The following is a 115,343-nucleotide window of genomic DNA, read 5'->3' as shown; positions in this document are numbered from 1 at the left end:
TAATCATTGCCCGGCTGGGCGGTGTTGACAAGGTCGGCTAGGCTGATGCTGTCAAAGTAATCGTTGATCATTGTGTTCAGCTTGCGCCACATCGGCAGGGTGCGGCACTCCGCCATGCGACGGCATTCCACAGGGTTCTGCTCTAAGCAGGCCACCGGGGCAAGGCTGCCTTCGGTCAGGCGCAGGATGTTGCCCACGGTGTACTCCTCGGGCGTTCTGGTCAGGCGGTAGCCGCCGCTTTTGCCCCGCAGGCCGGTCAGGTAGCGCTCCTTGACAAGACTTTTCACAATAGCCTCAAGATATTTTTCCGAAATTTCCTGCCGGGCGGCAATCTCCTTCAGGGGGATATAACCGTCATGCTGGTGCTCGGCAATGTCAATCATAACACGCAGTGCATAACGGCCCTTCGTTGAAATCATCATAATGGTGTGCTCCTTTGTTTACTTATTCCTATTATACGGGTTGGTAAATGGGATAGCAACACCTTTTTGCAAAATAATTTTAGAAAATTCCCTATTACCCTATTGACAAACGGGAAATTGTGTTGTACAATCCTATTAACCTATAAGAGAGGTATGAAATATTATGCGAAAGGGATTTGCGCCGTATCCGCGATGTCGCTGTCTGGCACGGTAAGAACACAACATTTTTTGAATAAACAGAAATGACGATGGAGGAACCACCTATGAGCAAGATTTATACTTCCGCTGACCAGCTGATTGGCCGCACGCCCCTGCTGGAGCTCACCCATATTGAAGCCGCTGAAAACCTGGAAGCCAAGATTCTGGGCAAGCTGGAATATTTCAACCCCGCCGGCTCCGTCAAGGACCGCATTGCCAAGGCGATGATTGACGATGCCGAGGCCTCCGGCAAGCTGAAGCCCGGCTCTGTCATCATCGAGCCTACCTCCGGCAACACCGGCATTGGTCTGGCCTCCGTGGCCGCCGCCCGCGGCTACCGCATCATCATCGTTATGCCCGAGACGATGAGCGTGGAGCGCCGCCAGCTGATGAAGGCCTACGGCGCCGAGCTGGTGCTGACCGACGGTGCCAAGGGCATGAAGGGTGCCATTGCCAAGGCGGACGAGCTGGCCAAGGAAATTCCCAACAGCTTTGTGCCCGGCCAGTTTGTGAACCCGGCCAACCCGGACGCTCACAAGCGCACCACCGGCCCCGAAATTTGGGAGGATACCGACGGCAAGGTTGACATCTTTGTGGCCGGTGTCGGCACGGGCGGCACGGTGACCGGCGTCGGCGAGTATCTCAAGAGCCAGAACCCCAACGTGAAGGTTGTGGCTGTCGAGCCCGCCACCTCCCCTGTGCTGAGCAAGGGCGTGGCCGGTGCGCATAAGATTCAGGGCATCGGCGCAGGCTTTGTGCCGGACGTGCTGAACACCAAGGTCTATGACGAGGTCATCCCCGTCTCCAACGAGGACGCCTTTGCCACCGGCAAGCTGGTCGGCCACAAGGAGGGCGTGCTGGTGGGCATCTCCTCCGGCGCAGCGCTGTGGGCGGCCATCCAGCTGGCCAAGCGCCCCGAGAACAAGGGCAAGACCATCGTGGCGCTGCTGCCCGACACCGGCGACCGCTACCTGTCCACCCCGCTGTTCGCAGACTGATTGCATAAGCGCTGAGAATTTGCTATAATAAGCACGGCAGACGCATTGTCTGCCGTGCTTTTTTAGTATATATAAGGAGATTTCCTATGGACAATACCCCCGGCGCATTGATTGCCATGAGTGGCGGCGTGGACAGCACCGTTGCCGCTTACCTGATGAAGCAGGCGGGCTACCGCTGCATGGGTGCCACCATGCGCCTGTACCAGAACGAGGATTTAGGCCAGAGCGGGTTCCACACCTGCTGCTCGGCCAAGGATGTGGAGGACGCCGCCGAGGTGGCGTTCCAGCTGGACATTCCCTTTGAGGTGGTCAACTACACCGAGGAATTCCGCGAGAAGGTCATTGGCAAGTTCATCGCCACCTATGAGGCGGGCGGCACGCCCAACCCCTGCATCGACTGCAACCGCACGATGAAATTTGACAAAATGCTGGATTTTGCCCGCGAGCATGGGCTGGACTACGTTGTGACCGGCCACTACGCCCGCATTGAGCAGGATCCCGAAACCGGCCGTTGGCTGCTGAAAAAGGCGCTCTACGCCGACAAGGACCAGAGCTACGTGCTGTACGTGCTGACGCAGGACCAGCTGGCTCACACCAAGTTCCCGCTGGGCAGTATGGACAAGCCTTCCATCCGCAAAATTGCCGAGGCACAGGGCTTCTGCAACGCCCGCAAGCATGACAGCCAGGACATCTGCTTTGTGCCGGACGGTGACTATGTCGGCTTTATGGAGCGCTACACCGGCAAATATTACCCAGACGGCGATTTTCTGGACGTGAACGGCAAGGTGGTCGGCCGCCACCACGGCGCTGTGCGCTACACCTGCGGCCAGCGCAAGGGGCTGGGGCTGGCACTGGGTGCGCCGGTCTATGTCTGCGGCAAGGATATGGAGCACAACACCGTCACGGTCGGCCCGGAGAGCGAGTTGTTCACCACCACGCTGGTGGCCGGGGATTTCAACTGGATTTCGATTCCAGAGCTGACCGAACCGATGCGCGTCAAGGCGAAGGCCCGCTACCGCCAGACCGAGCAGCCCGCCACCGTCTACCCGCTGGACGGCGGCCTTGTCAAAGTGGTATTTGACGAGCCACAGCGCGCCATCACCCGCGGCCAGGCCGTTGTGCTGTATGACGGTGACGTGGTTGTGGGCGGCGGAACGATTCTGTGATAAATAAGAAATAAAAAATAATAAATTTGGTGGAGTTTTCGCCACGCGGGGCGAAAACGAAAAAAGCGCAGCCGCTTCTGGCTGCGCTTTTGCTGTATCTGCTATCAGATGATTTCAACCTTTTCCATCACCACGGGGGTGCGGGGCTTGTCATTCCAGTCGGTGGCAACGGCTGCGATCTCGTCCACAACCTCAATGCCGTTCACAACATGGCCGAAGGCTGCATAGCTGCCATCCAGATGCGGGGCATCCTGGTGCATAATGAAGAACTGGCTGCCGGCGGAGTTGGGGTCCATAGCGCGGGCCATGCTGATAACGCCGCGGGTGTGCTTGATGGGGTTGGCCACACCGTTCTGCAGGAACTCACCCTTGATGTGCCAGCCGGGGCCGCCCATACCGGTGCCCTGCGGGTCGCCGCCCTGAATCATAAAGCCGGGGATGATGCGGTGGAAGGTCAGGCCGTTGTAGAAGCCGTCCTTGACCAGCTTCTCAAAGTTTTCGCAGGTGATGGGCGCTGCGTTGTGGTCCAGTTCAATGTCGATGGTCTTGCCGTTCTGCATAGTAATGCGAATCATACAGTGGTCTCCTTTTCGGTTGTTTTGGTTGTGTCAGGGTCGCTTTGCGCGGTGGCAATGCCCTGCGTGTAGCTCATACTGCCGATTTTTTCGGCAAACTCGGCGGGGGGCAGCTTCTGCATCCAGTACAGCAGCGCCGCGCCCATAAACTGCTCACTGCGGAACACCGCCTTGGGCAGCAGCGCAAACAGGCCGCCGTCATGCTGTTCCCCGGTGAAGGGGTCTGTCCACGCATCCGGCAGGCGCTTGTCCAGCTGCCGGGGCGAGACGTGGCCCGTGATGAACCCGCGCCCGCCGAACAGCGGCTCTACCAGCCAGAAGAACGCCCGGCGCACGCCGTGCCTGCTGGGGAAAATGCCGCGCAGCTTGTAGGTGTGCCAGAACGCATCGGCCAGATATTCCACCGGGATGTCCTCGCCGTAGGTTTCCAGCAGGCAGATGTGCAGCAGCGCCGTGATGTCGGCCAATTCCTCGCCGGTGGGCAAGGGGCTGACGTCCTCCACCGGCACCAGCGCCGCGCCGGTGTCCTCGGCATGGAGGGTCGAGTCAAGCGCAATTTCCAGATAGCCGTGTCCGCCCTTGCCTGCGTAAGGCTGCCCCGGCTCACACATGGCGCAGACAAACGGATGCACAACGGTATCCGCGGCGTAATGGCTCAGAAAGCCCAGCGCATACTCCACCTGCGGGCGGGTCTTGACATTGGCGCAAAGGCTGCGCAGGAACGCGCCTGTCTTTTCCTCGTGCATACGGTTGCCGAGGCCGGGTAGGTCATACCGGCGCTTGGCGCGCTTTTTCCAGACCTCAAAGCAGAAAAAGCTGTCCGGCCCGTTGGCCCCGGCTGCAAACGCCGCCGGGCACTGGAGCTTATAATGAATGGCCTCCGCCGCCTTTTTTGCGGTGCGCACATGGGTATAGCCTTCCGGCATCTGGGAATCCCCTTTCGTATCAGCGTCGAAGGTATTGTACCGCGGGGAAGGGAAAATGTCAAATTTGCGCATCTGCGCTTCAAATCTTCCTCTCGTCCTTCGTCATCACTTTCGGCAGTACGCCAAAATACAGCATTGCACCGACAATAATAATCAGGATGATGGACAAAATGCCGTAGGGGCCGGCAGCCTTGTTGATGGCGTCCAGCTGCTCTGCGGTGGCGGTGGCGGCGGTCAGGCCCTGCTCCGCCAGCAGCTTGTTGGCCATAAAGGCGCTGACAAAGCCGACCAGCGCCGGGCCCATAATGGACGAGAACTTGCCGAAAATATCAAAGAAGCCGAAGAACTCGCCGCTGCGGGCTTTGTCCGGGATGAGCTTGCCGAACATCGAACGGCTGAGCGCCTGAATACCGCCCTGGCTGGTTGCGCAGAGCACGGCCAGCATCCAGAACTGCCACAGGCTGTTCATAAAGAAGGCGAAAATGCAGATGAACATATAGACGCAGATGCCCACGCCCACCATTGTGCGGGCGCCGAACTTCTCCGCCAGCTTCATATACAGCAGGCAGAACGGCAGGCCCAGCACCTGAACCAGCAGCAGCGCCAGCAGCATACCGGCCGAGTCCAGCCCCAGGTTGGCGCCGTAGCTGGTGGACATACTGATGATAGTATGCACGCCGTCAATGTAGAAAAAGTACGAAAGAATGTAGATAAGCATCGGCTTATCGGTGCCGATTTCCTTCAGCGTGGTGAACACGTTCTTGATGCTGGCACCGACATCGCCCTTTTCATAGGGCTTGCCGGTGGTCTGCTCGCAGTTTTTCAGCAGCGGCAGGCTGAACACCAGCCACCACACCGCGGTAATGGCAAAGATGATGGCCAGACTGGTCAGCATCGGTACGCCGACCGCGTTCATAATCAGGAAGATGAGCAGCGGAATCGTCGAGCCGCCGATATAGCCAAGGCCGTAGCCCAGTGTGGAGACCGAGTCCATCCGTTCCTCGGTTGTGACGTCGGTCAGGAAGGCGTCATAGTAGATGCAGGACGCGTCAAAGCCGATGGTGCTCAAAATGTAGAGCACCAGCACCATGGCCGCGACCTTGCCCGCGGCGGCGGGCGAGGAGGTAAAGTCCATCAGCGGGGTGAAGGCCAGCCCGGCCACCGAGACCACGCCCAGCAGCAGAAACGCCGTGAACAGCTTTTTGCGCATACTGCGGATATCGCCAAACACGCCCAAGAACGGCGCGCTGAGTGCGACAATCGCCATGGCAAGGCTGGTGGCAAAGCCCCATGTGGACATACTGGAGACGCTGTCTGCCGTATAGCCCGCCACCGTGTCAAAGAAGATGGGCAGGATAGTCACCACAATGACCGAGTGGGCGCTGTTGGCCCAGTCATACATCATCCAGCTGATTTCCTGCTTTGTGAATTTTTTCAGGAAGCCCATAGGAGAAAACCTCCGTTTTGTTATTGCACGCATTGTGCGCGCTTGTACAAATATTGTAACATTCTCGCCGGACAAAAACAACACACCCCGCTGACCTTTCGGTCAACAGGGTGTAAAACTTTTGTCATTTTTTTGTGGCAATTTGACGATGGAAGGCGGGCGGCTATGCCCGCCCCTACCATGCAATGATTTTGGGCTATCCGTAGGGCGGGGTGACCCCACCCCGCCGTGTTTCCCGCAAAACGCCGTTTCCGGTTCAGACGCAGGGAGCAGGCTTTGCAGCTCACCGCTTGCGCAGCTCCCAGAAAGCCACCGCACCGGCGGCGGCCACGTTGAGGGAATCCACACCGTGCTGCATCGGAATCATCACGGTGTAGTCGCAGTGGGCAATCGTATTGTGGGCGAGGCCGTCCCCCTCGGTGCCCAGCACAATGGCCAGCCTTTCCTCGGCGCGCAGGGCCGGGTCATCTATACTGACGGCGCGGCTGTCCAGCGCCATGGCGGCGGTTTTGAAGCCCAGCGCGTGCAGGCGGGCCATACCGGCCTCCGGCCAGTCGGCGGGGCTGCTGCCCAGCGTGGCCCACGGCACCTGAAACACAGTGCCCATGCTGACGCGGACGGCGCGGCGGCACAGCGGGTCACAGCAGGAGGGCGAGAGCAGCACGGCATCCATACCCAGCGCCGCCGCCCCGCGGAAGATGGCCCCGATGTTGGTGGAGTCCACAATCCCCTCCAGCACGGCCACGCGGCTGGCGTTCCGGCACAGCTCCTCCACCGTGCGCAGCTTGGGGCGGCGCATGGCGCAGAGCACGCCGCGGGTCAGCGCGTAGCCGGTCAGCGCCTGCAAAACCTGCCGGTCTGCCGTGTAAACCACCGCATCCGGGCAGCGGGCCAGCACGCCCGCTGCGGGGCCGTCAATCTGGCGGCGCTCCATCAAAAAAGACAGCGGCTCGCACCCGGCGTCCAGCGCCGTGCCGATGACCTTGGGGCTTTCGGCAATGAAGATGCCCTTTTCCGGCTCAAGCTTATTGCGCAGCTGGGATTCGGTCAGTCTGGTATATACCACCAGCTCAGGGGCGTTTAAATCTGTGATTTCGATAATGTTCATAACCATGCTTCCGTTATTCGTAGGGGCGGGCTTTATCCCTCCCGGGCACTTTGCGGCAGTGGGTAAACTCACCGGAGGCATCAAGGCCCCCTACAAAGCATACAACAACTCCCGCCAAATTGCAAACAAAACCGCCGCCTGCGGGGCTTGCATCCCGCGGGCGGCGGCCGGGTCTTATTTTTGGCGGCGCAGCGGCATCACTCGACTGCGTTCAGCGCCTGATCGAGATCGGCGATGATGTCATCGACATGCTCGGTGCCGATGGACAGGCGGATCGTGTTGCGGCCGATGCCTACATCGGCAAGCTCCGCATCGGAGAGTTGGCCGTGGGTCGTGGTGGCCGGGTGGATCACAAGGCTCTTGACATCGGCGACATTGGCCAGCAGAGAGAAGATCTGCAGATGATCGATGAACTCGAAGGCCTCCTTCTGGCCGCCCTTGATGTTGAAGGTGAAGATCGACGCGCCGCCGTTGGGGAAGTACTTCTCATACAGGGCGTGGTCGGGGTGGTCGGGCAGGCTGGGGTGGTTGACCTTCTCCACCTTGGGGTGGTGGGTCAGGAACTCGACGACCTTTTTGGTGTTCTCATTGTGGCGGTCCAGACGCAGGGAGAGCGTCTCGGTACCCTGCAGCAGCACCCATGCGTTGAACGGGCTGATGCAGCCGCCCAGATCGCGCAGGATCACGGCGCGCACATAGGTCACAAAGGCGGCGGGGCCGGCAGCCTCGGCAAAGCAGACGCCGTGGTAGCTGGGGTTCGGCTCCGAGAAGGCGGGGAATTTGCCGCTGGCCTTCCAGTCGAACTTGCCGGAGTCAACGATGATGCCGCCCAGAGAGGTGCCGTGGCCGCCGATGAACTTGGTGGCAGAATGGACAACGATGTCGGCGCCATGCTCGATCGGGCGGATCAGGTAGGGCGTGCCGAAGGTGTTGTCGATGACAAGCGGAATGCTGTGCTTGTGGGCGATAGCGGCAATGGCGTCAATGTCGGGGATGTCGGCGTTGGGGTTGCCAAGCGTTTCAATATAGACAGCGCGGGTGTTGTCCTGAATGGCAGCCTCGACCTCGGCCAGATCATGGGCGTTGACAAAGGTCGTCTGCACACCGAACGCGGGCAACGTGTGGGCCAGCAGGTTGGAGGTGCCGCCGTAGATGGTTTTTTGCGCCACAATGTGCCCGCCGTTCTGGGCCAGTGCCTGAAGGGTGTAGTCGATGGCAGCGGCGCCGGAGGCAACGGCCAGCGCGGCAACGCCGCCCTCCAGAGCCGCGATGCGTTTTTCAAAAACATCCTCGGTGGAGTTGGTCAGGCGGCCGTAGATGTTGCCCTCGGCCCGCAGGGCAAAGCGGTCAGCGGCATTCTGGGAATTGGGGAACACATAGGAGGTGGTCTGGTAGATGGGCACGGCGCGGGAATCGGTGACGGGGTCAGCCTGCTCCTGGCCGACGTGCAGCTGAAGGGTCTCAAAATGCAGTTTACGCTCGCTCATGATAAAGTCCTCATTTCTGTTTTTATTCTGTTTGATTTTTGATAAAAGAAAAGCCGGGGGTCGTTTGGTTACAACTCCCGGGCAGAATATACAGTGCGGCGCTTGTTTACAGGCAGTGCAAAGCATTGCCACGCGCCCGGACTGCTACCGCCCGGGAGTTAGGCATTCGGCCACAGCGGAAGTTCTGACGCAGCAGACTGCCAAAAACGTGAGCCATATGCTTTGCACCTCCTTGTTTTTCAGTAATAACCTATGTGCTTTATAGGTTGACTGTATGATAACACGGAATTGACTATATGTCAATAGGGTAATCAGGAAATTTTATTTTGCAGACTGCCATACCGGCAGATGGCATTTACCAAGGAGCGCGGGCGGATATAGAATCCGCCCCTACGGTTTGCGGGATGGTACAAAAGTTGGACGCCATAAATTCCCCTATTATATATGTATTTTTGTCGTCCAACTTTTTGCACAAAAATCTATAGTTAAATTTGGTAAATAAGTTGAACGACAAAAATTATAATTGTAATAGAGAATATTTGTCGTTTTACAACATCCAGATTTTAAACGCTTGCACGAAACAGTTGAAATCTTTCCTCAAATCGGTTATACTGTTTTGTAATAAAGTTGAAATATGGGGCAATGCCCCCTTTATAAAGGAGCAAACAATGGCACATACCGTTATGGTCACCGGTGCAGACGGCTTTATTGGCAGCCATCTGACCGAAGAACTTGTCAAGCGCGGCGAAAAGGTCCGCGCATTCTGCCTGTACAATTCCTTTGGCTCTCTTGGCTGGATCGATACCCTGCCGCCGGAGATTCGCAACGAAATTGACGTCTTTATGGGCGATGTGCGCGACCCCAACGGCGTGCGCACCGCCATGCGCGGGCAGGAGCGCGTGTTCCATCTGGCCGCCCTCATTGCGATTCCCTTCTCCTACCACAGCCCGGACAGCTATGTGGACACCAACATCAAGGGCACGCTGAACGTGCTGAACGCGGCGCGTGAGCTGGGCACCCAACGCGTGCTGGTCACCTCCACCAGCGAGGTCTACGGCACGGCGCAGTATGTGCCGATTGACGAGAAGCACCCCTTCCAGGGCCAGAGCCCCTATTCTGCCACCAAGATTGGCGCCGACCGACTGGCCGAGAGCTTCTACCGCAGCTTTGATTTGCCGGTTACCATTGTGCGGCCCTTCAACACCTACGGCCCGCGCCAGAGCGGCCGCGCCATCATCCCCACCATCATCACCCAGCTGCTGGCGGGCCAGACCGAGATCAAGCTCGGCAGCCTGACCCCCACCCGCGATTTCAACTACGTCAAGGACACGGCCAACGGCTTTATGACGATTGCCGACTGTGACGCCGCCATCGGGCAGGAGCTGAACATCGCCACCGGCGTGGAGCATTCTATCGGCGATCTGGCCAACGAGCTGATTGCCCAGATCAACCCCAACGCCAAAATCGTCTGCGAGGCTGAGCGCCTGCGTCCCGAAAAGAGCGAGGTCAACCGTCTGCTGGGCGATTCCACCAAGCTGCGCAATCTGACCGGCTGGGCACCGCAGTACACCTTTGAGCAGGGTCTGGCCGCCACCATTGAGTTCCTGCGCGGCAACCTCGACCAGTACAAGGTCGGGCAGTACATCCTGTAATCTATGAAAAATTCGTCAAACAAACGCAAATTTTCACCCACCGTGCGGCATCCTGCAGCCCGGTGGGCTTTCGTGTTGGTGCTGTGTGCGGTGCTGGGCGTGGTGGCCAGCTATTGCTGGCGCGTCTTTTATGGGCTGGACGCCCGGAGCGTTCCGGCGCTGGGTGTAACCGCCTTCTGTGCCGGGCTGGCAGTGCTGGCAGGCGCGGCGGCGCTTACCCTGCGCCGGGTACAGGATTTTGCCAAAAAAGGCGCGGCCTGTATCCTTTTGTGCGGCGCGCTGTTCGCCTTTGCCAACCCGCCGATGCAGACCCCCGATGAGACAGACCATTATCTGCGCACCTATGCAATTTCCATGGGCCGCTTTGACTTTGACGCTAAGCGAAGCTACCCCGAGGATGTCAATGAGCTGGTCGCGGCCTTTCCCGGCGCGTGGGTCAACGCCCACACCTCGGCCGGTGTCGGCACTGACCCGGACACCAAGGCCGAACAGGCCTACAACACGGCGGGCTATGCCCTGAAGCAATACGGCAAGGATGGCCGGGTGGAAAGCATCTGGGATAGCTTTACCCAGTACATCAACTGGGAAAAGCGCGATTCTGAGGCAGATTCCGTCACCGAGCCCATCAGCTTTCTGATTCTTCCGTTTTTGCCCGGGGCACTGGGCATGGCGCTGGCGCGGCTGCTGGGGTTTGGCGCGCTGGGCTGCCTGTACGGCGGGCGGCTGGTCAATCTGCTGGCCTACACGGCGCTTTGCTATGCGGCACTGCGCAGTGCGCACAAATGCAAGCCTGCGTTTTTGTGCATTATGCTGATGCCGATGTCCCTGTATATGGGGGCATCGTTGAGCTATGATGCCACACTGCTGGGCTGCTACTACCTGATGCTGGCACTGTTGACCCGCACCGAGTGGGATGACCGCACGGCGCTGGGCTACGCGCTGGCCTGTGTGTTTGCCAACGGCACAAAGCCCTACATCAATCTGCTGTGGGTGGTGCTGCCGCTGGTTGTGCGCAAATCCGAATGGAAGGTGCGGCTGAACCGCGCTGTCTGCACCGTACTGACGCTGGCGGGCTCGCTTGCGCTGACCCTTGGCGTGGAGCAGTACGGCACGCTGCTGCGCCACAACTACGGCACCATTGCCCGGCAGGGCGGCACCGCCGTGAACGGCGGCGAACAGCTGCTGTTTGTTTTGAAGAACCCGCTGCGTTATATTGCGGTTTTGCTGGGAACACTGTATGAGAATAACGGCTTTATCGGCCAGCTGGGACTGTTCGGCTGGAAGGATATGCCCGTTGCGTTTATCAGCCTGACCGCGCCGCTTGTGCTGTTGGGGGCTGCGCTGCTCTGCACGCCCGCTGCCGATGCGCTGGGACGCCGCCGCACCGGCTGGCTGGGGGTGTTCGGGCTGGTCTACGCCGTGGGTGCCATGACGGCGATGTACATCACCTACACGCCGGTGGGCATGGTGCGGATCGTCGGCCTGCAGACGCGGTATTTCCTGCCGGTCTGGCTGCTGCTGGTGCTGGCTTTTGCCGCCGTGGCCCGCCGCGCCCTTGCCCCCCGCCTGACGGCTGCAAAGGCCGGGGCCCTTGCCGTGCCCCTGTGCGGCTGGTACGCCTTTGCCGGGGCGGTGCTGCTGTTCCAGCACTATTTTGTAGGGCCGGTGTATACCATTTATAAGTAACTGTAAAGATAAAAGATAATAGATAAAAGATAATAAAATTGGTGGGTCGCACCGCTCACGCGGTACTCAAAATTTTGTTTACGCCCTGCGGGCGTAAACTCCACATCTTTTATTATCTATTATCTTTTATCTATTATCTATTCCACGAAAGGGGGCTCCCATGCTGCATCTTCTCTATGCCCTTGCGCTTTTGCTTCTGCTTTGCGGTGCTTGCGCGATATTGAGCAAAAAATCCGGTCTTTCCCCCGCCGCGCTGCCGCTGCCGCTGCTCAGCGGCGCGGTGGCAGTGCTGTACCTCTGCGGCATTCCGGGCCTTCTGCGTGTGGGCGCGGTGCTGGTGCTGCTGGCACTGGCGGCGGTGTGGGTGGCAGCCCTTGTAAAAATGCGCCCCGCCGGGGTGCTTACCGCCTGCAAAAACGCCCTGTCCGTGCCGGGTTTCGTGTTATTTTTGGGCGGTGCTGCGTTTATCTGGGTGCTGTTCTTCGTGCAGCAGCCGATGTTCACCCAGTGGGACGAATTTACCGCGTGGGGCCTTGCCCCCAAAATGGTGGTGGAGCGCGGCGCGTTCTACGTGGCTGACCCGGTCAACCTGAAGGCCAGCTTCACCTACCCCGCTACCAGCCTTTTCACGTTTTTGTTCCAGCCGTTCGGCCAGTGGGCCGAGTGGGCCTGTCTGGCTGCGGTGGATACGCTGGCGCTGGCCTGTCTGGCTGCGGCGGCCGCCCTGCCAAGGGACCGCTGGGCCAGTGGCGTGCTCGTGTTTGCCGCGGGCTTTCTGCTGCCGTTTTTCTTCTCGGCCACCCCCACCGGCAGCTATGCCACCCAGTACGTCAACGCCATGGCCGACCTGCCGATGGCGATGCTTTTCGGCGGGGTGCTCTGCCTGTATTTTGCGGTGGGACGCCGAAAATACGCCTACTGGCTCACAGCGTTGCCGCTGGCCGTGCTGACGCTGACCAAGGATATCTGCTTTGCCTACGGCCTGATTGCCGCCTTCGTCATCGGGCTGGATCTGCTCTTTGCGGCGGACAAGCCGCTGAAAAAGGCGTTCCCGCAGGCGCTGCTTAAAGCCGGGGCGCTGGCCGTGGTTGTGCTGGCCGCGTTCTTGAGCTGGGGCCGCTACACGGCAGCCGTCACCCCCACGGCGGACACCGCCGCCAGCGTCGGCAGTGAGGGACTGAGCTACGGCGCGGTGCTGGTGGGCGGCGTCAAACAGCTGCTGGGCATTGGCCGCACCGAAAAATTTGCGCAGATCATGGCCGCGATGGGCAGCGCCTTCTTCACCCGGCGCATCTGCCTGCTGGGCAGCGGCGTGCTGGCTGTGGCAGCCATCACGCTGGTGGCCGCGGCGGCATGGCTGGCCGCGGGCAAGGGCGCACCCCGCCGCCGGGTGGTGGCCGCCTATTGCGGGCTTGCGTTCTGCTTTGCGGCGCTGTATCTTTTCCATCTGATTCTCTACTACTACAACTTCTCGGACCTTGAGGGGCTGATGCTGAAGGACTATGACCGCTATCTGGCCCCCTACTATCAGGCGTGGATGCTGGCGATGCTCTGCCTGCTGGCCAACGGTGCGCGGGAACGGCTGGCGCAGCTGGCGGTCAGCGGCGCGGCGGCGGTCATTCTGGCCGTGTACTGCTGGCGCGGCGTGCCTGTGGCGGGCTTCTGGTCAAATGCGGACAGCCTGTACACCCTGCGCACCGATGTGCAGAGCCACGCGGAAACGATGAACACCGTGCTGGACTGGCCGGACCGGGTGCTGGTCATCAGCCAGGGCGACGATGCCACACGCTGGTACTACTACCGCTACGAGCTGACCGCGCAGGTGGTGAACGGCTTCGGCGGCATTTATATCCATCAGGGCGAGACGCAGGACCGCTGGGACGGCGATTTTATGAACCTTGTCGAGAGCGAGAGTTCGACACTCTATGCCTATCAGACCGTCTGCGTGCCGGACACACTGGTGGCCTATATGGCCGAGAAGGACTGCGATTATATCCTGATTGACCGTGCCGACAACTATTTACAGGACAATTTCAGTCCCCTGTTTGAGGGCGGGCTGACCAACGATATGCCGCCCACGCTCTATCATTTTGAGGGCGCGGACGCCGCCGTGCCGTTCACACTGGCGGCTGTGGCAGAAAGAGGGGTGGAGTAAATGGAGCGCAAGCCCATACTGCGCACCCGCCAGCTGCTGGTGCTGGCCTATCTTCTGGCCGCCGTGTTCTGGGTGGTGCGGTGTCTGGTGGGCTGCGGCGTGATGCTGAACTACAAGCTGCAGGGCAAGATGCCACAAGGGCAGGTAGCCCCCACCGAGCTTGTGACCGAGAGTTTTCCGCCGTATTCCTTCAACGTGTGGTGGACGCCGCCGGACGATAACCCGGCGTGGTACCTTTCCACCGACAATGACCCCCGCATCTACTGGCAGGGGCAGGGGTATATCGAGACGGTTGTGCTGGACGCAGCGCACCGCCTGCCCCCGGGCGGCGTGGCGCTGTATTACCTCAAGCCCGGCCAGACCGATTACACCGAGGCGCAGAAGGTGTTTGCCTCGGTCACGGCCCCGGGCGTTTACACCTTTGACTTGGGCGGGCAATGGGTCACCGGCCTGCGCATCGACCCGGACAGCGTAGGCGGCGTGCCGACGCTCTTCACCGGCATTGAGCTGAACCCCGCCCGGCCATGGTACACCCGCTTTGTGCCCACCGCAGGCTGGTGGCTGGTGCTGCTGTTTGTGCCCGCTGTGGGGGCAGCTTTCTGTTCTTTCTTTACAAAGAAAGAATCAAAGAAATTCCAATAATATTTCAGTAACGGAGATTTTCTATGGAACTACTCTGCGTATTATCGGCCGTGCTGGCGCTGTTCTGCGGCTGCACGGTGCTTACGCTGAAATGCCGTGTACCGGCATCGGTGGCGCCGCTGACGATGCTGTCCATCCTTGTGGCCGTGCTGACGCTGGCCGCTATGGCGGGCGTGCTCTACCCCGCGGCGTGGGTGCTGTATGCGCTCTGCCTTGCGGGCGGTGTGTGGGTGTTGGTCACCCGCCGCCAGCACACCGGCGCGGCGGCTGTTCTTTTCACACCGGGCAGCGTGCTGTTCTGGGGTGCGGCGCTGGCGCTGGCGGTGTACTTCTTTGTGCGCCAGCCGATGGCGGCGGATTTTGACGAGCTGAGCCTCTGGGCCACGGCGGTCAAAATCACCAAGGTCAACAATGACCTCTACGCCACGGCGGAGCTGGGCACGCCGTGGGCGGCCACCCAGAACCCAGGCCTGCCGCTGCTGGCTTATTTCTTCCAGTTTTTTGGGGATTATGCAGATTGGAAAATTTATGTCGCTTATGACATTTTGTATTTTTCCGCCTTTGCCGCCGTGCTCGGCGCGCTGCCCCGCAGCCGCTGGCAAGCCGCTGTGCCGATGGCCGCGGTGCTGTGGTGCGTGCCCTTCTTCTTTACCAACTACAACCACACGATTTACCTGACCACCACCTATATGACCAGCTACGGCGATGTACCCGCCGGGCTTGTCTTTGGCGGCGCAGTGGCCGCGTGGCTGGCCCTGCGGCAGGAATCCGCCCCCAAGTGGGCCGTGCTGCCGATACTGGCGCTTTCCGCCAACCTGAAGGCCAACACCTTTGTGCTGGCGCTGGTGGCGGCGGGGCTCGTGGCCGTGGATGAATGGCTGTTTGCCGATAGCGGCAGCTTCAAGGACGGCCTTGTCCGCCGCACCGGCTTCAGCGTGGCCTGCTTTGCCGCGCCGATGGTCATCTACTACTTATGGAACGTGCGCTATGTCGGCTGGCTGGTCACCCGCAACGCCGGGGATTCCGGCGTGGGCGAGACGAGCGCCCCGCTGTCCGCCGTGGTAATCAACGGCATCAAGATCCTGCTGGGCCAGCCGGTCGAGGGCTTCTACGCCGAGCGTGAGCTCCAGTTCCGCCAGGCTATGGCCGATATGAGCCATCAGTTCTGGACGAGCGATGGCAAGCTGAGCATGGTTGGCCAGGGCCGCAACGTGGTGGCGCTGATTGCCGTTATCTTTATCGTGGCCGTTCTGGCGGCGGTGACAAAGCGCCTCAAGGCACGCATTGCCGTGATTGGGGTGCTGTCCGGCGTCTGTTTTCTGGGCTACAACCTGATGCTGGCGCTCAGCTATGGCTTTATCTTCGAGGGCTTTCAGGCCGAGCAGCTGGCCGACTACAACCGCTATATCTACAGCTATTACATCGGCTGGTTCGTGATTGCGCTGGCCTGCCTTTCGGTGGCGCTGTTGCCGCAGATCGAGGTTCACGCCACAGCGGACGGCCCGACCGCTGTCTATACCTCCACCCGCCGCCAGCCCTACCCCGCCTTTGCGCTGTTTGTGCTGGTGCTGGCCGTGGGGATGCTGTTCCGCCAGAACCAGCTGATTCTGCCCCAGCTGAGTGTGCTGGGCTTTGCGGACAGCGAGTTCACCGACCGCAAGGCCGCACGCGCCGAGGCTGAGCTGGTGTGCAGCTGCCTTGCGCCCGATGACCGGGTGTTCTACGTGGGGCAGGGCGACAACGGCGAGGGCTGGTTCAGCGCCGTGTTTGACTTCTACCCGATTCTGGTGGACTATTCCGGCTCCGTCACCACCGACCCCGACACCGGCGAGACCAGGATGATTGGCGGCGGCGGTGAGCTGGGCCTGCCCGAGCTGCAGCCCGCCGAGGGCGTGAAGAGCACCTACTACCACGGCTTTACCGCCGAGGAGCTGGACGGCATTGTGCGCGGCAACGGCTGCACCGTGCTGTATATCCAGACGCTCGATGATATTTTTGTGCAGAGCTACGCAGATTTGTTTACGGATAAACTGGCAGCCGCCGAGAACGGCGAGACACTGCTCTACCGTGTGACCGATGCGGGCTTTGCCCCGATGCAGATGGAGGTGAGCGCCCGGTGAAGGCTTTACAGAAATGGTTTTCCCACCGCGGGGCGCTGCCGCTGACCGCGTATCTGCTGGCGCTGGTCTGCTGGCTGGTGCTGGGCGCGGCGCACCTTGCCAGTGACACCGCCGCCCGGGCGCAGGGCCGCCTGACCGAGGAGACCATGGCCGTGACCGACTGGCAGCTGGCCGGGCTGGCGCTGGCCGACGGCACCCTGACCACGCTGGACGGCGACCCCCAGATCATACTGGAAAACGTGGATGGCCGCGTGGTGCGCACGATTTCCTACACCGCGCAATTTGACGATGAGCCGCGGGAAGTCTGCCTGTACTACACCACCAAAATTGGCGAGGACTACAGCGCCGACCGCCGGGTGTTCCCCAAGAGCGCGGGCAACGGGCGGTACATCTACACCCTGCCCCGCACCTCACTGGCCGCGCTGCGGCTGGACCCCTGCAGCCCCGAGGAGAACCGGACCGTGACCTTTACGATGAGCGACATCACCCTGAATGCCGCCGACACCCTGCCCGCACCGTGGCAGTATTTTGTGCCGGGCTGGTATCAGGCGTTCTGTCTGGTGCTCTACCCCGCGCTGGCCGCCGCTGCGGTGAGTATTGTGGGGGCTGTGGTCAGGAAAAGAAAATGAGGTTTTTGGGGGCGGTTGCCCCGCCCCTGCGGTGCGGTGTGAGATGGACGGCATTTATTGGCAATCTGTAGGGGCGGGCATTGCCCGCCCGCAAAGCCCACCACAGCACAACATTCCTCTATAAGCCCAGCTCCGCCCTGCCGGCACGGCGGAGCTTTTTGGCTTTTTGGCAAAATATCTCATCTTTTGTACACCTCCCCGTTTTTCAATTATTTGGCACAAAATCTGTTGCATTTCCCTATTCTGTTATACTATAATAAATAAACTATGGGAAACTGCGCTTTTGCACATTCTCCCTTTTTGGGGAACAACAGGTAAAGCTATGAGCGAAAAAGAAAGAATCCTGATTGCGGACGATTCCGCCATGAACCGCGCCATCCTGACAGAGATGCTGGGCGACGGCTATGAGATTCTGGAGGCCGAGGACGGCCGTCAGGCTGTGTCCATTCTGCAGACAGACGCCAGTGTCGACCTGCTTCTGCTGGATATCATGATGCCCAACATGGACGGCTTTGACGTGCTGACCATGATGAACAAATACCACTGGATCGACGAAATCCCTGTCATTATGATTTCGGCCGAGAATGCGTCCAGCTTTGTGGAGCGTGCCTATGATCTGGGCGCTACCGATTATATCAGCCGCCCCTTTGATATGGCCGTGGTGCGCCGCCGCGTCATCAACACGCTGATGCTGTACGCCAAGCAGAAGCGGCTGGTGCGTCTGGTGGCCGAGCAGGTCTACGAAAAAGAAAAAAGCAGCTCCACGATGATTAACATTTTGAGCCATATTGTGGAGTTCCGCAACGCTGAAAGCGGCCTGCACGTGCTGCACATCCAGACCGCCACCGACATCCTGCTGCGCACACTGGTGCAGAAAACTGACAAATACGGCCTGACCGCGGCGGATATTTTCCTCATCCGCACGGCCTCCGCGCTGCATGACATCGGCAAAATCAACATTCCGGAGTCTATTCTGAACAAGCCCGGCAAGCTGACGAAGGAAGAATTTGAGACGATGAAAACCCACACCACCATCGGTGCGGATATTCTGGACAAGCTGCCCTTCCAGCAGGAGTCAGAGCTGGTCAAGACGGCCTATTCCATCTGCCGCTGGCACCATGAGCGCTGGGACGGCCGCGGCTACCCGGACGGCCTGAAAGGGGATGAGATCCCCATCGCCGCGCAGGTTGTGGCCCTGGCTGACGTCTACGATGCCCTGACGAGTGAGCGTTGCTACAAAAAGGCCTTTGACCACGATACCGCCGTCCAGATGATTCTGAACGGCGAGTGCGGTCAGTTCAACCCCCTGCTGCTGGAATGCCTGACCAGCGCCGCCCAGCTGCCCACCGAGCTGGGCCAGTCCGCCGCGGCGGAAAGCCACCGCAACTATCTGGCCGAGGCCCAGCACATCTCCGAGGCGCTGCTGCAGGAGCAGGCAGGCATACGCACCGCGGACAAGCTGCTGTAACAGGCCAAGGAGGGCCGGAACCAATGTGTCACCGCAGAATTTACTGCTGAAGATAAGTGAAATAAGAGGAACAGAAAGGGAGCAGAATTATGACGTTACAGGAATTTTATGCACGCATCGGCGGCGATTACAATGCCACCATCAGCCGCCTGCCCAGCGAGGCCCTTATCAAGAAATTCGTCCTCAAGTACCCCGGCGACCCCAGCTTCAACCAGCTGAAGGACGCGCTGGAGGCGCAGGACTGGGAGCTGGCCTTCCGCGCCAGCCACACCCTGAAGGGTGTGGCCCAGAACCTCGGTATGGACCGCCTGTACAAGGCCGCCGCCACCCTGTGTGACGCCGTGCGCGGCCCTAAGCCGCTGGAGGATGCCAGCCTGTGGCCCCCTGTTGTGGCCGCCAATGAAGAAGTTCTGGAGGCCATCCGGGAGCTGTAATGTCTACTTCTTACCTTGATAAAAACGTGCACCGCCGCCTGGAGCTGGAAAGCGATATTCTCAACGCGCTGTGCGCCAGCTACCGCGCCCTCTACCGCGTGAATCTGGACACAGACACCGCTGAGCCCTACGCCATCAGCGCAAAGATGCGCCCCGAGGTTGCGCTCTTGATGGAGCCACGGCTGCCCTACAGCCTTGCCATTGAGCGCTATATCACCCGCTTTGTGCAGCCCACCGACCAGAACCGGCTGCGGGTGCAGACCTCCGCCGTAGCCATTCTGGCGCGGCTCGCGGACGAGGATTCCTTCACACTGCGCTACCGCGTGCAACCCAACCCCTCCAAACAGCAGTATTTCAACCTCTATGTTGCCCGCACCGGCACGCCCCACGTGGTGGTAATCGGCTTCCGCAACATTGACCGGCTGCTGAAAAGCGTGGAGAAGGGCCAGCATGAGCTGGAGCAGACGCTGGCAGCGGCCCGCATCGGCCTGTTCCGCTTGGAGTTTGAGGAGAACTGCCCGCCGCGGCTGTTTGCCAATGACACCATGTGCGGTTTGCTGGGCATTGAGCCCGACACCCTGACGCCGGAGCAGGCCTTTGCCTACTGGCAGAGCCGCGTAGACCCCGCCTATCTTGACACGGCGCAGGCCGGCGTGGATGCCATCCTGAAAACCGGCATCGGCGAGGTCAACTATCCGTGGAACCACCCGAAGCTGGGTGTCATCTACATCCGCTGCGGCGGCGTGCCGGATCAGAACTTTGACCGCCCCGGCTCCGCCGTCAAGGGCTACCATCAGGACATCACCGACACGGTCATCACCCGCAAGAAGCAGGAGGAGGAGCTGGCACAGGTCAATGTGCAGCTGCAGCGCGCCGTGGAGGACGCCAACCGCGCCATGGCCGCCAAGAGCGAGTTCCTCTCCCGCATGAGCCACGATATCCGCACCCCCATCAACGCAATTCTGGGTATGCTGGACATTGCCGAGAAGTACCACGAGGACTACGCCCGCCTGGATGACTGCGCCCACAAGATACGCAGTGCCGCCAACCATCTGCTCTCCCTCGTCAATGACGTGCTGGATATGAACCGGCTGGAAAACGGGCAGGCCAAGCTGGTGGAGGCCCCCGCCGACCTGAACGAGCTGGTCCATGACTGTGTCATTATGACCCAGACGCAGGCCGAGCGCGACGGTCTGACCATGACCGTCGACCATATCACGGTGGAGCACAACCGCGTGCGGTGCTACGCGCTGCAGCTGCGGCAGATTCTGATCAACCTGCTCAGCAACGCGGTCAAGTACAACCGCCCGGGCGGCAACATCACGCTGCGGGCCGATGAGCTGTATTGCAACGGCAAAACCGTGACCGTGCAGTACACCGTGCGCGATACCGGCATTGGTATGAGTGAGGAATTCCAGCAGCATATCTTTGAGCCCTTCACGCAGGAGAACCCCGGCGCCCGCACCAAGTACACCGGCAGCGGGCTGGGGCTTTCCATCGTGCGCGAGCTTGTGGAACGGATGGGCGGCACGATTCAGCTGGAAAGCCTGCTGGGCGAGGGCAGTCTCTTCATTGTGACACTGTCCTTTGCGCTGGACACCGCCCCCGCCGCGGACACCCCCGCCGAGGCCCCCGCGGCCGATCTGCAGGGTATGCGGGTGCTGGTGGCCGAGGACAACGCCCTGAATATGGAGATTACCCAGTTTATGCTGGATGAACTGCACGTTGCCTACGAATGTGCCGAGAACGGCGCGGAAGCGCTCTGCCTCTACAAGAACGCACCCGCCGGGCATTTTGACGCCATCCTGATGGATATGATGATGCCTGTGATGGACGGCACGGCTGCGGCCGCCGCCATCCGGGCCCTGCCGCGGGAGGATGCCGCGGATATTCCCATCATCGCACTGACCGCCAACGTCTGCGCTGATGTCTCTGCCGATGCAGCCTACGCCGATATGGACGACTGCTTATTCAAGCCAGTCCAGCCCTCGCATTTGCAGGCCATGCTTGCAAAATATTACGTGCAGCATTCCTAAACCGGTTTCCTCTGCCCGGCGCTGCACAGATTAGGGAGTGGTTTTTTCACCATGAATAAGAAGGAGACCGCCCCCGCGTCCCGGTGCGCAGCGGCGCTGCTGCTGCTTTTCAGCCTGCTGGCCGCCGTGCTGGGCTTTGCCATGCCTGTGCAGGCCGCAGGCAATGACGGTAAGGCCCTGCGCACCGTACGCGTTGGGTATTACGCCTACACCGGCTACAACATGATGGACGCGGACGGCAACCGCAGCGGCTATGCGTATGATATGCTGCAGCGCATCGGCCAGTGTGAGAACGTACAGTTTGAATATCTTGGCTATGACGGCGACACCAAGCAGGCCATGACCATGCTGGAAAACGGCGAGGTCGACCTGATTCCGGTGCTGCGCAGGACTGAAGAGCGCGATGAGCGCTTCGCCTTCTCCGCCGAGCCTATCGGCAGCGTGGCCACCATGCTGACCGTCAGGGCCGGCAACCGCGCCGTAGCCGCCGGCAACTACGATACCTTTGACGGTATGACCGTTGGTATGACCCGCAGCGGCAACGGCCGCAATGAGAGCTTTTTTGCCTACGCGAGGGAGCATGACTTCACCTACACGCCGGTCTACTTTGACACCGACTTGGAGCTTTCCAACGCGCTGCAGTCCGGCCTTATCACCGCCGCCGTCTCCAACCGGCTGCGTGCGACCTCCAACGAATGGGTCATTGACACCTTTGATTTGCAGGATGTCTACATTGCGATGCGCAAGGACGATGTTTCCACGCAGCTGCTTGTCAACGATGCCCTGATTAAAATGGACCGCGATGACCCCAGCTGGCGCAGCACCCTGTTTAACAAATACTACAACGGCAGCCGCACCAGCACCAAAATCTACCTGACCGCCGCCGAGGAAAACTACGTCACCGCGCAGAACGCCGCGGGCCGGGTCTTTACCGTGCTGGTCAGCCCCGACCGCATCCCCTACTCCTATCTGGATGACGAAGGGCAGCCCACCGGCATTATGGTGGATTTGTTCAAAACGGTTGCCGGCCGCGCACGGCTGCGCTACCGGTTCCTGACCCCGGCTGACCGCAGTGAGTACCAGCAGCTGCTGGACGCGGGCGCGGCCGACCTTGTGATTGACCTGACGGATGATTATTCCATCGCCGAGGACTGTGGCTACAAGCTGACCGGGCCTTATCTTTCCACCGAGTTTTCGTGGGTTATGCTGCGCAACCACAGCGGCAGGCTGGACAGCGCGGCCTCCGTCCGCAACGATAACGCCCCGCCGCTGGAAATGCCCGGCCTGTATGAGCGTGCCAGCGTTGATTATCTTGACTCCTTCAGCGACTGTCTCTCTGCGCTGCGCGCCGGGGAGATTGACGCCTACTATACCTACACCTATCAGGCCGAGCGCATTGTCTTTGATGATAAGCGCAACGAGCTGCGGAGTATGCTCAGTGATGAGCAGCGCCGCTTCTGCATCGGTGTGCAGAGCAGCAATGATGTGCTGCTCTGCAGCGTGCTGGACAAGAGCGTGGACAGCCTGACCCGCGCCGAGACCGCCGCCATCACCACCGAGTACACCAGCCTTGGCCAGCAGCGGTTCTCGCTGGTGCGTCTGGCCTACCAGTACCCGCTGATTATTGTGCTCACGATGCTCTGTCTGGTCATTGCAGCCATCTGCATTGTGCTGGTGCTGCGCAGCCGCCGCTTCCGTGCCGAGACAGAAAACGCCCTGCACAAGGCCGAGGAGGCCAGCGTGGCCAAAACAGAGTTCCTCTCCAATATGTCCCACGATATCCGCACCCCCATCAACGGCATTATGGGTATGCTGGACATTGCCGAGGAAAACTTTGACGACCCCGCCCGCCTGAAGGACTGCATGAAAAAAATGCGCGGTGCAGCGTCCCATTTGCTTTCCCTCATCAATGACGTGCTGGATATGTCCAAGATTGAATCCGGCAATATGCAGATGCTGAACGCGCCTTTTGATCTGCGCGTGCTGCTGGATTCCTGCTGCGGCATTGTCGAGGGCCAGATTACCGAGCGCCACCTGACCTTCACCAAGCAGATTGGCCCCTTCTGGCACCCCTACCTGCTGGGCAGTGAGCTGCACATCCGGCAGGTGCTGATTAACATTCTGTCCAACGCCGTCAAGTACACGCCGGACGGCGGCACCATCAACTTTCGCGCCACCGAGACCCTGTTTGAGGAGGGGCTCGTCCATCTGCGCATGGAAATCAAGGACAACGGTATTGGTATGAGCGAGGAGTTCCTGCAGCATATCTTTGAGCCATTCACGCAGGAGCAGCAACATTCCAGCCGCACCACCTACAAGGGCACCGGTCTGGGTATGGCCATCACCAAAAAGCTGGTGGACCAGATGCACGGCTCACTGGATGTCGAGAGTGAGCCCGGCAAGGGCTCGACCTTCATCGTGCGGCTGTCGCTGCCCATCGGCCCCATACCGGCCAACGCCGCCCCGCCTGGCGATGTAAAGCCTGATTTGAAGGGCCTGCACCTCCTTCTGGCCGAGGACAACGAGCTGAACTCCGAGATTGCCGTGACCCTGCTGGAGGAGCAGGGCGCCAAGGTCACCGCCGTGGTCAACGGCAAGGAGGCGCTGGAGGCCATGCAGAATGCCGCGCCGCATACTTATGACGCCATCCTTATGGACGTGATGATGCCCGAGATGAACGGTCTGGAGGCCACCCGCTGCATCCGCGCCTTTGAGGGCAAGGGCCCGGACGAGGGCACGCCCATCATTGCCATGACCGCCAACGTCTTTGCCGACGATGTAAAGTCATGCCTGGATGCGGGTATGAACAGCCACGTGGGCAAGCCGCTGGAGATGAAGATTCTGATGCGCGAGATTCTCAAGTACACTAACCGCAAGTGACCCGTTCTGAAGAATCTAAAGTAAAACCAGCTTTTTGCAAATTTAATAAAGAAAATACGCCTGTCATATTGCAAAAACTATTTTTTCTGATGTATAATGGGAAGGATAGTTTTTGGGATATGGCGGGCGTTTTTGCGCCCCCGATATGGAGGGTGAATTATGGCAACGAAGTATATTTTTGTGACCGGCGGTGTTGTCTCCGGTCTGGGCAAGGGCATTACGGCGGCCAGTCTGGGCCGCCTGCTGAAAACCCGCGGCCTGAAGGTGGCCAGCCAGAAGCTGGACCCCTACATCAACGTGGACCCGGGCACGATGAGCCCCCTGCAGCACGGTGAGGTCTTTGTGACCGATGACGGCACCGAGACCGACCTGGATTTGGGCCATTATGAGCGCTTTACCGATGAAAACCTGAACAAATACTCCAACCTGACCACCGGCAAGGTCTACTGGAACGTCCTGAACAAGGAGCGTCAGGGTGCCTATCTGGGCCAGACCGTGCAGATCATCCCCCACATCACCAACGAAATCAAGAGCTACATCTACAACCTTGCCAAGAGCACCGAGGCCGACGTGGTCATTACCGAAATCGGCGGCACGACCGGCGATATTGAGAGCCAACCCTTCCTTGAGGCCATCCGTCAGGTCGGGCTTGAACAGGGCCTTGAAAACTGCTGCTACATCCATGTGGTGCTGGTGCCCTACATCTCCGGCTCGGACGAGTACAAGTCCAAGCCGGCCCAGCACTCCTGCAAGGAGCTGCAGGGCATGGGCATTGCCCCCAACGTGATTGTGCTGCGTGCCGACGGCCCTGTGGGTGCGGACATCAAGCGCAAAATCAGTATGTTCTGCAATGTGCGCCCCGACTGCGTGATTGAGAACCTGACGATGCCCAGCCTGTACGAGTGCCCGCTGATGCTGGAGGCCGCCGGTCTGACCAACGTGGTAGCCCGCCAGCTGCATCTGGAGACGCCGCCGTCCGATCTGACCGAGTGGAAGTCCCTGATCAGCCGCATTGCCACCCGCAGCAAAACCTGCCGCATTGCGCTGGTGGGCAAGTATGTCAAGCTGCATGACGCCTACCTGAGCGTGATGGAAAGCCTCTACCATGCCGGTTTTGAGAACGAGAGCAAGGTGGACATCAAGTGGGTGGACAGCGAGCATCTGGTGGACCAGGCCTGCTGTGCCGACGAGCTGGGCGACGTGGACGGCATCATCGTGCCGGGCGGCTTCGGCGACCGCGGCATTGAGGGTATGATTCAGGCCGCCCAGTATGCGCGGGAGAACCAGATTCCCTACTTCGGCATCTGCCTTGGTATGCAGATTATGGTTATGGAGTACGCCCGCAATGTGCTGGGCTACGCCGACGCCAACTCCAGCGAGTTTTCGCCCGAGGGCCAGCACAATGTCATTGACCTGATGCCCGACCAGCAGGGTGTGGAGACGAAGGGCGGCACGATGCGCCTTGGCAAGTACCCCTGCACCATCACCCCGGGCACCAAAATGGCCGAGTGCTACGGCACGCTGGAAATTGACGAGCGTCACCGCCACCGCTATGAGTTCAACAACGAGTTCCGCGCCGAGTTTGAGGAAAAGGGCCTTGTCATTGCCGGCACCAGCCCGGACGGCCGCCTTGTGGAGGCCGTGGAAATTCCCGGCCGCGACTTCCATCTGGGTGCGCAGTTCCACCCCGAGTTCAAGAGCCGCCCGAACCGCGCCCATCCCCTCTTCAAGGGCTTCATTGCCGCCGCACTGAAGTACCAGTGCGCCCACACCCCGACCGACCACCCGGTTTCCCTTGGCGAATAAGTAATACACCAGACGGCCCCTCCCTGCGGAGGAGCCGTTTTTGTTTACAACTCTTTCACACCTGTAACGCAATATCCGCCTATGCCCATTCGTATTAGTAAACAGAGGCCCGTGAAGTACAAAACCCGACAATATTCTGTCGAAAACGGCGGCACAAATTGTGCGGGATACCGCTTGTTTAAGCTGTGCGCACGGCGTATAATAACATACTACACGAAAGGGTGCTAACTATGCGTAACTGGTGTTCGCGCCATCCGGTCTGGTTTATGGCGCTGTATGCTTTGTTTTACTTAACGTTTTTTGCGCTGCTGGAGCGCACCATCCAGACGCCGGATTTGTGGGTGCACTGCCGGCTGGACGATATGATTCCGTTCTGCAAATATGCCATTATCCCCTATTATTTGTGGTTCCCATGGATTCCGTTCACCCTGTTTTACCTGCTGTACAAGGCCCCGCGGGAGGATTTCTGGCGGCTCTGCCTGCCCTTGTTCACCGGTATGACCATGGCGCTTTTGTTCTATGCAATGGTGCCCAACGGTCTGGCCCTGCGCCCGCGCACCGTGCCGGGCACCGACATTTTTGCCCAGAGCGTCCGTATGCTCTACCGCAGTGACACGCCCACCAACGTCTGCCCGTCCATCCATGTGTTCAACTCGGTCACGCTGATGCTGGCCTACTACCGCAGCACGGTCTTTGACGCACCGCGCCGCCGCTGGATGCGCCCCGCCGCCATGGCGCTGTGCGTGTCCATCACGCTCTCCACAATGCTGCTCAAGCAGCACAGTGTGATTGATGTGGTATTCGGCCTGCTGCTGGCCCTAGCGCTCGACTACGCCGCCACCGCCCTGCAGCGCAGCCCGGAGAAGCTGCTGGCGAAATAACACAATATACCAACAAACGCCAACGGCGGGGTGAAAGTTCACCCCGCCGTTTTTTATATTCAAGGAAATTTTGCCGTAGGGGCCGGGCACGCCCGGCCCGGTGGTTTCCCGCAAGCAGCATTTGCCGGGCCAGCGCTGCGGGCGGAGCAAAGCCCCGCCCCTACCGCGCTATTGTTTACGGTTGCTCCGTAGGGGCGGCATATATGCCGCCCGCAAGGTTCCGGCCAAATACCGTTTATGGTCAATCTGTAGGGAGGGGTCTTGACCCCTCCGCGCTTCCCGCAAGCGACATTTGCCGGGTCAGCCCGCCCACTGGATTTCTCACTTTTTCACACGCGCCGCGTTATAGGATTTTATCATTACGGCCGCGAACCAGAGCATCAGCACGCTGAACGCCACAAAGGCCACTGCAGCCACCGTGGCCAGCGCCGGAATGAAATGTGTCACGGTGTAGACTGCCAGCGGCACAGCGGCGATATAGGGCACCCTGCGGCTGGTGCAATCGGCAAGGCGCAGCAGCAGCAGCGCCGCGGCCCAGAAGAGCCACAAATCCAGCGCACGCAGTGCAGGGGACAGCCAGACCCAGACGCCGCCGGTCTGCCCGCCGCAGAGAAGCAGCTCCAGCACAAGCCCCGCGCCACCCAGCAGCACCGGGCGCTTATCCCGGGATACAAGCAGCAGATAGCCGACAAGCGCCAGCACCGTGAGGGAAATCTCCTGCAGGGCGGCATTTTCCGGCACCGCCAGCAGGCAACGCCCCGCCGCGGCTACCCCAATGAGCAGATACGCCAGAGCTGTTTTGTTGCGTTTATCCATAGATTGTCTCCTGTGTAGGTTGATGATTCCCGATATATTGCCTTTATGGGCAAACTCGCCCCACCGCCTGCGAATCTGTTTTTTATTATACCTCTTTTATATCTCCCTTGCAAGCATTGTCGGCACAGCGTATAATGAGTATGTTTATACATTTAATTGTGCGTAAATGTATAAAGGCAACACTATAAAGAGAGGTTTTGGGTATGGAGTTTTCACATCGTCTGGACCTGTTCGGGCCCGAAATTTTCGCTGCGCTCAACGATAAAAAGGTTGCGTTGGAGGCCGAGGGCCGCCATCTGTTCAACCTGAGCGTCGGAACGCCGGATTCACCGACAGTATGGCGTTCTGTATGGCGCTCATCGACAAGGCCGGTGTTATCTGCACGCCCGGTTCGAGCTTCGGCCCCGGCGGCGAGGGCTATGTCCGCTTTGCCCTGACCCTGCCGGTGGAAAAGATTGCCGAGGCCGTAAAGGCCATTGCGGACAGCGGCATCCTGCAGTAACCGCACAGCCGCCCCCATAGGCACAAAAAAGCACCGTCCAACGTCAGGTTGGCGGTGCTTTTATTATTATGGATTTACTGTGCGTTATCCCGCATGGCGGCGCGCATTTCCTTCTGGATGGCGGGGGTAGTCTCCACCTTCTGCAGCAGGGCAGCCAGAAGCTCGGGCAACTGCTTTGCGGGCAGCTGCTCTGCCACAACACCGGCCAGATACTCGGCGTGGGAAACGGCGGGCTCAAAAGTGCGGGCATACGTCTTGCCGCTGCGCACAAAGCCGACCTCACGCAGAACGCCCTTCTCCATCAGGCTGTTCAGCATGGAGAAAATGGAGCGCTCCTTCCATTTACGGTCCACACAGGTGGACACAACCTCGGTCTGTGCCATAGCGTGGTCTGCCTGCCAGAAGATTTCCATAATCTGTTGTTCGCTTTTCGTCAGATGCACGTTGGTATACCTCTCTCCCAATTTAAATCAACTATATACTCATAGTATCTTTTTGTTAGGAAAATGTCAACGATTTTCTTAAAAATTTTTCATTCTTTTTCGTTACAATATAATATCTTAACAGTTCTATCACATTTCAGGCCTTTTCGGCAGACTTTTCGCTTTAAAACATAGGTTCGTCACTTTACTTGTGTGTGGCGGACGTGTGGCACGTGTTGCCACACTCTGCCACACATCTGCCGCAAAGTGCAATTTTGTATATTCCCGCCGTTCCAGTTTCGATTAACCTGTTGCCCGGCAAATTCACTCACTCAACCAGCCCTTTTCAATCGCCTTCAGCGCCCGCTTTTCCAGCCGGGAAACATAGCTGCGGCTGATGTGCAGCTGCGCGGCGGTCTGCTGTTGGGTGTGCGGCTCGCCGCCCAGGCCGTACCGCAGCCGCAGGATGGTTTGCTCCCGCGGGGGTAGGGTGTCCACCAGCGCCCGCAGGCGTGCGGCATCGGCGCGGCTCTCGCAGTCCTCCGCCAGATTGCCTTCATCGGGCAGGGTATCCGCCAGAGTGAGCTGGCCATCGGCCTCCAGCGGCTCCTGCAGCGATGCTGTCTGCCCCGTACGCCGTGTCCGGCGCAGCTCCATGCGCAGCTCATTTTCAATGCAGCGGCTGGCATAGCTGGCAAAGGGGCGGCCCTTGCCTGGGTCAAAGGTGTCCACGGCCTTGATCAGGCCGATAGTGCCAATGGAAATCATATCATCCTGCGCGGCGGCGCCCGCATAGTATTTTTTGCAGATATGCGCCACCAGCCGCAGATTATGGCGTATCAGCGTATCCCGCGCCGCCGCGGCAGCCGCCCCGCCCTTTTGCAGGTCGGAGAAGGCTGCACGTTCCTGCTCCAGCGGCAGAGGGCGCGGAAAGGAGCTGCTTTCCAGATGCAGCGCCAGATACAGAATATGCCCCGCCGCCGCCCGCAAAAACAAGCCAAAAATGCCCAGCATACACATCACCTCGCGCCAGTGTATGCCGCGCCGCGCCGGAAAATAACAAAAGAGCACCCGATGCATGGGGTGCTCTTTTTAGGGTCCTGTAGGGAGGGGCAAGACCCCTCCGTCGGCGGTTTTCCGCTGGCATCATTTGCCGGGCAACCGCCGCGGGGCGTCGGGGACGCCGCCCCCTACAGCGGCAGTCTGGAAACGGCATACCACCGCACGCTTACGGCGGGACGGGGTCACCCCGCCCTACGGAGTGCCCGTCAACAGGGCCAGTTTACATCACAAACTGCACCACGCAGAACGCTGCATAAATCGCCAGCAGGGTGATGCCCTGTGCGCGGTTCAGCTTGCCCTTGACGAGGGCGGGAACCGTCAGAATCAGCATAACGGCCAGCATAACCGGCAAATCGAGCACGAGGCTGGAATTGATGCCGAACAGGGTGTTGCTCTGCGGAATTGTGAAGGGAGCCAGCGTGACGGACACGCCGCTGACCAGCACCAGATTGAACACGTTTGCGCCGATGACGTTGCCCAGAGACAAATCGCTGTGGCCCTTCATCAGGGAGGTGATAGCCGTGATAAGCTCCGGCAGAGAGGTGCCCAGCGCCACAAAGGTCAGCGCGATGACGCTCTCCGGCACGCCGAGGGCCTGCGCAATCAGGGTGCCGTTATCCACCAGCAGGTTGGCGCCCACCGCAATCAGCACCGCACCAACAACCAGCAGCCCCAGCGTCTTGGGCAGAGACATCTCCTCCTCGGCCTCCTCGTGGACCTCGGCGGGGGCGTTTTTCATCTGCAGAACGTTGACAATCATGTACGCCACAAACATGGCCAGCATGATAACGCCCATCACGCGGGTGAATTTGTCGAACACATAGGCAGCAATGCAGTAGATGGCCGCCGCCGCGAAGAAGAAGGCGACCGGGGTCTTGAGCGTCTTGGGGTCAACCTTGCCGGGGCGCACCGCAATCGTGATGGCTGCAATCAGCGCCGCATTGCAGATGACCGAGCCGATGGCGTTGCCGTAGGCAATCTCGCCGTGGCCGGAGAGGGCCGACATCGTGGAGACCATGACCTCGGGCAGGGTGGTGCCGATGGAGACTACCGTTGCGCCAATCAGCAACTCCGGCAGATGGAAGCGGCGGGCCAGCGCGGACGCACCGTCCACGAACCAGTCACCGCCCTTAATCAGGAACAAAAGGCCGACAATGAACAAAAGCACAGGGATAAGCATCGCAATTCCTCCGTAAAAATGACGTATAACGCCGGAATTTTTATTATAGCACACCCATACAGGGTGCGTCAAACCCCACAGACTTAAAAATGTTAAAATGCCGTTTTGGCAGGCTGCCCGCAGGCGATAAGTGGCGGCAGCCCGCGGGCAGGCATCCTGCTTCAGGCGGCAGCGAGCCTCTCCCACCCCTTGGTCAACACGGCGGGGCCCTTATTTTACACACCTTTTCGGTTTATGTCCTGTTCACGCAAACACAAAACCCCGCAGGGGTTACCTGCGGGGCTTTGTGCATAGAGGGGTGGGAAAGTATATAAAGGTCAGTGAATGTCTTGATTGATTACAAACATTATTATAGCAAGTTTTCTTAAAAAGTCAAATGTCATACTTGCATTTTGGTTTTCAAAAGATTATAATAAAACCACAACAACTTAATTTTATTTAGCAAGCGCACAAAAAAGCATACTTTTTAAATTTTGTTAAAGATAACAATGACTGTATACTTCACTTTATTTTTTTGTGCGCATTATACAAAACAAAAGCAAGGAGTCATTTTCATGGATGATTTGGATCACAAAATATTGCAGCTGCTGGCGGAAAATGCGCGTATGCCTGTCAAAGACATTGCCCAGCAGGTCAGCCTGACCAGCCCTGCGGTTTCCAGCCGTATCCACCGGCTGGAGCAGGAGGGCGTCATTGGCGGGTACACCGTTGTGCTGCGCCACCCCGATGCCCCGGCCCGGGTCGAGGCGCTGATTTCGGTGCTGGTGGATGCCGCCACACGCGCCAGCTTTCTTTCCATGATTGAGCAGGAGCCGCAGGTTCTGCAGTGCTTCCGCGTGACCGGCAGCTACAACTTTATTATTAAGGTAAGCTGCACCGACATTGACGCGCTGGAGCATCTGCTGACCAAGATGCAGAAGATGGGCTCCACCAACACGCAGATTATCCTGAACACCCAGCTGGACCGCAGTCTGGCGCTGGACGAATAACGAGGTACCTATGCTACGCTTTTGTAAAAACTGCGGCCTGCTGCTGCCGCATGACGCTGACCACTGCCCGCAGTGCGGCACCCCGGCCCCTGCGGCGGTGCGCGCCGCTGCCCCCCAGCCCGGCCAAGCCGCGCCGCTGTATGAGGCGGACGAGCCGGAGGAGCGCATCCCCGCCATGAGCCAAGCTGACACCACCATCACGATGCTGCTGTTTGCCATCCCGCTGGTCGGGCTCATCCTCGCGCTGGTGTGGAGCTTTGGCGGAACGGACAACCCCGCCCGCAAGCGGCTGGCGCGCAGCTACCTCATCCGCACGCTGGTGGTAATTGCCGTGGTTGCGCTGTTTGTGCTGGTGGTCTCGCTGGTATTCAGCGCGGTGCTGCACAGCCAGCTGGCCTACAGCTACTACTATATGCGCTGAGGAGGTGCCCATGAAAGCATCTGTCATCATCCCCAATCTGAACGGCGCGGGCTGGCTGCGGGACTCCATCGAGTCCATCTGGGCACAGACGGAGCAGGACTTTGAGCTGATTGTCATTGACAACGGCTCCACCGATGAAAGCCTGGACATTGCCCGCAGCTACCGCGGCCACGACCGCTACACGCTGATTGAAAACGCCGAAAATACCGGCTTTTCCCACGCGGTGAATCAGGGCATTGCGATTGCCAAGGGCGAATATGCCGTGCTGTTCAACAACGATGCCTTTGCCGAGCCGGACTGGCTGGCGGAGCTGATCAAGACCGCCGACGCCGACCTGAAAATTTTTGCCGTGAGCAGCCTGATGCTGCGCTACTATGAGCCGGAGCTGGCCGATGACGCGGGCGATTACGTGACGATTCTAGGCTTTGCCTGCAAGCGCGGCGATGGTCTGAAGGCCAGCCGTTACACAAAGCCCTGCCGGGTATTCAGTGCCTGCGGCGGTGCGGCGCTCTACCGCAAGTCAATTCTGGATGAAATCGGCGTCTTTGACGAGCTGTTTTTTGCCTATTATGAGGACGTTGATTTAAGCTGGCGCGCCAACAATTTCGGCTACAGGAACGTCTATTGCCCCACGGCGCGCTGCCGCCACATCTGCGGTGCCACCACCGGCGCGGTGCGGTACAACCCCTTCAAAAGCATCCAGAGCGGTCGCAACAGCATCCTGCTGCCCTACAAAAACCAGCCGGTGCTGATGCTGGTGCTGAATTTTATCCCGATGCTGTTGGGGTATCTGCTGAAGGTCATTATGTTCCGCTTCCGCGGCTTTGGCAATGACTATGCCAAGGGCTTTCACGAGGCGTGGGTGGCGCTTCCGAAGCTGAACAAGCCGAAATTCCGCTGGCGGAATCTGCCCAATTACCTCTGGGTGGAGTGTAGCCTGATTGCCGGGCTGTTCCAGTACATCGTCTACCGCGTGCAGCGGGCGCTGAAGATTACGTGATTTGTGTTCTTTCTTTGCAAAGAAAGAGCCAAAGAAATTCCAAACATTATATTTCTTTTATCGGTTATTGCTTGCATAGGCCCGGTGGTTTCCCGGGAACGGCATTTTGCGGGCGGGCATCGGCGGGGTGAGGTCACCCCGCCCTACGAATGAACCGAAAACAATATCCTACCGTTTATCATCTACCCCGCCCCTACAAATGGGCTCCTATACGACAAACAGCACCTGACTTCCGGTCACACGCATACCGGGAATCAGGTGCTGTTTTTACTGTTTAAAATTCTTTTTCGGTTCCTTTTCTTATAAGAAAAGGAACAAACCAAACGCTCCGCACCTTACTCGTCGTCCGCCAGGTTGCCCAGTGCCTTGGCCTGCTCAATGACCTTGGCTTCCAGCATCTGGGGCAGGGTCTCGTAGCGGACAAAGTCAAAGGTAAAGTACCCGCGGCCCTGGGTCAGCTGGCGCAGGAAGGTAGTGAAATCCTGCATCTCCGCTACAGGCACCTCGGCCTCGACAACCTGCAGGCCGTCCTCGTCCGGGTTCATACCCAGCACGCGGCCGCGGCGCTTCGTGACCTCGCCCATAATATCGCCGGTGTTGTCGGCGGGGACGTGGGCCTTCAGTGCGCCGATGGGCTCCAGCAGGATGGGGCCGGCCTCGGGGATGGCCGCCTTATAGGCCAGCTTCGCGGCCATAATGAACGCCATTTCGCTGGAATCCACAGGGTGATAGCTGCCGTCCAGCAGGGTGGCCTTCATGCCTACCATCGGGTAACCGGCCAGCACGCCGTGCTCGGCCGCCTGACGGACGCCCTTTTCAACGGCGGGGAAGAAGTTCTTCGGCACGCTGCCGCCAAAGACGTTCTCGGCAAATTCAATGCCCTCACCCTCCACAGGCTCGAACTGAATCCAGACATCACCGAACTGGCCGTGGCCGCCGGTCTGCTTCTTGTGGCGGCCCTGTGCCTTGCAGCTCTTGCGGATGGACTCACGGTAGGGCACACGCGGGGTTTCCAGCGTGATTTCCACGCCGAACTTATTCTTCAGTTTGGCCAGCGCAACCTCCAGATGCTGGGTGCCCAGGCCGCTGATAATCTGCTGCTTTGTCTCGGCGTCCACCACAAAGTTGATGGCCGGGTCCTCCTCCATCAGGCGGGCCAGCGCGCCACTGACCTTGCCCTCGTCGCCCTTCTTGGCAACCTTGACTGCCATACGGTAGCAGCTGATGGGGTACACCGGTGCGGGCAGCGCCACAACGCGGGCCGGGTCACACAGGGTATCGCCGGTCTTGGCGGTGGCCAGCTTGGCAACCGCGCCAATATCGCCCGCGGCGATCTCCGGGGTGTCGGTCTGCTTCTTGCCGCAGACGGTCAACGTCTTGCCCAGACGCTCCGGCTGGCCGGTGCGCGCATTGACGGCGCTGCTGGTGGCGCTCAGCTTGCCGGACAGCACCTTGATAAAGCTCAGCTTGCCCACAAACGGGTCTGCTACGGTCTTAAAGACGTAGGCGCACAGCGGGGCGGCGGGGTCGGCGGTGATTTCCACCGGCTCGCCGTTGGCCTCGCCCACAGCGGCGGCGGTGTCCGCGCCGGGCAGCAGCACATTCATATTGTACAGCAGCATATCCAGTGCCTGCATATTGACGGCACTGCCGCAGAACACAGGGGTAATCTGGCCGCTGCGCACGCCTGCGGCCATGCCCTGCACGATTTCCTCGGTGGTGAAGGCCTCGCCCTCAAAGAATTTCTCCATCAGGGCCTCGTCGGTCTCGGCGATGGCCTCGCTCATAGCCTGAATCAAGCCCTCAAAACGGTGGCCGATGTCGGGCACGTCAATCTGGACCTGCTTGCCACCCTCATACTTGAAGGCCTTCTGGCTGAACAGGTTGATGTACGCCACGGTGCCGTCATCCAGACGCACCGGCACAACGCAGGGGCAGACGCTGGGGCCAAACTTAATCTTCATCTGCTCCAGAATCTTGAAGTAGTCTGCGTTCTCCAAATCGGTCTTTGTCACAAAAACCATCCGCGCTTTGTTGTTTTTCAGCGCCAGCTGGTAGGCCTTCTCGGCACCGACGGTCACGCCGGAACGGCCGGAAACGCAAATCAGAACGCTCTCGGCTGCCATAATGCCCTCGGCCGCGCCGGTCTCAAAGTCGAACAGACCCGGTGCGTCAATCAGGTTGTACTTCACACCCTCGTACTCAACAGGGACGACGCTGGAATTGAGCGAAGCCTTGCGACGGATTTCCTCGGGGTCAAAGTCGCTGGCGGTGGTGCCGTCCTCGACGCGGCCCATACGCTCGGTCGCGCCACTCATATAGAGCAGTGCCTCGGTCAGCGTTGTTTTGCCGCAGCCGGCGTGGCCGGCCACCAGAATGTTGCGGATGTCTTTGCTTGCATAGCCCATGATCGTCAAACCTCTTTTCGCGCCGGGGCGGTTTGCCCCGCCCTGCGGCGTTGATATTCTTTGGCGGCGGAGCGATTTTTGAACACTCCCGCCTGTTTAATACTACTTTACCACATTGTTGTGGAAATTTAAACAGTTTTTTCGGATTTTTTGTAAAAAATTTTAGGCAAAAGATTGTGGAAAGTGTAAAAAATCGAGGTTGATAGGGTGTTGTTGTGTCCGGTGAGGCTTCCCGGGGACGGCATATAGCAGCAAACGGCGGCGGGGTGGGGGTCACCCCGCCCTACGGATGAACCCAAAACGATACCCCGCCGTTTATCATCCGCCACGCTGTAGGGGCCGGGCACGCCCGATCTGGTTGCACCCCACAAACGCTCATTACCGGGAACGGAATCCATCCGGCTGCGGCCAGGGCGCGTTCACTTCCCCCATCACACAGCCTTCCCCACACAAACCAAAATCGCCCCCGCCAACTTTGGCGGGGGCGATTCATATTACTGAATTATTTCTTTGCCGTTTTCCTGCGGCAGCGGGCGCGTCCGCCTTCGGGCTGAATCTCCGGCACGTAGAGGCTGTAACTCAAAAGATAGCGGCCGTGGGCGGGCAAGCGGTAGAAGGACGCCTTGATGCGCTCCAGCGGGCTGGAGCCGGTCTCGGCGGCGCTGCCGGTCAGCATAACCACGTACTGCATCTCGGTGTAGCGGGCGGCCACATCGCACTGGCGCAGGCTGGTGTGGATAAGCTCCCCCAGCTGCTCCACCATAATGGAGGTCTCCGCCGGGTCGGCGTTCTGGCCGGGCGCCACCGTGATGATGGCCAGGAAAACCGGCAGGCTGTAGCGCACCTGCACACCGCGCTGCACGCGGTAAATCTCTTTAAACGTTTCAAAGTCACAGACGCAGGCGCCGGTGTCCTCGGTGTCGGGCAGGGCGTCCACAAGGCGCGAGACCTCGCTCTCACGGTTGCGGTCGGCCTGACGCATCTGGCGGTAGGCGGAGCCGGCGCGGCCCGGCTCAATGGCGTGGTGCAGGCAGCCCATAGCCGCGCCGCGGCGGGCCAGATCCTGCGCCTCCGCATGGCGGCCCAGTGACTCCAGCGCAACGATTTTTTCCAGATACAATCGCTCCTCGTAGGGGTCCAGCTCCAGCGCATGGGTACACAGCGTGACGATGCGGGTGCACTCGCCCCACTTTTTGCACAGTTCCAGCAGACTCAGGGTGGCGGTGCGGTACAGGCCGTGCAGCCGCACGCTGACGCCCTCCACCCACGGCTCGGACGCAGACTGCGGCAGCAGGCGGCCGCGGTACAGGTCGATAATCTGCTCATAGAGCTTGGCGCGGCTCTCAGGGCTTTCCTCCTGCCGGGCCTGCGCAGACAAGCCCTCCAACGTAAACACGTCCACGGCGCAGTCCAGATTGGGGTTCCACTGGTAGCAGCCGCGGCTGGTCACAATGCAGTTCTGCAGCTCGGTCAGGCCTTCGGCCTCAATCATATTGCGGAAGCGGTGCAGAATGGCACGCAACGCCATATCCGGGTTGGTGGAGCGCTCCCCTGCCCAGAGGGCATCGGTCAGCAGCTTGTGGGGCACACGCTGCCCACGCTGCAGCACCAGATACTGCACCAGCGCCGTGGCCTTGCGGGAGGTTGCCAGCTGCGCCAGCGCCGGCTTGCCGTTCACCAGTATCTCAAAATCGCCCAGCATCCTAATTTCAATCGTTGCCATTTCGTCACCTTCGGTATCCTTTTACTGTTTCAAAGTATAACAAGTTTTCACTCGTTTGTCCAGTAGTTCTATGCCGTTTTTGCTTTATCTTACCAAATTTTATTTTACCCTCACGATTCCGAGGACGCCTTGCCGTCCCACGTGCCGGGCGCATACAAAATGGTCGGCGCGCCTGGCAGCGGCACAATCGCCTTCTGGGTGCACAGCGGTACAGCCGTGCCGTCACTGCCCATTTTGGAGACCGTCAGCACCACCGTCATGGCCGTAATGCGCGGCGTATCGGTCGGGTCCGGCTGTGACCAGCTGCGGGCATAAAAGTGCAAATCGCTGATGTACAGCCCCATGTAGGCATCCTTGGGGTAGGCGGTTGTGTAGGCGTAGGCCATATAGTCGATGGCTGGGATGCTTCCACCGTTCGTGTCCGTTCCGGCCGTCCTGTTGTGCTGCGGGTTGCCGTACTTGTCGTTACCATTCAGGGTGTCACGGTAGTAGCGCATATGCAGGTAGCCGTTCAGGTCTGCGGCCTGTGCCTCGTCCAAAAGCGCCGTGTTATCACTCTTTTTCAGAGCAGGCACAAGGTCCTTATCCAGTATTTCAATATGGTTGGGGTAGACGCTGAATTCCAGCGCTGTGCCGTCACTGTAGCTTGACTGTGCATCAAACACACTGTTCAGATTGGCTTCATCGGTCGCGCCGTTGGTAAAGCGGATATACCCATTTGCGTGCATAACCTCGCCGCGGATGGTTTCAATCAGGGCATCGGCCAGATTCTGGGCGCGGGTCTGCTGCTGAATCTCCATATACGCCTGCGCGCTGGGTTGTATCAGCGTGACCGCCGCCAGCGTGAACAGCGACAGCAGCACCATGCAGACGATCAGCTCCACCAGTGTTGTGCCGTTTTTGTTTCTGACTGGCTGCATCATTGTGCGTTGTCCCCCGTTCCCGGCGTTGTGGCCGTGGGCTCTTTATAATAGCGGTGGAACGTGTAGTTTTCTTCTTTTGTGGTGCCATCCTCGGTCACTTGGGCCTGTGTTTCCACACTTTGCAGCTGCACTCTGTCAACGGTAAACTGGTCAAAACTGAAGCGCAGGCTCTCTTTTCCGGATTCCGTCTGCCAGCTCGGTCCAGTCCCCCCTGTCGGGTAGAGCCCGGCGCAGAAGGCGTAGGCGGTTTCCCGCAGGGTTTCCGCCTTGCGGGACATAGCGCGGGCGTACCGCAGCGACACCACAAACATAGCGGTAAACATCAGCAGCAGCATAAACGAGACAACCACTTCCACAATGGTCTCACCGCGCCGATTTTGCAATATTTTTTTCATGGGCGGTCACTCCTGTGTTGTAGTTGTTCTCTGCTTGACGCCGCGCGTGTAGGTGATGCCTTCCGGGCTATTGGTGTTAAAGTGCGGCACGATCCGTTTGGCTTCGCTGCCCTGGGTGATTGTGACGGTATCACCGCCAGCAGGCGGATTAAATGTGTTAGGGTTGTCATTACTCCATGTATAATGCGTAGTAGCGCTATCCAGTGTATAGTAGCTTACATCATAATGCACCGCACGGTCATAGGTTACTGTGTAGGAGAAGCTCTCCCCGTCCTTTTTCACCGTGACCGTCACATCAAGCTGCATATCCACCAGCTTATAGCTATCGTTTTCCCAGTTGCTCAGTACCGTCTTCCATTGACCATCACCGGAGCTGATAGACAATCCTACAACGGAGGAATTCAGGTTCAGCTTGTCCGCCTCCTCGCCGGGGCGGCGGCGCAGCGTGACGTGTATTTCATCCGCACCGTCGCTGCCGTCCGCGCTTAGGGTTGCGTCAAAGGTAGTTGGCTTGGGGGCCTCCTGCTCAAACGGATCATTGCCGTAAAACTCGCTGGTCATATAAGTATTATTCACGAATTTGGCAAAGCTGCTGGTTGCATCATTCAGCTCTTCACCCAGCACGTCAGAGAAGCCCGTGGCAAGCTGGTAAACTTCCTGCTCCAGCAGTTGGCGGTTGGCGTTGGCCGTCAGCACAGAGGCTGCGTACACCAGCGCTGCCGACAGTGACACAAACACCGCCCCAATGCAGAGCACTAATATCATGGAAAGCCCCTGCCTGTCGCGCAGGATACTGCGTGCTTTTGGGCGCATACTGCCACCTCCTTTTTTGTGGTTACAATCAGGCCGCTGGCTGTTCTGCGGGCGGCTGTACAGTTTGTTCGGGTTCTGCGGGCGCAGCGGTTTCCGGCGTCTTTATCTGCACAGGTGCAGTTTCCATCAGCACTGTCGGCTGCGGTGCTGCCTGCACAGCTATTTCGGGCTCGGTCTGCTCATCCGTTATGTCATTAACTGCCACAACAAGCCGCGGTTCTGTCGCCTCCTGCGTGGTGGGTTGCGGCGCGTTGACCGTAACCAGCGTTTCTGCGGATGCAACAGTCTTGTCATCCTCGCCGTTATCGGCTTTATACGGCAGCGCTTTAACCGTCACAGTTTGGGTGTTCTTCGCCAGCTCGCCGCTGCCGCCTTCCGGCTGGTTGAGCAGCTCCGGCAAGGTCAGGCGCAGTACGTTGCTGTCTGTGCCCTGTACAAATTCCAGCATCGGCACAACATCAACGGCATAGTAGGACGTAGTATCACTACTGACCAGCTTGCCGGTCAACCGCGTTGCGCGGCTGGTCCAGACCTTGCTCCACGAGTAACCGATAACAGTGTCGTTTTCGTCGGTTGCTGTTACCTCCGTCGGCAACAGGCTCAGGTCATACCAGACGCGGCCATCGGCTTCGGTCTTGGGGATTTCATATGTCAGCAACTTAGCTTCCTCACCGGTCAACGCAAGCCCAACAGTCTTTTCCACCTTCTGGATTTCACCAATCGGGTGTTCCTTACCGTCAGCGTTCGTATATGCCTGATTGTTTACCGTGACCGTCACCGTATACGGCACGTCATCCTCATTATACGGCTTCACCGTGAACTGATAGCGGTTTGTCAGGCTGCGCGTTTCGCCGTTGTCCGATGTATACAGATTGCCAATCGGCCATTCGACCGTGCGGCGAGTCAGAGTAAGCGTTTCTGTACCGCTCGGCATAGCGCCATCAACCGGTGCGTTCTGATACAGGTTCACCTCTTGCGTATACTCAGCTCTGCTGTTATCCGCCTTCGGTGCGTCCAGTTTAATGGCAGGCAGCTGCATATCCTGGGCAACTGTCGAAGCGTCAGCGGTATAGTAGTACCAGTTCGATGCTGCATCGCTGCTGCCGGCGGGGGTCATACTGCGCAGGGCAGGCAGCAGCCAGCGGCGGGCATACTCCGGCTTCATGGTGAAGCTGCTGCTGATGCTGATGCTAGCGCTGTTCGTGGTGCTGGTTGCAGTGGGTTCGCCGCCGTCCTTGTTATCATCGGCAATAATGCGCAGCACGCGGTCGGTATCGGTTGCATCGGTCAGCATTCCATCAAGTGCGGTTTGCAGTGCCGTCAATGCCATGGCCTTTTCGGCGGGCGTTTTGCTGCTGCTGTCCTGATAGGCCGCTGCCAGCTCGGCGATTCTCTTATAATCAGCCACATCTTTAAACAGGTAGCCCGTATAGTAGTAGCTTGCCGCGCCATTTTCGCTCACATTTAGGGTCAGAGTTTCGCTATGCAGGAAGTCCTCCTGACTGGGCGTCCCATGGCTCAGCGATGCACTGCTTACAGTCGGGGCGGCAGTACGGTTGGCGATCACTGCATCTGCACTGACGCCGTTCGCACTGCGGAAGGAGTCTCCTTCCTTGCCCTCGGCCACGACATAGAAGCGCAGGGTCTTACCCTGGTACTGCTCCAAGTCGACCGTGTAGCCGGTTTCTGTAATGCCTTCCCACTTGCAAAGATATTTCCATGCATCGCCGTTTTTCTGTTCAGCGTAGAGGGTATAGCTCGCCACATTGCCCGTACCGGCAGACCACGTAACCGTGTAGTGCAGGGCATCGGCGTTGTTGTCCTCCACCTGGCTGATGCCGTCCACAATGCTGACGGCGGCCAGACGCTGCATAACCGCGCAATCCGCCGTCCCCGCCGCGCCAATGGCATTCTTCTCACTGTTATCCTTGGTGTTCGGCACACGGGTGACATGAATCTGCACCTTGTCATACTGCCAGCTTGTTGCCAGTACATCCTCGACACAGAAATTCAACGTATACTTACCATTCCCATCAAACTCCACATGGCTGGCCAGCGAGTTATTTTTTTCGTCTTTCGGCTCAAGTTTTTCTTTGATTGTTACGGTCTTTGTCTGTCCGTTTTCGTCCCGAACCGTCTGGGTGGAATAGCCATACAGTGTAATGGCGTAGGTATGTTGCTTTTCGTCGAGAGTTGTGCCGTCATTTTTGTACTGTGTCCACGTGAATGTGTAGTTCAGCTTGTTCTCGGCATCGGGGTTAAGGATTGTGCCTGTTGCCTCTTCGCTTACCATCGGCGCGGGCAGGATGTTCAGCCTCAGCTCATCACGGCGGATCTGGTACATAATAAAGTCTTTTTTCGTTGTATTGCCAAGTCCCCATGGGTCATCCGGCGCAAAGAATTGCAGCGGTGTCAGGTGGGCATAGCTGAATGTACCGTCGTCATTGCGTATAATTTCAATACCGTTATACCAGCTGATAGGCTTGCTCTCCCCATTTTCTTCGATAGCTGCAGCGGCCTCATCCGGCGAGTCGGTTTCGCCCCAACGAGTTACAACCTGACTGTACCCAGCATCAACTGGCACAGAGATAACCTGCAAATCGGTATAAGTACCGTCAAGAGCCTCATCAGGCAGATTGTCCAGCACAAACTCAGATTCTGTGCTGTACACGGGTTTTGTCACGGCGGCCAGCGTCACATACTGACCTTTCAGCGATTGCCCATTAATAGTTTTATCCTCGCCGCCGTTCTGTTCACCTGCGTATTTGCCAAGCAGCATTACACGGTACCGGGGTACGATGTTCAGAATCGTGTTCGGCGTAAAGCTAAGTTTTACCGTAATTTTCAAATCATCTGTATTAGTACCGCTGATTATAGGCTTGCCCTTGTTTCCGTAAGTAGCGGTGGAGTGAGTTACGTCAAACGCATTACCATGGACAAGGCCGGGGTTACCTACCTCCTGATTCTCTTTCGTGCCATCAAAGTATGTTTTGGGAATGCCAACTGCCTCGTCATACGTCTGCGAATCCATCCACTTGTCTGTACTTGCATCGGCGGGGGTTGCTTTTGCGCGCAAGCGGGTTGCCTCGCCAAGTCCCTGTGTTATGGGGACCTCGGGGTTTTCCGGCGTAACTGTAATTTCAGTAGTTGAGCGGTTCAACAGATATGCCTTAATCTCACAGGAAACACCTTGGTACGCACTTGCATTTTTCAACACAAGATATTGTCCATAAGCCTGACCATCGGTGTTCTTCTTTATCAAACGCACTTCCAGTTCGGGCGTAGGTAAGGGGCGCAGGAATGTAACCTCGCCGGTGGTTTCTTCCTCCCCGGCATTTACTGCACCATTCACAGCCTTAACGCCAATATAGAAGTTTGTGCTGTCACCAAGGGCTGTTGCCATATCGTCATCGGCATCAAACAGATACCGCGTACCGTACACAACAATATTTGTGTAGTTCTCCCCCAGCGGCACAAAGTTTCCATTCTCATCGGGTTTATACAGTGTAACCAAATAATGGCTGACTTTTTGCATGGTATTGCCGGTAATCACAGCATCATTCGTTGGGGCTGTCCATGTAACCTCATAGCGGCCATAGACAGTTGTGCCAGTATTGTCATGGGTAACATTCAGGTTTGTAACCTTATCCGGCGTACCCACATCCAACATCGTGCTGTAATAGTTTTGAATCAGCTCGTCAGTGATGTCCGCCATGCTCGGCGTTGTATCACCGTCTTGGTCTTTGTACCACAGTAAAATTTTCGCACACTCACGCGTATCACTTGTTGTTGTATTCAAATAGCGGCGAATTTCGCGCAAGCTCCCGTCCGTCGGCGTATTGATAAAACAATATTGCGTGTCAACGTCATCCACTTTACCGTTATTCATCATACCGGCAGCAAAGAAGCGGGCTGTTCCGTCAGCCATGGAGTTATTAACACCGGCAAAGAGACGTGTGCCGTAATAATAGTTCTGTGTATTGTTCGTGTTACCCCAAATTCCTTGTGCGCCTCTGTTTTGTACCTCCTCATACATTGTTTTCATGGCTTTATTATAGCCGTTATTAAAGCTGAATGCTGCATCCATAAAATAGTTGCCGTAGGCCACTATATTTTCACTGCCGCGGTTCGTTGCAATAGGTGCCAAATAAGAGCTGTGGCCATTGCTGTATGCCGTTGTACCGTTCTGATCATACAATGCAAAGCAGTTTGTAACAGTTGTAGAGGCTGTTGTAGCACTACCGCTACCGCGGTTGCCGCAGATACCCGCAATAATAGACTGTTGGTTCTTGGGCGATATATCAATTTTTGTTGCATAGTTACGGCAACGGTCAATGTAAACCTCGACCTTATCCGGGTTCGACACACTGCCGCTGCCCCACGGGCCAAGCCAGCCCATAATGCCCGCTGCAAGAGATTCGCACTCCATTGTCACGTCGCCGTTTACACAATCCACAATATTGATGCGCAGATAGTCATTTGCACCGTCTGCCATCAGTACCTTGCCCAAAATACCCGCAATATCGTTTGCGCCGTATTTCTTTGTTCCCTCCCAAATACCATAGGATTTTATATCTCCATGGTTCTGGCAAGACAGGATACTTGCCGTACCACCGGGAGTAGGCTTGTCAAAATAGCCCACAATACCGCCGATTGTACCAGACTCATCGCCGGAGTTCGTGTTGGTGCAAAGATTTCCGAAGTTGAACGACCGTTCAATGGTGCCGCCATTTTTCAGCCACGATGCAATAATACCCCCGATAAAGTTGGAGCCGCTGTCAAACACCGTACCATAGTTGACGCACCGGCGGATAACCCACTTGTCATCGTTGGTATTCTGCTGCACGCCGATAATGCCGCCGACGTAGGCAATATTTTTATTCTTTGTATTTGTTGTATCGTCATCATCTGTATCGTTTTTTCTGGTAAACCGGCGCACGGCGGCGCAGTTTACCAGTGTGTTCAAATCGCCGGTGGCCTCGTTCATGCCAATCATACCGCCGACTTTGGAATCATCGGTCGTGTTGTCGGCATAGACAAACCACTTGCCCGTGGCATCGTTGGTCATGGTGCCGCTGACGCTGTTAAAGCCCGCAATACCTCCCAGATAACCGCCGGCTTTATCGTTTGCCGAAGTCCGCCCACGCAGACCCACCAGCAGATCATTTTTGGAAAGACTGCTGTTATAAACATTGTCGTAGCCGCCGTCAGAAACCGTATCAACACCCTTCAATGCGCTATAAGTGCCTGTGCCATCGTTCTTCATATCGGCAACCATAGCATTGATATCGCCGTTGGTTTCGTCCAACCAATCGTTCACCTGATTGACAAGGGCAGTCCCTCTGTTTGCCGTAAATGCCCCCTGAGCGCCGCTGTTGGTGATGCTGCCGCTGTTGGAGCCTGCAATGCCGCCCACAAAGCCAAACCGTGCCGTAATGATGCTGCCGCCGTTTGCTGTGGTAGCAACATAGCTGCTTTCCACCGTGCCTTTATTTTGCCCGGCAATGCCGCCCACGTGGCTGGCACTGCTCAACTTTTGCTCGGTGGTCTGGCTGTCGCTCAGTGCCGATGCGCCCTGCACCTGCAGCGTGATGCTGGCAACCGTGCACCCGGTAACCTCGCCACCGTTCAGGCCGACAATGCCGCCCACCGTATCGCCGGTGTTCGTTGCGCCATTTATAATGTTGCTGGCATTGTTTGTATCGGCCGTGCCCAGCACGCCCTGATAGGTACACTGATCCAGAGTGCCGCTGTTGCTGCCAACAACGCCGCCCAGATTCACATATTTAACCAGATTGTCCGTCACGTCCAGCGTGACATTTGCAGTATTGACTTTTCCGCTATTGGTACCAACCGCGCCGCCAAGGTTGACTATGTCCGCGTTGGCAGTCAGGCCGTTCAGATTCAGCGAGTCATTCCTAACCGTAACATTCTGCACATTACCGCTGTTGTTGCCTGTGATGCCGCCCACGTTGGTTGCCTTGCTGTTGAACTTAACTAGGCCGGTCAGCGTCACATCTTTAATTGTAGCGCCGCTGTTGTTGATGGCCGCCACCGCACCGATGCTCTCACCCGTGGCGGTGATTTCACATTCCGCAATGCTGCCGCCGCTGATTGTACCGTTATTGATGGGGGTAATGCCCGATGCGTCACCCAGTGCCACGCCAACCTTTACATTGCCGGATACCTGTGCACCAGTAATGCTTGCTTGGGCCGTGTTTGTGCCGGAAATACCGCCCGCATAGCCGTTGGTGGCGTACACAGTATAGCTGTTGGCGGCTGCAGCGGCGGTGTTCCGGCAGTTTTCAATCATGCCGCTGCCCTCATTGTTGCCCGCAATGCCGCCCGCATACTGGCCGTTTACACGCACATAGCCGCCGTTTACCAGCTGCACATTACTGATGCTTGCATAGTTTGCGCCAGCCGCGCCGCCCGCGTAGTTGCCGGTTGCCAGAATCGCACCGCCAACCTTGCCGCCCGAAATGGTAGCAGGGTTCATGCCGCGGGTGTTGTTGCTGCCCGCAATGCCGCCCGCATAGCTGCCCGCCGTCACGTTGACATTCAGCTGGGTGTCATTTTTCAGCGTGACCATGCCGCAGTTCATGCCTGTGATACCGCCCGCGCAGTAATCCGCCTGCACCGCGTAATCAAGGCTGCTGTTTGTGGTATAAGTAATCATCGCATCCGGCAGGTTGACGCCCGCCACACCGCCAATCAGGCTGCTGCCGCGCACCGTTGCGTTGGTCTGCATCGCGGAATTTTCAATGTTTCCGTTGTTGACGCCCGCAATACCACCCAGATACTGGTAGCCGTCCTGCTGGCTGCCTAGGGCGGAATAGGTCTGGCTGTTTGTAATTGTGCCGTCGTTCCAGCCGGTAATGCCGCCCGCCACGCTCTCATGTGTAACCGCACCGTAGTTTTTGCAGTCGTCCAGCGTTGTATATTGGGCCGCATAGCCGACGATGCCGCCCGCAAAGTAGGCGCGGTCGGCCAGCGTCCGGCTATCGCTGGGGTTGGGCTGTGTCAGGGTAATGCCAGAAATTTCAAACGCACTCAAGCTGACACCCCCGCCCAGGATGCCGTTATTGTTGTATTTGCTCACACGGCCCATAGAGGCTGCGTTGCTTTGCGTGCCATTTGTGGCGTTGGTGATGATCAGCTTTGTTTCGCCGTAGTTGTAGCCGACAATGCCGCCCACATAGGCGTTGGCGCTGATATTCAGCTGGTTGGCAAAGCCAGTAAATGTGACCGTGCCTTGCGTGTTATAGGTCAAGCCGCTGCCAGCCGCAATCTGCAGCTTGCCGCCGTTATTATCAACCGAGGGAAGTATACGCTCCGTAATCCGTGCCGGGGCCGCCGACAGCAGGCAGTTATAGCCGATGATGCCGCCCGCAAGGCCCTCCGCCTCCACGCGGCCGTTTGCGGTTTGTGTGGCAAAATTGCCGGTTCCTGTTCCCTTGCTGCTTGTGACGGTAAACGTATTCGCACCAGACGCCACCGGCATATTGGCACCAATCACACCACCAACGCAGAGCTCACCGTGTACCAGCGATGTTTTTACATTAACCATGGGCAGATTGGGTGCCATGTTCAGGCCCACCATGCCGCCGACCGCCTTGCCACCGACATACACTGTCGTGCCGTCCGTGTCGGTTTGCGCCACAGCCTCGCCAATGACCTGACCCGTGACGGTCAGTTCGTCACCCTTTGTGTTGGTGATTTGTGCCGTAGCATCGTTATAACCAGCCACGCCGCCGACATAGTTTTTGCCGTACAGCACGGCGCCCATCGACACCGTCGTTGCCGTACCGTCCCATGTGAGGACAGCATTTGTACCATTGCTGCCGACCAGACCACCTACAAAGTCCGCGTAGATGGTTTCTTCTTTGCCGGATACCATGTAGGTGCTCAGATTTTTCAGCAGGGTAATGCGGCTGCTGTTGGTCGCATTGTCCGATGCCATGCTGTTGGTGCAGTTTTTAATTGTAGCCGTAGTTGTTGTGGCAGTGCCGGTTGCGCCCCACGTGGCATCATTCAGGCCCGCAATACCGCCCACATAGGCAGCATTCTGCCCAAGGCCCGCCACAAGGCCGGTGTTCTCCATGCTGCTGATGGTGCTGCCTGCGCCGTTGACCGACACAATACCGCCCACATAGCGGTTGCCGAACACATAGCTTGCGTTTGTGCCGCCGGTGACTTCCAGACTGCTGCCGGTAAAGCCGCCCGCAATGCCGCCCACAAAGGTACGGCCCAGCACATAGCCCTTTTGCACGCTGCAGTTCGTCAGCGTAATATTTTTGCCAAAGCCAATCAGGCCGCCCACAAAGTCACCCTTCAGCGGGCTGGATTCCTGGATGATGCCGTTTACGTCGTAGCCCTTCTGGATCTGGCTTGTCAGCGATGTGCCGGTCAGGTTGCTGCGGGTACTGCTGGTGCAGCCGGTCAGGTTGACATTCTGGGTGTAGCCCGCCAGGCCGCCGAAGAACTGCCCCAGCACACGGCTACCGCCCTCCGTGCTGCCCTGATAGTTAGCGCCCGCGCTGACCGTGCCGGTGTTGGCAAGACCGGTCACGGTTGCAGGCATTGTTGCGCTGTTGTAAATATTTCCTGCAATACCGCCCACAAAGCCGTTGCCTGTGACAGTAGCTGCGTTTTTGATGGCAGCATCTGCGTTGGTTTGGTCTGCCGTTATCAGCCCTGCCGCGTCCAGTGTGCCGAACACGCCGCCCACGCCGACACTGCGCCAGACGGTTTCGGTCGTTGTGCCGGGTTCCGCAGCGGCGGCTGTGTAGCGGGCTTTGTCATTCACCGTAGTGTTGTTTGCAGTGGTGGTTGCCTTATCCTGCAGCAGACCGGCTACGGTGACATTGCTGGCAACCTCCAGATTGGTTGCCGTGACACCGGTGCTGGTCTTATCTTTGGGTATGGCAACGCCCACGAGGCCGCCAATACCGCGCGGCTCGTTTGTATAGTAGGTATATTCTTTGTTATTTACTGGTTTTTTTTCTTCTTCACGCGCAGTTACTGTGGCCGTTTCGTCAAAGGGCAGCATAGCCAGCACCTGTGACTTCAGCGCGTTGTTGAGGCCGTGCGTCAGGCTGCAGTTTTCGAGTGTGCCGGTGTTGACGCCACACAGCGCACCCACCGCGCGGACCCCGCCGCGGTACTCTGTGTTTTGGTCATCTAACGCGCGCAGAACGGTGGTGTCCGTCAGCTTCAGGGTAGTGCCAGCAGCGGCGGCCTGCTCTACAGGGATAACCTCTGAGTTGACCTGCAAATCCACATCGCGCAGGGTGATATTTTTAAGTGTGCCGTTGTTCTCGCCCACGAGGCCGATATAACAGTCAAGCAGGCTATCATCTCTCTGCTTGCCCGTTGCCGACACCGACGTACCGCGCAGCTGCAGATTGGCAAGGGTAAGGTTGCTGCCGTTCAGCGTGATGCTATCGCTCAATTTCGGGATGGTCGGCCACGCGACAGGATTTTCTGTCGAAGGAACCTTCGCGACCGGCTTGCCGTTGGGTTCATCATTCGGGCAGTAGACCGTCACGCTGCCGGCCGTCCAGTTCAGCACACTGACGCCGAACCCCTGCGGGGTCATCGTATAGGTTGCGCCGCCTGTAACTTTCCAGCCATTTTCATCGACCCAGCGCGTATTGTACAGATGACGGTAATATTTCAGCTCCGCCTTTTGTGCCGTGGATTTTTCGGCAAACAGTGTGTTTTCGGTGTTTGTCTTTACCTCGGTGCTGGCGGTGTAGTTATCGTTGTATCCCTCCTTCGGCTGGGCCTGCATGGTGATGTAGAAGTCCTGCGGCTCAGTATTGCCGGGCAGCAAGCGGATAATGCTGAACAGACTTGTGTCAGCCGTATCCTTGTCATTTTCACAGGCGCGCAACAGGTCAGCGCTAGCCATTGCGTCCAGCGTCAGGACAAAACTGCCCTTATTGTAGCTCAGCGGATACGAAAGATCCGTTTCCTTTGTTATTGTTTCATTTTCACCGTAAATTTTGGTATGTAATTCGGTAATCTGCTCTGTTTTATTGCCCGGCAGCTTTATCTCGATCTCAAACAGCAGCTTATTACCAACCGCGCTGTAGGCCTTGGCGATATACTGTACCTGCGTGTCGCGGTTTTCATCGCCGTCCCAGCTCAGGGTCAGGGTCTCGGTATTGGACAAACGCGGGTTTTTGACCTTCAGCCGGGTCTGCTGCAGCTCCACCACGTTGACGCGGTCCTCGGCCGAGTAGTAACCCACCAGGCTGTCATTGCGGCGGTGGCTGTAGCTGCGGTCGATAATATTGGTCTGGCCGGTGCTGTCCGTAAAGCGCAGCTTGTCGGAGTTTGTATCGTAAAAAACCGAGTACACCTGCCCGCTGGCGGCATCAATCTCAATGCAGACAGAGGCATCCAGCAGCGATTCATCGTAGATATACTCGTCCAGTAGGTTATGCACAAGCTGGTTATTACTTGTATCGTCTGCTGTCTTATCGTAATAAAGGGCATAGATATTGCTGTTCAACTCGTCCAGCTCAGCCTGCGTATGATTTGTCGTATCAGTAAAATGCGTGCCGACATCGCCGACATCGCGCACCTGTGCGCGGAAATCATCCAATTCCCCTGCCGTATCCATGCGCGTCAGGGCAATCTGCGCCGCCTGGAACAGTGTGCGGGCGTTGGCCTCGTTTTTCTCAAAGCGTGCCAGACGGATGTAGCCAATCAGGCCGCCGCCCACAAGGGCAGCCAGAATCGCCGTGATGGCCAGCACGACCATCAGCTCCACCATTGTAAAGCCCTTTTTGAATTTTTTGTTGCTTTGCACCATAGATGATTCCTATATACTTCCTGTGCTTCTTTTCAGAAGGACATACTTCCAGACTATATATACTGCTATTATATCTAAGCAGGCGCGATTTCGCAAGAAATTTCCGCAGATTTCAACAAATTCACACTAAATATAGTGCCTGCCGCGGGATTTCGGGGCACTTTGCCCTATTTTGTGTTATATACCAACAAATCTTGTCGGACTTTTTGGAAAAATTCCTTGCAAATGGTGTTTTCACACGGTATACTGAAATGATCCGTTATTATAAGTAAGTAGAGGATGTGACACAATGCTGGCAGCACGACTGGGCGCATGGCTGCGCCATACGGGGGAGCGCTGGGGGAAAGCCTCCTTCCCCGAAAAGCTGGCTGTACTGCTGGCCGCTGCCGCCGTCATTTACACCGTGGTGACCGGCGCTGCCGAGCTGCGCTATCAGGCCCGCGCCCGGGAGGCGCTGGCACAGGTCAAGGCCGCACGGCTGGCGGCGCGTGCCGTATCCGCCCAATATTACGCGGGCGGGCGCACCTACGCCGACCAGACCAGCCCAGACGGCTTTGCCGAGGGCGTGGCCGAGGAGATTGAGACGCTGGGCTCGCTGCCCGGCACGGTGACGCTTTTGCAGATTAACGCCGACGGCTACACCGTGGAAAAGCTGCTCTACTGCGAAAACGGTATGTACGCCATCTATGATGCCGCGGAGGGCTACCGTGTTTTCCGTGCGGAGGACCGCCTGCAATACGGCGCGGAGGCCGGGTATGCTGCTTCTTGAGTGTCTGCTGGGGCTGATACGCTTTCTGCTGGGCGCCGCGCTGTTCAGCTTTATGAACGTAGTGGCGTGGCGTCTGCCGCGGGATATGGACCCGCTGAAGGGCCGCAGCATCTGCCCCCAATGCGGCCACACGCTGGAGGCTCCGGACTTGGTGCCGGTGTTCAGCTGGCTTTTTCTGCGCGGGCGTTGCCGCCACTGCGGTGCGCCGATTCCGGTGCGGTACTTCCTGGTGGAGGTTCTGGGCGGCGCGCTGGCGCTGGGCTGTACTTGGCGGTACGGCGCAGCCTACAGCCTGCCGGAGGGACCTTTTGGCATGAGCTGGGCCGCCCTGCTGGCGCTGGCCGTCTGCGGGATTCTTTTAAGCGTTGCGCTGATCGACGCCGAGACCCAGACCATCCCCGACCGCCTCAATGCGGCGCTGGCCGTCTGCGGTGTGCTGAGCGTGCTGCTTGACCCCGCCGCGTGGGGTGCGCACCTGATTGGGGCGCTCTGCGTCAGCGTACCGATGCTGCTTTTGTGTCTGCTGATTCCCGGCGCGTTCGGCGGCGGGGACATCAAGCTGATGGCAGCCGCCGGGCTGTTTTTGGGCTGGCAGCACACGCTGCTGGCAATGTTCTTCGGCATCTTAGGCGGCGGGTTCTACGGCATCTATCTGCTGGCCGCCAAAAAGGCTGATAAAAAGGACCACTTCGCCTTCGGGCCGTTCCTCTGCGCCGGCATTGTGATTGCCATGCTGGCCGGGCAGCCGATTCTGGACTGGTATTTCCGGTTTTTGTAAGGCAACACCGCACAATTCCCGCCTTACGGCTTAAGCACCGCTGCTGCGGCATTGCCGTAATTCTTGATTTTTCGGAGGTTTCTCCCCTATGCCACGTTTCCGCTATACTGCGACCAATGCAAAAGGCAAGACCGTCCGCGGGCTGGCCGATGCCCCCACCGAGGAGGCCCTGTACGCCAAACTGCGCGAGGACGGCCTGTATATGACCGCCGCGCAGGAGGCCCAGAAGAGCTACACCGCCTTCCGCCCGCTGAAAACCGCCCTGCTGGCGGATTTCTGCCGCAACCTCGGCACGCTGCTGGCCGCCGGTGTGCCGCTGGTGCGCGCCTTCCGCATTATGGCAGACGAGCGCACCATTGACGCCCGCCAGAAAGCCCTGTATGAGGCCGTCCTGGGCGAGCTGCGCAAGGGCGTGCCGCTGTCTGACGCGATGGAGTCCTGCGCGCCCGCTTTCCCGAACCTGCTGCTGGCGATGATCCGCAACGCCGAGGGCACCGGCAGCATCGACCACGCCTGCGCCCGCATGGCCACCTACTATGAGCGTGAGCACAAGATGAACCAGCAGGTCGGCAACAGCCTGATGTACCCCATCATCCTGAGCGTGCTGATTGTGGCGGTCATTGCGATTCTTATGACCTTTGTCCTGCCCCAGTTCAAGCCGATGTTCGACCAGATGGAGACTCTGCCCTTCCTGACCCAGCTGCTGTTTGACGTCAGCGACTTTGTCGGTGCCAACTGGCCGGTGCTGCTGGTGGTTATTGTGCTGGTGGTGCTGGGCTTCCGCGTGCTGCTGGCGCAGCCCAAAATCCGCCGCCAGTGGGACCGCTTTATCCTGCACGCGCCGGTTGTGGGCGTGCTGAACCGCAAAATCTGCACCGCCCGCTTTGCCAGCACCCTGTCCAACCTGTACGGCAGCGGCGTGCCCATCATTACAACGCTGGGCGCGGCGCGGGACGCCATCGGCAACCGGTGGATCGAAAGCCAGTTTGCCGACGCGCTGGACAGCATCCGTGCGGGCCACAGCCTCTCGGAGGCGATTGCCGCCATTGACGGCTTTGAGACCAAGCTCTCCTCCTCCATCGCAGTTGGTGAGGAGACCGGCAAGCTGGACACCCTGCTGGCCACCATCAGCGAAACGCTGGACTACGAGGCTGAAATGGCCACCAAGCGTCTGGTCACGCTGCTGGAGCCTGTTATGATTGTCATTATGGGTATTGTGGTCGGCGGCGTTGTGGCCGCGGTCATTGTGCCCATCTACCAGTCCTACGGCACCATCGGTTCGTCGTCCGGGGCTATATAAATTTTCTTTTGGAGGTCACCAAATGGCATCCCTTACCTCTTTATACTTGTGCAGCCGCACCGTGTATGCCGCGGTGGGCAGCCCCACCGCCAGGGGCGCACGCATCACCGCCGCCGCCAGCACCCAACTGCCGGAGGGCTGCCTGATTAACGGCGTTATCACCAACGAGGCAGACCTTGCCGAGGCGCTGAAGGCCTTTTTTGCCGACAACAAGCTGCCCACCGGCCGCGTGGCGCTGATTGCGGGCGGCTCCCAGTTCATGCACCGCATTATGGAGCTGCCCGCCATGAGCGAGAAAAAGCGGCTGGCCGTGCTCTCTCATGAGCTGTCCTCCAGCGGTGCCGAGACAACCGCCCCGCTGGACGATTATATGCTGCTCTCCCGCGATGCCAAGACCCGCACCGATACTGTGCTGGCCACCCGCGTGGAGCAGAGCGTCATTGCCGGATACGATGCCTTGGCCAAGGATGCAGGCTTCAAGCTGACCTGCATTGATTTGGGGCTGGCCGCGCCCATCAAGGCCGTGCGCACGATTCCCGCCCTGCAGAACGGCACCTTTGTGGTGCTGCAATTTGACGATGATACGATTTCTGCCTGCCTGTTCGTGCAGGGGCAGTACACCTACTCCACCCGCAGCCGCCTGTTCAACCCCCGCGGCACGGCGGAGTCCGGCACCGAGATTGCCCAGAAGCTCTCCGGCCTGATTCAGTTCCACATTGCCAGCAAGAGCGAGCACCAGATTGACACTGTCTACTTTGCCGGTGCGGACGCCAAGGATTTCACCGTCTGCCGCCCGGGCTGTGAGGCCCTTGCCCTGAAGGTGGAGCAGTTCCCGGATTCGCCCACCGTCAGCCTGCCCAAGGGCACGGCGCTGGCCGATGTGCTGTACGCCGCCGGCAACCTGATTGCACGCTGAACCGTACCTATTTAACTATTGAGCCGTGGGGATTTTCATTATGGCAATGAAACAAAACAACTTCTATCTGCGCTGGCAGAAGGCCGCCGGGGCCGCCAAGAGCGAGACCCGCAGCCGCGAGATGCAGGCGCTTATACCGGGCCTTGCCGTTGTGGCCGTGGCCATGCTGGGCTGGGGCGGCCTGACGCTGCACACCTCGATGCTGACAAGCCAGCGGCAGGATATTCTGAATTGGTGCACCGACCAGGCCGAGGCGTTTCAGGCTTCGACCCGGGACGCCGAGGAGGCCGCGCTGTTCCGTTCCCTGAGCGATTACGCGGGCGGTATGACCGACCTGCTGGGCAGCTACCCCGATGTGACCAGCAGCCTGCTGCACCGCATTGAGGCCGCAGGCGGCGCGTCCATCACAATTCAGTTCACCGACTACAACGCCGCCACCGGTGAGCTGCTCTTCAACGCAAATTCCAGTCAGGTCATTGATATTCCGACCTACATCCGTTCCCTGCAGAGCTGCGGGGTGTTTTCGACCGTCAGCTACACCGGCTACAACGCCGGGGATGACGGCTATTCCATCGATCTGCGCTGCGTTCTGGCAGCGCCGCAGTAAGGAGGGCGCGCCATGGAACTTGCACCTATGACCAAGCGCGACAAAATTCTGCTGTACTTTGTACTGATGGTCGCTTTTGTTGTGCTGTATATCCGTTTTCTGCTGATACCGGGCATTGAGAACCACCAGCAGGCCGCCGCCGACCTGGTCGAGGCCGAGACCGCGCAGACCACAATGCAGGACACCATCCTAATGGCCAGCGCCAACGCCGCCCAGAAAAACACCAACTGGGGCGAGCTGCAGACCGCCAACGCCGTCTACTACAGCCTGTTGAGCAGCGACGAGCTGGACACGCTGGTGACCAGCCTGGAGCTAAACCACAATCTGCAGCCCGAGTCCTTAAGCATTGGCCAGCCTGTGACCCAGAATCTGGGCTGGTATGTGGCCAGCGCAGACGCGGGCCGCACCGCCGGGCCGAGTGCTGCCGCCGATACCGCAGTGACCGCCGGGGATGCCGCCGCCACTGCCGAGGGCAACGCCGTGCTGCAGCAGTTTCTGGCAGCTGACCTTGTGCCCCAGTATGACGCACCGGGCTATTTCCGCACCGCTGCCATCTCCTTCAACTGCAGCGGCGCAGAGGAGGATTTTCTGGCCCTGCTGGACGATTTAGCCGCCAACTATCCTTCCGTGCAGCTCAACACCTTCTCGATGGATACACGCAGCTACGCTAATATGGACGGCACCTCCTCGACGGGGACCGTCTTTACCGTTGCGCTGTCTGTGATTCTCTGTGACAAAGGAGGGGTTCAGCCGTGAAGAACATCCGTCTGGGCGACGTCCTGATTGAGTTCGGCTACATCACGCCCGAACAGCTCAACGCCGCCCTTGCCTATCAGAAGGAGCACCGCGACCTGCGTGTCGGTCAGGCCCTGCAGGAGCTCGGCTGCGTCAACGAGCGTCAGGTGCTGGAGGCATTGGCCCAGCGTCTGCAGCTCAAGATGGTGGACATCGAGCACACAACGGTGGACGTGACCGCCGTTGAAAAAGTCCCGCAGGAGCTGGCCCAGAAATACGATATGCTGCCCATTGCGCAGAATGGCCGCACCCTGACCATTGCGGCCAATGACCCGCTGAACTACTACGCAGTTGAGGATATCCGCCAGCTGACCGCGATGGAACCCGAGATTGTGCTGGCCGAGCTGGAACCGCTGCGCCGCGCCATCCGCTACCATTATGCCGAGGTCAGCGCCCGCAAGGCCGCCCGCACTGCCAACAGCAGTGATATGGCCGCGGCCCAGACCGAGGATTTAGCGATTGATATGACCGCCGAGGGCGGCGACCTGGACGCGCCCATCATCCGGCTGCTGAACAGTCTGGTGCAGCGCGCCGTCACCACCACGGCGTCGGACATCCACATCGAGCCGTTTGAGGGCGAGACCAAGGTCCGTATGCGCATTGACGGCGTCATCGTCGATTATGTGACGCTGCAGCGTGCTTTGCATCAGCCGTTGATTGCCCGCATCAAAATTATGTCCAATCTGGACATTGCCGAGCACCGCATCCCGCAGGACGGTCACTTCCGCGCCCGTCTCGAAACCGGCCCCGATGTCAACGTCCGTGTCTCGATTCTGCCGACCGTCTTTGGCGAGAAGGCCGTTCTGCGTATCCTGTCCAGCAACACCTACATCAAGAACGCCGACCACTTCGGCATGAATGATGAGACCTACAAGCGGTTTTTGCCGCTGCTCAACCGCCCCAACGGCATCGTCTACCTGACCGGCCCGACCGGCTCCGGCAAGACGACAACGCTGTATATGATTCTGCAGGCCATCGCCGAGCGTCAGGTCAATGTCTCGACGATCGAGGACCCTGTCGAACGCAACCTGCCCCGCATCAACCAGACGCAGGTCAACAACATTGCAGGCCTGACCTTTGAAAACGGCCTGCGCGCCCTGCTGCGCCAGGACCCCGATGTCATCATGGTCGGCGAGACCCGCGACGCCGAGACGGCGTCCATCTCGGTGCGTGCGGCCATCACGGGCCACATGGTGTTCTCGACCCTGCATACCAATGACGCGCTCTCCTCCATCGTCCGTCTGGAAGATATGGGCGTGGAGCGCTACATGGTGGCCAACTCGGTGGCGGGTCTGGTGGCACAGCGCCTGATGCGCCGCGTCTGCCCGCACTGCGCCGTGCAGATGCCGGTAACTGACGAGGAGCGCAGCTACCTTGGCCCGGACATTCCCTTTGTGCGCCGCGGCAAGGGCTGCACCCAGTGCAACGGCACAGGCTACCGCGGCCGTGTTGCCATCCATGAGCTGGTCATCATCAACCGCGAGCTGCGCGAGATGATTTCCGCCGGGGCCACACAGGCGCAGCTGACCGAGGCAGCCCGCCGCAATCAGGGCATGACAAGCCTGCGCGAGGCCGCTCTGCAGCTGGTGCGCGACGGCGAAACCACCCCCGAGGAGCTGCTGAAGATTACGTTCTACGAGGAGTAAGAGGATGCAGATTCATGAGCTTACCGCGCTGGCGCGCCAGATGAAGGCCAGCGATATTCATATTTCCGAGGGGCTGCCCCTGATGTTCCGCATTGACGGCCGTCTGGTCACTGCCCCTGTGCAGCTGAGCGTGGACGAAACCCGCTCCCTCATCATGGGTCTGATGGACGAGGCCCACCGCGAGGCCATCACCGCCGAGCGCATTGACGCAGACTTCGCGCTGGTTGCCCCCGACGGCACCCGCAGCCGTGTGAACGTGTTCTTCCAGCAGGGTAAGGCCGCCGCCACGCTGCGCCTTCTGAACGATACAATTCCCACGCTGGCCGAGCTCTCGATGCCCGCCGTGCTGACCAAGCTCGCGGACGAGCCCCGCGGCCTGATTCTTGTCACCGGCCCCACCGGCAGCGGTAAATCCACCACGCTGGCCGCCATGATCGACCACATCAACGAGACCCGCAGTGACCACATCATCACGATTGAGGACCCGATCGAGTACGTCTACCGCGGCAAGCAGGCGCTGATTCATCAGCGCGAGGTCGGTGCTGATGTGCCCAGCTTTGCCAGCGCCCTGCGCAGTGCCCTGCGCGAGGACCCGGACGTCATTCTGGTGGGCGAGATGCGCGACTATGAGACGATTTCCGCCGCCGTCACCGCCGCCGAGACCGGCCACCTGGTTATGAGCACGCTACACACCATCGGCGCGGCGCAGACCATCGACCGTATCATTGACGTCTGCCCGGCCGGTGCGCAGAACCAGATTCGCGGTCAGCTCGCCGCTGTGCTGCGCGGCGTTATCACCCAGCAGCTGCTGCCGCTTGCCGACGGGCAGGGCCGCTGCGCCGCCACCGAAATTCTGGTGGGCACCGACGCCGTGGCGAACCTGATTCGCGAGGGCAAGTGCTACCAGATTTCCAGCATCCTGCAGTCCGGTGCCGCGCTGGGTATGCACAGCCTGAACGCCGATCTGGCGCGGCTTGTGGCCACCGGCCGCATCACCCGCGAAGCCGCCGAGCGCTGCGCCACCGACAAGAGCGATCTGCGCAATTATCTGTAACCACAACAAAAGAGGGTATCTGCCGCGATTGGCAGATACCCTCTTTTTATTTTTCCGTTTTTTCCTTCCCCTCGGCCAGCAGGCGGACAAGCCACGCGGGCACCGGGGCCCCCATCTTGGCGGCGTTCTCGGCAATCGAGCCCAGCTCGGTAAAGATATACCACACCAGCACCACCGGCAGCACAAGGCCGTCAAATGGCAGGCTGACTCCCGGCAGGTTGGCGGCGGCCATACCCAGCACGGCATCGGTCAGCGCTGCCACCAGCACCACCACCAGCATACCGGCCTTGTGCCAGATGCCTGCCCGCGCCGCGCCGCTGGACCACTGCCCTTTGCTGGCCGCGGCGGCGCTGCCGCTGACCCAGTCCAGCGCCATACAGGCCGCCCACGCCAGCACGAGCCACCCCAGCCAGCCGAAGGCCGCCGTAAACGCCCCGCACAGCGCAGCCAGTGTGCCCTTCACCCACAGAATGTTTTCCTTCTTTTCCATCGTTTCAGCTCCATTCACTTTTATAAAGTCCGGCCTTTACCAGCCCCCGCTGGCGGCAGAGTGCCAACAGTGCGTCCGCGTCCCCTTGGCTCACCGGCCCTATCGTCAACGTCTGGCGGGGCGTATCTGCCGCGCCGTACACGCCCACCGCGTTGGGGCAGCCCGCGTAGGCCGTAGGGGCAAGCCCCTTGCCGTTCGCCGTGGCGCGCACCTCAAAATGGCAGTGGTCATAGCCGCCCGCCGCGTTGCCGGTCTGGCCCATCACCGCCAGCGCGTCCCCGCTGGCCACCCGCTGCCCGACTCTGACGAGCAGGCTGGCGCAGTGGCAGAAATACAGGTAGTTGACGGCATCCGGCGTCTGGTTGGCGTCCAGCCTGACGCAGACATACCAGCCCCACTCCCACGTCTTATTGCTCTTGTCGGTCACAATGCGCGCCCGCGTCACTGTGCCGGTGATTTTTTTGCCGTTGTAGTACGGCATCCGTATGGTGCGGTCATCCACGCCAATCAAATCCACACCGCCGTGCCACACCTTGCCGCCGCCCCGCGTCCAGCCGAAGCGCCCATAGTCATAGGCAAGCTGCACCCGGCCGCAGAAAATGCCTGTCTGCTTCATTTTTTACACCCCCTTGCGCAATGTATAGATAATTTTCATCGTCTTGTCGGCGGTCTTTTCCAGCGCCCGCGGCAGGTCATTGATGGTACCCAGATAGTTGACCCGCAGCACGCGCTCGGTGCGCACACGCTGGTTGCTGTAGTAGCGGCGCAGCGGGGTCAGCGGCTCGCCCAGCACCGGCGCCGTGGTACTAAACCCTGCCGAGGAGCTGTTGGAGCACGCCGCCTCGCAGGAGAACAGCTCGTTTTTCTCGGTGTTCAGCACCACGCAGCGGGTCTGGTAGTAGCAGTACAGCCGCCCGGCGTAGGCATCGCCCAGATACTGGAGGTTATCGCCGTGCATCGTAATGGCCTTGACGTTGGTCGGGTCGGCCAGCGGGAAGCGATAAATCTGGTAGCTGCCCGGCGCAGTCAGGTAGAGGCTTCCGCCGTAGACCGTGCCGTTCAGCGGCGTGCCCATCGCCTCGCTGACGGTGCCGCGCAGGGCGGTGCCGGTGTTGTTGGGCACGGTGTAGTCGGTGCAGGCCAGCGTTCTAATGTCATACTCGCGCACCTTCACCACCCGGCCCGCCGCCAGCGTAGAGGCCTCCGGCATCGACACCAGATAGAATTTGCCCGCCTCGGCGTCACAGCACAGGCGGCAGTACCGCCCGGCGCTGCTGCCGGTGCACTGCAGGAAGCCCGCAATGTCCAGCTTGTCGGTGCGGCGCAGGCTTACCCAGTAGCCGACGGAATCGCGGCAGAACAGGTCAAAGGTTTTCAGGCTCAGGCAGTGGCGGCGCAGCTCCAGCACGCCGTTGGCGGCATCCACACAGCCGGCCACAGCCTCGTCCTCCTCCGGGTCCGCCCAGAGCAGCACCCCCTTGGCGGTGGTGGGGTAGTAGTCGGTTGCCAGCACGTTCGTCAGCAGCTGGTCACCGCCCAGCTGGCTGTTGAAGCTGACCCGGTCCGCTTTACAGACAGCGGAATCTGGCGCGTTCACCATCTCGGAGAAAAGCGCGCCCAGCGGGTGGGTCAGGCAGACCGACTGAATGACGCCGTTGGCCTGATTGGTTGCAAATTCATAGACATAGGTGTCGATGCCGTTGGCCGGGTCGATGACCGTCTCGGTCAGGTTGGCGCTGCCGCGCACCGTGTTTTTGGTGGCGTTGACCTGTTTGACCAGCGCCGTGCCGGTAATCCCCGCTGCCGCGGGCGCAAACAGACCGCCCCCGCCCAGCGGCCTGTCATACAAAAGCAGCCCGCCGTAAAACAGCGAGACAAGGTCCTTTGGCACGTAGGCGTCATCCACGCCGCCGCGCCACATCATGGCGGCCTTATTCAGGTAGCCGCCGTAGCCGTTGAAAATATCCGTCACCGCGCTGGTGATGGTGTTGTCCTTTTCCACCACCTCCACCGCGCCGGTGTGCACGTTGGTCAGCTCAATCCGTGTATGACCGTGCAGGCTCATTGTGTTCCCTCCTGTAGTGTGGGGCCGCCGTCCGTGATGGCCCCGATGGTATAAATGTGCGCCGCCAGCGGCACGCCCGGCAGCTCCTCCTCGCAGGTAATCAGGCCGTCCCACGGCAGCTCGCTTACCATGCCCTGCCCGGTCACGGTGGCCTTGATGCCATACTTGGCAATCGTCACCGTGCCGCCCGCGCAGCACAGCCGCACCGAAAGCCGCTTGACCGCGTCCGCCTCCACACTCGGGAAGGGGTAGAACAGCGCCATTGTGTGCGGCCCCGCCAAAAGCCGCTGTTGCGGCATAAAGTTTTCTACCAGAGCATCGTTGAGGTAATACCGCACGGTCAGCGTCAGCGGTGCATCGCCGTCGGGCGCAGCGTCCAGCAGCAGCTGGGCCAGAAATATCGCGCTTGTCGCTTCGGTGGCGGCAAAGGCAATTTCAATCGCCCGCACCTCGCTGCCCTGCACGGTCAAATCCGCGGTGTTCGTAAAGCTGTAGTAAGTCAGCCGCTTTGTCTCAGCGCTTGCCTGCACCTTGCGCAGCAGCTTTTGGGTGTTGCCGTCCGTGCTGCCGCCGAGATACGGATTGCGGCCCACGCTTTTCAGTGTCTGCCTGCCGCGGTAGCGCCAGACAAAATGGGTCACAAGCATTTCCGGCGCAGCGCCGTCCGCCTGCGGCAGCGTGATGCGGTCGCCCGGCTCAAAGGCCGGGTCGCCGGGCATGGTCACGGTGGCCGGGGTGTAGTCGAGCCCCTGCAGGGTGGCCAGCAGGCTGTCGGCCATCTGCTGGCGTGTCTCTTCCAGCCCCTTCTCGGCCAGCGGCATATCAGATATAGTCATCAGCAGCCCCTCGCCCGGCACCGCGGCGGTAAAGGTTTTATCACCGGTTTCCAGACGCACTGCCGTGTAATGGCAGCGGAAGTCCGAGACGGCCACCTCACTGCGCCCAGCCGCGTCCAGTGCGGCGCAGGGGCTTACGGCAAACTGCCGGATAACCAGCCGCCCGGCCCGGTCTGCCGCGGCAAAGCCGCCCAGCAGCTGAGCAATCGCGCTCACAGCGTCCCGCAGGGTGGAAAACTCCTCCCCACTCAGCCGGTGCACCAGCCCCGCGCAGGGGCTCAGATCCGCAATCTCCTGCGCGGTCTGGCCCAGCGTAAGCCCGGCGCGGTCGGCCAACGCCGCAAGCAGCGTGTAGGCGTCCCCCTGCAAAGCCTCACCGTCAAAGCGTGTTTGCAATGCCAGAATGTTGTCATACGCCTTGATGCTGACATACAGCGCCCGGCGCTCGGCCTCGGCCACCGTGTAGCAGCCAAGGGGCACGCGCTCCCAGCTGCCGTCTGCCAGCTGCAGGGCGTAGGTCAGCACAAGGCTTGCGCCGTAAAAGCTGTAGCGGTCAAGCTCGGTGCGCAGGCTCAGCGCTGCCTGCCCCATATACGCACAGCCAAAGGCCAGCTCCTCGCCGGTCACACACTGGTTGTCCAGCGTCAGCGAGCCGCTTATCAAATCCTGCGGCTGCAGCGGCAGCACGGTGCCATCCTTCAGCGTCAGCACGCCGGTCACGCTGTCCGTCCGCGTCCGGGCACGGATGGCCGTCTTATACGCCTGCGAAACAGGGTACATTTCCTTCACCTCCTTGTCAGAATTCAATCAGGTTCATCTCAACAGCCCAGACGCCCTGGCCCTCCCGGGCCGCCTTCAGCTCCGCGGTGCGGTCACCGGCATACATTTTTGCGGTGCGCATCTGCCCGAAGAAATATCCGACCTGAAAGCTGTCCGGCGCGGTTGCGTTCAGCACCCGGGCACACTCCGGGGTCGAGAGTGCCGACCACTGCAAACTGATTTTTGCCACGCCGCCGCGCACACGCTCCCGCACCAGCACACCGTCCTCGGTGCGGCCCGTGCCGCTGCTGTCCAAATCAGAAAGCTGCACCTTATAGCTGTCCGGCGTCGGCATTGCCGCGCCGTCAATCGTCAGAATTTCCATCCGCTTCACCTCCCGCTGCGCAGGGCACGGCGGCTCTGGCTGTTGGCAATCACGCTGTCCAGCAGCTCCTCGCCGATATAGACGTTGATGGGCTGGCCGTCGCCTGCGCCATTCCAGCCGGACAAAACCTCCGCCATGGCCTGCTTGATGGTCGCCAGCGGTGCTTCAACGTTCGTGCCGCTGGTCTGGTCACCCAGCACGGCCAGGAACTGCCGGTTCGGCGGCAGCACAGCGCCCTGCGCCAGCGCGGGCACCTGCACACCGGCCGCGTATTCCAGCCCGGGCAGGGCGCTCTGGGTCAGCAGCCTGCCCGCGCCCTGCAGCGCCCCCGCCGCCAGCGAGCCGACCCGGCCAAGGCCGTCCAGCAGCCCCCGCAGGGCTGCGCCCAGTGCGCTGACCATGCTGTGCACCACACCCAGCACGGTGGAAACCGCCGTCTGCACAATCGAGACAATGCGCCCCCACACGGTGGCCACAGTACCCGCCATCGCCTGCCAGGCGGCATCCCACTCGCCGCGCAGCACGGCGGTCAGAAAGTCCGCCAAGCCATGCAGCACCGCCAGCGCAATCGTGATGCCGTCCGCGATTATCCCCACGGCCCCGGTCACCGCCGTGCCCAGCGCGGTAAAAACGCCCGCCGCCACCGGCCCAAGCGTTGCGGCAAGCCACTGCAGAAACGGCGCAAGCACGGTGTTCCAGACCGTCAGCAGCAGGGTGCCCACCGCGCCAAGGCAGGCTGTCAGCTCACTCCAGAGCGGCTGCAGATGCTCCGCCCAGAGCGCGCCCAGCCACGCCTGCAGCTGTGCCAGCACCGTCTGCACCACGGCCAGAACCTGCGCCCAAAGCGGCTGCCAGACCGCCAGCACCGCGCCGCACAGCGTGCTCCACGTGTTCGCAAATGGCGCAAAAAAGCCCTGCAGATACGCCCAGAAATCCGCCCACACGCTGCGCAGCTCGGCCAGCACCTCCTTCCAGACGGCGGCCATGCTCTGCGCGCTGCCCCTTCCGGAGGCTCTGGCGGCGGACCGCTTTGCAGCCTTGGCTGCCGTCTCGTTTTTCTGGGTCTGCGCGGCGGGGGCGGCCAGCCGGTTGATTTCATCAAATTTGGCAAGGCTGCGCACCGTTTTTACGCTCTGCGCCGCGGCGGCCTGCAACGCTGTGCGCAGTCCGGCCACCACGCGCTGTGCCTCGCACCCGGCAACCCCCACCCGGCCCAGCGCCGCCGCCACATCGTCCAGCGCCGTTTCCAGCCGCCCCGCCGGGACGGCCAGACGGGAAACTTCATCAAAGGTTATCTCTTTCGTGTCGCTCTCCTCCTCTCACTGCAGCAGCGCCAGCAGCCGCTGCTTTTCTGCGTTTTCCGCCGCCGAAGCCGGTGCGCGCAGCTCCACGGCCTCGCGGTGGGTGCGGTAATAGTCCAGCTCCCAGTTTTCCAGCCGCTTGCCGCGGCGCAGCTTGTCCCGGATGGCCACCACCGTGGCAAAGCTCCCCTCGCCGATGGCGTCAAACAGCGCCAGAAAGCTCCACCAGTGCAGATAGGGCAGCGTACGCACATCCTGCCCCGCTGCCCGGCTGATGCCCGCGGCAATCAGCGGTGCATCCTGCTGCCAGTCCATCAGCGGCGGGCCGGGCCTTGCCGCCGCCCTGTGCCCCGCTGCCAGAAATTCCGTCAGAAATTCGGTGGCCCGGGGCCAGACTTCCTGCGGCATGGCGGCAAATTCCGGGTAGAACAGCCGCATGGCCACATACCAGCGCCCGCCCGCGTCCAGCTCCGGGTCAGCCCGGCCGCCCAGCCAGCGCAGGATCTCCAGAATATCGCGGTAATCCGTGCGGATTTCATACCGCACGCCGTCCAGCTCCGCCTGCCGCGGCAGGCCCCAGGCGCGCATCATTCTGCGCCCCGGGCGGCGCGGGCCGCGTCCAGTTCAGCCTCGGCTGCCGATGCCACAGTCTGCAGACGCTGCTCAGCCCCTGCGCGCAGAATCGGCGTAAGCGCCTCCAACAGGTTTTGCACCACCCGCTTGCCGTTCGCCCCAACGCCCGCAAGGCTCACGCCGTCCAGAATCGCGTCAAAGTCATTCTCCGCGCCGAAAATCTCCTGCAGCAGCGCCTTGATTTTGCCGTCATACTCGCGCAGCAGGGCAAGCCCCGCCTGCGCGTCGGCGCTCTTTTCCGTTGCCGCCGTCAGCTCGGCATCGTACTGCTGCAGCGTTTTGCCCGCCGCAAAAAAGCGGTGGTAGAGGTTCGGGTCCGCCGGGTTGAACCGCAGCACACCCCGCCCGTTGACGCGGAATTCCTCCACGCCGGTGTCAATTTTCAGTTCCTGCATTGCTCACGCCTCCGTAAATTTCTTGGTGGCCGGGTCAAAGCTGCCCTTGGTCTTGACGCCGGTATAGTGTACGTTGAAGGGAATCTGGTAGCCGGTGGTATCGCCGCCGTAGCTCACCACCTCGATGTAGCACTCCTCGCGCACGGCAGGGTAGCCGCCGGATGCACTCTCACCCCAGAGCTTGACCTCCACCATATCGGTTTTCAGCTCATCCAACACAAGATCTCCGTCAATGATGGCCTGCAGTTTTTCAAACAGCGGGTCGCCCGCCTCGGCGTAGTAGGGCGTGACCTCGCCCTGCTTCTGGTAGCTGTCAATCACCACCGAGGTCTGCCCCAGAATGTTGGACTTTTTCTCCACATTGGCGGTCAGCTCGGGGGAATACTCCTCCAGATCGCTGCCCAGCCGGGTGTAGCTGGCCTCGCCCTTGCCAAAGGCGGCGTTCAGGTAGTGGGCCATATATCTGCGTTCAATTTTCATTGTAATTCCTCCGTAAAGCTCTGTGTGTAGTCCGCCTGCAGGCGTACGGTATACACCACCGTGCCGCCCGCGTCGGCGCGCTCTATGCGGCCCTGCTCGGCACGCAGAACCTCCCTCTCTGTGTCCGTATTGCCAAAAACCGGCGCACGGTGCGCGGCGCTCTCAGCCGCCGCCCAGCTCTGTAACGCCAGCAGCCGGGCGGCATTTTCCGCCTGCGTCAGCGGCAGGCAGAGCCGCAGGGTAAACTCGGCCCGGCAGCGCTGCCGCACGCCACCCAAAAGGTTTTCGCGGCGTTCCAACACCGTGATGCCCTTCGTCCACAGCCCCGCCGTGCCGGGCTGCGGGCCCACATCCCCAACAGCCATTGAAAGCCCCTGCAGGGCAGGGGCCCGCGCCAGAAAGGCGCACATCTTGTCAAGCATACTGTTTTCCTCCTTTTTTATCGCGTCAGGCTGCGCACGCCGGTGCCGCCTGCGCTCCACCATGCACCGGCCTCCACGTGGTGGGGTCTGCCGTGCCGCCGCATCGGCAGCACATACTGCACCACCACTGTGTCACTGCGGGCGGCAGGCACAAAGCCCGGCCAGTCGGCCCAGCTCACTGCCGGGCCCACGCCCAGGCAGAGCCTGTCCCCCGGCGCCAGCGTGTAGTCGATGCCAAAGCGGGCCGCCTTCTCCAGCACCACCAGCAGCATGGCCACGCCCAACCGGGTGCCGCCCACATCGGGCACGGCACGCCCGCCCTGCTGCCACACCACCCTGTGCAGCACGGTACGCCGCACGGTCTGCGTGGCTTTGTCCGGGTGATAAAGCGTCACGGTATCGCAGCAGAGTTTATTCATTGCGGCAGCCACCGCCCAATCTGCAGATAGTACCCGGCCTCGCGGCGGAAATGCGCAGCCCGGTCATCCAGCGTGCGGGCGCAGAGCTCGGGCGGGGCGGTGTAGGTCTCGCTCACGCTGCCCACGCTCACCTTGACAAGGCCGCGGGCCTCGTCCTCCTGCGCAAACTCGTACATGGCATCGGCAATCGCGCACAGGGCCATTGCCGCGGCGGTGTCGGGGTCCAGCCCCTTGCGCGGGGCCACGGCGTAGACCTCCCGCATACGGCGCAGCTCGTCCCCGGCGCGCTTGATGAACCGCGGGAAATCCTTCTCGGGGATGTCCTCGCCCAGATATTCGTTCAGATAAAAGGTATAATCCGGCACGTGCCCGCCCCCTTACGCCTTGAACTTTGCCAGTACCACCTTGGCCTCGTTGGAGAGCACGGCCACGTAAAATTCGTCTGCCGTGATTTCGGTGGTGCGGGTCTTGGGCTTGCGCTCGGTCTCAATGTTGACCTCACGCTTGCGGTAGATGGTCAGCGCCGGGATTTCATCGTCCACCTCGGGGTCAGCCTCCAGCTTGACGATGGGGCAGGCGTAGACGCCGCCGGAAAGCGGCACCTTCTTGCTGGGCACCAGACGGCAGCCCGCAATCATACCGATTTCACCGGTCAGGCTTACCCCCGGCGTGTACTTGTCGGCGCTGAGGAAGTCCGGGTTCTTGCGCAGCTGGGTGACCTGCTTCGGGTGGATGAACAGCACCTTGTCCGAGCAGCCCATCTCCTCCTCAAACAGGTCGACCGCGTCCACAATCGCGTTGTAGCTGATGGCGGCAGCGCTGCCGTCATAGACAAGGCTGGCCGTCTGCAGTGCGTCCATGCAGTCGCTGTCAATCTTGGCGGCAATGGCCAGCGCCAGCTGGGTGTTGGCCTCGCCCACCGGGTTGCCATAGCCGGAGAGAACAGCCTCATCGGTCAGGCCGATGCCCTTCATCGCCTTCTTGATGGTAGCCTTGCGGGTGGAGGTCGTCATCTTCTCGATGGCCACCTCGCCGCCCTCGGCCACGTCTGCGGCATCGCCGATGTAGGTGTAGGCGGGCACGGTGATGGTATCGCCGGGCACGCCCGCCAGCGTATCGTCGATCTTGGCAAACGGCGCCACGCGCAGCTTCTTCGGGATGCGGGCAGAAACCATATCACCCATAACCTCGGGGTCAATCATATCGGACAGCTTCGTAATAAAATCAGACATAGTTTTTCTCCTTTGTTCGTTGTTTTTTGTTTTGTACTGCATTTTTGGGGCGTTCATTCCCCACTGTGCAGGGGCGGGCATTGCCCGCCCGCTTCTCTCCGCTTACTTCCGCATCTCCGCGTACAGCTCCGGGTTCTCGCGCTTCAGCGCCAGACGCTCCCGGTAGCCCATCCGCGCAAACGCCTCGCGGTCCGGTGCCACCGGCACGCTGCCGGTCCCCGCGGCATACGGTGCCGGGGTCTGCTTTTCCTTGCTCTGCTCCTCCATTTATGTCACCTCCTTACTGCTGTTTTCTGTATATTTCCGGTCGACCTGTAGGGCGGGGCTCTGCTCCGCCCGCAAGCCTCCCTTGTCAAAGGGCGGTGACCGAGCTCTGCGAGGCCGGAGGGATTCTTCCAGGGCACTGCCCATCCGTTGCCTTTCTCGGTATAAACCGTTCCCGCACGGCCTGCAAATCCGCCTCGGTCTCATGCGGCAAATCAAAATACCAGGCCAGCGCCAGCTCGGGGCGCAAGAGCCCGGCCTCCACCATCTCCCGCTGCTCGGCCCAGATGCGGGCACGGTCATACAGAACGCCGTCGCCCCAGTCGATGGCCGGCTCCGCGCCCTGCAGATCCAGACCGTACAGCACACCCAGCGTGCCGCACAGCGCCATGGCACTGCGGGCGGCCTCTGTCCACGCGGCCTGCAAATCGCGGATGGTCAGATCGTAGTCCACCGCCGTGGCGGCAATCTCGGTGGCGGTGCGCGGGTCATTCACCGCGTCCGCCTCGCTCAGAATCCCGCGGCGCAGACCCAGCAGGCTCTCACACCCGCGCAGCAAATCCTGCTTGCGGGCCAGATAGCTCTGCTCGCGCAGGGGCGGGCTGTAGACCGTCACCCCCACGTTGGCGGGGTCATCCGGCAGGCCGATGAACAAATCATCGCGCAGGGCGCGCCGCCCCTGGGCATCGGGCCGCAGCAAATCCTCCGACGCAAACACGCGGGACGCACCGTTGGCAAACTCGGTGTTCAGCTGCTCCTCGCACCGGGCCAGCGCGTGCAGCAGCCCCACCGCCGGTGCGTACACGCTCACCGCGTCGGTGCTGCCGTCCACACAGTTCATCATCGGCATACGCAGCACGGCCAGCCCCACCCCCGGCACGCCGGGCAGAAAGAGCTGCGGCACCAGCGCCGCACATTCCGGCAGGGTGTCAAGCGGCACGCAGCGCCCCAGCGCCTGACCGTTCAGCTCAAACAGCCGGGTCTCAATGGTCAGGCCATCGGCCCCGGCCGTGCGGCGCTCCAGCAGCGCATACTGCCGCCCGTCCGCGCTGTGGCGCTCCATCGTGCCCACCGCCAGCAGCTGCCCATGGGCGTCCCGGGCCAGCGGCAGATAGCAGTCGCGCCGGATGGCCGCAAAGTCAAACGCGCCGTCTCGCGGCACCGGCTTCAGCAGGCACTCGCCGCCCACCAGCGCATACTGCATGGCGGTTTTCGCCGCGCCGTTCAGCGCCGCCATACTGCGGCGGGCCGCCCCGGCGGCATCGGGCGGCAGGCGGGTCTCATACTCGGCAAAGACCGTGCGGCAGAGCTTGCCCACAATCAGCGCCGCCAGCCGCGGGGCGGCATCCTCGCCGGGGCGCGGGGCCCCGTAGTACAAATCCAGCCATTCCCGCAGGGCCACCCGCATTTTTACAGACGTTACATCGCTTTTTCCGAACGCCTGCTCCAGATATCCTTGCACTTTTCCTCTCCTTACGTTCCTCTGCGCCTCCACACACCCTCCACTGCGTAGCGCACCGCGTCAATGTGGTGGTTGTTCACATCGGGGTAGCCGGGCAGCACCTCGCCGGTGCGGGGGTCGCGTTCATACTCGTACTCGGCAAATTCTGCCGCCGTGGCCGGGCAGCGCGCCGGGTCAATCACAATCGCCGTCAGCCCTTGCAGCCACTTCATACTCTGCCGCACACTGCCGGGGCCCTTCTGGGCGGCACGGCAGGGCAGGCCCGCAGCGCGGTAGTCGGCGCAGGATTTCGGCTCGGCGGCATCGGCGGTCAGCGGCCCGCTGTCGGGGTCGGCCAGCCCGCGCGCCACCAGTAGCTGTGCGGTTTCGCGGTTGGGCGTGCGCTGGCGCGTCAGCTCGTCCCAGATGACCAGCACCCGCCGGGCTGCATCGTAGCAGACCGCGTTGTAGGCCCACGGGTCGGGGTACCAGCCCCAGTCCACACCGTGGTAAACGCGGTCATAGCGTTCCAGCTCCTCATCGGTCAGCGGACGCAGCTGCAAGTTCTCAAACACTGCCGCGCCGCTGCCCACCACCTCGCCGCCGTACTCATGGCGGAAGGCCACCGGATTCGTTTTTTCCAGATGTTCAGCATCTGCCCAGAAGCGCTCACCCAGCAGCTCCCGCGGCAGATCCCGGTAGGTGGAGTGGTGCACCAGCTTGCCGGGGCGCTGCTCCCGCGCATAACGGTTGGCCCAGTTGCGGGCCATCGCAGGCGGGTTGAAGCTCTTCAGCGTCAGCGTCCAGCTGCCGCCGCGCAGCACAGTCTGCTCAACGTTGCGCACCTCCTCCGGGCCGTCAAACTGGTCAAGCTCCTCAAACCAACAAAGCCCCACAGTGCCAAACGGCAGCTTCAGACTTTTGAGCTTGCCCGGGTCATCCAGCCCGAAAAACAGAATCTTCTGCCCGGTGGGCAGATAGGTGCACTCCATCGGGCAGACCGTGCAACGGAAATACCCCGCACAGCCCAGCTCCCCGATGGCCCATACAATCTGGTTGTAGACGCTGTTGCGCAGCGTGCCGCCCACCTTGCGCAGCACCACGGCATGGCAGTCCGGGTGGCGCAGCAGCTGCCAGACCAGCTCCATCGACAGATAGCTCGACTTGCCGGACCCGCGCCCGCCCTTGGCCACAACCTCGGTCACTGTGCCGCCGCGTATCGCCGTGTGTACCGGCCAGAACACGGCGGGTATCTTTTCTTTCAGCCTGACCTTCATACTGCACCTCCCTCTCTCATTCGTCCACGATAATCACCCCCTCCGCCTTCGCACCCTCGCCAAGCCCCAGATGCTTGTAGAGCATTTCCAGGGCGCGGAGCTTGTCGGCCACCTTCACAGGCAGGCCGCCCTCCTCACCGGGCACAGCAAAGGCAATCTCGGCCAGCTCGTCCAATACGTGCTCCTCACTGATTTCGCACAACGGCATCCCTCCTTTTGGGTATAAAAAAACTCGCGGAAGGCTTTTGGCCTCTCACGAGTTTCTATGCTAGTATGTTACCACGTTTAGTTGTGAAATACAATGAAATTTTGCGAAATCTTTGCGAAATTTACTGAAATCTTTTCAGATTTCCGGCTCCAATCGCTCCACGCCGGCCTTATGCAGCTGGTAGACCCGGCGTTGCACCACGCCCATGCTCTGGGCAATTTCGTGGTAACTCTGCCCCATCACGTAGCGGCGGCGCAGCACCTCCTGCTGGGCGGCATCCCCCAGCGCCATAATGCTGTCCGTAACCCTCATCCGCATTTCCATGCAGGCGTCCAGCTGCTGCGCCAATCTTTTCTGTGCCTTTTCGATGCGCTCCACCGCCTGCGGCAGCCTGTCCACGTTCGGCGCGCCGCGCCCGGGCATCCCGGTCATACAGGTGGTCACGCGCACGGCGTCACTGCGCAGCGCCTGAATCTCGTCCTCCAGCATATGCTGATAGCTGAGTGCCTCCTGGTACCGCCCCAGCCACTGCAGCTTTTCCTGATATGTCATTGCCATCCTCCTTGTGTTGCTTCCCCTGTCAGGCCTTGTTGGTTATCTCCATAGTATAGCAACAACTATCGGTTGTCAATAGTCGTTTTGTGCTTTGGCGGTGATTGTACCAAAAAACGGACTGTAAAAATGCCTATGTAGGGCGGGGTGACCTCACCCCGCCGAAAGCCCGCGGCCAGCTGCCGTCTCCGGTATATTTGTAGAGGGCGGCGTCCCCGATGCCCCGAGGTGGTTGCCCGGTAAATGCCGTTTGCCGGTAGCCCCCGGGCCGGGCGCGCCCGGCCCCTACAGCAGCGGTTGCCCATTGACGGACAGTCGCACACGGAGGGGTCAAGATCTCTCCCTACAAACCAACCCGATACAGTCCCCCACAACAAAAAAAAGACCGCCCGGTTCCCCGGGCAGTCCCAAAACAGCAATCTCTCCTCAGCACAGCGGCGCTACCAGCCGCAACACGGCGCTGTACATTGTGCCAAAGAATCCTGTGCGGCAGTCGGCCAACGTCACCGCAGCGCTCTCCCTTTCAATCTCCGCAAGGTCGCGGCGCACATCGTCCAGCACCGCGCCGCCGTAAATCAGCACGCTGTTCTCAAAATGCAGATACAAGCTGCGGTAGTCCAGATTCACCGTGCCCACCGCCGCAATGCGGTCATCCATCAGCCAAGTCTTGGCGTGCAGGAATCCCGGCGTGTAGCTGTAAATCTTCACCCCTGCGCGCAAAAGATGCGGAAAATAGCTCCGCGTCAGCTGGTAGATGGTCGGCTTGTCGGGCACACCGGGCGTGTAGATGCGCACATCCACGCCGCGCTTGGCCGCCAGCCGCAGGCAGGAAAGCAGGTCATTGTCCAGAATCAGGTACGGCGTGCAGATATATAACCGCTTCTGCGCCTGATTGATCAGCTCCAGATAGGTGTTCTTCGCCACAGCCTCGCGGTCCACCGGACTGTCGGCAAAGGGCTGCACCAGGCAGTCTGTTTCCTGCGGCTTCACCTCGGGCAGGTCGCGGGCCGGGTCAATCTCCTCATCAGGGTACTTTGCCTTCCAGAAGGTCAGGAAAATGCCCGCAAGGCTGGTTGCACCAGGACCCTCCAGCCGCACGCCGCTGTCCTTCCAGTAGCCGAAGCGTTTGAGCTTGTTTATGTACTCGTCGGCCAGATTCACGCCGCCGGTAAAGCCGATTTTGCCGTCTATCACCATAATTTTCCGGTGGTCGCGGTTGTTCATAACAAGGTTCAGCACCGGCACGCAGCGGTTGAAGCTGAACGCCCGGATGCCGTCCGCCTGCAAGATTTCGGCGTAGTTATGCGGCAAAAGGCTCAGGCAGCCCGCATCATCGTAAATTACCCGCACATCCAGCCCCGCCGCGGCCTTCTGGCGCAGAATCTCGTGAATCTGCCCCCACATCTCGCCCATGCCGATGATAAAGCTCTCGACATAGATGCTGTGCTCGGCGCTGCGCAGAGCGGGCAGCATATCGGCAAACATACTCTGGCCGTCGGGGTAATACTTCACCGCCGTACCGCTGCAGACCGGTGCGGGCGCGTAGTCATGCAGATATTTTGCCGTCATGGCGGCGCGGGGGTCCGCCTTTTCCAGCTGTTCCTCGGCAGCCGGGTCGGGGCGGCGGGTCGGATCCATCGCCTGCCCGGCGCGCTCCAGCCTGCGGCGCAGCCCGAAGACCGGCCGCTTGTTGCCCCACAAAAGGTACAAAAGCCCGCTCTGCACCGGCATAAGCATAAACAGAATCATCCAGCTGATTTTGAACTCCGGCACGGTGGAGTCCTGCCGTATCAGCGCCAGACACATAATCACGCTGAGTGCCAGCCCTGTCCTGCTGATCCATTGAGCATATTCGCTGAGCCAGTTAAACACCGCAAACAGCCAGAATGCCTGCAGCAGCACAAGCACCACCGTGATGACCAGGCGGCTGAACACCAGATTCAGCACCCGCCGCAGCACCCGCCGCCAGTTGCTTTTTTTCATACCCTCGTTTCACTTTCCGTCAAAATCAAAAAAGGCCGCACCCATCCCCGGCAAGGGGCGGTGTGCGGCCATGCTTCTCGTTCATTACAGGCGGTCGATGGCGGCCATGCAGTCGGTCATCGACATAAAGGTCACGGCGCAGTTAGAGCCGATGAACCAGCGCTCGTCCCCATTGCAGACGATTTTACGGATGAGCTTGCCGTGGTACTCAGTCTGGATATAAATCCCGTTGGGCACTTTTGTTTCCCTCCCAGATATAGTAGTGTGGGCCGGGCGGCTGCAGGATATATGGTTCTTTCCGCACCGCGGCTGTACTTAAATTATGCCACAAAAACGTCCCGGATGCAAGGTGCTTTTTGCTGTAGTTTATGTACGATTCGCCCCATTTTTTGGCACAACGCACAAAGGGCGCATAACAAGGCCCTTTGCGCACCGCCGCAGGCTGCACATTTGACGCACAGCGCGGAATTTTTACGAAATTTGCAAAAAAATGTTGCGGGATTTCTCGAATCGTGTATAATATAAGGTAGTATATTGTGCAGCGGTATATAATTGTATGTACCGCACGATTTTACCATAAGTGACCGGAGGAGCTTAGCTATGACAAAACTGGAAACGCTGCAGTTGAAACTGACTGCAACCCGCGTGCGTATGGGTGTGATTGAAGCCACCCACGGTGCCGGGTGCGGCCATCCAGGCGGCAGCCTGTCCGCGGCAGACGTCCTTACCTACCTGTATTTCCGTGAGATGCGCATTGACCCCGAGCAGCCGCAGGATCCTAACCGCGACCGCTTTGTGCTGAGCAAGGGCCACTGCGCCCCCGGCCTGTATGCCGCCCTTGCGGAGCGCGGCTTCTTCCCAGTTGCCGATCTGCCCACCTTGCGCCACTCCAACAGCTATCTGCAGGGCCACCCCAATATGAACACCGTGCCCGGCGTCGATATGAGCACCGGCAGCCTGGGTCAGGGCGTTTCCGCCGCCTGCGGCATGGCGCTGGCCGCCAAGAAACAGGGCAGCGACATCAACGTCTACACCCTGCTGGGTGACGGCGAGATTGAGGAGGGCGAGTGCTGGGAGGCCTTTATGTTTGCCAACCACTACAAGCTGGACAACCTCTGCATTATGATTGATGTCAACGGCCTGCAGATTGACGGCGCCACCCGCGATGTTATGAACTCCGAGCCGCTGGACAGCAAGATGGACGCCTTCGGCTTCAACACCATCGTCTGCAACGGCAACTCCTTCTCCGATCTGGAGCAGGCTTTCAAGATGTTCGACCTGTCCCACGGCAGCGGCAAGCCCACCTGCTTCCTGCTGCGCACCACCAAGGGTCTGGGCGTCAGCTACATGGAGAACGCGGTCGATTGGCACGGCAAGGCCCCCAACGACGAGGAATACGCGCAGGCCATGACCGAGCTGCGCAACGCTCACGCTACGCTGGAAAAGGAGATTGAGTTCAACAATGGCTGATATTAAGAAAGTGGCTACCCGTGTCAGCTACGGCAACACGCTGGTAGAGCTTGCCCAGCAGGGCGCTGACAACCTGGTGGTCTTTGACGCCGACCTGGCCGCCGCCACCAAAACCGAGATTTTCCGCAAGGAGTACCCGGACCGCCACTTTGACTGCGGCATTGCCGAGCAGAATATGGTTGGCGTTGCCGCCGGTATGAGCACGATGGGCTATGTTCCCTTCGTTTCCAGCTTTGCCATGTTTGTGGCGGGCCGCGGCTTTGAGCAAATCCGCAACTCCATCGGCTACCCCCACCTGAACGTCAAGATTGCCGCCACCCACGCGGGTCTGTCTGTCGGTGAGGATGGTGCCTCCCACCAGTGCTGTGAGGATATTGCCCTGATGCGTTCCATCCCCGGTATGGTGGTGCTGAGCCCGTCTGACGATGTCGAGGCACGCGCCGCCGTCATCGCCGCCTACAATTACAACGGCCCCGTCTATCTGCGCTTCTCCCGTCTGGCCACCCCGGTGTTCCATGACCCCGCCACCTATGAGTTTGAGATCGGCAAGGGCGAGAAGCTGACCGACGGCTATGACATTGCGGTTATCTCCACCGGCCTGATGACCAACGAGGCTCTGCGCGCCGCCGTGCTGGCCAAACGTCAGGGCATCAACGTCCGCGTCATCAATATGCCCACCATCAAGCCCATTGATGAGGAAATCATCCTGACCGCTGCGCGTGAGTGCGGCCGCATCATCACCGTTGAGGAGCACAGCATCATCGGCGGTCTGGGCGAGGCCGTCTGCTCCGTTGTCAGCGAGAAGCTGCCCTGCCTGGTGCACCGCATCGGCGTGCAGGATCAGTTCGGCCATTCCGGCCCGGCCAACGAGGTTCTGCGTGACTACGGCCTCTCTGCCGAGAACATCGTCACCGCCATCCGCGACATCGTCCGCCCGGACAATAAATAATCTCCCATAAAAGCCCGCGCCCCTGAGGAAATCATCCCTCAGGGGCGCGTTTGTTTTGTTGAACTGTGTCCCCCCGGCACCCCGGAAAATTTCCGGCAGCCCGTAGGGACGGGGCTCTGCTCCGCCCGGGGTGTTTACTGCAAAAGGTTGCTTACGGAAAAGCCCCGGTATTTTCGGGTGTTACCCTCTGACCGCGATGCACTCGATTTCAACAAGGGCGTTCTTGGGCAGGGCGGCAATCTGTACGCAGCTGCGGGCGGGGAAGCCGCCGTGGAAGTAGGTGCCGTAAATCTCGTTCACGGCACCGAAATCGGCCAGATCCTGCACAAAAACGGTCGTCTTGACGACATTGTCCAGCGTGAGGCCTGCCTCCTGCAGGACAGCCTGCAGATTCTTCAGTGCCTGATGGGTCTGGGCCTGCACGCCCTCGGCCAGCGCGCCGGTGGCGGGGTCAAGGCCGAGTTGGCCGCTGCAATAGACGGTGGAGCCTGCATCGACCGCCTGCGAATAGGGGCCGAGAGCGGCGGGTGCGTTGGTGGTGGAAATGTGTTTCATGGTGGGAACCTCCTCTATGTATCGTGAAATTTATGCGTCCTCGGTGGGCTTCGGCCAGACGAAGCCGCGCCGTTTGAGGCAGTCCTGCAGGAAGGCGGTGGCCTGCGCGGTGTAGGCGGGGTTATCGTGGTAGTAGCTCACGGCGTGCGCCGCGCCGTGCACGGTCAGGAATCTGGAGCCCTTCACGTGGCAGGCGGCGTAGTTCTGCCGCCCCATCTCATAGGGGACAAAATCGTCCTTGTCACCGTGGACAAAGAAAATCGGAACCTTGCTCTGGGCCGCGGCGGCCTCGCAGTCGGCGGCTTCGGGGTCAAAGTGGCCAAACAGAATCGCGCCCAGCCGCCCGATGGCGTAGGTGGGCCCGACCGGGAAGCCGGGCAGATACTCCGGCAGGCACTTGCGGGTGATGGCGCGGGGGCTGGTGTAGCCGCAGTCGGCCACAATGCCGCAGACGTTGGCGGGTAAATCCAGCCCCGCCGCCAGCAGCACGGTGGCCGCGCCCATCGAGACACCCATCAGGAAGATGGGCACCTCCGGGCCGAAGTGGCTCTTGGCCCAGACGGCCCAGTCGCGGGCGTCATAGCGCTCCTTCACGCCCATCGTGATGGTATGCCCGCCGCTGTAGCCGTGGGCGCGCTGATCCGGCAGCAGGACGTTGTAGCCCAGCTTGGTGCAGAGCGTGTAGCCGCCCAGACCGTCCCGCGTAGCATAGCCGCGGTAACCGTGGAAGATGATGGCCAGCGGTGCGCCGTCGGCGTGGTGGTAGTACCGCGCCGCCAGCGGGGTGCCGTCCTGCGCGGTGATGTGCACCGGGGTGAAGCTGTCCCGCGCCAGCGCGTCGGCGTCGGGACCCATCGCCTTGCGGTAGCACTCGCGGGTGGGCATATCGGCGGGAGAGGGCACGTGGACGGTCGGCTTCTGATAGAAGGCCACGCGGTAGATGCCGTAGGCCGCCCCCAGCACGGCGGTGGCGGATGCAGCGGCAAGTCTGAGCAGCGGATGCTTTTTCATAAGGCTACCTCATCGGATGACCCGCACCATATCGCGGGTGATGGCATCAAGGGTGGGCGCACCGCACAGCCGCATTGTATCGGCCAGCTCGCTGCCCAGTTTTTCTACATAGGCGGCAACACCGTCCGCCCCGGCACCGTAGACTGCGGTGACGAAGGGGCGGGCAATCAGCACGCCGTCCGCGCCGAGGGCCAGCGCCTTAAAGACGTCATTGCCGGTGCGGATGCCGCCGTCCACCAGAATCTTGGCGCGGCCATCCACCGCGGTGACGATGTCGGCCAGCACCTCGGCGGTGGCGGGGCAGTCATCCAGCACGCGGCCGCCGTGGTTGGAAACCACAATACCGGCAGCCCCGGCCTCCACGGCCTTTTCGGCACCGCGGGCGGTCATAATGCCCTTTAAAATAAACGGCACACCGGCGGCTTTTGCAATCTCCTGCAGCTGCTCCACGGTTTTGCTGCCCGCAGGCGGGTCGAGATGTTGCAAGAACGGCAGGCCCGCCGCGTCAATGTCCATTGCCATGGCAAAGCAGCCGGAGGAGCGTGCCAGCTCCATCTTGTGGGCCACGGTGGCGTTGTCCCACGGCTTGACGGTGGGGATGCCCGCCCCGCCGCTGGCGGCGATGGCGGCGGTAGCGCCCTCCATCACCTTGGGGTTGGTGCCATCACCGGTGAAGGCGGCAATGCCCGCTGCCGCGCAGGCGGGGACCAGAATGTTGTTGTAGTCCAGGTCATTGTATTTGTCGCCGTAGTGCAGCGTCATAGCGCCCACCGGCCCGGCAAAGAAGGGATATTGGAAGGTACGGCCAAAAAGGCGCAGCGTGGTGTCCGGCTCAAAATTTTCATGGATGGTGTCCATATTCAGCCGCACGGCGTTCCATGCGTCAAAGTTGCGGATGGCCACTGTGCCGCTGCCCTTGGCGCCGGGGCCGGGAATCGTGCCGCCGCAGGCACGACCGTTGCAGACCGGGCAGGCACGGCAGGGGCCCATCTGGCCCTTCGCAGCTTGGAGAACCTCTTGATATGTCATATAAATACCTCCTGTGGCGAATATCATCCTGCTCTGCCGCCATTATACCGCGTTTTGCCCGCGACCGCAAGGCCGCTGAGCAGGACAGCACCACCCAGCACACACAACCCCGCGCCCGCCTGCCCGGTCACGTCCCCCAGCCAGCCCAGAACGGGGCTGGCCGGAATCATCAGCAGGCTGTAGGCCATGCTGTCCACGCTGATGAGGGTGGCGCGGCGGTCGCTGGAAATCAAGTCGTTCAGCCGCTGTATACTGTGCAGGAACCAGACGGCAATCGCCCCCTGCACCAGCATCGGCCCTGCCAGACATCCCCATGCGGGGGCCGCCCCGGCCAGCAGTGCGCCCACGCCGCAAAGCAGCGCACAGGCCGTGTACAGGCCGCGCAGGCTGTGCGGGTGCAGCCGCCGCCCCAGTGCGGCCCCGGCCATACCCGCCGCCCCGGCCAGCAGCCCGGGCAGAAACAGCCACTGCATACCCCAGCCCTGCGCGGTAAGGCGCTGCTGCACCAGCATGGCGGTCAGATAGCTGGGCAGGGAAATCACCGCATCGGCGGCAATCAGGCGGCGCACGGCAGCACTGGTGCGCAGGCAGTCAAGGCTGTCCAAAATGTGCACACGCAGCCGGGCGGGCAGCTCCCACAGGCGGTGCTGTCCACGCGCCGCCTGTTCCGCGGTGACAACCGGCTCGGTCAGGCGGGCGGCTGCCAGCACCGTGAGAACTGCCGCCCCGGCATCCGCCAGATAGTAGCCGGTGTAGCTCAGCACGCGGGAAAGCAGGCTGCCCAAGGCGCTGAACGCGGTGGAGAGCTTCTGCAAAACCGACACATTGGCGTCGATTCTGATGTATTCACCCTCCCGCCCGGCGGTTTTCAGGCTGTCATAGGTCAGGGCCTCCTGCGTGCCGGAAATCATATTGTAGCCCAGTGCCTTCAGCCCCATAGCCGCGCAGACCGGCATAAGGCCCGGCGCAAAGGCCATCAGCAGGGCGCTGAGCGTCCACAGCACACCCCCGGCTGCCAGCGTGCGCCGCCGCCCCAGAAGGTCTGCCGCCATGCCGCTGGGGACCTCACACAGCAGGCTGACGGCATGGAAAATTCCCTCCGCCAGACCGATTTGCGCCAGCGTAAAGCCGCGTGCTGCCAGCAGCGCCACCCAGACGGCATCGGTGATTGTAAAGGTGGAGAAAAATGTATAAAGATAAACGTTGGAAAGCTGTTTTTTTAGATTCACAGGAAACACCCTTTCGTGACAGAATACGAAAACGTGCCCCTTTTTGGCAGCAAAAAGGCGCCCCGCGGCAAAGCCGACAGGGCGCACAAATGCACACACATACCGTCTTGCCGAGGAAAAAAGGGCACACTTATAGCGTAGCTGGGTTAAATGTTTCCTTTAAACTGGAACACAACACCGAACTGCCAACGCATAAGGGGTGCTCTCCTTCCTCGGTAAATTTGCCTCAGTATAGCATAGTGTTTGCCAAAATGCAAGAAAGATTGTACAATAAAGAAAAAGGGTGCATACGGTAGGTTGCCCCTCATCCGGCCCCGCAGGGCCGGATGAGGGCGAACCTTGCGGTATTGCCGCAATTTACCGTAAATAAAGGTAAGGGGTACTGTGATGAAACGTCTGGTCATCGGGCTGCTGGCACACGTGGACAGCGGCAAAACCACACTGGCCGAGGGACTTTTATACCGCGCGGGCGCACTGCGCAAGCTGGGGCGGGTCGACCATAAGGACGCCTTTCTGGACACGGATAGTCAGGAGCGCGCGCGGGGCATCACGATTTTTGCCAAACAGGCCGTGCTGACCCTGCCCGCTGCGGACGGTGCCGAGGAAACCGCGCTCACGCTGCTTGATACGCCCGGCCACGTGGACTTTTCTGCCGAGGCCGAGCGCGCCCTGCAGGTGCTGGACTACGCGGTGCTGGTCGTCTCCGGCACGGACGGCGTGCAGGCCCACACCGAAACCCTCTGGAAGCTGCTGACACGATACCGCGTACCTACGTTTGTATTTGTGAACAAGATGGACCTGCCGGGCGCGGATGCCGCCGTGCGTCTGCGGGAACTGCGCGGGCGGTTCGGGGACGGCTGTGTGGATTTCTCCGCCGCGCCCGACCCCGAGGCGCTGGCCCTGTGCAGTGAGCCGCTGATGAATGAGGTGCTCGAGACCGGCGCGGCATCCCCCGAAACCGTGGTGACCGCGATCGCCCGGCGGCAGGTGTTCCCGGTGTTCTTCGGCGCGGCGCTGCGGCTGGACGGTCTGGACACCCTGCTGCACGGCTTGCAGACGCTGACCCGCACGCCGCCCCAGTGGCCAGAATTTGGCGCAAGAGTGTATAAAATCAGTGAAGACGCCGGTACGCGCCTGACCTGGCTGAAGGTGACCGGCGGCGTGCTGCACGTGAAGGATGTGCTGCCCGGCGGCGAGAAAGCGGACGCTTTGCGGCTGTACAACGGCGGCAAGTTCCGCCTGGTGAGCGAGGCACTGGCCGGTATGGTGGTGGCCGTGGCCGGCCCTGCCGCCACCCGCCCCGGGCAAGGGCTGGGCACGGAGGCGGACGCCGAGACACCGCTGCTGGAGCCGGTGCTGAACTACCGTGTGGACAGCGGCGCGGACCCGCATACTTTATTGAAGGCGCTGCAGACGCTGGAGGACGAGGACCCGCAGCTCCATGTGGCGTGGCGCGATGATCTGGGCGAGGTACACGTCCAACTGATGGGCGAGGTGCAGCTGGAAATTTTGCAAAATATCCTGCAGGAGCGCTTCGGGCTGGCGGTGACCTTCAGCGAGGGCGGCATCCTTTATAAGGAGACGCTGACCGCGGCGGTGGAGGGCATCGGCCATTATGAACCGCTGCGCCACTATGCCGAGGTACACCTCCTGCTGGAGCCCGGTGCGCGGGGCAGCGGTGTGCAGCTGGCGGCGGATTGCCCGCCCGACACGCTGGCCGAAAACTGGCAGCGGCTGGTTCTGACCCATCTGGCTGAGCGCACCCACCCGGGTGTTCTGATTGGCGCACCGCTGACCGATGTAAAAATCACGCTGGCGGCGGGGCGTGCCCACCTCAAGCATACCGAGGGCGGCGACTTCCGCCAAGCCACCTACCGCGCTGTGCGGCAAGGCTTGCGGACGGCACAGGCCAAGGGCGGTGTGCAGCTGTTAGAGCCGTGGTATGCCTTTACGCTGGAGCTACCCACCGACGCGCTGGGCCGCGCCATGGCCGATGTGCAGCGGATGTGCGGCAGCTTTGACGCGCCGGAGACGCTGGGCGATACCGTGCGGCTGACCGGCCGCCTGCCGGTGGCTACGGCCCGCGGCTATGCCCGCGAGGTTGCGGCCTACACCCATGGTCTGGGCCGCTGGGCCGTGCTGCCCGCCGGGTATGACGCCTGCCACAACACCGAGGAAGTGCTCGCCGCCGCAGGCTATGACGCCGACAGCGATGTGGAAAACCCGGCGGACTCGGTATTCTGCGCACACGGAGCCGGGTATCTCGTGAAATGGGACGAGGTCCCGGCCAGAGCCCATGTGTCCAGCGGGCTGGAACGGCGGCTGAACGGCGCCGCCCCGCAGGAGGATGCTGACGTTGAGGACACCGATACGCGCCGCCGCCGCGCTGCCGCCTACCGCGGCACGTTGGAGCAGGATAAAGAGCTGCTTGCTATTTTTGAGCGCACCTACGGCAAGATAAAGCGCCGTGGCGAAACGGGCGATGCCAAAAAGGCCGCCCGCGCCGCCCTGCACACCGCGCCCGCGGCGGCATCCGTGCCCGCAAAGCCGCTGCCCGCCGGGCCGGATTATCTGCTGGTGGACGGCTACAACGTGATTTTTGCGTGGGATGAGCTGCGCAGGCTGGCTGACGGCAGTCTGGACGCGGCGCGCCGCAGGCTGATGGATGTGCTGTGCAACTACGCGGGCTACCGCCGCTGTGTGCCGATTCTGGTATTTGATGCCTACAAGGTGCGCGGCGGCACGCGGGAGGTGGAAAAATACCACAACCTGTATGTGGTCTACACCCGCGAGGCCGAAACCGCCGATATGTACATTGAGCGCGCCACCCACGAGCTGGCGAAGGAGCACCGCACCCGCGTGGTCAGCAGTGACGGCGCGGAGCAGATCATCGTGATGGGCCACGGCGCTCTGCGCGTGAGCGCCCGCGCCTTTGAGGAGGAGGTCCGCGCGGTGGAAAAGGAAATCCGGGAATTTCTGGAGGAGTAAGGCTGCAACGTTGCAATTACAACAGCATTTGCGCGCACAGCGTGGTAAACTGGATGCAAAAAGCAAAAGGAGAGATTTTGTATGGCATCCATCAAGAATATCGAAAAATCCACCGTTCTCACGCTGAAGGACGAGGTCGCCTATCAGGCCGGGCAGGTCGTCAGCAAGACGCTGGCCCAGAACAGCGCCCACAGCGTCACGCTGTTTGCGTTTGACAAGGGCGAGGAAATCAGCACCCATGAGTCCGACGGCGACGCCTTTGTTACCTGCCTGGACGGCGTGGGCGAGCTGACGATTGACGGCGTGAAGTATGAGCTGCACGAGGGCCAGAGCATTGTTATGCCCGCGCACCACCCCCATGCCGTCTACGGCAAGGAGCAGTTCAAGATGCTGCTGGTTGTGATTTTCTGATAAACAGGTAAAGATACTACACCGCTGTGCGCCCGGATGCACGGCGGTGTTTTGTTTTGCGGGGAAAACTTTCAGAAAAGCAGGCGTGTTATCCTGTGAGCAGTAAAGGAGGTAAATGCCATGCTGCCGATATTGATCGTCGAGGACGAGCCGAATATTGCCACGCTGATCGAGATGGCACTGGAACCGCTGGGCCAGCCGCTGGTGGTGGCCCATGACGGCGAGCACGCGGCCGACCTTGTGGAAACGCAGAAATTTGACCTTGTGCTGTTGGACATCATGCTGCCCGGCGTGGACGGCTTTGCGCTGATGCAGTACCTTGCGCCCACCGGCACGCCGGTGGTGTTCCTGACGGCCAAAAACGCCGTGGCAGACCGGGTGCGCGGGCTGAAGCTGGGCGCGTATGACTACATTGTCAAGCCGTTTGCCCCGGCGGAGCTGCTGGCCCGGGTGGAGGGGATCCTGCGCCACACCGGGCGGCGGGACGCCGTGCTGCACGTCTGGGACGCCGACATTGACCCGGACAGCCGCACCGTGACCCGGGCGGGCCGCGCCGTGGAGCTGACCCCGCGGGAGCTTGAACTGCTGCTGGTGCTGGTGCGTGCGCAGGGGCAGACGCTCTACCGCGAGGCACTGTATGAGCGCGTCTGGGGCCTCGACGCCGAACCGAACCCCCGCGCGCTGGATCTGCACATCCACCGCCTGCGGCGCAAGCTGGGGTGGGAGGATAAAATCGTGACCGTGCCGAAGATTGGCTATCGGCTTCTCAAAAACGAAACATAACACGGACAGGAGGCGAAACGCAATGCGGAAAATTCTTTGTGTAGCCGCGCTGGCGCTGGCTATGGCGCTGGCGGGCGGCGGGCTGGCCTGCCGGACCTTCCGGGACAGGCTGGCCGCGTTGGAAGAGCAAGCAGTTTTGCAGCACCAGCGCAGCATCTGCGGGGTGGAGGACGCCGTTGCAGAAGTGCAGAAGGATGGCTTGGGAATGGTACTGCCGCGGGCCGGGCTGAACTACACCCGCAGCCAGCAGCTGATTTTGGGCACCAGCACCGCTGCCTTTGCGCTGGTGCAGGACGGCGCAGCAGCCTACACCACCTTGCCGCAGGACGTGGCCGCGGCGGATATGCTGGCCGCGGCGGCGGACACCCAAGGTATGCTGCTGCGGGGGCGGTACCTGCTGCTGGGCAGCGAGCTGGCAATCGGAACCGGCAGCCCGGCGGTGCTGGTCACAGCGGTGGATGCCGCCGATGCCTTTACGGCGCGCAACACCCTGCTGTACGGCTGGCTGGCTGTGCAGGCGGCTGTGACGGCGGCCGCACTGGCAGCGGCGTGGCACTATGAGAAATTACAGGCCCTAAACGACCGCCAGAGCCGCTTTGTGGCGGACTTGACCCATGAGCTGAAAACACCCCTGACGAGTATGATCGGCTACGCGGATCTGCTGCGCAGTGCGCCGCTGGACGAAAGCCGCCGCCGCGCCGCCGCGGATGCCATCTACCATGAATCGACCCGGCTGGAAAGCCTGAGCCAGCAGCTGCTGGCTTTGCAGGGCCTGCAGACGGATGGCGTGACGCTGGGCAGCGTGCCGGTGGCGGCGGTGTTTGCCGATGTAGCCCGCAGCCTGCCGGATGCCGCGCTGGACTGCGACGCGCCCGCCGGGGCAGCGGTGCGGGCAGACCGTGTGCTGCTGGCGGATTTGCTGCGCAACCTGGTGCTGAACGCCCTGCACGCCGAGCCGAAGGACGGCACCGTGCACCTGACCTGTGCCGAGGCGGGCGGGCAGTGGCGACTGACGGTGCGGGACAACGGCTGCGGCATCCCGGCAGGGGCTCTCCCCCACCTGACAGAGCCGTTCTACCGCGTGGACAAGGCTCGCGCCCGGGCCAACGGCGGCAGCGGCGTGGGGCTGGCGCTCTGCGCCGAGATCGCGGCGGCGTTCGGCACCAAACTGGAATTTGAGAGCACACCCGGCGAGGGTACAACCGTGGCAATTTGCCTGCAGAAGGAGGCGGCAGACGATGAAAAAGCGCATTGATGTAAGACTTCTGGCGGCTGCGGGGCTTTGTATGGCGCTGCTGGCCGTGCCGCCGCTAGCCGTACAGGTGCAGGCGGCGCAGTATGCGGCCCCGCAGACACGGCCCGCACTGCCCGGCGTGATGAGCGATGAAATACGCCTTGACCCGGTGGCCGGGGCGCTCTACCGCTACGGCGTGCAGGGCGGCATCAACCGGGCGGACAGCACTTGGACGGAGAACGCCTACACCACCCTGCGCGGCAAGCTGAAGCAGGCCGCCGCCCGCGGACTGCTGAACCGCGACCAGCTGGATTATCTGCTGGCGCGCATCGAGGAGGGCGAGGCCCATGACGGCGACACCGTGATGGAGAACGGCAGCATGATGGTCTACTGCTATGTTGCGTCCTACACCGGCGGGATCCAGGCCGTGCGGTTCCGCCGGATGACGGTGCAGGACTACACGCCGCAGAAGGACGGCAGCACCTTCACACCCACGGATATGACCAGCCTTGAGCTGATGTATCTGCCGGACAACGGGGCATTTTTAGCGGTAGCTGTCAACGATGCGCAGCTGCCTGCCGGGGATGCCACACCCGCGGAGCAGACGCAGGCATTTCTTGACCAGCTTGGCACCACGCTGGCAGGCAGCTGGACGCAGGCTGCCGCCGATACCAGGCTCGAATATCGGCACACTTCGGGTGTGCTGCGGGTTATGCGGTTTGCCCCGGACGGCAACGCCTTTGCGCTGACCACCATGCTTGAGCCGGAGGTCTACGGCGGTCTGGACACGCTGAACGGCATCACAACCGGCCCCGACGGAACTGTCTCTACCTTGGGCGGGGACTATGTGCTCTTTTAGGTTTATTGGTGGCAAACAATTCCCTATTACAATTATAATTTTTTGCCACCATTACTTTTACTAAAATTATAGGCGATTTTTTGTGCAAATCGTTGGTGGCAAAAAATCATTATAGAATAGAAGGGTTTGTTGCCGCCAACACCGGGAATAGGATATTGCCGGACGGTTGCGGCGGGGTGGGGTCACCCCGCCCTACGGATACCCCAAAACTATTGCGCGGTAGGGGCCGGGTATGCCCGGCCCGGCTGTTGCCCGGGAGCACCATCTACCGGGAAAGCGCCCCTTTTACAACAAAGACCCTGCATCGGGTGATGCAGGGTCTTTGGCATTGATAGCTTTACATATCCTTGGCGGCGGAAAGTAAAATTTCCAGCGCCTTGTCCAGACCCAGCTTGCTGGTGCAAAGGGTCAGGTCATAGTTGCGGCTGTCGCCGTAGAGCTGGCCGGTGTGCTGCTTGCAGTAGTTGCGGCGGGCACGGTCGGCACTGTCCAAATCGGCCTCCAGCTGCTCAAAGGGGATGTCCGGCATCAGCTTGCGCATACGCAGCAGGCGCCAGTTGCGGTCGGCGTGCACAAAAACGCGCAGGCAGTGGTCAAACTCCCGCAGGATGTAGTCGGCGTTGCGGCCGACGATGACACAGCTCTCCTTGTCGGCAAGCTCACGGATGGCCCGCACCTGCGCGTCCCACAGCTCCTCACTCAGGGGGCGGTTGTAGAAGTTGAACAGGCTCTGGGTAAAGCCGAACTCATGGGGGATGCGCTCATCCCAGTGGCGCACCTGCTCGGGCGTCAGGTGGGCGCTGGCCTTGGCGGTCTTTAAGATGATGTCGCGGTCATAGTAGGCAATGTTCAGCTCCCGGGCCAGACGGCGGCCCAGCTCGCCGCCGCCGGCACCAAATTCACGGCCGATGGTAATGATACGTTTCATGGCGGAAACCTCCCAGCTTATAGGGGTGCGGGCGGCCCGGTGCCGCCCTGTACAGCTTACCCTTATTGTACCAAATCCGCCGGGAAAGTCAACAGGCGCGGTTGAGCCGGTAGCCCACCTTGTACACGGTCTGGATGTCATTTTCCAGCCCCAGCTTACGGCGCAGGCGGTTGATATGTACATCCACCGTGCGGCTTTCGCCGATAAAGGCGTAGCCCCACGCGGCTTCCAGCAGCTGGCTGCGGCTCAGCGCAATGCCGCAGTGCGACAGCAGCACGGCCAGCAGTGCAAACTCCCGCGGGGTCAGGCACAGATCCTGCCCGGCGCGGCTGACCCGGCAGGCTGTCAGATTGATGGTAAGGTCTTTATAAAAAATATTCTGCTTGTACGGATTCATGAATGAGTCCTCCTTCCGCAAGAATGTGTGACATTAACACGATACTATCTATTATAACGAGAAATATTTCCGAAATGTTACAAAAATCGCCAAAATTTGAGCAGAAATTTAAAATTTGTTCAAACGCAGAAGAAGGGCTGCACCGCTATACAAATAATAGATAATAAATAATAAATAATAAATAAATTGGGTGCAACACACAGGGTACGACGACGCCGGAGAGAGCGCCGCAAATAAATAATAAATAATAAATAAATTGGGTGCAACGCCGTAGGGGCGGATTCTATATCCGCCCATGTTCCCCGGTAAGTGCGATTTTGCGGGTAACGGCCGGGCCGGGTATGCCCAGCCCCTACAGAGCTGCTTTTTCCACAATTCAACATACGCTGTATAGCGCAGTATTTTGTGGGTTTGCACCGGGTTTTCCACAGTTTCAACATGGTTTTCCACATTTCAACAGTGGAAACCGGTCGAAAACCTGTGCAAAATGCGGTAAAAGTCCCACAAAGCCCGCCGCGGCCGCATTTTTTGCGGTTCGTTCAAAGTTGCTTCACACGCTGTTCATTTTTAGGGCGCATCCTATAAGGGTCATAAGAAAAAGAAGGAGGCTACCCTGATGCAAGAGACAGTACAGCCGCCGAAGGACCCGAAGAAAAAGCTATGGATTGGCTATGCGGTCATTCTGGCGCTTGTCATTTTAAGCAATATTTTCCTGTACCCGGCGCTGATGCAGGCCAGCGTAAAGAGCGTAAACTACAGCACCTTCCTGCAGATGCTGGAAAGCAAAGAGCTGTCCACCGTCCAGATCGAGGACCAGCAGATTTACTTTGTGGACAAGAACGACAACTCCTACAAGACCAACGCGATTGCGCAGGACAATAACCTTGTGGCGCGTCTGGAGGATGCGGGCGTGGAGTTCGGCACCGTCTACCAGAGCCCGACCATCTGGGATTCGCTGCTGAATCTGCTGATTTCCTTCCTGCCGATGATTCTGATTTTCTGGTTCCTGAACCGCTGGGCCACCAAGAAAATGCAGGAGATGGGCGGTGCAGGCGGCAACGCCATGCTGTTCGGCGGCGGCAAGTCCGGCGCAAAGCAGTATGTGGTGGACGATGAAACCGGCATCAAGTTCAACGATGTGGCCGGTGAGGACGAAGCCAAGGAGAGCCTGCAGGAAATCGTGGACTTCCTGCACAACCCCAAGAAGTATGAGGACATCGGTGCCAAGATGCCCAAGGGCGTGCTGCTGGTGGGCCCTCCGGGTACCGGCAAAACGCTGCTGGCCCGCGCCGTGGCCGGTGAGGCCGGCGTGCCGTTCTTCTCCATCGCAGGCAGTGAATTTGTCGAGATGTTCGTGGGCATGGGCGCGTCCAAGGTGCGCGACCTGTTCAAGCAGGCGGGCGAAAAAGCGCCCTGCATCGTCTTTATTGATGAGATCGATACCATCGGCAAGAAGCGCGACGGCGGCAGCAACTTAGGCGGCAACGATGAGCGTGAGCAGACCCTGAACCAGCTGCTGACCGAGATGGACGGCTTTGACGCCGCCAAGGGCGTTGTGATTCTGGCGGCCACGAACCGGCCGGAATCGCTTGACCCGGCGCTGACCCGCCCCGGCCGCTTTGACCGCCGTGTGCCCGTGGAGCTGCCCGATTTGAAGGGCCGCGAGAGTATCCTGCGTCTGCACGCCAAAAAAGTCAAGCTCGGCCCCGACTGCGACTTTGCCGTAGTGGCCCGCATGACGCCCGGTGCGTCCGGCGCAGAGCTGGCCAACATCGTGAACGAGGCAGCGCTCTGCGCGGTGCGCCACCGCCGCAAGGCCGTGACCCAGTTTGACCTGCAGGAGGCCGTGGACACGATCCTGGCCGGTGCGCAGAAGAAGAACAAGATCCTGAACAACAAGGAAAAGTGCATTGTCTCCTACCATGAGGTGGGCCATGCGCTGGTGGCGGCGCTGCAGACCAACAGCGCCCCGGTGCAGAAAATCACGATCGTGCCGCGCACGTCCGGCGCGCTGGGCTTCACCATGCAGGTGGAGGACGGCGACCACACCCTGATGACCAAAGAGGAGATCCTGAACAAGATCGCCACGCTGACCGGCGGCCGTGCGGCCGAGGAATTGATTTTCCACTCCATCACCACCGGCGCCAGCAACGATATTGAACAGGCCACCAAGCTGGCCCGCGCCCTGGTGACCCGCTACGGTATGACCGAAGATTTTGACATGGTAGCGCTGGAAACCGTCAACAATGCGTATCTGGGCGGCGATGCCAGCCTTGCCTGCAGTGAGCAGACCGCGGCCAAGGTGGATGCCAAGGTTGTGGAGATTGTGCAGGCCGAGCACCGCAAGGCCTACAAGCTGCTGGCCGACAACAAGCATAAGCTGGATGAAATTGCCCAGTATCTGTACGAAAAAGAGACCATCAGCGGCGAGGAATTTATGCGCATTTTGAACGCACAGCCGCAATTAACGGCAGGGACTTCGGCAGTTTCCACAAACAACGAGCAATAAATTTGTGCGGTTGTTGTCCGTTTGCCCCTTGACGCCGCCGCCTTGGCCTTGTATGATAAGTACACAAACCAACTCGGTGAGAGGGGGAACAGAAAAGTGACCTTTGAAGAATTGCAGGATTTGCTGGCGGAGCAGTTCAGCTGCGACACCGCAGACCTGGCCAAGAGCACGGTACTGGCTGACCTGGATGCCGACCACGAGGATATGATTGAGCTGGCCTGGGCACTGGGCGAGGCAATCGGCCAGGAAATCGACGAGAGCGAGCTGAGCGAGGATTTCACCATCGGCGAGCTGTGGCGTTTTGTACGTGACAAGGAAGAAAACGCCGAGGACTAAAACAAACGAAGGGCCTGCCTTTTGGGGCAGGCCTTTTTGGTATGTCCGGGGGAAAACGCCACCCCGGCAGAACAGCCAAAAACATCACAGCAAAAATTTTTGCGATATAACAGACAGATACATTACACTCCCGGAGGCAAGTATGAATGAGCTGACCCAGGCCCTGAAGGTACTCGTGACACGGTATCCCGGCACTATGGCCGAGCTGGCGCGGCAGGCTGCGGTGGACCGTTCCTCCTTGTACAAATTCTGCAACGGCCAGCGTGTGCCCAGTCTGGATCAGCTCGAGCGTCTGGCCGACGCCCTTGAGCTGACCGGTGAGCAGCGCACCACCCTGCTGCTGCAATACAAGCAGCGCAGCCGCAGCACCGACCCCCACCTCCGCGCTGAGCTGCACCGCCTGCTGGCAGCCGCCTTCCTTGTGGAGGAATACACGCAGGGCACCAGCTCCCTCTCGAACGAGCAGGCGCAGGCGCTGCCCTGTCCCACCTATGTGGAGGGCACCCGCGCCGTCAGCAGTGCGCTGACTTCGCTGCTGGCCAGCCATCTGCTCTCCGGCAACACCCGCCCGCTGCTGCTCTCACCCTTTTCCAATGAGCTGCTCGACCGGGTGCTCATCGACCGCTTTTCCTGTGCGCAGGGCCAGCCGGTGCCGGTCTGCCAGCTGCTGCTTTTCACCCCCGATTCCGGGATTCCGCGGGAGCGCATCGGCGATATTGCCAACCTGACCCGCACACTGCCGTTTCTGTTTCTGCCCAAGATGAGCTACGAGGCCCACGTGGTGCGCAGCGATATGAGCGCCACGCCGCCGGGCATCCTGATGCCGGTCTACCTTCTTTTCCCGGAAAAGGCCATTTTTATGGACGCCGCCGGGCAGAAGGCCATGATCCTCTCCGACACGGACGTTGTGCACAGCCTGCGGCTCTCCTTCAGCCGCACCTTCGTCGACGCCGCCTCGGTGTTGAAGCTGGCCAGCACCGCCCACGATTTCCGCGAATCCATCGCGCTGTACAGCACGCTGTTCACCGGCCAGCCCCACAGCTTTATGGTGCGCTACCAGCCGCCGTTCAGCCTGTTTGCGGACGTCGATATGGCCGCCCGGGTGCTGCGCCCCGCCCCGGGGCAGGAGGCGCTGGTGCCCGCCATGCTGGACTACCTGAACACATGGAACCGCCAGAAGCCCGACCTTTATTTCTGTGAGGAGGGCCTGCTGCAGTTCGTGCGCTCCGGCGCGATGTATGACCTGCCGCCGGAGCTTATCACCGCGCCCGACAACGCCACGCGGCGGGAGCTGCTGCTGCGCCTGCGCCGCGCTGCCGCGGATGACCGCCGCACGGTGCGCATCGTCAACACCAGCCAGCTGCCCCTGACGCCGTCCATGAGCGTGAACGTCTTTGCGGGGCGCGGGGTCGTTTTCTGCCAGGCGGACCCCACGCCCGACAAGCTGTGCTGCCGCGAGTATCTGATGGAGGATTCCCTCCTGACTGATACGCTGATGCACTATCTGAATGACCTGCGCGGCACCGAGCATATCCGCAGCCAAAAATATACCCTTGACTTTATTGATTATTGCCTGCGGCTGCTGTAAAATAGTTTCAATAACCTTTATTAAGGAGCAAAGCCATGCCACATACTGAAGCCATGCTGGAAAGCAAAGAAATTTTCAACGGCCGGGTCATCCGCGTCACGCTCGATAAGGTACAGCTGGAGGACGGCACTACCTCCACCCGCGAGGTTGTCCACCACCACGGCGGCGCTTGCGTCCTGCCGGTGGACGCCGACGGCAATGTAACGATGGTGCGCCAGTTCCGCTATGCCCTCGGCGAGGAGCTCTGGGAGCTGCCCGCCGGCAAGCTCGAGGCGGGCGAGGACCCGTTTGAGGCCGCCAAGCGCGAGCTGAGCGAGGAGTGCGGCCTGACCGCCGACACCTACACCGAGCTGGGCGTGGTCTACCCCACCGTGGGCTATGACAGCGAGAGAATCTACCTTTGGGCCGCCGAGGGGCTGCACACCGTTGGCCAGCACCTTGACGCGGGCGAGTTTCTGGACGTGGTCAAAATGCCGTTTGCGCAGGCGCTTGGCCTTGTGATGGACGGCACCATCAAGGACAGCAAAACGCAGGTTGCGCTGCTGAAATACGCGCAGTTGCGCGGTAAAGCCTGAATGGGCGTTGAAATTCTGGACAACGGCACCCGGGTGCTGACCGCCCCCGGCGCGGCCTTCGGCACGGATGCCCTGCTGCTGGCCCGCTTTGCCCAGCCGCGCCAGCGCGAGCGTGCGCTGGATATGTGCAGCGGCTGCGGCATTGTATCGCTGGTCTGGCATGACACCGGGTACCGCGGCCCCTGCACCGCGCTGGAGCTTGACGCAGAGGCGTCCGCCCTCTGCGCCGGGGCCGCTGCGGAGAATCAGGCCGCCCACATTGAGGCTGTCTGCGCCGATCTGCGCGGCTTCTGCACCGCCGGGCCCGAACAGGGGCGGTATGATTTTGCCGCCTGCAACCCGCCGTATTTCACCGCCGGCCCCTGCAGCCCCGACCCGCGCCGGGCCACAGCCCGCCACACCGGCAGCTGCACCACCGGGGACGCCATCGACTGCGCCCGCCGCACCCTGCGGGATGGCGGCCGCTTTGTGCTCTGCCAGCGGCCCGAGGCCATGGCCGGGGTGCTTTCCGCCCTGTGCGCCGCCCGGCTGGAGCCCAAGCGCCTTGCCTTTGTCAAGAATGCGCCCGACCGCGCCCCGTGGCTCTTTCTGGTGGAAGCCCAGAAGGGCCGCAAGCCCGGCCTGCGCGTGGAACCCGATATTCTGATTTCCGCCGGTGCCGCCTTGTACGGCCCGCAAAAATAAATCGCAGCTATGCGAAGGAGAGAACTAACATCATGGGACTTTTTCATTCTAATTTTGACAAGCCCGGCCCGGGTGTAGCCCCGGACGCCCCCCGCAAGAAGGGCGCTGCCCGCTTTTTTGAAATCCTCGGCCGCGATTTTTCCACCATCTGGCTGGCCGGTATACTGGCGCTTGTCAGCAGCCTGCCCTTTGCGCTGGCGCTATGGTTCGCCGTGGAGACCCACTCGCTGATACCGCTGCTGGCCGCCGGGATTCTGGGCGGTATGCTGGCCGCGCCCCAGATTGTCGGCTTGAATGACACCATCCTGCGTGCCCTGCGCGATGAGCCCGGCTACTGGTGGGAAACCTACAAGCGCGCATGGAAGCGCAACGCCAAGGCCAGCCTGCTGCCGGGTGCGGTCTGCGGGCTGCTGCTGGCACTGGAGATCTTCACGCTGTTCCATCTGGATATCAGCGAGAATATGCCCCTTGTGGTGGCGTCCTTCGTGGCCATCATCCTGCTGGCGGGGCTTTCCCAGTATATCTATGCACAGGTTGCCTTGATTGATATTCCCTTCGGCGGGCTGCTGAAAAACTCCCTCATGCTCTTTCTGGGGTATCTGCCCCGCAGCGCGCTGGGGGTTCTGTGGCAGCTGGTATACTGGGGCGTTATCGCCCTGTTCTGGCCGCTGACCAGCTTTGTAATGATTCTGACCAGCCTGTGGGTGCCCTGCCTGCTGAGCCTGATGGGCATTTACCCCGCACTGGAAAAGAGCTTCAACCTTGAGGAAACCATCAAAGCCATGCGCGACGCCCAGCTGAACGAGGACCAGTCCCGATAACTGCCGTTGAGGAATAAACCAATGAACCAGTTTTACCGCGCCCTGCATATGCCGCCCAAGCGGCTGCTGCGCAAAGTTATGGGCGAAAAAGAAGTCTACACCATCGCCGTGCGCCCCCGCCCCACCGCGGAGGGCACCGAGCCGCTGCCCGCGCTGGACGGCGGCCCCTACACCCTGCTGCCCGGGCGGGAGGGCTGGTGGTTTGCTGACCCGCTGCTCTATCGCCGTGGCGGCAAACGCTGGCTCTACGCCGAGGCGATGGATGTAGCCACCGGCAAGAGCCGTATTGAGGTCTGTGAGCTGCGCGATGACGGCACGATTGACGGCTGGCGCACCGCGCTGGAGGAGGATTGCTCCCTCGCCTTCCCGATGGTCTTTGACTGGAACGGCAGCATCTGGATGCTGCCCGAAACCGGCAATGACCACAGCCTGCGGCTCTATCGCTGCACCCAGTTTCCCGCCAAGTGGGAGCTTGTGCAGCGCTTTGCCACCGATGAGGCGCTCTGCGATGCCATTCTGGTCGACCGCCGGGCCGAGGCGCTGACGATTCTTTGCAGCGAGACCAAGCCCGACAACCAGCTGTATGTGCGCTACCGCCGCTACACCCTGCGCCACGCTGTGCAGGAGGCCGCTATGCCCCTTGCCGAGGGGGACGCTGTGCCGCCCGCGCCGCAGGGCCCCTTTGAGCTCGTGCCCGATGAAGCCTATAACCTGCAGCACCGCGACTTTGATCTGGTCAGTCGCAACGCCGGGCCGCTGTTTATGCTGGGGGAGCAGATTATCCACCCCACGCAGGTCAGCACCGGCGCGGATTACGGCGTCTATCTGCAGTTTCTGGCCCGGCGCGGCAGCTCGGAAATTCCCCTCTGCGCCGCCCTGCCCCGCGGTCTGGAGATTACCGGCCTGGACCCCGCGGACATCATCGGCGTGCACACCTACTGCCGGGATGAGGTGCTGGAGGTTCTTGACGCCCGCTATCTGACCCGCCTGCCGAAGGCCCCCGCCGCAGAGCAGGGGTAAGTCACCTTATGAAAACAATCGTCATACCGCAGTTTCACCGCGCGCCTTCCGGCCAGCGCGGGCTGTACAACCGGCAGGAGGTCGGTCTGGCCCGCGCCTTTGCCGCGCTGGGCTGCCGCGCCGTGGTGCTCTACCCGGAGCCCGGCACCAAAACCATGCAGACCGAATCGCCGGAGCCCAACGTAAAAATCTGCCATATGCCTGCCGCCGCCATCGGTGCGCAGACGTTCTACAAAAGCTGGCAGATTCTGCTGGATGAACACGCCGATGCCGTCCACGTCATGGGGGACAACTCTCTGGGCGTGCCGGGGCTCTACCGCTTCTGCCAGAAACACAGCATCCTGTTTTACAGCCAGCTCGGTGCGCTGAAAAGCACCTCCGGCCACGCCGCCGTGCGCTGGGTGATGGATTTGCTGCTGTGCCGCAATCTGGCGGTCTACCGCAAAACGCCCACCTTTGCCAAGACCCCCGCCGCTGCCGCCGAGCTGGAAGCCCTCGGCGTGCCCTGTGCAGGATTGATGCCCGTGGGGCTGGACACCGCCATCATCCCCTCCATCCCCGGCAGCCGCACCGCCATCCGTCGTGCGCTGAAAATCGACGAAAATGCGAAGGTTTTTGTCTTTGTCGGGCGGCTGGATGCCTGCAAACAACCGCTGGACCTTGTGCCGCTTCTGCAGGCCGCGCCCGGCTGGTGCGCAGTTATCATCGGGCAGGGCACACAGGGCGAGACTCTGAAAACCCGGCTGACCGAAGCCGGGCTTATCAGCCGTTGCCGCCTGATTGACCGCCTGCCCAATGAGCAGATACATATTTATTATCATGCCTGCGATGCTTTTGCAAACTTAAACGAGAACGAGACTTTCGGCATGAGCCTACTGGAGGCCATGTACGCGGGCTGCCCGCCGGTAGCCCGCCACGCCCCCGGGCCCGACCTCATCATTGAGGACGGCGTCAGCGGGCTTCTCTGCGATTCTGTGCCCGCCATGGCCGCCGCGCTGGACAAGACCACCCGCACGATGGGCCACGCCGCGCAGAGCCGCGTCAACGAGCATTTTCTGTGGCAGAACAGCGCCGAGCTGGCGCTGACCCTGCTGAACCAAAAGAAAACCTAGCATAAATAACGATAGCCTTCTGCTGCAAAAAGACGTCGGCATGGCATTGATGCAGCTCTGCCGATGACCTGTAAGGAGTCCGCCCATGCCCCAATTTTCCATTATCATCCCTGTCTATAACGTGCAGAACCATCTGGCCACCTGTCTCAAAAGTGTGGCGGAGCAGCCCGGCCCGCGGGACTGGGAGTGCCTGCTGATTGATGACGGCTCCACCGACCTCACCGGCTCGATTTGTGACGCACTGGCGGCGGAAATTCCCGGCCTGCAGGTGCTGCATCAGGCGCACACCGGTCCGGCCGCGGCCCGCAACACCGGGCTGCAGGCCGCCACCGGCGACTGGGTGCTCTTTCTTGACGGTGACAATGCGATGGCCCCCGGCCTGCTGGAGACTCTGCGCGCCGCCCTGCCCGCCCACCCGGAGTGTGACTGGTTCATCGGCCGCCACCGCGTATGGCAGGCGGACGGCACCCTGACCGAACCGGAGGACTTGCGCCTTGTGCCCGGCCCGTTTGACAGCACCGACTACGCCGCCCGGCTGAAGGCGCTGTACACCGCCGGGCGCTGGTCGGTGCAAAAATACTGCATCCGGCGGTCCTTTCTTGTGCAATCCGGCGTCCGCTTCCTGCCGGACTGCGTCTGGGGCGGGGACTGGCCCTTTGATTTGGAGCTGCTGCTCCGCTGTGAGCGTCTCTATTTTCTGGATACCGTTTTCGTCCATTGCCGCTCCGGGCGGCAGGGCAGCCCTTTGACCGATGCCCAAAGCCTGCCCAGGCGCTTCCGCAGTCTGGCTGCGGCACAGCGCCGCCTTGCCACGCTTTCCGCCACCGGCACGGCGGATGTTGCCGCCTATGCGGCTATGCTGGACGCCGCCGCGGACGTTTTCTGGCCGCAGGCGCGCACCGCCGCCGTGCGGGATGCGTCTGTGCGCCGGGCCTGCCTGCCGTATCTCGCGCAGCTGCGCCCCCTTTACCCCCACGGCACCGAGGTGCGCACCCGCCGGGACTGGCGGCTTTTCCAGCGCCTTATGGCCACCTTCGGCCCGCGCTTCACCCTCTGGGCCTTCAGCCTCAGGAAGGATTTTCCCGGGGAAGCACCTTCGCCGGTTGTCGGCTGAAAATTTATGCCTTTTCTCCGCCGGGGCGGTTGTCACAGCCGCCCCGGTTGTGCTATACTATCCGTAACATATTATGTCAGAATTTGCAAGGAGGCGCCCCTCATGGGCCTGATTTCCACCATCCAAAACAAAACCGAACAAGCCCGCGCCAAGGAGCGCATCCGCCCGCTGCTGGAAAGCCGTATGATGCGGGACATCCTGCTGGAAATCGGCCAGCGCGGTACCGAGAAGCTCGACCCCCAGAGCGTGCCGGTGGACCAGCGGCCGCTGGCCTCCAAGCGCGCCGCCGAGTGTGGCACCGCCGGCCTGCAGCAGAGCGTCATCCAGGAGATTCTGCTGGACGAAACCGGCATTTTCCTCTATGCGGGCAGCGATGAGGTCAAGTTCCTCTACGGCGACTACAACTACGAGAACATTGATGACACAGACTGCCTGCCCGCCGTGGCACAACATCTGGTTCAGCATCTGCTTGGCTACTACAATATATCGTGTACTTTCTATTCTTTCCCCAAGCACAACGGCCGCAGCATGGCCAAAAAGACCCGCCAGGTTTTCATACGCCGCCACCATGAGGACACCCCCTTCGACCCCCAGCCCGCCCAGAAGCAGAAGCTGTTCTGACGCAGTTTTATCCACCGCCGTACATTCCGGGCGGCCAATGCCCGCCCCTACAAAATTTCACAAACCATCACAGGCGTGACCCATTCCGGGCCACGCCTTTTTGTATCTCTATCCCACCTTGCCCACCGCCAGCACGGCCACGGTGATGTCATCCCGCTTGTCCCCGGCGCGGCGGGCGGCGGCATCGGCCACGGTCTCGGCGGCCTGCTTGGGGGTGTGCCCCAGCCTGGCGCAGAGCTGCAGTTGCTGCATCAGCCAGTCTGCGCCGTCCGCCAGTGCGCCGTCACTGACCAGCACCACCCAATCCCCGGCATCCAGTGCAAAGGTGGTCGAGCGCCCCACAAGGCTGTCCAGCGTCCCCATCGGCAGGCTGGCACCGTCCAGCATCCGGGGCACACCGCCCCGCACCAGAAAGCTCGGCGCAGCCCCCGCCTTGAACAGCCCGGCCCGCCCGGTGTACAAATCCACCGTCAGCAAATCCAGCGTGGCCCCGGCCTCCTGCTCCGCACCCTTCAGGCCCAGCGCCACATTCACAAGGCGGGCGGCACTCTCCGCCGCAAAGCCTGCCCGCAGCAGCTGGGCCGTCAGCTTGGCCGCCATCTGGCCGTCCACCGCAGCGGCGCGCCCCGTGCCCATGCCATCGCACAGCAGCATCTGGGCGCGGCCGCTGGTGTCGCAGAACTGGTCCAGCGCGTCCCCGCTGACGCTTTGCCCCGCCGCCGCGTGGCCCGCCGCGCCGAACTCCGCCGTAAACAGTGGCTTTTCACCAAAAGTCAGCATCGTGACGGTGCGGCAGTGGGTGATTTCCGGCAGGTCCATATCCCGGCGACAAAGGCGGCTCACCTCTTCCACCAACCCGCTGATTTCCTCCTGCGTAAAGTGGGTGCGGCAGATGGTCACACTGGCGGTCAGCCGCCCGGCCAAATCGGCGGTAACGCTGCACTCCAGCGCGTCCAGCCCCAGCTCCGCAAACAGCTGCGCCAGCTTCGCCTCCCGCCGCGGGTCGGGCAGGCCTGCCTGCCCCAGCTTTGCCGCCAGCTGTGCCAGCGCCCCGGCCAGCGCGCTGTACTGCTCGGTCAGGGCCGTGCGCAGCATCGACGCCCGCGCCCGGGTCTGGCGGCGGCTGCGCCACAGCCGGTAGCCGTGGTTGGCCGCCGTGCAGAGGTCCGCCGGGTGGATGCAGACACTCAGCTGCCCCGGCAGGTCCTGCACCTCCACGCGGCCCTTGCTTTCCAGCACCGGCTTGAGGTGCTGCAGGCCGTCCATCGCCGTGGCGTAGCCGCGCACCCAGCACCGGCTGCGGCGGGTGCAACTCTGGCAGGTGGTGCGGGCCACCTGCTCCACCACGAAATCAAAACTCTCGCCCTTGGGCGGCATCTGCCGCTGGCAGACTGCGTTGACGGTGTCGGCAATATCGCTCAGGGTGTCCGCCACGGCGGAGAGCTTCCGCGCCGCACCGGAAAGCCCCTGTGCCTGTACCGGCGGCGCGGGCGGCGGAAAGATCCTGCGCATCACGCTGCCGGGCAGTGCCAGTGCCGCCGTCACTCCCACCCCGGCGCTGACGGCCAGCGGCACCACGCTCACTGCATCGGGCGCGGCCAGCGCCCCCAGCGTACAGCCCACCGCAAACACCCCGGCGCAGCGGCCGCGCTCCCCCGGGCAGAGGCAGGACGCCGCCAGGCTGCCCATCGCAACCGCCAGCGCCGCAAAGGCCCGCTCCGGCCCGGCCGCCGTAAGCGCCGCCGCCAGCGCAATGCTCAGCACGGCGGTCTGCTCCAGCGTGCCGCCGATGGCCGCGCAGAGCCCCGCCGCGGACGCCAGCGCCAGGCCCGGAGCCAAGGGCCCGACGGCACAGCGCTGCAGACACGCCGCCCCCACGGCCAGCCAGAGGCAGACGCCCCGCGGCTCCCGCACCGGGAAGGACGCAAACGCCCACCCCAGCCCGGCCGCCAGCAGGGCCGTGCACCCCACCGCGGCCGTCTGGGAAAAATTTACAAAGCCCCCCAGCAGAAGAATCTGCACCAGCTGTGCCGCTGCCAGTGTCAGGCAACCCGCCAGTGCCCCGGCGCGGGGTCGGCCGTCGATCAGCCGCCGCACCGTAGCCGCCGCCACCGCCGCCACACCGACCTTAATGCCCAGCAGCGCGGGCTGGAGCACCACCCCCGCCGCCAGCGTGCCGACCGCCGCCGCCAGACAGTAGGCGGGCGGGCAGCCGATAACCAGCGCCAGCCCGAACGGTGCCGCCCCGCCGTAGACCCGCCCCGCGCCCAGCAGTACACCGCCCGCCAGCGCAGCCCCCTGCCACAGCAGCGCCGCCGTGCGCGCCCCCGGCAGCAGACGCTCCATATTTTCGTGCAGTCTTTCCCCACTCAGTACAGCCATAGGTATCCCTCCGCAAACTTACAGTGTATGTCCGGACAGCTATGACTATACCACCCGCCCCCGCCGCATTTTGCCGCAGAGCGCAGAAACCCGAAAACAACATATAAACAAACAAAAAAGAGCATCCACGCCCATAAAAAGGCGGGATGCCTGTTGCTTTTGCAGTTTCGTTACAAAATATCGCTTGCGCAGCCGTCCAGGGCCTGCCTGTGCAGGGTGCCGCAACACCCCGCTGCAAAAACCGCACGGTGTATCCGGCCTTATTTTGGCAGTTTTTCCGAATATCATTTTCTTTTTGACTTTTTTTCTGGATAGTGCTGGATTTTTTTCGACTTGTATGCTATAATTTTTTCACCATATTTGATAGGCTTCGCTTACCATACGTATGGCGTATAGAGACGTAATTCTTTATACATCTTTCGAGGAAAGGAGGAAAAAACCAATGAACAACTTCAAGAAGTTCGTTGCCGTTCTGCTGGGTGTTGTGATGGCTTGTGTCTTTGCAACCTCCGCTTTCGCTGACACTGCTTCCGACAAGGCCGCTATCATTGCCAAGCTGAATGCTTATGGCCTGACTGGCTATGAGGATGTCGTGAACAGCCTGGACGCTGATGGTGTTGCTACTCTGGTTGCCAACAAGGATACCCTGATTGCTCAGGCTGATCAGGTTAAGACCTATCTGAGCGAGAACCACTCCGCTGCTGACCAGGTTACCAACCTTCACTCTGCCCTTGACAATGTTAAGACCATCCTGAAGAAGGCCGGCATCGATGCTTATATTGATGCTAGCGTTCAGGGCAACACTGTTGTCGCTAAGACTACTGCTTACGCCAACGGCGTGAGTGGCGCCGCAACCGTCACTAAGGCGGTTGACCCCAGCAAGGAGACCAACAAGAAGGCTGCTGCCAACCCTGTTGTCGCTTCTTCCAACGCCGTCATCAAGGCTACCGGTGACAACGCTGCCGTTGTCTTCGTCGCTGCAGCTCTGGCTGTTGCTGGCGTTCTCGGCATGGCTGTCCGCAAGGAGCGCGCACTGTAATCAGTTGCACAAGTCCCGGTGATTCTTCACCGGCGGCGGGCAGAACTTCGGCTCTGCCCGTTTTCGTTGTTATTACAGGTTCTGTCAACTTTCCGTAGACTGCCTTTTTCATAAATCATTTCATTTTTCAGAAGGGAAATCCACCATTATGCAGGCAAGCAGAAAACCATCCTTCTTCCGCCGCAGTCCTCTGGCCTATCTTGTTGCACCGCTGCTTTTTGCGCTGGTGTCCGCTGCGCTGATTTTTGCTGTCGGCCGTGCGGTTTTAGGGCCTTATCTGTCTCTGGCAAGCTGGTTCTTCACCACGACGGAGGATTCCCAGCCGCAGGATTTGCTGGCCAACGCCGCCACCGTCATCAACGGCGGCACTGCAGCCGAGGAAGCCTCCCAGCCGGAGAGCATCCCTCTCAGCTCCATCACCTACCCGGTCAGCGGCGACCGCTACGCCACCATCACCCTGTCCGGCACTAACGTGAACGCCCCTGTCTACTACGGTGACACCAACAAGATTCTGAATCAGGGCGTCGGCACCTACGTGGATGACTCCCGCGCGGGCATCCCCGGTGAGGGCAAAACCATCCTGCTGGCGGGCCACAACAACACCTTTTTCAATGACCTGCAGCACACCGAAATCGGTGCGACTGTCACCATCACCACCCACTACGGTGTCTACACCTATGAGGTCACCGATATGGCGGTCAAGGACTATCAGGATGAAACCGCCTACGATTTCACCCGCACGGACGAAAATCTGATTCTGTACACCTGCTATCCCTTCGATGCACTGGGTTTCACGCCGAATCGCTATTTCGTCTACGCCAAATATGTCTCCGGCCCTGTGCTGGACAAAAACAGCTAAGGGGGTCGCACTATGAGTAAAAACGCTTCTGCACGCCCGCAGTCCAAGGGCAGCACCCCCTGGGCGCTGCTGCTGTCCTGGCTTTCCAGCCTGCTTTTGACGCTGCTGGCGCTCTTTCTGGTGCTGCTGACCACCGTTTGCAGCCCCTCCTTCATGAAACAGCAGGTTGCCCGCAGCGATTTCAGCGAGGCCGCCTACACCTATCTGTACGATAACTACACCAGCTACGGCGCGGCCTCCGGCTTCTCCGCCGATGTAATGACCGCCGCCATTTCCCGCGACCAGATTACCGCCGATATGGAAAGCGCGGTGACGCGCCTCTACAAAGGGGACACAGCGCTGGATGCGCGTGACGCCATCCAGACCTCCACCTATGAGAATCTGATTGCCGATCTGGATTCCCGCGGCATAGAGGTCACCCAGGATATCGCGTCCGCCGTCGATATCGTGGCCGACGCCTGCCGCCAGGATTACTCCAACTATGTTGCCATTCCGCTGGCCAGCCAGCTGTACACCATTATTGAAAAATTCAACTGCGTTGTCCCTGCCGCCGTCTGCATTACCGCAGTGTTCTGCGCCGTCAGCATCTTCCTGATGCTGCGTCTGGCGGGTACGCCCCGCTTCGGCGTGCGCTGCCTGACCTATGCCTTCACCGCGGCCACCGCCCTGTGCGCACTGGCCGCCACGGCCATCTATCCCGCGCTGCATCTGGAGAACCTCAGCCTCTCTCCCGCTTCCGTCAAGCAGCTGGTTCTCACCTATTTCCAAAACCTTTTTGGCCGCTTCGGCCTGTTTGCGCTCATCTACGGTGCGGTTGCCGTGATTCTTCTGGCCCTTGTCCTTACCGCCGGAAGCCGCAAAAAACGCCGCCAGAACATTTGATAGGAGGATCCACTGCATGGAAAACGAAGCATACGAGACCATTGACCTCCTGGAGGTCCTGAACGCCGTCCGCCAGCACATTCTGGCCATCATCCTGACCACGCTGGTGCTGGCCGCCGCGGGCTTCGGCGTCTCCAAGTTCCTGATGACGCCCAAGTATGAGGCCTCCGCCCTGATGATTGTCAACACCCGGCAGGACACCTCCGCCACCGTCACCAGCGACCAGATCAACTCCGCCACCAAGCTGGTCTCCACCTACAGCATCATCCTCAAGAGCGATACCGTGCTGAATCAGGTCATCCAGAATCTGGGCCTGAGCCTTGACTACCAGCATCTGGCGGAGCGTGTCACGGTCAGCGCCGTGGATGACACACAGGTTATGAAGGTTACTGTCACCAGTGACAACCCCGAATGGGCGCGTCAGGTCTGCGAGCAGATTACCCAGATTTCCCCCGATGTCATTCTGGAGGCGGTTGAAGCCGGCTCCGTCAAGGTTATCTCCAACGCATCCATCAGCCCGGAGCCTGTCTCCCCCAACGTTTCCCGCAACACGGCGCTGGGCGCTGTGGCCGGTCTGGTCATCAGCGTCGGCATCGTTTTCCTGATGGTTCTGCTGGACAACAAGATTAACAACGAGGAGGACGTCTCCAAGTATCTGGATCTGACCGTTGTGGGCGTCATTCCCGAGTACGAGGGAGGTAAAAGGAAATGAGCAACGCAAAGAAAACTTCCAGCCACCGCAAGCTCTTTACCGTCGGCCCCAACGCGCCGTTCCCGTTTACGGAGGCCTATAAGTCCCTGCGCACCAACCTTGAATTCCTCTCTGCCTCCGGCAACTGCAAGACCATCCTGATTACCTCCTCTGTCCCGGAGGAGGGCAAGACCAACGTGGCCATCAATCTGGCCATCACGCTGGCCGGCTCCGGCAAGCGGGTTGTGCTGGTGGACTGCGATATGCGCAAATCCACCGTTTCCCGCTATATGCGGATTCCCCGCGGCCATGCGGGCCTGACGAACGTCATCACCTCCCGCGATGTCAGCACCCTGTCCACGGCGCTTGTCCGCATAAAGGAGACCGGCATCACGATTCTGCCTGTCGGCACGATTCCGCCGAACCCCGCCGAGCTGCTGGCCACCCCCATCACCGAGAAGATTTTCGGTGCGTTGCAGAATGCCTTTGACTACGTCATTGTGGACACCCCGCCCGTCTCGGTCGTCACCGATGCCGCCGTCCTCTGCCGCGTGGCGGACGGCGTGCTGCTGGTTGTGCGCCCCGGCGTCACCACCATTCAGGGCGCACAGCTGAGCAAAAAGAATCTGGAGGCCGTCAACGCCCACATTCTCGGCGTAGTGATGAACGGCTACAACGCCAAAAAGTCCGGCCGCAAGGACGGCTATTCCTACGCCTATTCCTACAGCTACTATGACAACAAGCAGCAGGGTTCTGATGAATGAGTACCGCCCTCGTTGATCTGCACTGTCACATCCTGCCCGGGATTGATGACGGTGCCCGGGATCTGGATATGTCGATGGCACTCATCCGCAAGGAGCTGCAGGACGGTGCGGCGGGTATCGTGTTCACGCCGCACTTTCATTATGAGCGCATCACCGTCGAAAAATTTGTAGAGCAGCGCAAGGCCGCCTTCCGGCAGGTATCCGCCGCCGTCAGGGCGGAGGGACTGCCGCTGGCCGCCAAGCTGGGGGCCGAGGTGTTCTACTCCACGGCTCTGCCCAGCCTTGATTTGCGCAAGCTCGCCTTTGCCGGTACCAATTATATTCTGATTGAGTTTCCGACAACGATGCAGCCGCCGGGCATTGATGAAACGCTGTACGCCATCCGTGCGCAGGGCTACACACCGATTCTGGCGCACGTGGAGCGCTACCCCTTTGTGACCGAGGACCCGACCCTGCTCTACAACTGGGTCAGCGATGGCTGCCTTGCCCAGATAAACGCCACCGGCCTGATTCGTGACGGCCACACGGCGCGCTGGCTGCACAAGCTCATCGAGTGGAATCTCGTGCATCTGCTTTCCAGCGACTGCCACCACCCCGCCAAGCGCCCGCCCAACTTAAAGGACGGCTTTGACCATCTGCCGCCCAAGGTTGCCGCCCAGATGAAGAAGAACGCCATCCGCGTCTACCTCGGCGACGAGATAGACCCACCGGAGCCGCAGCTGCCCAAATACCGCTTCGGCCGCTGGGTGTGAGGGGGGACGGTTGTACCTTCTTTACAAAGAAGGTACTCTGAAATAATAAATAAAGAGGGGTTTGTGCCCCTCTTTTTGTTGTTTATGGGTTTTCAAAAAGCCCACCGGAACCCATCGGGCGAGCAATGCTCGCCCGATGGGGCTTGCGGGTGAATGGCTAGTCTGTAGGGGGCGGCGTCCCCGACGCCCCCTGCATTTCCCGGGCCAAGCCATTGGAATTTCTTTCGGTTCCTTTCTTTGCAAAGAAAGGGACCTCACGCCTCTGCCGTGGCCACCAGATACTTGTAAATCTGCGGCTTGTACTCCTCGTACAGGCCCAGATGCTCGTACAGCTCCTTGTAATAGGCAAACAGCGTAGCGCGGGTGGTCACAACGTTCATCGGGTTCAGTGCGGTGTGCACCGCACTGCCCGGCGTGTTGAAATAGTTGTAAATCGGCGTGGACAGCGCGTAAAAGCGCTCCGCATAGCGGATATAGCTCAGGTTGAAGTATAGATCCTCCGACCAGTCCATATCCTCGGCGCAGATAACATCATCGTGGGCACGCACAATATCAGCGCGGTAGAGCTTGTTCCACATAACGCCGTAGTAGAAGCTGGCCGGCTCCTGCATCAGGCCCGCCGCAAACTCCTCCTTCGTCATCGGCCCCTCCATCAGGAAGCCGAAGGTCTGCACCTTCACAGGGTGCTCGGGGCGGGGGTCATCCTCGGCCCGGGGCTTGGGCGGCGTGATGCGGTTATAGTGGGCAATGACCAAATCCGCCCCGCTCTCCTCCGCACGCTGCACCAGCATCTCGGTGGCGTAGGGCTGGATGGTATCGTCCGCGTCCACAAACTGCAGATACTTGCCCTTCGCCTCGCGCAGGCCCATATTGCGGGTGGCGGCCACGCCGCTGTTGGCCTTGTCAATCAGCACAATGCGCGCATCAACATTGGCGTACATCTTGCACACCTCCAGGCTCACATCCTTGCTGCCGTCATTCAGCAGCAGAATTTCCAGGTTCTGGTAGGTCTGGCGGCGGATACTCTCCACGCAGCGGGCGATATGGTCCTGTGCGTTGTAAATCGGCACAATAATACTTACAAGCGGCTGTTTCGTCATGGCGGGCGGCCTCCTTTATTTACTAATATATCCACAATACCACACTTTTGCCCGGTTGGCAATGGAAAAAGCGCACGCAATATGGTATGATAGAGCAAACGCCATTTCAAAATCAGGAAACGAGGTTTTGTTTATGAAAGCATCCATTCTCCGCCTGCGTGCGCTGGAAAAGCAGCTCTACGCCTACCGCTATGCGCTGAACGTTGTCGATTTTGACGCCGAGACCGTCGCCCCCGAGGGCGGTGCCGACGGCCGCGCCGAGGCCACCGAGGTGCTGAGCCGCGCCAGCTTTGATTTGCTGGTCAACGCCGACACCGCCGCCCTGCTGAAAGAGGCCGCCGCCGACGCCGAAACCGAGCAGGAAAAGTCCGAGGTTCGCAACCTGCAGCGCCAGTATGATGAAATCGCCAAGATTCCTGCTGACGAGTACGCCGCCTTCACAAAGCTGTGCAGCCAGAGCGTGCCCGCGTGGGTCAAAGCCAAGCGCACCAACGATTTCAGCCTCTTTGCGCCGTATCTGGAAAAGATTGTTGCCGCCCGCCGTGCGCAGGCCCACTATTTTGCCCCCGACCGCGACCCCTACGAGGTCTTGCTGGACAGCTACGAGAAGGGCCTGACCATCGCCCAGTGTGACGCCTTCTTTGCCACCCTGCGCGAGACCATCGTCCCGCTGCTGGCCGACATTGAGGCCCGCGGCAAGGCCGTGCGCACCGATTTTCTCGACCAGGACTGGCCGCTGGAGGGCCAGCGCAAGGTCAGCCAGAAGATTATGGAGCTGTGGGGTCTTGACCCGGCGCACTGCCATCTTTCCGAGAGTGAGCACCCCTTCACCACCGAGTTCTGGCGCGGCGATGTTCGCATCACCACCCACTATATGGAGCGCGATATGTTCTCCAACCTGTACAGTGTGGCGCACGAGGGCGGCCACGCGCTGTATGAGCTGAACATCAACCCCGACTACGATTACACCGCCGTGACCGGCGGCGCCACCATGGGCATCCACGAGAGCCAGTCCCGCCTGTTTGAGAACATCGTGGGCCGTTCCCGCGCCTTTGTGGACTACCTGTACCCGACCCTGAAGGAGATTTTCCCCGCCCAGCTGGCCGACGTCAGCGCCGAGGAAATCTGGCGCGCCGCCAACCGTGCCGAACCGAGCCTGATTCGCACCGAAGCCGACGAGCTGACCTACGCACTGCACATTATGGTGCGCTATGAGCTGGAAAAGGCCCTGATACAGGGCACGCTGGCCGTGGCCGACCTGCCCGCCGCCTGGAACGCCAAGTATAAAGAATATCTGGGTGTGGACGTGCCGGATAACGCGCACGGCTGCCTGCAGGACATCCACTGGGCGATGGGCGACATCGGCTACTTCCCCAGCTATGCGCTGGGCAGTGCCTACGGCGCACAGGCCATTGATGACCTGCGCAAGACCCATGATTTTGACGCCGAGTGGGCCCGCGGCGACATGGAGCCGCTGAAGGCCGCCCTCAAAGAGCGTGTCTGGCAGTGGGGCAGCATGAAGGAGCCCCAGTGGCTGGTGGAAAGCCTCTGTGGCGGCCCCTTCGACCCCCACCACTTCACCGACTACCTCAAGCGCAAATACACCGAGCTGTATGCGCTGTAAGCGGCCGATTTCCCTGGACGGCCTTACCGGGTTGTACAACCGCGTCTATCTGGAATTTCTGCAGAAGCAGGCCGACAACCAGAAAGATACGCCGGTGACGAGTTTGTGGTCATGCTGAACACCACCGATGAGCAGCTGGTTCAGCAGCTGATTGCCAGCGCAAAGCGCAATTTTGCGGAGGAAAGCGCCGCAAGCGGTAATATCTCCGCCCCTACAGTCACCAATCCCACCCGCAGAACGGGTGGGATTTTTACGTTATATTCTTATGCCATTTCCCGGTACAGCTGTTCCAGCACGTCCCCGGCCCGGCGGGCGGTGTCGGGATTTTCCTGCGCCCATGCCTGCAGGGCGGTGCGGGCGTACAGGGCGTCCCCGGCCTCCGGATACGCCCAGCCGTCAAAGCTGCCGTCCGGCAGCTGCACCAGCTCCACCAGCGTGTTGCCGCGGCTCAGGTAGAACAGCTGCTTGCCGCCCAGCGCGGCCATCTCGGCGGCGTCGGCCTCCCGGTTGGTGCGCTGGGGCACTGTGTCCACCAGCCGCCGCAGCTCTGCCAGCAGGGTGTCCCCCTCCTCCGGGTAGGCGTCCGTGCCCTTTGCCTGCGCAATCTCGCCAAAGCAGTAGTCCTGCTGCCATGGCGGGCACTGCCCCTTGGCTGCGCGTGCCACACAATCCTGCAAATCTTCCTGATAGCCCTGTTTCATCATGTTGCGATAGTTGTTCATAAGTCATTCTCCATTTCCATTTATATATATTTTTGCATTTGCTTCCCGTGTCACCTTGCAGCTTTATCCTACCACATCCTTTTGTCGAATCCTGCCGTATTATAGGACCGAACGCTGTTTTATTTTGGCACCCGCTGATTTTTTTCGTCGAATCAGCTTCCACAAGCGCAAAAATGCGCGCCCGCCGCTTTTTTTGCACGGCGGCACAGGTTTCGACAGGGAATTTGTTGCACTTTGGGCACGGAATTGCTATAATATATTCTGTAAATTTATACTATGGAGGAGCTATCCCCATGAACTGGATTGACAAATTGGAGCGCCGCTACGGCCGCTTCGGCATCCCGCACCTCGTCAACGGCCTTTTGGCCGGCCAGCTGGTGGCGGGGCTGATCGTGCTGCTGATTAACTGGCAGTTTTCCGCCCTCATCGCGCTGAGCCGCACCTATGTGCTGCACGGCCAGATCTGGCGTCTTATCACGTTTTTGTTCCAGCCCATCTGGCTGGGCAGTGTACTGGGCATCCTGAATCTGGTGTTCTACTTCTGGATTGGCAACGCCCTGACCCGCGTCTGGGGCGATTTCCGCATGACGCTCTTCATCGCGCTGGGCGTGGTGGGCGCGTGGGTCAGCTGCCTGCTGACCGGCTCTGCCGGGCCCAGCGCCATCTTCCAGAGTATGCTGTTCGCCTACACATGGCTGTGGCCGGACCAGATGGTTCTGCTGTTCGGCATCATCCCCTTCAAGATGAAGTATCTGGGCTGGTACGAGCTGGCGTTGTGGACCATCAGCTTCCTGATGGGCGACTTTGCCACCAAGCTCAGCCTTGTTTTCGGTCTGGCAGGCTTTCTGGCGTTCTATGGCCGCGAGGTCTTTGACTGGTGCCGTGATGCCATCACCAGCTGGAAGCGCCGCCGTGACTGGGAAAACCGCAACCGCTGAATCTGCACTATACTATATAAGAAAGGTCGAGTACCATGAAACTCATCACTGCCATTATCAATAAGGAAGATTCCAAAAACGTCTGCAACGAGCTGCTGAAAAGCAAGTTCTACGTCACCCGTCTGGCCACCACCGGCGGTTTCCTGATGGCGGGCAATATGACGCTGCTCATCTGCACCGATGAAGAGCGCGTTGAGGACTGCATCGGCATTATCTCCAAATGCTGCAAGCAGCGCACCGAGATTGTGCCCGGCACCGCCACGCTGGGCCTTGGCATTGAGAGCGCCATGCCGATGGAGGTCACCGTGGGCGGTGCAACCGTCATGGTCACCAACGTTGAGCGCTTTGAAAAGCTGTGATGCTGGAGCGTCTGGCCGGCAATGACGCGCTGAAGCGTGAGCTGGGCACGGCTTTGCGCGGCGGGCGGCTGCCCCACGCCATTCTGCTGGTGGGGGAGCCGGGCTGCGGCGCGGGCTTTGCGGCGCGCTGCCTTGCCGCCGATTACCTCTACCCGCAGGGCGGCCCCCACGCCGAGGCCGTGCTGAAAAAGGAGGACGCCGAGTGTCTGGTGCTGCAGGGCGAGGGTGCCAGCGGCCAGATACCGGTCAAGAAGGTGCGCGAGGCGCGGGAGGCCATCCAACGCTCGGCGCTTTCGACCGATGCCGCGGGCCGCGCGCTCTTCATCTACGGCGCGCAGAATCTGAACGGTTCCTCCGCCAATGCCATGCTGAAAATCATCGAGGAGCCGCCCGAGGGCGTGCTCTTCCTGCTGACGGCCACCAGCGCCGCCACCGTGCTGCCCACCATCCGCAGCCGCTGTGCGGCGTACACGATTGCCCCGGTGCCCACGGCGGACTGCGCCGCCCGGCTGCGTGCCGAGCGCCTGCCCGCCAAGGCGGCGGACGAGCTGGCCTTCCTGTTCGAGGGGCACATCGGCACCGCGCTGAAAAGCTGGAATGACCCCACGGCCAAGGCCGCGCTGAGCATGGCCAAGACGCTGTGCGGCTACGCGGCACAGGGCGACACCTACCGCGCCTTGACGGTGCTGACCAAATACGAGCGCGACCGCGAGGGCTTTTCCGCCCTGCTGTGGACGCTGGACCAGCTGTGCAGCGCCGTGCTGCGCCGCCCCGCCTACGGGCAGGAGCAGTGCGGCGGGTTGACCCCCGAGGGGGCTGCCCGGACGCTGAACGCGGCGGCGCAGGCCCGCAAAAGCCTGACCGGCAACGGAAACCTGCGTCTGACCGTGGCCGTGCTGGCGGGCGAGCTGGCCTGAGACCCGCAGGCTGTACAAACAACCCCATTTCATAAAAGGACACATTCAATGAAAGTAGTTTCCGTAAAATTCAAAGACAACGGCCGGGCGTACTATTTTGACCCCGGTGATTTCAAAATCAAGGAGGGCGACTTCGTGGTCGTCACCACGGCCCGCGGCACCGAGTGCGGCGAGGTTATCCGTGCCGCGCATGAGGTGCCTGGCTTCTCCCGCGAGGTCAAGCCGGTGCTGCGCGTGGCGGACGCCGTGGACGTGCGCCGTATGCGCCAGAACCGCGCCGACGTGCAGCAGGCCTACACCATCTGTGAGCAGCGCATTGCCGCCCATAATCTGAAGATGAAGCTGGTGGACGCCGAGTACACCCTCGACCGCAGCAAGCTGGTTTTCTACTTCACCGCCGACAACCGCGTGGATTTCCGCGAGCTGGTCAAGGACCTCGCCTCGCAGTTCCACACTCGCATTGAGCTGCGCCAGATCGGCGTGCGCGATGAGAGCAAGATGCTGGGCGGTCTGGGCCTGTGCGGCCAGCCGTTCTGCTGCAGCCGCTTTCTGAAGAACTTCCAGCCGGTATCCATCAAGATGGCTAAGGAGCAGGGCCTGAGCCTGAATCCCGCCAAAATCAGTGGGTCATGCGGCCGCCTGATGTGCTGTCTGGCTTATGAACAGAAGAGTTATGAATATCTGAACTCCATCACGCCGCAGGTGGGCAGCATTGTCCGCACGCCGGACGGCGAGGGCACCGTCATTGAGGTCAATGTGGTGGCCGGCACGTTGAAAGTGCGTTCCAACGTAGAGATCCTGGCCCCGCGCATCTATAAGCGGGAGGAATGTGTCTACATCCGCGGCGGCAAGCGCGCCCCGCAGCCCGCCGACAAAGAGGACAATTAAGGGACTATAGCACAGGTTAGTTGCGGCTTACCGTCGAAAAATTTCAAGATATGGCACTTGCCAAAACCGTCACAATGTGGTACACTAAATACAACGCAGTAGGCAGAGCAAACCCGCTGTGTGCCGATCCGGGGAGCAGCCGTGCAGGGCCGGGACGGTACAAAATATAGATTCAGCACGGAGATAAGGAGTTCACGATGGCTCATACCGTTTCCAGCGAGTGCGTTGCTTGCGGTGCATGTGTTGATACCTGCCCCGTTGGCGCAATCACTATGGAGGACAAGGCTGTTGTCGACGCAGCTTCCTGCGTTGACTGCGGCGCTTGCGAGGGCGTTTGCCCCACCGGTGCTATCCAGGCTGAGTAAGCTACATTAGCACATTCTGCGCGGCCCCCAGGCAAAGGGGGCCGCGCTTTTTTTGTGTTTGTTCGGTTTGTTTTCGGGTATCGCGGAAGGGTCAAGACCCCCTCCCTACAAATCATCCCATAAACAGCATATCGCGGCAACCTCGCGGGCGGCATATATGCCGCCCCTACAGACCAGCCCGCCCACATCTCGCAGTAGGGGCGGGGCTCTGCTCCGCCCGCAGAAGTCCCCCAAGAAACGCAGTTTGCGGGAAACAACCGGGCCGGGCATACCCGGCCCCTACAGCGAGTTGTTTCGTCACCCCAAATCCGCCCTGTTCAGCAGCTTTTTCCGCAGCACATCGGCCGGGGGCTGGCCCGGGGCGCTGGCGGTGGTGCCGCTGGTCACACCAAAGGTAGCGCAGCTGCCGAATGCCCCGCCGCAGAAGCGGCTGACCGCGCCCAACGGGCCCATGCTCATCGTGATCAAGGGGGTGTCCGGGCGGGCGGCGGCGGCGCGGGCCGTGGCCTCCAGCAGCCGGGCGGCGTCCGCCGCGCAGTGCGGCATCACCGCCAGCTTGGCAATGTCCGCCCCTGCATCCGCCATGCCGGTAAGCGTCTGCGCCATCGCATCGGTGGCGGGCGTGCCGTCAAAATGGTGCTCACTGTAAAGCGCCACAGCTCCGGCGGCGCGGGCGGCATCCCGCAGGGCGGTGCGGTGCTCACCGCAGGCAAGCCACTCAATATCCAGCACATCCACGCCGCCCTGCGCCAGCAGGGCGCGGCAGTGGGCCGCGTACACGTCGGGCGTCAGCGCCAGCTCGCCGCCCTCGGCCTTTGTGCGGATGGTCACAAGCAGCGGTTTTTCCGTCAGGCCGCGCACCAGCGCCAGCGCGGCAGCAAAATCTGCCTCGGGCAGCGGGTCAAGGCGCAGCTCCACTACCTCGGCGGCGGGGTCTGCGGCGGCAGCCAGCGCCAGCGGGCGCAGCGCGTCCAGACTTCTGGCAAACAGCGGCACAATGATGCGCGGGCAGGCAGCCTCCAGGGGCAGACCGCGAAGTGACACCATACAAATCATCCTCTCGAGCTCTAGTGCCTTCTATTTTAGCACAATTTGCCCAAAGTGTAAAACAGCCCCGCTTTTTTGCTTGCGCGGGAGGGTGGGAATACGGTAAAATAACTGAATGAGGTGAATTTTATGCGTAACATCACAATGCCCGGCAACGCCATTCTGCTGCTGGAGGGCGGCTCTCTGCGCGGGCTGTACACGGCGGGCGTGCTGGATACCTTTATGGAGAACGACATCTACTTTCCCGCTGTGGCGGGTGTCTCGGCGGGCACGCTGAACGCCATGAACTATGTGGCGCACCAGCCGGGCCGCGCCGCCAGCATCAATCTGCGCTACCGCCACGATGGCCGGTACTTCGGCCCCAAGGCCGCACTGCGCGGCGGCAGCCTGTTCGGGCTGAATTTTATGCTGCATGACGTAAAAAAGGAGGTTCCCTTTGATGAGGAAGCCTTTGCCAACGGCGGTATGCGCCTGATTGCCGTGGCCACCAACGTCAAAACCGGCAAACCCGCCTACTTTGAAAAGGGCAAGACCGATTTTGACTTTAACGAGGCCGCCCGCGCCTCGGCCAGCCTGCCCCTTGCCTCCGTGCCGGTCATGCTGGACGGCCAGCCCTATCTGGACGGCGGCTGCTCCTGCCCCATCGCGCTGAACTGGGCGCTGCAGCAGGGCTTTGAGAAGATTGTGGTGGTGGCCACGCGGCAGAAGGGCTTCCGCAAGACGCAGCCCGGCCAGCGGATGGTTGACCTCTACGATGATTTTTACGGCGATCAGCCGCTGTTCCTTGCCGATTTGCTGACGCAGGAGCTGCGCTACAACGCCCTGATGGACCAGCTGGATGAGCTGGAGGAGGCAGGCCGCATCTGCTGCCTGCGCCCGCATGACCCCATCGACATCGGCCGGTTTGAGGGCGACACCGGCAAGCTGCTGGACCTCTACAACCGCGGCCACCGCGAGAGCCGCGAGGCGCTGGACACGCTGCAGGCGTATCTGGAAAAAGCCTGAGGCGGCGGGGTTGCATCCCGCCGCGGACTGCGGTACAATACCTGTAATATGGTTCGCGAAAGGATGACACCCGATGGTTAAAGGCGTTATTTTTGATATGGATGGGCTGATGTTCGACACCGAGCGTCTGTGGGATACCCTGTGGGAGCCCGCCTGTAAGGAACTGGGCCTGCCCCTGCCCCCCGATATGGAAAAATTCACCGCGGGCGGCCGCGGTCTGGCGGGCGAGAATCTCTGCCGCCACGTGGCGGAGTATATCCCCGGTGACCCGCAGAAGGTGCTGGCCAAGGTCTGGCAGCTGGCCGACAAGCGCTTTGCCGAGGGCGTGCCCTGCAAAAAGGGCCTGAAGGAGCTGCTGGCTACGCTCGAAGATATGGGCCTGCCGCGCATTGTGGCAAGCTCCAGCCCGCGGAATATGATTGAGATGAATCTGCAGACCACCGGCACAGTGCGGTATTTCCACGATGTTGTCTCCGGCACCGAGGTTGCCCACAGCAAGCCCGCGCCGGACACGTTTTTGCTGGCGGCGGAAAAGCTGCACCTTGACCCGTATGTCTGCCTTGTGCTGGAGGACAGCTTCAACGGCGTGCGGGCAGGCCGTGCGGCGGGCTGCGTGACCGTGATGGTGCCGGATTTAATGCAGCCGACCGAGGAAATCACAAAGCTGTATGACCGCAAATGCAGCGATTTGCTCGAGGTGCGCGATCTGCTGATTGAGGGCAGGCTGTAACTCTACCCCGCATTTTTCCTCTTGCCTTTTAGCCGTCAATGCGCTATACTTGTCTTTGGCGGCCCGCCGGGGCCGTACATTTGCGCTGTACTCCCGATGTATAGGAGACGGCAGCAGGAGGAAAATTGAATATGAAAAAACGTACCAACATCCGTTGGCTCACCCAGCTTGCGCTGCTGGTGGCCATTCTGCTCGTGTTGAACTACACGCCGCTGGGCTATCTGCAGATTGGCCCGCTGTCGGCGTCGTTGCTCACCGTACCGGTTGCCATCGGCGCTATGACGATGGGCCCCGCAGCGGGTGCTATTCTGGGCGGCGTCTTTGGCGCCACCAGCTTTATTCAGGCGCTGGAAGGCAAGTCCGCCATGGGCGCAGCGCTGTTCCAGGTCAGCCCCGCGGGCAGCTTTGTGGTCTGCTTTGTGGCCCGCGTGCTGATGGGTCTGTGTGCGGGCCTGATTTTTGCCGCCCTGCGCAAGGCCCTGCCCAAAAATGAAAAGCTGGCCTGCTTCCTCGGCGGCTTGGCCGCGCCGGTGCTGAACACCGTTTTCTTTATGGGCTTTCTGGTACTGATTTTCTATAACTGTGAGTATGTGCAGAACCTTGCAGACACCCTCGGCGCACAGAACGCGTTTATGTTCATTGTGCTGCTGGTCGGCGTGCAGGCCATCTTTGAGTGGCTCATCTGCTGCGTGGTGGCCGGTGCCGTTTCCCTGCCGGTGCGCAAATACCTGAAAATGAACTGATTGATACACAAATAAAAACCGTCCCTCCCGGAAGTGATATGCTTCCGGGAGGGACGGTTTGTTGTATGCAGCGCTGTAGGGGCGGGCCTTGCCCGCCCCCCCTGGTTTGCC

General features: G+C 60.6%; 105 protein-coding genes (1 of these 105 running past the window's edge). 59 read left to right on the top strand and 46 right to left on the bottom strand.

All coding sequences use genetic code 11. From position 1 onward, the window contains the following. Positions 1-422: the 5' portion of an RrF2 family transcriptional regulator gene (locus NE623_RS04545; protein WP_256272167.1), read on the bottom strand. The gene continues 10 nt to the left of window position 1, outside the view; 422 of the gene's 432 nt are visible here — the first part of the coding sequence; it begins with the start codon at positions 420-422; the stop codon falls past the left edge of the window. A 263-nt stretch (positions 423-685) separates the two neighbouring features. Here NE623_RS04545 and cysK point away from each other — a divergent pair, with 263 nt between their 5' ends. Both cysK and mnmA read left to right on the top strand, forming a co-directional pair. After that, positions 686-1,618 (top strand): cysteine synthase A, encoded by a 933-nt coding sequence (cysK, locus tag NE623_RS04540; protein WP_256272168.1) that lies wholly within the window; start codon positions 686-688, stop codon positions 1,616-1,618. Between the two features lie 86 nt (positions 1,619-1,704). Then, positions 1,705-2,784: a tRNA 2-thiouridine(34) synthase MnmA gene (mnmA, locus tag NE623_RS04535; protein ID WP_256272169.1), complete on the top strand. Its 1,080-nt coding sequence runs from the start codon at positions 1,705-1,707 to the stop codon at positions 2,782-2,784. Positions 2,785-2,888: 104 nt separating this feature from the next. Here the strand turns inward: mnmA and NE623_RS04530 are convergent, their stop codons facing one another. The 5 genes from NE623_RS04530 to NE623_RS04510 all read right to left on the bottom strand — a co-directional run bounded on the left by NE623_RS04530 (position 2,889) and on the right by NE623_RS04510 (position 8,327). Next, a complete protein-coding gene (locus NE623_RS04530; RefSeq protein WP_256272170.1) occupies positions 2,889-3,359 on the bottom strand; it encodes a peptidylprolyl isomerase in 471 nt (156 codons plus the stop codon). Continuing rightward, positions 3,356-4,285, bottom strand: a complete 930-nt coding sequence (locus NE623_RS04525; protein WP_256272171.1) for a zinc dependent phospholipase C family protein — start codon at positions 4,283-4,285, stop codon at positions 3,356-3,358. The genes NE623_RS04530 and NE623_RS04525 overlap by 4 nt, the downstream gene beginning before the upstream one ends. A 79-nt stretch (positions 4,286-4,364) precedes the next feature. After that, positions 4,365-5,732: an MFS transporter gene (locus NE623_RS04520; RefSeq protein WP_256272172.1), complete on the bottom strand. Its 1,368-nt coding sequence runs from the start codon at positions 5,730-5,732 to the stop codon at positions 4,365-4,367. 283 nt (positions 5,733-6,015) lie between these two features. After that, entirely contained in the window at positions 6,016-6,840 is an 825-nt protein-coding gene (locus NE623_RS04515; RefSeq protein ID WP_256272173.1) for a TrmH family RNA methyltransferase, read from the bottom strand. 197 nt (positions 6,841-7,037) lie between these two features. Beyond that, entirely contained in the window at positions 7,038-8,327 is a 1,290-nt protein-coding gene (locus NE623_RS04510) for an O-acetylhomoserine aminocarboxypropyltransferase/cysteine synthase family protein (protein ID WP_078784470.1), read from the bottom strand. Between the two features lie 668 nt (positions 8,328-8,995). Here NE623_RS04510 and NE623_RS04505 point away from each other — a divergent pair. The 12 genes from NE623_RS04505 to NE623_RS04450 all read left to right on the top strand — a co-directional run bounded on the left by NE623_RS04505 (position 8,996) and on the right by NE623_RS04450 (position 26,716). Further along, complete coding sequence (locus NE623_RS04505) at positions 8,996-9,979, top strand: NAD-dependent 4,6-dehydratase LegB (protein ID WP_256272174.1); 984 nt, start codon at positions 8,996-8,998, stop codon at positions 9,977-9,979. A gap of 72 nt (positions 9,980-10,051) precedes the next feature. Next, on the top strand, positions 10,052-11,665 hold the full coding sequence (locus NE623_RS04500; RefSeq protein WP_256272175.1) for a DUF2142 domain-containing protein: 1,614 nt from the start codon (positions 10,052-10,054) through the stop codon (positions 11,663-11,665). A 160-nt stretch (positions 11,666-11,825) separates the two neighbouring features. Next, positions 11,826-13,820 carry a hypothetical protein gene (locus tag NE623_RS04495; RefSeq protein ID WP_256272176.1) on the top strand — a complete coding sequence of 665 codons (1,995 nt, stop codon included), beginning with the start codon at positions 11,826-11,828 and terminating at the stop codon, positions 13,818-13,820. Then, a complete protein-coding gene (locus NE623_RS04490) occupies positions 13,821-14,462 on the top strand; it encodes a hypothetical protein (protein ID WP_256272177.1) in 642 nt (213 codons plus the stop codon). It abuts the gene before it with no gap. Between the two features lie 23 nt (positions 14,463-14,485). Next, a complete protein-coding gene (locus NE623_RS04485; protein ID WP_256272178.1) occupies positions 14,486-16,582 on the top strand; it encodes a hypothetical protein in 2,097 nt (698 codons plus the stop codon). After that, positions 16,579-17,211 (top strand): hypothetical protein, encoded by a 633-nt coding sequence (locus tag NE623_RS04480; protein WP_256272179.1) that lies wholly within the window; start codon positions 16,579-16,581, stop codon positions 17,209-17,211. The genes NE623_RS04485 and NE623_RS04480 overlap by 4 nt, the downstream gene beginning before the upstream one ends. A 322-nt stretch (positions 17,212-17,533) precedes the next feature. Continuing rightward, positions 17,534-18,679, top strand: coding sequence for an HD domain-containing phosphohydrolase (locus NE623_RS04475; protein WP_370866684.1), 1,146 nt, complete (start codon positions 17,534-17,536; stop codon positions 18,677-18,679). An 89-nt stretch (positions 18,680-18,768) separates the two neighbouring features. Further along, positions 18,769-19,113: an Hpt domain-containing protein gene (locus NE623_RS04470; protein ID WP_256272180.1), complete on the top strand. Its 345-nt coding sequence runs from the start codon at positions 18,769-18,771 to the stop codon at positions 19,111-19,113. Continuing rightward, the gene (locus NE623_RS04465) at positions 19,113-21,149 is read left to right on the top strand and encodes a hybrid sensor histidine kinase/response regulator (protein ID WP_256272181.1); all 2,037 of its coding nucleotides are present in this window, start codon (positions 19,113-19,115) and stop codon (positions 21,147-21,149) included. The genes NE623_RS04470 and NE623_RS04465 overlap by 1 nt, the downstream gene beginning before the upstream one ends. A 51-nt stretch (positions 21,150-21,200) precedes the next feature. Next, positions 21,201-24,029 (top strand): ATP-binding protein, encoded by a 2,829-nt coding sequence (locus tag NE623_RS04460; protein WP_256272183.1) that lies wholly within the window; start codon positions 21,201-21,203, stop codon positions 24,027-24,029. Positions 24,030-24,188: 159 nt separating this feature from the next. After that, positions 24,189-25,835 carry a CTP synthase gene (locus NE623_RS04455; RefSeq protein WP_256272184.1) on the top strand — a complete coding sequence of 549 codons (1,647 nt, stop codon included), beginning with the start codon at positions 24,189-24,191 and terminating at the stop codon, positions 25,833-25,835. A gap of 230 nt (positions 25,836-26,065) precedes the next feature. Further along, a complete protein-coding gene (locus tag NE623_RS04450; protein WP_256272185.1) occupies positions 26,066-26,716 on the top strand; it encodes a phosphatase PAP2 family protein in 651 nt (216 codons plus the stop codon). A 321-nt stretch (positions 26,717-27,037) separates the two neighbouring features. On the opposite strand, the gene NE623_RS04445 is transcribed toward NE623_RS04450, so the two are convergent. Beyond that, positions 27,038-27,532, bottom strand: a complete 495-nt coding sequence (locus tag NE623_RS04445; RefSeq protein WP_256272186.1) for a hypothetical protein — start codon at positions 27,530-27,532, stop codon at positions 27,038-27,040. A gap of 337 nt (positions 27,533-27,869) precedes the next feature. Between NE623_RS04445 and NE623_RS04440 the strand changes: the two genes are divergently transcribed. Then, positions 27,870-28,034 (top strand): hypothetical protein, encoded by a 165-nt coding sequence (locus NE623_RS04440; protein ID WP_370866683.1) that lies wholly within the window; start codon positions 27,870-27,872, stop codon positions 28,032-28,034. Positions 28,035-28,108: 74 nt separating this feature from the next. Here the strand turns inward: NE623_RS04440 and NE623_RS04435 are convergent, their stop codons facing one another. The 3 genes from NE623_RS04435 to NE623_RS04425 form a co-directional block, all read right to left on the bottom strand. Then, positions 28,109-28,477 (bottom strand): BlaI/MecI/CopY family transcriptional regulator, encoded by a 369-nt coding sequence (locus tag NE623_RS04435; protein ID WP_256272187.1) that lies wholly within the window; start codon positions 28,475-28,477, stop codon positions 28,109-28,111. Positions 28,478-28,780: 303 nt separating this feature from the next. Continuing rightward, on the bottom strand, positions 28,781-29,470 hold the full coding sequence (locus NE623_RS04430) for a sigma-70 family RNA polymerase sigma factor (protein WP_256272188.1): 690 nt from the start codon (positions 29,468-29,470) through the stop codon (positions 28,781-28,783). A gap of 268 nt (positions 29,471-29,738) precedes the next feature. After that, positions 29,739-30,698 carry a calcium/sodium antiporter gene (locus NE623_RS04425; protein ID WP_256272189.1) on the bottom strand — a complete coding sequence of 320 codons (960 nt, stop codon included), beginning with the start codon at positions 30,696-30,698 and terminating at the stop codon, positions 29,739-29,741. A 554-nt stretch (positions 30,699-31,252) separates the two neighbouring features. Between NE623_RS04425 and NE623_RS04420 the strand changes: the two genes are divergently transcribed. From NE623_RS04420 to NE623_RS04410, 3 genes are read left to right on the top strand one after another with little or no spacing between them, the layout of a single operon-like run. Beyond that, entirely contained in the window at positions 31,253-31,687 is a 435-nt protein-coding gene (locus NE623_RS04420; RefSeq protein WP_256272190.1) for an Lrp/AsnC family transcriptional regulator, read from the top strand. Positions 31,688-31,697: 10 nt separating this feature from the next. After that, positions 31,698-32,108, top strand: a complete 411-nt coding sequence (locus tag NE623_RS04415; RefSeq protein WP_256272191.1) for a zinc ribbon domain-containing protein — start codon at positions 31,698-31,700, stop codon at positions 32,106-32,108. 10 nt (positions 32,109-32,118) lie between these two features. Further along, the gene (locus tag NE623_RS04410; RefSeq protein WP_256272192.1) at positions 32,119-33,108 is read left to right on the top strand and encodes a glycosyltransferase family 2 protein; all 990 of its coding nucleotides are present in this window, start codon (positions 32,119-32,121) and stop codon (positions 33,106-33,108) included. A gap of 335 nt (positions 33,109-33,443) precedes the next feature. On the opposite strand, the gene NE623_RS04405 is transcribed toward NE623_RS04410, so the two are convergent. The 6 genes from NE623_RS04405 to NE623_RS04380 all read right to left on the bottom strand — a co-directional run bounded on the left by NE623_RS04405 (position 33,444) and on the right by NE623_RS04380 (position 50,195). Then, on the bottom strand, positions 33,444-35,516 hold the full coding sequence (locus NE623_RS04405) for an elongation factor G (RefSeq protein ID WP_256272193.1): 2,073 nt from the start codon (positions 35,514-35,516) through the stop codon (positions 33,444-33,446). Positions 35,517-36,018: 502 nt separating this feature from the next. Continuing rightward, entirely contained in the window at positions 36,019-37,239 is a 1,221-nt protein-coding gene (locus NE623_RS04400; RefSeq protein WP_256272194.1) for an AfsR/SARP family transcriptional regulator, read from the bottom strand. Between the two features lie 110 nt (positions 37,240-37,349). After that, positions 37,350-38,162, bottom strand: coding sequence for a PilW family protein (locus tag NE623_RS04395; RefSeq protein ID WP_256272195.1), 813 nt, complete (start codon positions 38,160-38,162; stop codon positions 37,350-37,352). Then, the gene (locus tag NE623_RS04390; RefSeq protein WP_256272196.1) at positions 38,159-38,557 is read right to left on the bottom strand and encodes a type II secretion system protein; all 399 of its coding nucleotides are present in this window, start codon (positions 38,555-38,557) and stop codon (positions 38,159-38,161) included. Before NE623_RS04390 ends, NE623_RS04395 begins: the two co-directional genes overlap by 4 nt. Positions 38,558-38,563: 6 nt before the next feature. Further along, positions 38,564-39,370, bottom strand: coding sequence for a hypothetical protein (locus NE623_RS04385; RefSeq protein WP_256272197.1), 807 nt, complete (start codon positions 39,368-39,370; stop codon positions 38,564-38,566). Between the two features lie 28 nt (positions 39,371-39,398). Continuing rightward, positions 39,399-50,195 carry a prepilin-type N-terminal cleavage/methylation domain-containing protein gene (locus NE623_RS04380; protein WP_256272198.1) on the bottom strand — a complete coding sequence of 3,599 codons (10,797 nt, stop codon included), beginning with the start codon at positions 50,193-50,195 and terminating at the stop codon, positions 39,399-39,401. A 289-nt stretch (positions 50,196-50,484) separates the two neighbouring features. Between NE623_RS04380 and NE623_RS04375 the strand changes: the two genes are divergently transcribed. The 8 genes from NE623_RS04375 (at position 50,485) to NE623_RS04340 (ending at position 58,060) form a co-directional block, all read left to right on the top strand. Continuing rightward, positions 50,485-50,964: a hypothetical protein gene (locus NE623_RS04375; RefSeq protein ID WP_256272199.1), complete on the top strand. Its 480-nt coding sequence runs from the start codon at positions 50,485-50,487 to the stop codon at positions 50,962-50,964. Then, positions 50,951-51,742, top strand: a complete 792-nt coding sequence (locus tag NE623_RS04370) for a prepilin peptidase (protein WP_256272200.1) — start codon at positions 50,951-50,953, stop codon at positions 51,740-51,742. The genes NE623_RS04375 and NE623_RS04370 overlap by 14 nt, the downstream gene beginning before the upstream one ends. 88 nt (positions 51,743-51,830) lie before the next feature. Then, the gene (locus NE623_RS04365; protein WP_256272201.1) at positions 51,831-53,042 is read left to right on the top strand and encodes a type II secretion system F family protein; all 1,212 of its coding nucleotides are present in this window, start codon (positions 51,831-51,833) and stop codon (positions 53,040-53,042) included. A gap of 22 nt (positions 53,043-53,064) precedes the next feature. Next, positions 53,065-53,958: a type IV pilus biogenesis protein PilM gene (gene pilM / locus NE623_RS04360; RefSeq protein WP_256272202.1), complete on the top strand. Its 894-nt coding sequence runs from the start codon at positions 53,065-53,067 to the stop codon at positions 53,956-53,958. 40 nt (positions 53,959-53,998) lie between these two features. After that, on the top strand, positions 53,999-54,565 hold the full coding sequence (locus NE623_RS04355) for a hypothetical protein (protein ID WP_256272203.1): 567 nt from the start codon (positions 53,999-54,001) through the stop codon (positions 54,563-54,565). 12 nt (positions 54,566-54,577) lie between these two features. Then, on the top strand, positions 54,578-55,321 hold the full coding sequence (locus NE623_RS04350; protein WP_256272204.1) for a hypothetical protein: 744 nt from the start codon (positions 54,578-54,580) through the stop codon (positions 55,319-55,321). Then, positions 55,318-57,006, top strand: a complete 1,689-nt coding sequence (locus NE623_RS04345; protein WP_256272205.1) for a GspE/PulE family protein — start codon at positions 55,318-55,320, stop codon at positions 57,004-57,006. The genes NE623_RS04350 and NE623_RS04345 overlap by 4 nt, the downstream gene beginning before the upstream one ends. A 4-nt stretch (positions 57,007-57,010) precedes the next feature. After that, positions 57,011-58,060 carry a type IV pilus twitching motility protein PilT gene (locus NE623_RS04340; RefSeq protein ID WP_256272206.1) on the top strand — a complete coding sequence of 350 codons (1,050 nt, stop codon included), beginning with the start codon at positions 57,011-57,013 and terminating at the stop codon, positions 58,058-58,060. A gap of 46 nt (positions 58,061-58,106) precedes the next feature. Here NE623_RS04340 and NE623_RS04335 read toward each other — a convergent pair whose 3' ends face one another. The 20 genes from NE623_RS04335 to NE623_RS04240 all read right to left on the bottom strand — a co-directional run bounded on the left by NE623_RS04335 (position 58,107) and on the right by NE623_RS04240 (position 73,439). Next, positions 58,107-58,550, bottom strand: a complete 444-nt coding sequence (locus NE623_RS04335) for a phage holin family protein (protein ID WP_256272207.1) — start codon at positions 58,548-58,550, stop codon at positions 58,107-58,109. A gap of 4 nt (positions 58,551-58,554) precedes the next feature. Beyond that, positions 58,555-59,166, bottom strand: a complete 612-nt coding sequence (locus NE623_RS04330) for a M23 family metallopeptidase (protein ID WP_370866681.1) — start codon at positions 59,164-59,166, stop codon at positions 58,555-58,557. 3 nt (positions 59,167-59,169) lie between these two features. After that, positions 59,170-60,615: a hypothetical protein gene (locus tag NE623_RS04325; RefSeq protein WP_256272208.1), complete on the bottom strand. Its 1,446-nt coding sequence runs from the start codon at positions 60,613-60,615 to the stop codon at positions 59,170-59,172. Then, positions 60,612-62,231 carry a hypothetical protein gene (locus NE623_RS04320; RefSeq protein ID WP_256272209.1) on the bottom strand — a complete coding sequence of 540 codons (1,620 nt, stop codon included), beginning with the start codon at positions 62,229-62,231 and terminating at the stop codon, positions 60,612-60,614. Before NE623_RS04320 ends, NE623_RS04325 begins: the two co-directional genes overlap by 4 nt. Before the next feature lie 16 nt (positions 62,232-62,247). Then, positions 62,248-62,595 (bottom strand): DUF6711 family protein, encoded by a 348-nt coding sequence (locus NE623_RS04315; RefSeq protein ID WP_256272210.1) that lies wholly within the window; start codon positions 62,593-62,595, stop codon positions 62,248-62,250. A gap of 5 nt (positions 62,596-62,600) precedes the next feature. Then, entirely contained in the window at positions 62,601-63,824 is a 1,224-nt protein-coding gene (locus tag NE623_RS04310; RefSeq protein ID WP_256272211.1) for a hypothetical protein, read from the bottom strand. Between the two features lie 90 nt (positions 63,825-63,914). Next, positions 63,915-64,487: a Gp15 family bacteriophage protein gene (locus tag NE623_RS04305; protein ID WP_256272212.1), complete on the bottom strand. Its 573-nt coding sequence runs from the start codon at positions 64,485-64,487 to the stop codon at positions 63,915-63,917. After that, a complete protein-coding gene (locus NE623_RS04300) occupies positions 64,484-64,924 on the bottom strand; it encodes a hypothetical protein (protein WP_256272213.1) in 441 nt (146 codons plus the stop codon). The genes NE623_RS04305 and NE623_RS04300 overlap by 4 nt, the downstream gene beginning before the upstream one ends. A gap of 3 nt (positions 64,925-64,927) precedes the next feature. Continuing rightward, positions 64,928-65,404, bottom strand: coding sequence for a hypothetical protein (locus NE623_RS04295; RefSeq protein ID WP_256272214.1), 477 nt, complete (start codon positions 65,402-65,404; stop codon positions 64,928-64,930). After that, positions 65,401-65,826, bottom strand: coding sequence for a hypothetical protein (locus tag NE623_RS04290; protein WP_256272215.1), 426 nt, complete (start codon positions 65,824-65,826; stop codon positions 65,401-65,403). Before NE623_RS04290 ends, NE623_RS04295 begins: the two co-directional genes overlap by 4 nt. A 17-nt stretch (positions 65,827-65,843) precedes the next feature. Next, positions 65,844-66,245, bottom strand: a complete 402-nt coding sequence (locus NE623_RS04285) for a hypothetical protein (protein ID WP_256272216.1) — start codon at positions 66,243-66,245, stop codon at positions 65,844-65,846. Further along, positions 66,242-66,610 (bottom strand): hypothetical protein, encoded by a 369-nt coding sequence (locus tag NE623_RS04280; protein WP_256272217.1) that lies wholly within the window; start codon positions 66,608-66,610, stop codon positions 66,242-66,244. Before NE623_RS04280 ends, NE623_RS04285 begins: the two co-directional genes overlap by 4 nt. A gap of 12 nt (positions 66,611-66,622) precedes the next feature. Next, a complete protein-coding gene (locus tag NE623_RS04275) occupies positions 66,623-67,477 on the bottom strand; it encodes a N4-gp56 family major capsid protein (protein ID WP_256272218.1) in 855 nt (284 codons plus the stop codon). A gap of 102 nt (positions 67,478-67,579) precedes the next feature. Further along, positions 67,580-67,744: a hypothetical protein gene (locus tag NE623_RS04270; protein ID WP_256272219.1), complete on the bottom strand. Its 165-nt coding sequence runs from the start codon at positions 67,742-67,744 to the stop codon at positions 67,580-67,582. An 85-nt stretch (positions 67,745-67,829) separates the two neighbouring features. Beyond that, positions 67,830-69,203: a hypothetical protein gene (locus NE623_RS04265; RefSeq protein ID WP_256272220.1), complete on the bottom strand. Its 1,374-nt coding sequence runs from the start codon at positions 69,201-69,203 to the stop codon at positions 67,830-67,832. Positions 69,204-69,214: 11 nt separating this feature from the next. Continuing rightward, entirely contained in the window at positions 69,215-70,459 is a 1,245-nt protein-coding gene (locus NE623_RS04260; protein ID WP_256272221.1) for a PBSX family phage terminase large subunit, read from the bottom strand. Between the two features lie 16 nt (positions 70,460-70,475). After that, positions 70,476-70,661 carry a terminase small subunit gene (locus tag NE623_RS04255; protein ID WP_256272222.1) on the bottom strand — a complete coding sequence of 62 codons (186 nt, stop codon included), beginning with the start codon at positions 70,659-70,661 and terminating at the stop codon, positions 70,476-70,478. 141 nt (positions 70,662-70,802) lie between these two features. Beyond that, complete coding sequence (locus NE623_RS04250) at positions 70,803-71,219, bottom strand: sigma factor-like helix-turn-helix DNA-binding protein (protein WP_256272223.1); 417 nt, start codon at positions 71,217-71,219, stop codon at positions 70,803-70,805. Between the two features lie 426 nt (positions 71,220-71,645). Then, complete coding sequence (gene cls / locus NE623_RS04245; RefSeq protein ID WP_256272224.1) at positions 71,646-73,202, bottom strand: cardiolipin synthase; 1,557 nt, start codon at positions 73,200-73,202, stop codon at positions 71,646-71,648. A gap of 84 nt (positions 73,203-73,286) precedes the next feature. Continuing rightward, positions 73,287-73,439 carry a hypothetical protein gene (locus NE623_RS04240; protein ID WP_256272225.1) on the bottom strand — a complete coding sequence of 51 codons (153 nt, stop codon included), beginning with the start codon at positions 73,437-73,439 and terminating at the stop codon, positions 73,287-73,289. A 363-nt stretch (positions 73,440-73,802) separates the two neighbouring features. Between NE623_RS04240 and NE623_RS04235 the strand changes: the two genes are divergently transcribed. Together NE623_RS04235 and NE623_RS04230 are read left to right on the top strand one after the other, a co-directional pair. Then, complete coding sequence (locus NE623_RS04235) at positions 73,803-74,672, top strand: transketolase (RefSeq protein ID WP_256272226.1); 870 nt, start codon at positions 73,803-73,805, stop codon at positions 74,670-74,672. Then, positions 74,665-75,621, top strand: a complete 957-nt coding sequence (locus NE623_RS04230) for a transketolase family protein (RefSeq protein ID WP_256272227.1) — start codon at positions 74,665-74,667, stop codon at positions 75,619-75,621. The genes NE623_RS04235 and NE623_RS04230 overlap by 8 nt, the downstream gene beginning before the upstream one ends. A 180-nt stretch (positions 75,622-75,801) precedes the next feature. Here NE623_RS04230 and NE623_RS04225 read toward each other — a convergent pair whose 3' ends face one another. Genes NE623_RS04225 through NE623_RS04210 form a run of 4 tightly spaced genes read right to left on the bottom strand, consistent with a single transcriptional unit; the run spans position 75,802 to position 79,445 of the window. Then, positions 75,802-76,176 (bottom strand): RidA family protein, encoded by a 375-nt coding sequence (locus tag NE623_RS04225; RefSeq protein WP_256272228.1) that lies wholly within the window; start codon positions 76,174-76,176, stop codon positions 75,802-75,804. Between the two features lie 30 nt (positions 76,177-76,206). Then, the gene (locus NE623_RS04220) at positions 76,207-77,187 is read right to left on the bottom strand and encodes an alpha/beta hydrolase (RefSeq protein WP_256272229.1); all 981 of its coding nucleotides are present in this window, start codon (positions 77,185-77,187) and stop codon (positions 76,207-76,209) included. Between the two features lie 9 nt (positions 77,188-77,196). Beyond that, positions 77,197-78,216, bottom strand: a complete 1,020-nt coding sequence (locus NE623_RS04215) for an alpha-hydroxy-acid oxidizing protein (RefSeq protein WP_256272230.1) — start codon at positions 78,214-78,216, stop codon at positions 77,197-77,199. A 23-nt stretch (positions 78,217-78,239) separates the two neighbouring features. Then, positions 78,240-79,445, bottom strand: a complete 1,206-nt coding sequence (locus tag NE623_RS04210) for an MFS transporter (RefSeq protein ID WP_256272231.1) — start codon at positions 79,443-79,445, stop codon at positions 78,240-78,242. Between the two features lie 387 nt (positions 79,446-79,832). Here NE623_RS04210 and NE623_RS04205 point away from each other — a divergent pair, with 387 nt between their 5' ends. From NE623_RS04205 to NE623_RS04185, 5 genes are all read left to right on the top strand, one after another. Next, entirely contained in the window at positions 79,833-82,433 is a 2,601-nt protein-coding gene (locus NE623_RS04205) for a translation factor GTPase family protein (protein WP_256272232.1), read from the top strand. A gap of 81 nt (positions 82,434-82,514) precedes the next feature. Continuing rightward, positions 82,515-82,844 carry a cupin domain-containing protein gene (locus tag NE623_RS04200; protein WP_256272233.1) on the top strand — a complete coding sequence of 110 codons (330 nt, stop codon included), beginning with the start codon at positions 82,515-82,517 and terminating at the stop codon, positions 82,842-82,844. A 120-nt stretch (positions 82,845-82,964) separates the two neighbouring features. Then, positions 82,965-83,627: a response regulator transcription factor gene (locus tag NE623_RS04195; protein ID WP_256272234.1), complete on the top strand. Its 663-nt coding sequence runs from the start codon at positions 82,965-82,967 to the stop codon at positions 83,625-83,627. A 22-nt stretch (positions 83,628-83,649) separates the two neighbouring features. Continuing rightward, a complete protein-coding gene (locus tag NE623_RS04190) occupies positions 83,650-84,882 on the top strand; it encodes a sensor histidine kinase (RefSeq protein ID WP_256272235.1) in 1,233 nt (410 codons plus the stop codon). Then, a complete protein-coding gene (locus NE623_RS04185; RefSeq protein WP_256272236.1) occupies positions 84,866-85,720 on the top strand; it encodes a hypothetical protein in 855 nt (284 codons plus the stop codon). Before NE623_RS04190 ends, NE623_RS04185 begins: the two co-directional genes overlap by 17 nt. A gap of 337 nt (positions 85,721-86,057) precedes the next feature. Here the strand turns inward: NE623_RS04185 and NE623_RS04180 are convergent, their stop codons facing one another. Together NE623_RS04180 and NE623_RS04175 are read right to left on the bottom strand one after the other, a co-directional pair. Further along, the gene (locus tag NE623_RS04180) at positions 86,058-86,648 is read right to left on the bottom strand and encodes an AAA family ATPase (RefSeq protein WP_256272237.1); all 591 of its coding nucleotides are present in this window, start codon (positions 86,646-86,648) and stop codon (positions 86,058-86,060) included. Between the two features lie 88 nt (positions 86,649-86,736). Beyond that, positions 86,737-87,045, bottom strand: coding sequence for a winged helix-turn-helix domain-containing protein (locus NE623_RS04175; protein WP_256272238.1), 309 nt, complete (start codon positions 87,043-87,045; stop codon positions 86,737-86,739). A 616-nt stretch (positions 87,046-87,661) separates the two neighbouring features. Between NE623_RS04175 and ftsH the strand changes: the two genes are divergently transcribed. The 10 genes from ftsH to NE623_RS04125 all read left to right on the top strand — a co-directional run bounded on the left by ftsH (position 87,662) and on the right by NE623_RS04125 (position 97,425). Further along, positions 87,662-89,554, top strand: a complete 1,893-nt coding sequence (gene ftsH, locus NE623_RS04170; protein ID WP_256272239.1) for an ATP-dependent zinc metalloprotease FtsH — start codon at positions 87,662-87,664, stop codon at positions 89,552-89,554. Between the two features lie 96 nt (positions 89,555-89,650). Next, the gene (locus tag NE623_RS04165; protein WP_256272240.1) at positions 89,651-89,890 is read left to right on the top strand and encodes a phosphopantetheine-binding protein; all 240 of its coding nucleotides are present in this window, start codon (positions 89,651-89,653) and stop codon (positions 89,888-89,890) included. A gap of 142 nt (positions 89,891-90,032) precedes the next feature. Then, positions 90,033-91,478: a helix-turn-helix domain-containing protein gene (locus NE623_RS04160; RefSeq protein WP_256272241.1), complete on the top strand. Its 1,446-nt coding sequence runs from the start codon at positions 90,033-90,035 to the stop codon at positions 91,476-91,478. A 35-nt stretch (positions 91,479-91,513) separates the two neighbouring features. Continuing rightward, a complete protein-coding gene (locus NE623_RS04155) occupies positions 91,514-92,053 on the top strand; it encodes an NUDIX domain-containing protein (protein WP_256272242.1) in 540 nt (179 codons plus the stop codon). Next, the gene (locus NE623_RS04150) at positions 92,054-92,737 is read left to right on the top strand and encodes a tRNA1(Val) (adenine(37)-N6)-methyltransferase (RefSeq protein ID WP_256272243.1); all 684 of its coding nucleotides are present in this window, start codon (positions 92,054-92,056) and stop codon (positions 92,735-92,737) included. 32 nt (positions 92,738-92,769) lie between these two features. Further along, positions 92,770-93,558, top strand: a complete 789-nt coding sequence (locus NE623_RS04145) for a hypothetical protein (protein WP_256272244.1) — start codon at positions 92,770-92,772, stop codon at positions 93,556-93,558. Between the two features lie 21 nt (positions 93,559-93,579). Then, entirely contained in the window at positions 93,580-94,578 is a 999-nt protein-coding gene (locus NE623_RS04140) for a glucosamine inositolphosphorylceramide transferase family protein (protein ID WP_256272245.1), read from the top strand. An 8-nt stretch (positions 94,579-94,586) separates the two neighbouring features. Further along, positions 94,587-95,690, top strand: coding sequence for a glycosyltransferase family 4 protein (locus NE623_RS04135; protein WP_256272246.1), 1,104 nt, complete (start codon positions 94,587-94,589; stop codon positions 95,688-95,690). A gap of 85 nt (positions 95,691-95,775) precedes the next feature. Beyond that, positions 95,776-96,804 carry a glycosyltransferase family 2 protein gene (locus tag NE623_RS04130; RefSeq protein WP_256272247.1) on the top strand — a complete coding sequence of 343 codons (1,029 nt, stop codon included), beginning with the start codon at positions 95,776-95,778 and terminating at the stop codon, positions 96,802-96,804. Between the two features lie 102 nt (positions 96,805-96,906). Continuing rightward, positions 96,907-97,425, top strand: coding sequence for a hypothetical protein (locus NE623_RS04125; protein ID WP_256272248.1), 519 nt, complete (start codon positions 96,907-96,909; stop codon positions 97,423-97,425). A gap of 108 nt (positions 97,426-97,533) precedes the next feature. Here NE623_RS04125 and NE623_RS04120 read toward each other — a convergent pair whose 3' ends face one another. Continuing rightward, positions 97,534-99,807, bottom strand: coding sequence for a SpoIIE family protein phosphatase (locus NE623_RS04120; RefSeq protein ID WP_256272249.1), 2,274 nt, complete (start codon positions 99,805-99,807; stop codon positions 97,534-97,536). 442 nt (positions 99,808-100,249) lie between these two features. On the opposite strand from NE623_RS04120, the gene NE623_RS04115 reads away from it, so the two are divergent. The 6 genes from NE623_RS04115 (at position 100,250) to NE623_RS04090 (ending at position 104,794) form a co-directional block, all read left to right on the top strand. Further along, positions 100,250-100,846, top strand: coding sequence for a hypothetical protein (locus NE623_RS04115; RefSeq protein ID WP_256272250.1), 597 nt, complete (start codon positions 100,250-100,252; stop codon positions 100,844-100,846). Positions 100,847-100,994: 148 nt separating this feature from the next. Further along, a complete protein-coding gene (locus tag NE623_RS04110; RefSeq protein ID WP_256272251.1) occupies positions 100,995-101,705 on the top strand; it encodes a class D sortase in 711 nt (236 codons plus the stop codon). Positions 101,706-101,717: 12 nt separating this feature from the next. Continuing rightward, positions 101,718-102,587: a hypothetical protein gene (locus NE623_RS04105; protein WP_256272252.1), complete on the top strand. Its 870-nt coding sequence runs from the start codon at positions 101,718-101,720 to the stop codon at positions 102,585-102,587. A 16-nt stretch (positions 102,588-102,603) separates the two neighbouring features. Then, positions 102,604-103,299, top strand: a complete 696-nt coding sequence (locus tag NE623_RS04100; protein WP_256272253.1) for a YveK family protein — start codon at positions 102,604-102,606, stop codon at positions 103,297-103,299. Beyond that, entirely contained in the window at positions 103,296-104,042 is a 747-nt protein-coding gene (locus NE623_RS04095; RefSeq protein ID WP_256272254.1) for a CpsD/CapB family tyrosine-protein kinase, read from the top strand. The genes NE623_RS04100 and NE623_RS04095 overlap by 4 nt, the downstream gene beginning before the upstream one ends. Further along, the gene (locus tag NE623_RS04090; RefSeq protein ID WP_256272255.1) at positions 104,039-104,794 is read left to right on the top strand and encodes a tyrosine-protein phosphatase; all 756 of its coding nucleotides are present in this window, start codon (positions 104,039-104,041) and stop codon (positions 104,792-104,794) included. The genes NE623_RS04095 and NE623_RS04090 overlap by 4 nt, the downstream gene beginning before the upstream one ends. Before the next feature lie 254 nt (positions 104,795-105,048). Here NE623_RS04090 and NE623_RS04085 read toward each other — a convergent pair whose 3' ends face one another. Further along, complete coding sequence (locus tag NE623_RS04085; protein WP_256272256.1) at positions 105,049-105,894, bottom strand: glycosyltransferase; 846 nt, start codon at positions 105,892-105,894, stop codon at positions 105,049-105,051. A 133-nt stretch (positions 105,895-106,027) separates the two neighbouring features. Between NE623_RS04085 and NE623_RS04080 the strand changes: the two genes are divergently transcribed. Together NE623_RS04080 and NE623_RS04075 are read left to right on the top strand one after the other, a co-directional pair. Next, complete coding sequence (locus NE623_RS04080; protein ID WP_256272257.1) at positions 106,028-107,518, top strand: carboxypeptidase M32; 1,491 nt, start codon at positions 106,028-106,030, stop codon at positions 107,516-107,518. Further along, a complete protein-coding gene (locus NE623_RS04075; RefSeq protein ID WP_256276137.1) occupies positions 107,508-107,636 on the top strand; it encodes a GGDEF domain-containing protein in 129 nt (42 codons plus the stop codon). The genes NE623_RS04080 and NE623_RS04075 overlap by 11 nt, the downstream gene beginning before the upstream one ends. Before the next feature lie 145 nt (positions 107,637-107,781). Here the strand turns inward: NE623_RS04075 and NE623_RS04070 are convergent, their stop codons facing one another. Next, a complete protein-coding gene (locus NE623_RS04070; protein WP_256272258.1) occupies positions 107,782-108,240 on the bottom strand; it encodes a hypothetical protein in 459 nt (152 codons plus the stop codon). 293 nt (positions 108,241-108,533) lie between these two features. Between NE623_RS04070 and NE623_RS04065 the strand changes: the two genes are divergently transcribed. The 5 genes from NE623_RS04065 (at position 108,534) to NE623_RS04045 (ending at position 111,707) form a co-directional block, all read left to right on the top strand. Next, positions 108,534-109,178: a Rhomboid family protein gene (locus NE623_RS04065; protein ID WP_256272259.1), complete on the top strand. Its 645-nt coding sequence runs from the start codon at positions 108,534-108,536 to the stop codon at positions 109,176-109,178. A gap of 35 nt (positions 109,179-109,213) precedes the next feature. Further along, positions 109,214-109,537 carry a cyclic-di-AMP receptor gene (locus NE623_RS04060; protein WP_256272260.1) on the top strand — a complete coding sequence of 108 codons (324 nt, stop codon included), beginning with the start codon at positions 109,214-109,216 and terminating at the stop codon, positions 109,535-109,537. After that, positions 109,537-110,454 (top strand): hypothetical protein, encoded by a 918-nt coding sequence (locus NE623_RS04055; RefSeq protein WP_256272261.1) that lies wholly within the window; start codon positions 109,537-109,539, stop codon positions 110,452-110,454. The genes NE623_RS04060 and NE623_RS04055 overlap by 1 nt, the downstream gene beginning before the upstream one ends. Positions 110,455-110,502: 48 nt before the next feature. After that, on the top strand, positions 110,503-111,342 hold the full coding sequence (locus NE623_RS04050; protein WP_256272262.1) for a PSP1 domain-containing protein: 840 nt from the start codon (positions 110,503-110,505) through the stop codon (positions 111,340-111,342). A 197-nt stretch (positions 111,343-111,539) separates the two neighbouring features. Beyond that, a complete protein-coding gene (locus tag NE623_RS04045) occupies positions 111,540-111,707 on the top strand; it encodes a DUF362 domain-containing protein (protein WP_078784341.1) in 168 nt (55 codons plus the stop codon). A 297-nt stretch (positions 111,708-112,004) separates the two neighbouring features. Here NE623_RS04045 and aroD read toward each other — a convergent pair whose 3' ends face one another. Then, complete coding sequence (aroD, locus tag NE623_RS04040; protein ID WP_256272263.1) at positions 112,005-112,754, bottom strand: type I 3-dehydroquinate dehydratase; 750 nt, start codon at positions 112,752-112,754, stop codon at positions 112,005-112,007. 129 nt (positions 112,755-112,883) lie between these two features. On the opposite strand from aroD, the gene NE623_RS04035 reads away from it, so the two are divergent. The 3 genes from NE623_RS04035 to NE623_RS04025 all read left to right on the top strand — a co-directional run bounded on the left by NE623_RS04035 (position 112,884) and on the right by NE623_RS04025 (position 115,232). Then, a complete protein-coding gene (locus tag NE623_RS04035; protein WP_256272264.1) occupies positions 112,884-113,759 on the top strand; it encodes a patatin-like phospholipase family protein in 876 nt (291 codons plus the stop codon). A gap of 73 nt (positions 113,760-113,832) precedes the next feature. After that, complete coding sequence (locus tag NE623_RS04030) at positions 113,833-114,489, top strand: HAD family hydrolase (protein ID WP_256272265.1); 657 nt, start codon at positions 113,833-113,835, stop codon at positions 114,487-114,489. Between the two features lie 131 nt (positions 114,490-114,620). Beyond that, positions 114,621-115,232, top strand: a complete 612-nt coding sequence (locus NE623_RS04025; protein ID WP_256272266.1) for an ECF transporter S component — start codon at positions 114,621-114,623, stop codon at positions 115,230-115,232. Positions 115,233-115,343: the final 111 nt, after the last annotated feature.

The sequence above is a fragment of the Gemmiger formicilis genome (assembly GCF_024462815.1).
Lineage (GTDB): Bacteria > Bacillota > Clostridia > Oscillospirales > Ruminococcaceae > Gemmiger.
This window is presented reverse-complemented; position numbering and strand designations above follow the sequence as displayed.

Excerpts from the sequence above, each read along its gene's own strand:
- cysK (WP_256272168.1), top strand. The coding sequence starts at position 686 with ATGAGCAAGATTTATACTTCCGCTGACCAGCTGATTGGCCGCACGCCC.
- mnmA (WP_256272169.1), top strand. The coding sequence starts at position 1,705 with ATGGACAATACCCCCGGCGCATTGATTGCCATGAGTGGCGGCGTGGAC.
- NE623_RS04530 (WP_256272170.1), bottom strand. The coding sequence starts at position 3,359 with ATGATTCGCATTACTATGCAGAACGGCAAGACCATCGACATTGAACTG.
- NE623_RS04525 (WP_256272171.1), bottom strand. The coding sequence starts at position 4,285 with ATGCCGGAAGGCTATACCCATGTGCGCACCGCAAAAAAGGCGGCGGAG.
- NE623_RS04520 (WP_256272172.1), bottom strand. The coding sequence starts at position 5,732 with ATGGGCTTCCTGAAAAAATTCACAAAGCAGGAAATCAGCTGGATGATG.
- NE623_RS04515 (WP_256272173.1), bottom strand. The coding sequence starts at position 6,840 with ATGAACATTATCGAAATCACAGATTTAAACGCCCCTGAGCTGGTGGTA.
- NE623_RS04510 (WP_078784470.1), bottom strand. The coding sequence starts at position 8,327 with ATGAGCGAGCGTAAACTGCATTTTGAGACCCTTCAGCTGCACGTCGGC.
- NE623_RS04505 (WP_256272174.1), top strand. The coding sequence starts at position 8,996 with ATGGCACATACCGTTATGGTCACCGGTGCAGACGGCTTTATTGGCAGC.
- NE623_RS04495 (WP_256272176.1), top strand. The coding sequence starts at position 11,826 with ATGCTGCATCTTCTCTATGCCCTTGCGCTTTTGCTTCTGCTTTGCGGT.
- NE623_RS04490 (WP_256272177.1), top strand. The coding sequence starts at position 13,821 with ATGGAGCGCAAGCCCATACTGCGCACCCGCCAGCTGCTGGTGCTGGCC.
- NE623_RS04485 (WP_256272178.1), top strand. The coding sequence starts at position 14,486 with ATGGAACTACTCTGCGTATTATCGGCCGTGCTGGCGCTGTTCTGCGGC.
- NE623_RS04475 (WP_370866684.1), top strand. The coding sequence starts at position 17,534 with ATGAGCGAAAAAGAAAGAATCCTGATTGCGGACGATTCCGCCATGAAC.
- NE623_RS04470 (WP_256272180.1), top strand. The coding sequence starts at position 18,769 with ATGACGTTACAGGAATTTTATGCACGCATCGGCGGCGATTACAATGCC.
- NE623_RS04465 (WP_256272181.1), top strand. The coding sequence starts at position 19,113 with ATGTCTACTTCTTACCTTGATAAAAACGTGCACCGCCGCCTGGAGCTG.
- NE623_RS04460 (WP_256272183.1), top strand. The coding sequence starts at position 21,201 with ATGAATAAGAAGGAGACCGCCCCCGCGTCCCGGTGCGCAGCGGCGCTG.
- NE623_RS04455 (WP_256272184.1), top strand. The coding sequence starts at position 24,189 with ATGGCAACGAAGTATATTTTTGTGACCGGCGGTGTTGTCTCCGGTCTG.
- NE623_RS04450 (WP_256272185.1), top strand. The coding sequence starts at position 26,066 with ATGCGTAACTGGTGTTCGCGCCATCCGGTCTGGTTTATGGCGCTGTAT.
- NE623_RS04445 (WP_256272186.1), bottom strand. The coding sequence starts at position 27,532 with ATGGATAAACGCAACAAAACAGCTCTGGCGTATCTGCTCATTGGGGTA.
- NE623_RS04440 (WP_370866683.1), top strand. The coding sequence starts at position 27,870 with ATGGCGTTCTGTATGGCGCTCATCGACAAGGCCGGTGTTATCTGCACG.
- NE623_RS04430 (WP_256272188.1), bottom strand. The coding sequence starts at position 29,470 with ATGCTGGGCATTTTTGGCTTGTTTTTGCGGGCGGCGGCGGGGCATATT.
- NE623_RS04425 (WP_256272189.1), bottom strand. The coding sequence starts at position 30,698 with ATGCTTATCCCTGTGCTTTTGTTCATTGTCGGCCTTTTGTTCCTGATT.
- NE623_RS04420 (WP_256272190.1), top strand. The coding sequence starts at position 31,253 with ATGGATGATTTGGATCACAAAATATTGCAGCTGCTGGCGGAAAATGCG.
- NE623_RS04415 (WP_256272191.1), top strand. The coding sequence starts at position 31,698 with ATGCTACGCTTTTGTAAAAACTGCGGCCTGCTGCTGCCGCATGACGCT.
- NE623_RS04410 (WP_256272192.1), top strand. The coding sequence starts at position 32,119 with ATGAAAGCATCTGTCATCATCCCCAATCTGAACGGCGCGGGCTGGCTG.
- NE623_RS04405 (WP_256272193.1), bottom strand. The coding sequence starts at position 35,516 with ATGGGCTATGCAAGCAAAGACATCCGCAACATTCTGGTGGCCGGCCAC.
- NE623_RS04400 (WP_256272194.1), bottom strand. The coding sequence starts at position 37,239 with ATGGCAACGATTGAAATTAGGATGCTGGGCGATTTTGAGATACTGGTG.
- NE623_RS04395 (WP_256272195.1), bottom strand. The coding sequence starts at position 38,162 with ATGATGCAGCCAGTCAGAAACAAAAACGGCACAACACTGGTGGAGCTG.
- NE623_RS04390 (WP_256272196.1), bottom strand. The coding sequence starts at position 38,557 with ATGAAAAAAATATTGCAAAATCGGCGCGGTGAGACCATTGTGGAAGTG.
- NE623_RS04385 (WP_256272197.1), bottom strand. The coding sequence starts at position 39,370 with ATGCGCCCAAAAGCACGCAGTATCCTGCGCGACAGGCAGGGGCTTTCC.
- NE623_RS04380 (WP_256272198.1), bottom strand. The coding sequence starts at position 50,195 with ATGGTGCAAAGCAACAAAAAATTCAAAAAGGGCTTTACAATGGTGGAG.
- NE623_RS04375 (WP_256272199.1), top strand. The coding sequence starts at position 50,485 with ATGCTGGCAGCACGACTGGGCGCATGGCTGCGCCATACGGGGGAGCGC.
- NE623_RS04370 (WP_256272200.1), top strand. The coding sequence starts at position 50,951 with ATGCTGCTTCTTGAGTGTCTGCTGGGGCTGATACGCTTTCTGCTGGGC.
- NE623_RS04365 (WP_256272201.1), top strand. The coding sequence starts at position 51,831 with ATGCCACGTTTCCGCTATACTGCGACCAATGCAAAAGGCAAGACCGTC.
- pilM (WP_256272202.1), top strand. The coding sequence starts at position 53,065 with ATGGCATCCCTTACCTCTTTATACTTGTGCAGCCGCACCGTGTATGCC.
- NE623_RS04355 (WP_256272203.1), top strand. The coding sequence starts at position 53,999 with ATGGCAATGAAACAAAACAACTTCTATCTGCGCTGGCAGAAGGCCGCC.
- NE623_RS04350 (WP_256272204.1), top strand. The coding sequence starts at position 54,578 with ATGGAACTTGCACCTATGACCAAGCGCGACAAAATTCTGCTGTACTTT.
- NE623_RS04340 (WP_256272206.1), top strand. The coding sequence starts at position 57,011 with ATGCAGATTCATGAGCTTACCGCGCTGGCGCGCCAGATGAAGGCCAGC.
- NE623_RS04335 (WP_256272207.1), bottom strand. The coding sequence starts at position 58,550 with ATGGAAAAGAAGGAAAACATTCTGTGGGTGAAGGGCACACTGGCTGCG.
- NE623_RS04330 (WP_370866681.1), bottom strand. The coding sequence starts at position 59,166 with ATGAAGCAGACAGGCATTTTCTGCGGCCGGGTGCAGCTTGCCTATGAC.
- NE623_RS04325 (WP_256272208.1), bottom strand. The coding sequence starts at position 60,615 with ATGAGCCTGCACGGTCATACACGGATTGAGCTGACCAACGTGCACACC.
- NE623_RS04320 (WP_256272209.1), bottom strand. The coding sequence starts at position 62,231 with ATGTACCCTGTTTCGCAGGCGTATAAGACGGCCATCCGTGCCCGGACG.
- NE623_RS04315 (WP_256272210.1), bottom strand. The coding sequence starts at position 62,595 with ATGGAAATTCTGACGATTGACGGCGCGGCAATGCCGACGCCGGACAGC.
- NE623_RS04305 (WP_256272212.1), bottom strand. The coding sequence starts at position 64,487 with ATGATGCGCGCCTGGGGCCTGCCGCGGCAGGCGGAGCTGGACGGCGTG.
- NE623_RS04300 (WP_256272213.1), bottom strand. The coding sequence starts at position 64,924 with ATGCAGGAACTGAAAATTGACACCGGCGTGGAGGAATTCCGCGTCAAC.
- NE623_RS04295 (WP_256272214.1), bottom strand. The coding sequence starts at position 65,404 with ATGAAAATTGAACGCAGATATATGGCCCACTACCTGAACGCCGCCTTT.
- NE623_RS04290 (WP_256272215.1), bottom strand. The coding sequence starts at position 65,826 with ATGCTTGACAAGATGTGCGCCTTTCTGGCGCGGGCCCCTGCCCTGCAG.
- NE623_RS04285 (WP_256272216.1), bottom strand. The coding sequence starts at position 66,245 with ATGAATAAACTCTGCTGCGATACCGTGACGCTTTATCACCCGGACAAA.
- NE623_RS04275 (WP_256272218.1), bottom strand. The coding sequence starts at position 67,477 with ATGTCTGATTTTATTACGAAGCTGTCCGATATGATTGACCCCGAGGTT.
- NE623_RS04270 (WP_256272219.1), bottom strand. The coding sequence starts at position 67,744 with ATGGAGGAGCAGAGCAAGGAAAAGCAGACCCCGGCACCGTATGCCGCG.
- NE623_RS04260 (WP_256272221.1), bottom strand. The coding sequence starts at position 70,459 with ATGAAGGTCAGGCTGAAAGAAAAGATACCCGCCGTGTTCTGGCCGGTA.
- NE623_RS04250 (WP_256272223.1), bottom strand. The coding sequence starts at position 71,219 with ATGACATATCAGGAAAAGCTGCAGTGGCTGGGGCGGTACCAGGAGGCA.
- cls (WP_256272224.1), bottom strand. The coding sequence starts at position 73,202 with ATGAAAAAAAGCAACTGGCGGCGGGTGCTGCGGCGGGTGCTGAATCTG.
- NE623_RS04235 (WP_256272226.1), top strand. The coding sequence starts at position 73,803 with ATGACAAAACTGGAAACGCTGCAGTTGAAACTGACTGCAACCCGCGTG.
- NE623_RS04230 (WP_256272227.1), top strand. The coding sequence starts at position 74,665 with ATGGCTGATATTAAGAAAGTGGCTACCCGTGTCAGCTACGGCAACACG.
- NE623_RS04225 (WP_256272228.1), bottom strand. The coding sequence starts at position 76,176 with ATGAAACACATTTCCACCACCAACGCACCCGCCGCTCTCGGCCCCTAT.
- NE623_RS04220 (WP_256272229.1), bottom strand. The coding sequence starts at position 77,187 with ATGAAAAAGCATCCGCTGCTCAGACTTGCCGCTGCATCCGCCACCGCC.
- NE623_RS04215 (WP_256272230.1), bottom strand. The coding sequence starts at position 78,216 with ATGACATATCAAGAGGTTCTCCAAGCTGCGAAGGGCCAGATGGGCCCC.
- NE623_RS04205 (WP_256272232.1), top strand. The coding sequence starts at position 79,833 with ATGAAACGTCTGGTCATCGGGCTGCTGGCACACGTGGACAGCGGCAAA.
- NE623_RS04200 (WP_256272233.1), top strand. The coding sequence starts at position 82,515 with ATGGCATCCATCAAGAATATCGAAAAATCCACCGTTCTCACGCTGAAG.
- NE623_RS04195 (WP_256272234.1), top strand. The coding sequence starts at position 82,965 with ATGCTGCCGATATTGATCGTCGAGGACGAGCCGAATATTGCCACGCTG.
- NE623_RS04190 (WP_256272235.1), top strand. The coding sequence starts at position 83,650 with ATGCGGAAAATTCTTTGTGTAGCCGCGCTGGCGCTGGCTATGGCGCTG.
- NE623_RS04185 (WP_256272236.1), top strand. The coding sequence starts at position 84,866 with ATGAAAAAGCGCATTGATGTAAGACTTCTGGCGGCTGCGGGGCTTTGT.
- NE623_RS04180 (WP_256272237.1), bottom strand. The coding sequence starts at position 86,648 with ATGAAACGTATCATTACCATCGGCCGTGAATTTGGTGCCGGCGGCGGC.
- NE623_RS04175 (WP_256272238.1), bottom strand. The coding sequence starts at position 87,045 with ATGAATCCGTACAAGCAGAATATTTTTTATAAAGACCTTACCATCAAT.
- ftsH (WP_256272239.1), top strand. The coding sequence starts at position 87,662 with ATGCAAGAGACAGTACAGCCGCCGAAGGACCCGAAGAAAAAGCTATGG.
- NE623_RS04160 (WP_256272241.1), top strand. The coding sequence starts at position 90,033 with ATGAATGAGCTGACCCAGGCCCTGAAGGTACTCGTGACACGGTATCCC.
- NE623_RS04155 (WP_256272242.1), top strand. The coding sequence starts at position 91,514 with ATGCCACATACTGAAGCCATGCTGGAAAGCAAAGAAATTTTCAACGGC.
- NE623_RS04150 (WP_256272243.1), top strand. The coding sequence starts at position 92,054 with ATGGGCGTTGAAATTCTGGACAACGGCACCCGGGTGCTGACCGCCCCC.
- NE623_RS04145 (WP_256272244.1), top strand. The coding sequence starts at position 92,770 with ATGGGACTTTTTCATTCTAATTTTGACAAGCCCGGCCCGGGTGTAGCC.
- NE623_RS04140 (WP_256272245.1), top strand. The coding sequence starts at position 93,580 with ATGAACCAGTTTTACCGCGCCCTGCATATGCCGCCCAAGCGGCTGCTG.
- NE623_RS04135 (WP_256272246.1), top strand. The coding sequence starts at position 94,587 with ATGAAAACAATCGTCATACCGCAGTTTCACCGCGCGCCTTCCGGCCAG.
- NE623_RS04130 (WP_256272247.1), top strand. The coding sequence starts at position 95,776 with ATGCCCCAATTTTCCATTATCATCCCTGTCTATAACGTGCAGAACCAT.
- NE623_RS04125 (WP_256272248.1), top strand. The coding sequence starts at position 96,907 with ATGGGCCTGATTTCCACCATCCAAAACAAAACCGAACAAGCCCGCGCC.
- NE623_RS04120 (WP_256272249.1), bottom strand. The coding sequence starts at position 99,807 with ATGGCTGTACTGAGTGGGGAAAGACTGCACGAAAATATGGAGCGTCTG.
- NE623_RS04115 (WP_256272250.1), top strand. The coding sequence starts at position 100,250 with ATGAACAACTTCAAGAAGTTCGTTGCCGTTCTGCTGGGTGTTGTGATG.
- NE623_RS04110 (WP_256272251.1), top strand. The coding sequence starts at position 100,995 with ATGCAGGCAAGCAGAAAACCATCCTTCTTCCGCCGCAGTCCTCTGGCC.
- NE623_RS04105 (WP_256272252.1), top strand. The coding sequence starts at position 101,718 with ATGAGTAAAAACGCTTCTGCACGCCCGCAGTCCAAGGGCAGCACCCCC.
- NE623_RS04100 (WP_256272253.1), top strand. The coding sequence starts at position 102,604 with ATGGAAAACGAAGCATACGAGACCATTGACCTCCTGGAGGTCCTGAAC.
- NE623_RS04095 (WP_256272254.1), top strand. The coding sequence starts at position 103,296 with ATGAGCAACGCAAAGAAAACTTCCAGCCACCGCAAGCTCTTTACCGTC.
- NE623_RS04090 (WP_256272255.1), top strand. The coding sequence starts at position 104,039 with ATGAGTACCGCCCTCGTTGATCTGCACTGTCACATCCTGCCCGGGATT.
- NE623_RS04085 (WP_256272256.1), bottom strand. The coding sequence starts at position 105,894 with ATGACGAAACAGCCGCTTGTAAGTATTATTGTGCCGATTTACAACGCA.
- NE623_RS04080 (WP_256272257.1), top strand. The coding sequence starts at position 106,028 with ATGAAAGCATCCATTCTCCGCCTGCGTGCGCTGGAAAAGCAGCTCTAC.
- NE623_RS04075 (WP_256276137.1), top strand. The coding sequence starts at position 107,508 with ATGCGCTGTAAGCGGCCGATTTCCCTGGACGGCCTTACCGGGTTGTAC.
- NE623_RS04070 (WP_256272258.1), bottom strand. The coding sequence starts at position 108,240 with ATGAACAACTATCGCAACATGATGAAACAGGGCTATCAGGAAGATTTG.
- NE623_RS04065 (WP_256272259.1), top strand. The coding sequence starts at position 108,534 with ATGAACTGGATTGACAAATTGGAGCGCCGCTACGGCCGCTTCGGCATC.
- NE623_RS04060 (WP_256272260.1), top strand. The coding sequence starts at position 109,214 with ATGAAACTCATCACTGCCATTATCAATAAGGAAGATTCCAAAAACGTC.
- NE623_RS04055 (WP_256272261.1), top strand. The coding sequence starts at position 109,537 with ATGCTGGAGCGTCTGGCCGGCAATGACGCGCTGAAGCGTGAGCTGGGC.
- NE623_RS04050 (WP_256272262.1), top strand. The coding sequence starts at position 110,503 with ATGAAAGTAGTTTCCGTAAAATTCAAAGACAACGGCCGGGCGTACTAT.
- NE623_RS04045 (WP_078784341.1), top strand. The coding sequence starts at position 111,540 with ATGGCTCATACCGTTTCCAGCGAGTGCGTTGCTTGCGGTGCATGTGTT.
- aroD (WP_256272263.1), bottom strand. The coding sequence starts at position 112,754 with ATGGTGTCACTTCGCGGTCTGCCCCTGGAGGCTGCCTGCCCGCGCATC.
- NE623_RS04035 (WP_256272264.1), top strand. The coding sequence starts at position 112,884 with ATGCGTAACATCACAATGCCCGGCAACGCCATTCTGCTGCTGGAGGGC.
- NE623_RS04030 (WP_256272265.1), top strand. The coding sequence starts at position 113,833 with ATGGTTAAAGGCGTTATTTTTGATATGGATGGGCTGATGTTCGACACC.
- NE623_RS04025 (WP_256272266.1), top strand. The coding sequence starts at position 114,621 with ATGAAAAAACGTACCAACATCCGTTGGCTCACCCAGCTTGCGCTGCTG.